Source organism: Vibrio sp. PBL-C16 (assembly GCF_034321865.1).
GTDB classification, from domain to species: Bacteria; Pseudomonadota; Gammaproteobacteria; order Enterobacterales; family Vibrionaceae; genus Vibrio; species Vibrio alginolyticus.
This window is the reverse complement of record NZ_JAXLNY010000002.1, coordinates 807,184-922,526: the sequence shown is the minus strand read 5'-3', so window position 1 is coordinate 922,526 and position 115,343 is coordinate 807,184. Positions and strand designations below refer to the sequence as shown.

104 protein-coding genes, 2 tRNA genes and 1 riboswitch (2 of these 107 only partly in view) are annotated in these 115,343 nt (G+C 44.6%); of the genes, 51 read left to right on the top strand and 55 right to left on the bottom strand.

The features are described 5' to 3' along the window. Together pta and UQW94_RS12565 are read left to right on the top strand one after the other, a co-directional pair. Positions 1-464, top strand: the final stretch of a protein-coding gene (gene pta / locus UQW94_RS12570) for a phosphate acetyltransferase (RefSeq protein ID WP_136976692.1). It extends 1,681 nt beyond the left edge of the window; only the last 464 of its 2,145 coding nucleotides appear in the window; the start codon falls outside the window, past its left edge; its stop codon occupies positions 462-464. A gap of 343 nt (positions 465-807) precedes the next feature. Beyond that, on the top strand, positions 808-1,230 hold the full coding sequence (locus UQW94_RS12565) for a hypothetical protein (protein ID WP_005387269.1): 423 nt from the start codon (positions 808-810) through the stop codon (positions 1,228-1,230). A 114-nt stretch (positions 1,231-1,344) separates the two neighbouring features. Here the strand turns inward: UQW94_RS12565 and UQW94_RS12560 are convergent, their stop codons facing one another. From UQW94_RS12560 to moaA, 11 genes are all read right to left on the bottom strand, one after another. Continuing rightward, entirely contained in the window at positions 1,345-2,292 is a 948-nt protein-coding gene (locus tag UQW94_RS12560; RefSeq protein WP_005387267.1) for a glutathione S-transferase family protein, read from the bottom strand. A gap of 167 nt (positions 2,293-2,459) precedes the next feature. Continuing rightward, the gene (oppF, locus tag UQW94_RS12555) at positions 2,460-3,473 is read right to left on the bottom strand and encodes a murein tripeptide/oligopeptide ABC transporter ATP binding protein OppF (RefSeq protein WP_005387265.1); all 1,014 of its coding nucleotides are present in this window, start codon (positions 3,471-3,473) and stop codon (positions 2,460-2,462) included. Continuing rightward, on the bottom strand, positions 3,452-4,423 hold the full coding sequence (locus UQW94_RS12550; RefSeq protein ID WP_005380792.1) for an ABC transporter ATP-binding protein: 972 nt from the start codon (positions 4,421-4,423) through the stop codon (positions 3,452-3,454). The genes oppF and UQW94_RS12550 overlap by 22 nt, the downstream gene beginning before the upstream one ends. 27 nt (positions 4,424-4,450) lie before the next feature. Further along, positions 4,451-5,353 carry an oligopeptide ABC transporter permease OppC gene (gene oppC / locus UQW94_RS12545; protein WP_017633861.1) on the bottom strand — a complete coding sequence of 301 codons (903 nt, stop codon included), beginning with the start codon at positions 5,351-5,353 and terminating at the stop codon, positions 4,451-4,453. A gap of 15 nt (positions 5,354-5,368) precedes the next feature. Continuing rightward, the gene (gene oppB, locus UQW94_RS12540; protein ID WP_322142257.1) at positions 5,369-6,289 is read right to left on the bottom strand and encodes an oligopeptide ABC transporter permease OppB; all 921 of its coding nucleotides are present in this window, start codon (positions 6,287-6,289) and stop codon (positions 5,369-5,371) included. Between the two features lie 128 nt (positions 6,290-6,417). After that, positions 6,418-8,094, bottom strand: a complete 1,677-nt coding sequence (locus tag UQW94_RS12535; protein WP_213895503.1) for an ABC transporter substrate-binding protein — start codon at positions 8,092-8,094, stop codon at positions 6,418-6,420. A gap of 531 nt (positions 8,095-8,625) precedes the next feature. Beyond that, entirely contained in the window at positions 8,626-9,081 is a 456-nt protein-coding gene (moaE, locus tag UQW94_RS12530) for a molybdopterin synthase catalytic subunit MoaE (protein WP_005380781.1), read from the bottom strand. Position 9,082: 1 nt separating this feature from the next. Then, positions 9,083-9,340: a molybdopterin synthase sulfur carrier subunit gene (gene moaD / locus UQW94_RS12525; RefSeq protein WP_005388938.1), complete on the bottom strand. Its 258-nt coding sequence runs from the start codon at positions 9,338-9,340 to the stop codon at positions 9,083-9,085. Beyond that, positions 9,337-9,816 carry a cyclic pyranopterin monophosphate synthase MoaC gene (gene moaC / locus UQW94_RS12520; protein WP_005380779.1) on the bottom strand — a complete coding sequence of 160 codons (480 nt, stop codon included), beginning with the start codon at positions 9,814-9,816 and terminating at the stop codon, positions 9,337-9,339. The genes moaD and moaC overlap by 4 nt, the downstream gene beginning before the upstream one ends. Positions 9,817-9,842: 26 nt before the next feature. Further along, the gene (gene moaB / locus UQW94_RS12515) at positions 9,843-10,355 is read right to left on the bottom strand and encodes a molybdenum cofactor biosynthesis protein B (RefSeq protein WP_005388935.1); all 513 of its coding nucleotides are present in this window, start codon (positions 10,353-10,355) and stop codon (positions 9,843-9,845) included. Positions 10,356-10,456: 101 nt separating this feature from the next. After that, the gene (moaA, locus tag UQW94_RS12510; protein ID WP_171344338.1) at positions 10,457-11,446 is read right to left on the bottom strand and encodes a GTP 3',8-cyclase MoaA; all 990 of its coding nucleotides are present in this window, start codon (positions 11,444-11,446) and stop codon (positions 10,457-10,459) included. Continuing rightward, a riboswitch (molybdenum cofactor riboswitch) is annotated at positions 11,435-11,569 on the bottom strand. It overlaps the preceding gene by 12 nt. A gap of 175 nt (positions 11,570-11,744) precedes the next feature. On the opposite strand from moaA, the gene UQW94_RS12505 reads away from it, so the two are divergent. Beyond that, the gene (locus UQW94_RS12505; protein ID WP_213876340.1) at positions 11,745-12,641 is read left to right on the top strand and encodes a YvcK family protein; all 897 of its coding nucleotides are present in this window, start codon (positions 11,745-11,747) and stop codon (positions 12,639-12,641) included. Between the two features lie 137 nt (positions 12,642-12,778). Here the strand turns inward: UQW94_RS12505 and luxU are convergent, their stop codons facing one another. The 3 genes from luxU to uvrB form a co-directional block, all read right to left on the bottom strand. Then, entirely contained in the window at positions 12,779-13,123 is a 345-nt protein-coding gene (gene luxU / locus UQW94_RS12500) for a quorum-sensing phosphorelay protein LuxU (protein WP_017636054.1), read from the bottom strand. Next, positions 13,120-14,526: a quorum-sensing sigma-54 dependent transcriptional regulator LuxO gene (luxO, locus tag UQW94_RS12495; protein ID WP_262657319.1), complete on the bottom strand. Its 1,407-nt coding sequence runs from the start codon at positions 14,524-14,526 to the stop codon at positions 13,120-13,122. The genes luxU and luxO overlap by 4 nt, the downstream gene beginning before the upstream one ends. 291 nt (positions 14,527-14,817) lie before the next feature. Continuing rightward, positions 14,818-16,848, bottom strand: a complete 2,031-nt coding sequence (gene uvrB, locus UQW94_RS12490) for an excinuclease ABC subunit UvrB (RefSeq protein WP_322142256.1) — start codon at positions 16,846-16,848, stop codon at positions 14,818-14,820. Positions 16,849-17,407: 559 nt separating this feature from the next. On the opposite strand from uvrB, the gene UQW94_RS12485 reads away from it, so the two are divergent. The 11 genes from UQW94_RS12485 (at position 17,408) to UQW94_RS12435 (ending at position 28,492) form a co-directional block, all read left to right on the top strand. Further along, positions 17,408-17,483, top strand: a tRNA-Asn gene (locus UQW94_RS12485). A gap of 350 nt (positions 17,484-17,833) precedes the next feature. Then, positions 17,834-20,131, top strand: coding sequence for a formate C-acetyltransferase (pflB, locus tag UQW94_RS12480; protein WP_322142255.1), 2,298 nt, complete (start codon positions 17,834-17,836; stop codon positions 20,129-20,131). 305 nt (positions 20,132-20,436) lie between these two features. Continuing rightward, a complete protein-coding gene (rsxA, locus tag UQW94_RS12475; RefSeq protein ID WP_005380762.1) occupies positions 20,437-21,015 on the top strand; it encodes an electron transport complex subunit RsxA in 579 nt (192 codons plus the stop codon). Positions 21,016-21,018: 3 nt separating this feature from the next. Continuing rightward, entirely contained in the window at positions 21,019-21,615 is a 597-nt protein-coding gene (rsxB, locus tag UQW94_RS12470; RefSeq protein WP_005380760.1) for an electron transport complex subunit RsxB, read from the top strand. A gap of 8 nt (positions 21,616-21,623) precedes the next feature. Continuing rightward, positions 21,624-24,374, top strand: coding sequence for an electron transport complex subunit RsxC (gene rsxC / locus UQW94_RS12465; protein ID WP_239945414.1), 2,751 nt, complete (start codon positions 21,624-21,626; stop codon positions 24,372-24,374). Next, positions 24,374-25,420, top strand: a complete 1,047-nt coding sequence (rsxD, locus tag UQW94_RS12460) for an electron transport complex subunit RsxD (RefSeq protein WP_005390256.1) — start codon at positions 24,374-24,376, stop codon at positions 25,418-25,420. The genes rsxC and rsxD overlap by 1 nt, the downstream gene beginning before the upstream one ends. Positions 25,421-25,427: 7 nt before the next feature. Then, a complete protein-coding gene (rsxG, locus tag UQW94_RS12455; RefSeq protein ID WP_005380747.1) occupies positions 25,428-26,060 on the top strand; it encodes an electron transport complex subunit RsxG in 633 nt (210 codons plus the stop codon). Further along, positions 26,060-26,752 (top strand): electron transport complex subunit E, encoded by a 693-nt coding sequence (locus tag UQW94_RS12450; RefSeq protein WP_005380745.1) that lies wholly within the window; start codon positions 26,060-26,062, stop codon positions 26,750-26,752. Before rsxG ends, UQW94_RS12450 begins: the two co-directional genes overlap by 1 nt. Before the next feature lie 64 nt (positions 26,753-26,816). Continuing rightward, the gene (gene nth / locus UQW94_RS12445) at positions 26,817-27,458 is read left to right on the top strand and encodes an endonuclease III (RefSeq protein WP_005380743.1); all 642 of its coding nucleotides are present in this window, start codon (positions 26,817-26,819) and stop codon (positions 27,456-27,458) included. Positions 27,459-27,490: 32 nt separating this feature from the next. After that, positions 27,491-27,907, top strand: coding sequence for a lactoylglutathione lyase (gene gloA / locus UQW94_RS12440; protein WP_005380739.1), 417 nt, complete (start codon positions 27,491-27,493; stop codon positions 27,905-27,907). A gap of 150 nt (positions 27,908-28,057) precedes the next feature. After that, positions 28,058-28,492, top strand: a complete 435-nt coding sequence (locus UQW94_RS12435) for a DUF2753 domain-containing protein (protein ID WP_005384886.1) — start codon at positions 28,058-28,060, stop codon at positions 28,490-28,492. A 120-nt stretch (positions 28,493-28,612) separates the two neighbouring features. On the opposite strand, the gene motY is transcribed toward UQW94_RS12435, so the two are convergent. Further along, the gene (motY, locus tag UQW94_RS12430) at positions 28,613-29,494 is read right to left on the bottom strand and encodes a flagellar protein MotY (protein ID WP_005384887.1); all 882 of its coding nucleotides are present in this window, start codon (positions 29,492-29,494) and stop codon (positions 28,613-28,615) included. 341 nt (positions 29,495-29,835) lie between these two features. Here motY and rnt point away from each other — a divergent pair, with 341 nt between their 5' ends. Further along, positions 29,836-30,480 (top strand): ribonuclease T, encoded by a 645-nt coding sequence (rnt, locus tag UQW94_RS12425; RefSeq protein WP_005384888.1) that lies wholly within the window; start codon positions 29,836-29,838, stop codon positions 30,478-30,480. 28 nt (positions 30,481-30,508) lie between these two features. Further along, positions 30,509-31,834: a Na+/H+ antiporter family protein gene (locus UQW94_RS12420; RefSeq protein ID WP_025767202.1), complete on the top strand. Its 1,326-nt coding sequence runs from the start codon at positions 30,509-30,511 to the stop codon at positions 31,832-31,834. A gap of 77 nt (positions 31,835-31,911) precedes the next feature. Here the strand turns inward: UQW94_RS12420 and UQW94_RS12415 are convergent, their stop codons facing one another. Next, a complete protein-coding gene (locus UQW94_RS12415) occupies positions 31,912-32,541 on the bottom strand; it encodes a DsbA family protein (protein ID WP_132936849.1) in 630 nt (209 codons plus the stop codon). Positions 32,542-32,615: 74 nt separating this feature from the next. Further along, positions 32,616-32,951 carry a Grx4 family monothiol glutaredoxin gene (locus UQW94_RS12410; RefSeq protein ID WP_017635833.1) on the bottom strand — a complete coding sequence of 112 codons (336 nt, stop codon included), beginning with the start codon at positions 32,949-32,951 and terminating at the stop codon, positions 32,616-32,618. Positions 32,952-33,235: 284 nt separating this feature from the next. Here UQW94_RS12410 and sodB point away from each other — a divergent pair, with 284 nt between their 5' ends. From sodB to UQW94_RS12395, 3 genes are all read left to right on the top strand, one after another. Beyond that, on the top strand, positions 33,236-33,820 hold the full coding sequence (sodB, locus tag UQW94_RS12405) for a superoxide dismutase [Fe] (RefSeq protein ID WP_005396533.1): 585 nt from the start codon (positions 33,236-33,238) through the stop codon (positions 33,818-33,820). Between the two features lie 154 nt (positions 33,821-33,974). After that, positions 33,975-34,478 (top strand): VC2046/SO_2500 family protein, encoded by a 504-nt coding sequence (locus UQW94_RS12400; protein WP_322142254.1) that lies wholly within the window; start codon positions 33,975-33,977, stop codon positions 34,476-34,478. Between the two features lie 134 nt (positions 34,479-34,612). Next, the gene (locus UQW94_RS12395) at positions 34,613-35,356 is read left to right on the top strand and encodes an SDR family oxidoreductase (protein WP_005380732.1); all 744 of its coding nucleotides are present in this window, start codon (positions 34,613-34,615) and stop codon (positions 35,354-35,356) included. Between the two features lie 143 nt (positions 35,357-35,499). On the opposite strand, the gene adhE is transcribed toward UQW94_RS12395, so the two are convergent. Further along, a complete protein-coding gene (adhE, locus tag UQW94_RS12390) occupies positions 35,500-38,202 on the bottom strand; it encodes a bifunctional acetaldehyde-CoA/alcohol dehydrogenase (protein ID WP_005380731.1) in 2,703 nt (900 codons plus the stop codon). Between the two features lie 650 nt (positions 38,203-38,852). Here adhE and UQW94_RS12385 point away from each other — a divergent pair. Together UQW94_RS12385 and UQW94_RS12380 are read left to right on the top strand one after the other, a co-directional pair. Next, positions 38,853-39,491, top strand: coding sequence for a YchE family NAAT transporter (locus tag UQW94_RS12385; protein ID WP_005380729.1), 639 nt, complete (start codon positions 38,853-38,855; stop codon positions 39,489-39,491). Between the two features lie 35 nt (positions 39,492-39,526). Continuing rightward, on the top strand, positions 39,527-40,390 hold the full coding sequence (locus tag UQW94_RS12380; protein WP_005380728.1) for an ion transporter: 864 nt from the start codon (positions 39,527-39,529) through the stop codon (positions 40,388-40,390). A gap of 57 nt (positions 40,391-40,447) precedes the next feature. On the opposite strand, the gene asd is transcribed toward UQW94_RS12380, so the two are convergent. After that, the gene (asd, locus tag UQW94_RS12375) at positions 40,448-41,563 is read right to left on the bottom strand and encodes an aspartate-semialdehyde dehydrogenase (protein WP_005380727.1); all 1,116 of its coding nucleotides are present in this window, start codon (positions 41,561-41,563) and stop codon (positions 40,448-40,450) included. Between the two features lie 431 nt (positions 41,564-41,994). On the opposite strand from asd, the gene nhaC reads away from it, so the two are divergent. Then, positions 41,995-43,428: a Na+/H+ antiporter NhaC gene (nhaC, locus tag UQW94_RS12370; protein ID WP_136975962.1), complete on the top strand. Its 1,434-nt coding sequence runs from the start codon at positions 41,995-41,997 to the stop codon at positions 43,426-43,428. Between the two features lie 90 nt (positions 43,429-43,518). Here nhaC and UQW94_RS12365 read toward each other — a convergent pair whose 3' ends face one another. The 3 genes from UQW94_RS12365 to yejK all read right to left on the bottom strand — a co-directional run bounded on the left by UQW94_RS12365 (position 43,519) and on the right by yejK (position 47,196). Further along, positions 43,519-44,682, bottom strand: coding sequence for a hypothetical protein (locus UQW94_RS12365; RefSeq protein ID WP_054701577.1), 1,164 nt, complete (start codon positions 44,680-44,682; stop codon positions 43,519-43,521). 104 nt (positions 44,683-44,786) lie between these two features. After that, entirely contained in the window at positions 44,787-46,115 is a 1,329-nt protein-coding gene (locus UQW94_RS12360; RefSeq protein WP_213872644.1) for an Hpt domain-containing protein, read from the bottom strand. A gap of 82 nt (positions 46,116-46,197) precedes the next feature. Then, positions 46,198-47,196 (bottom strand): nucleoid-associated protein YejK, encoded by a 999-nt coding sequence (gene yejK, locus UQW94_RS12355; RefSeq protein ID WP_151515024.1) that lies wholly within the window; start codon positions 47,194-47,196, stop codon positions 46,198-46,200. 85 nt (positions 47,197-47,281) lie between these two features. Here yejK and UQW94_RS12350 point away from each other — a divergent pair, with 85 nt between their 5' ends. The 3 genes from UQW94_RS12350 (at position 47,282) to UQW94_RS12340 (ending at position 49,585) form a co-directional block, all read left to right on the top strand. Next, complete coding sequence (locus UQW94_RS12350; protein WP_005380722.1) at positions 47,282-47,509, top strand: YejL family protein; 228 nt, start codon at positions 47,282-47,284, stop codon at positions 47,507-47,509. A gap of 22 nt (positions 47,510-47,531) precedes the next feature. Beyond that, positions 47,532-49,340: a DUF3413 domain-containing protein gene (locus tag UQW94_RS12345; RefSeq protein ID WP_005380721.1), complete on the top strand. Its 1,809-nt coding sequence runs from the start codon at positions 47,532-47,534 to the stop codon at positions 49,338-49,340. Positions 49,341-49,494: 154 nt separating this feature from the next. Continuing rightward, positions 49,495-49,585: transfer RNA gene (locus UQW94_RS12340), tRNA-Ser, on the top strand. Positions 49,586-49,779: 194 nt separating this feature from the next. Here UQW94_RS12340 and UQW94_RS12335 read toward each other — a convergent pair. After that, the gene (locus tag UQW94_RS12335) at positions 49,780-50,703 is read right to left on the bottom strand and encodes a histone deacetylase (protein ID WP_213968776.1); all 924 of its coding nucleotides are present in this window, start codon (positions 50,701-50,703) and stop codon (positions 49,780-49,782) included. Positions 50,704-50,974: 271 nt separating this feature from the next. Here UQW94_RS12335 and UQW94_RS12330 point away from each other — a divergent pair, with 271 nt between their 5' ends. Together UQW94_RS12330 and UQW94_RS12325 are read left to right on the top strand one after the other, a co-directional pair. Next, positions 50,975-51,664: an SDR family oxidoreductase gene (locus UQW94_RS12330; protein ID WP_005384911.1), complete on the top strand. Its 690-nt coding sequence runs from the start codon at positions 50,975-50,977 to the stop codon at positions 51,662-51,664. 183 nt (positions 51,665-51,847) lie between these two features. Next, entirely contained in the window at positions 51,848-52,054 is a 207-nt protein-coding gene (locus tag UQW94_RS12325; protein ID WP_005380717.1) for a hypothetical protein, read from the top strand. 44 nt (positions 52,055-52,098) lie between these two features. Here the strand turns inward: UQW94_RS12325 and UQW94_RS12320 are convergent, their stop codons facing one another. Continuing rightward, positions 52,099-54,066, bottom strand: a complete 1,968-nt coding sequence (locus UQW94_RS12320; protein ID WP_322142253.1) for a DNA topoisomerase III — start codon at positions 54,064-54,066, stop codon at positions 52,099-52,101. A gap of 103 nt (positions 54,067-54,169) precedes the next feature. After that, positions 54,170-54,718, bottom strand: coding sequence for an NAD(P)H nitroreductase (locus UQW94_RS12315; protein WP_005380711.1), 549 nt, complete (start codon positions 54,716-54,718; stop codon positions 54,170-54,172). Positions 54,719-54,891: 173 nt separating this feature from the next. On the opposite strand from UQW94_RS12315, the gene UQW94_RS12310 reads away from it, so the two are divergent. Next, a complete protein-coding gene (locus UQW94_RS12310; RefSeq protein WP_213968778.1) occupies positions 54,892-56,208 on the top strand; it encodes an MFS transporter in 1,317 nt (438 codons plus the stop codon). Positions 56,209-56,267: 59 nt separating this feature from the next. Here UQW94_RS12310 and UQW94_RS12305 read toward each other — a convergent pair whose 3' ends face one another. After that, positions 56,268-58,280, bottom strand: coding sequence for an NADPH-dependent 2,4-dienoyl-CoA reductase (locus UQW94_RS12305; RefSeq protein ID WP_005380708.1), 2,013 nt, complete (start codon positions 58,278-58,280; stop codon positions 56,268-56,270). 224 nt (positions 58,281-58,504) lie between these two features. Between UQW94_RS12305 and sppA the strand changes: the two genes are divergently transcribed. Both sppA and ansA read left to right on the top strand, forming a co-directional pair. Then, positions 58,505-60,355 carry a signal peptide peptidase SppA gene (gene sppA / locus UQW94_RS12300; protein WP_213968779.1) on the top strand — a complete coding sequence of 617 codons (1,851 nt, stop codon included), beginning with the start codon at positions 58,505-58,507 and terminating at the stop codon, positions 60,353-60,355. Positions 60,356-60,519: 164 nt separating this feature from the next. Beyond that, positions 60,520-61,533, top strand: a complete 1,014-nt coding sequence (gene ansA / locus UQW94_RS12295) for an asparaginase (RefSeq protein WP_017635822.1) — start codon at positions 60,520-60,522, stop codon at positions 61,531-61,533. Positions 61,534-61,628: 95 nt separating this feature from the next. Here ansA and UQW94_RS12290 read toward each other — a convergent pair whose 3' ends face one another. After that, positions 61,629-61,913 (bottom strand): YeaC family protein, encoded by a 285-nt coding sequence (locus tag UQW94_RS12290; protein ID WP_005380700.1) that lies wholly within the window; start codon positions 61,911-61,913, stop codon positions 61,629-61,631. A gap of 101 nt (positions 61,914-62,014) precedes the next feature. Here UQW94_RS12290 and UQW94_RS12285 point away from each other — a divergent pair, with 101 nt between their 5' ends. Then, positions 62,015-62,836 carry a DUF2989 domain-containing protein gene (locus UQW94_RS12285; RefSeq protein WP_053304181.1) on the top strand — a complete coding sequence of 274 codons (822 nt, stop codon included), beginning with the start codon at positions 62,015-62,017 and terminating at the stop codon, positions 62,834-62,836. A 117-nt stretch (positions 62,837-62,953) separates the two neighbouring features. Here UQW94_RS12285 and msrB read toward each other — a convergent pair whose 3' ends face one another. After that, positions 62,954-63,361 carry a peptide-methionine (R)-S-oxide reductase MsrB gene (gene msrB / locus UQW94_RS12280; protein ID WP_005380698.1) on the bottom strand — a complete coding sequence of 136 codons (408 nt, stop codon included), beginning with the start codon at positions 63,359-63,361 and terminating at the stop codon, positions 62,954-62,956. A gap of 337 nt (positions 63,362-63,698) precedes the next feature. Here msrB and gap point away from each other — a divergent pair, with 337 nt between their 5' ends. From gap to UQW94_RS12230, 10 genes are all read left to right on the top strand, one after another. Beyond that, positions 63,699-64,694 (top strand): type I glyceraldehyde-3-phosphate dehydrogenase, encoded by a 996-nt coding sequence (gene gap, locus UQW94_RS12275; protein ID WP_005380697.1) that lies wholly within the window; start codon positions 63,699-63,701, stop codon positions 64,692-64,694. Positions 64,695-64,850: 156 nt separating this feature from the next. Further along, positions 64,851-65,735 (top strand): D-hexose-6-phosphate mutarotase, encoded by an 885-nt coding sequence (locus UQW94_RS12270; RefSeq protein ID WP_322142252.1) that lies wholly within the window; start codon positions 64,851-64,853, stop codon positions 65,733-65,735. Between the two features lie 198 nt (positions 65,736-65,933). Further along, the gene (locus UQW94_RS12265; RefSeq protein WP_025767192.1) at positions 65,934-67,970 is read left to right on the top strand and encodes a methyl-accepting chemotaxis protein; all 2,037 of its coding nucleotides are present in this window, start codon (positions 65,934-65,936) and stop codon (positions 67,968-67,970) included. Between the two features lie 96 nt (positions 67,971-68,066). Next, positions 68,067-68,894: a 23S rRNA (guanine(745)-N(1))-methyltransferase gene (gene rlmA / locus UQW94_RS12260; protein ID WP_213871947.1), complete on the top strand. Its 828-nt coding sequence runs from the start codon at positions 68,067-68,069 to the stop codon at positions 68,892-68,894. A gap of 98 nt (positions 68,895-68,992) precedes the next feature. Then, positions 68,993-69,940, top strand: a complete 948-nt coding sequence (locus UQW94_RS12255) for a ChaN family lipoprotein (protein WP_322142251.1) — start codon at positions 68,993-68,995, stop codon at positions 69,938-69,940. 251 nt (positions 69,941-70,191) lie between these two features. Further along, entirely contained in the window at positions 70,192-70,551 is a 360-nt protein-coding gene (locus UQW94_RS12250) for a hypothetical protein (protein WP_005380688.1), read from the top strand. Between the two features lie 398 nt (positions 70,552-70,949). Then, on the top strand, positions 70,950-72,527 hold the full coding sequence (locus tag UQW94_RS12245) for an alkaline phosphatase (protein WP_025767190.1): 1,578 nt from the start codon (positions 70,950-70,952) through the stop codon (positions 72,525-72,527). Positions 72,528-72,663: 136 nt separating this feature from the next. Beyond that, positions 72,664-72,963, top strand: coding sequence for a ribbon-helix-helix domain-containing protein (locus UQW94_RS12240; protein ID WP_005384938.1), 300 nt, complete (start codon positions 72,664-72,666; stop codon positions 72,961-72,963). Positions 72,964-73,103: 140 nt separating this feature from the next. After that, positions 73,104-73,499 carry a VOC family protein gene (locus UQW94_RS12235; protein ID WP_322142250.1) on the top strand — a complete coding sequence of 132 codons (396 nt, stop codon included), beginning with the start codon at positions 73,104-73,106 and terminating at the stop codon, positions 73,497-73,499. Between the two features lie 17 nt (positions 73,500-73,516). Next, positions 73,517-73,801: a putative quinol monooxygenase gene (locus tag UQW94_RS12230; protein ID WP_025767189.1), complete on the top strand. Its 285-nt coding sequence runs from the start codon at positions 73,517-73,519 to the stop codon at positions 73,799-73,801. 69 nt (positions 73,802-73,870) lie between these two features. Here UQW94_RS12230 and UQW94_RS12225 read toward each other — a convergent pair whose 3' ends face one another. Further along, complete coding sequence (locus tag UQW94_RS12225) at positions 73,871-75,550, bottom strand: mechanosensitive ion channel family protein (RefSeq protein ID WP_005380681.1); 1,680 nt, start codon at positions 75,548-75,550, stop codon at positions 73,871-73,873. Between the two features lie 191 nt (positions 75,551-75,741). After that, the gene (locus UQW94_RS12220; protein WP_005384948.1) at positions 75,742-76,182 is read right to left on the bottom strand and encodes a YcgN family cysteine cluster protein; all 441 of its coding nucleotides are present in this window, start codon (positions 76,180-76,182) and stop codon (positions 75,742-75,744) included. A 188-nt stretch (positions 76,183-76,370) separates the two neighbouring features. Here UQW94_RS12220 and UQW94_RS12215 point away from each other — a divergent pair, with 188 nt between their 5' ends. The 3 genes from UQW94_RS12215 (at position 76,371) to aqpZ (ending at position 77,935) form a co-directional block, all read left to right on the top strand. Next, positions 76,371-76,619 carry a GlsB/YeaQ/YmgE family stress response membrane protein gene (locus UQW94_RS12215; RefSeq protein WP_005380625.1) on the top strand — a complete coding sequence of 83 codons (249 nt, stop codon included), beginning with the start codon at positions 76,371-76,373 and terminating at the stop codon, positions 76,617-76,619. Positions 76,620-76,757: 138 nt separating this feature from the next. Further along, positions 76,758-77,006: a YkgJ family cysteine cluster protein gene (locus UQW94_RS12210; protein ID WP_017820793.1), complete on the top strand. Its 249-nt coding sequence runs from the start codon at positions 76,758-76,760 to the stop codon at positions 77,004-77,006. Between the two features lie 230 nt (positions 77,007-77,236). Continuing rightward, positions 77,237-77,935, top strand: coding sequence for an aquaporin Z (gene aqpZ, locus UQW94_RS12205; protein WP_238855503.1), 699 nt, complete (start codon positions 77,237-77,239; stop codon positions 77,933-77,935). A 51-nt stretch (positions 77,936-77,986) separates the two neighbouring features. Here aqpZ and recR read toward each other — a convergent pair whose 3' ends face one another. The 7 genes from recR to UQW94_RS12170 form a co-directional block, all read right to left on the bottom strand. After that, positions 77,987-78,586 (bottom strand): recombination mediator RecR, encoded by a 600-nt coding sequence (gene recR / locus UQW94_RS12200; protein ID WP_005380619.1) that lies wholly within the window; start codon positions 78,584-78,586, stop codon positions 77,987-77,989. Between the two features lie 30 nt (positions 78,587-78,616). Beyond that, positions 78,617-78,946: a YbaB/EbfC family nucleoid-associated protein gene (locus tag UQW94_RS12195; RefSeq protein ID WP_005380618.1), complete on the bottom strand. Its 330-nt coding sequence runs from the start codon at positions 78,944-78,946 to the stop codon at positions 78,617-78,619. Positions 78,947-79,028: 82 nt separating this feature from the next. Further along, positions 79,029-81,134: a DNA polymerase III subunit gamma/tau gene (gene dnaX / locus UQW94_RS12190; RefSeq protein ID WP_322142249.1), complete on the bottom strand. Its 2,106-nt coding sequence runs from the start codon at positions 81,132-81,134 to the stop codon at positions 79,029-79,031. Positions 81,135-81,142: 8 nt separating this feature from the next. Further along, the gene (apt, locus tag UQW94_RS12185; protein ID WP_005384957.1) at positions 81,143-81,688 is read right to left on the bottom strand and encodes an adenine phosphoribosyltransferase; all 546 of its coding nucleotides are present in this window, start codon (positions 81,686-81,688) and stop codon (positions 81,143-81,145) included. A gap of 162 nt (positions 81,689-81,850) precedes the next feature. Next, entirely contained in the window at positions 81,851-82,237 is a 387-nt protein-coding gene (locus UQW94_RS12180) for a YbaN family protein (RefSeq protein WP_373922388.1), read from the bottom strand. A gap of 33 nt (positions 82,238-82,270) precedes the next feature. Then, on the bottom strand, positions 82,271-82,402 hold the full coding sequence (locus UQW94_RS12175; RefSeq protein ID WP_005380608.1) for a hypothetical protein: 132 nt from the start codon (positions 82,400-82,402) through the stop codon (positions 82,271-82,273). A 223-nt stretch (positions 82,403-82,625) separates the two neighbouring features. Next, a complete protein-coding gene (locus UQW94_RS12170; RefSeq protein ID WP_005380606.1) occupies positions 82,626-83,732 on the bottom strand; it encodes a response regulator in 1,107 nt (368 codons plus the stop codon). 289 nt (positions 83,733-84,021) lie between these two features. Between UQW94_RS12170 and UQW94_RS12165 the strand changes: the two genes are divergently transcribed. Beyond that, on the top strand, positions 84,022-84,897 hold the full coding sequence (locus tag UQW94_RS12165; RefSeq protein WP_005384959.1) for a LysR family transcriptional regulator: 876 nt from the start codon (positions 84,022-84,024) through the stop codon (positions 84,895-84,897). Between the two features lie 66 nt (positions 84,898-84,963). Here the strand turns inward: UQW94_RS12165 and purF are convergent, their stop codons facing one another. From purF to fabB, 10 genes are all read right to left on the bottom strand, one after another. After that, complete coding sequence (gene purF / locus UQW94_RS12160) at positions 84,964-86,478, bottom strand: amidophosphoribosyltransferase (protein ID WP_005380592.1); 1,515 nt, start codon at positions 86,476-86,478, stop codon at positions 84,964-84,966. A 36-nt stretch (positions 86,479-86,514) separates the two neighbouring features. Beyond that, entirely contained in the window at positions 86,515-87,006 is a 492-nt protein-coding gene (locus tag UQW94_RS12155) for a CvpA family protein (protein WP_005380590.1), read from the bottom strand. A 61-nt stretch (positions 87,007-87,067) separates the two neighbouring features. Beyond that, positions 87,068-87,661 (bottom strand): SPOR domain-containing protein, encoded by a 594-nt coding sequence (locus tag UQW94_RS12150; RefSeq protein WP_005380588.1) that lies wholly within the window; start codon positions 87,659-87,661, stop codon positions 87,068-87,070. A gap of 14 nt (positions 87,662-87,675) precedes the next feature. Beyond that, positions 87,676-88,938 (bottom strand): bifunctional tetrahydrofolate synthase/dihydrofolate synthase, encoded by a 1,263-nt coding sequence (gene folC / locus UQW94_RS12145; RefSeq protein ID WP_017820798.1) that lies wholly within the window; start codon positions 88,936-88,938, stop codon positions 87,676-87,678. Between the two features lie 46 nt (positions 88,939-88,984). Continuing rightward, a complete protein-coding gene (gene accD / locus UQW94_RS12140) occupies positions 88,985-89,911 on the bottom strand; it encodes an acetyl-CoA carboxylase, carboxyltransferase subunit beta (RefSeq protein WP_005380583.1) in 927 nt (308 codons plus the stop codon). Positions 89,912-90,108: 197 nt separating this feature from the next. Further along, positions 90,109-90,903: a tRNA pseudouridine(38-40) synthase TruA gene (gene truA / locus UQW94_RS12135; protein ID WP_005380566.1), complete on the bottom strand. Its 795-nt coding sequence runs from the start codon at positions 90,901-90,903 to the stop codon at positions 90,109-90,111. Positions 90,904-91,045: 142 nt separating this feature from the next. Beyond that, the gene (locus tag UQW94_RS12130) at positions 91,046-95,188 is read right to left on the bottom strand and encodes a FimV/HubP family polar landmark protein (protein ID WP_322142248.1); all 4,143 of its coding nucleotides are present in this window, start codon (positions 95,186-95,188) and stop codon (positions 91,046-91,048) included. Positions 95,189-95,385: 197 nt separating this feature from the next. Further along, positions 95,386-96,399: an aspartate-semialdehyde dehydrogenase gene (locus tag UQW94_RS12125; protein ID WP_005380562.1), complete on the bottom strand. Its 1,014-nt coding sequence runs from the start codon at positions 96,397-96,399 to the stop codon at positions 95,386-95,388. Then, positions 96,396-97,529, bottom strand: coding sequence for a 4-phosphoerythronate dehydrogenase (locus tag UQW94_RS12120; protein WP_005380560.1), 1,134 nt, complete (start codon positions 97,527-97,529; stop codon positions 96,396-96,398). The genes UQW94_RS12125 and UQW94_RS12120 overlap by 4 nt, the downstream gene beginning before the upstream one ends. A 340-nt stretch (positions 97,530-97,869) precedes the next feature. Next, entirely contained in the window at positions 97,870-99,081 is a 1,212-nt protein-coding gene (fabB, locus tag UQW94_RS12115) for a beta-ketoacyl-ACP synthase I (protein WP_005380557.1), read from the bottom strand. A gap of 128 nt (positions 99,082-99,209) precedes the next feature. Here fabB and mnmC point away from each other — a divergent pair, with 128 nt between their 5' ends. Next, positions 99,210-101,228, top strand: coding sequence for a bifunctional tRNA (5-methylaminomethyl-2-thiouridine)(34)-methyltransferase MnmD/FAD-dependent 5-carboxymethylaminomethyl-2-thiouridine(34) oxidoreductase MnmC (mnmC, locus tag UQW94_RS12110; protein WP_053306684.1), 2,019 nt, complete (start codon positions 99,210-99,212; stop codon positions 101,226-101,228). 76 nt (positions 101,229-101,304) lie between these two features. On the opposite strand, the gene UQW94_RS12105 is transcribed toward mnmC, so the two are convergent. From UQW94_RS12105 to UQW94_RS12095, 3 genes are all read right to left on the bottom strand, one after another. After that, on the bottom strand, positions 101,305-101,829 hold the full coding sequence (locus UQW94_RS12105; RefSeq protein ID WP_005380552.1) for an NADPH-dependent FMN reductase: 525 nt from the start codon (positions 101,827-101,829) through the stop codon (positions 101,305-101,307). Between the two features lie 146 nt (positions 101,830-101,975). After that, positions 101,976-102,239: a YfcL family protein gene (locus UQW94_RS12100; RefSeq protein WP_033907374.1), complete on the bottom strand. Its 264-nt coding sequence runs from the start codon at positions 102,237-102,239 to the stop codon at positions 101,976-101,978. 25 nt (positions 102,240-102,264) lie between these two features. Beyond that, positions 102,265-102,795 (bottom strand): elongation factor P hydroxylase, encoded by a 531-nt coding sequence (locus UQW94_RS12095; protein WP_005380546.1) that lies wholly within the window; start codon positions 102,793-102,795, stop codon positions 102,265-102,267. A gap of 332 nt (positions 102,796-103,127) precedes the next feature. On the opposite strand from UQW94_RS12095, the gene UQW94_RS12090 reads away from it, so the two are divergent. Further along, positions 103,128-103,751 (top strand): trimeric intracellular cation channel family protein, encoded by a 624-nt coding sequence (locus UQW94_RS12090; protein WP_005380544.1) that lies wholly within the window; start codon positions 103,128-103,130, stop codon positions 103,749-103,751. Between the two features lie 223 nt (positions 103,752-103,974). Here UQW94_RS12090 and aroC read toward each other — a convergent pair whose 3' ends face one another. Beyond that, entirely contained in the window at positions 103,975-105,060 is a 1,086-nt protein-coding gene (aroC, locus tag UQW94_RS12085) for a chorismate synthase (RefSeq protein WP_213901793.1), read from the bottom strand. 180 nt (positions 105,061-105,240) lie between these two features. Continuing rightward, positions 105,241-106,173, bottom strand: a complete 933-nt coding sequence (prmB, locus tag UQW94_RS12080; protein ID WP_322142247.1) for a 50S ribosomal protein L3 N(5)-glutamine methyltransferase — start codon at positions 106,171-106,173, stop codon at positions 105,241-105,243. 62 nt (positions 106,174-106,235) lie between these two features. Here prmB and smrB point away from each other — a divergent pair, with 62 nt between their 5' ends. Continuing rightward, the gene (gene smrB / locus UQW94_RS12075; RefSeq protein WP_005380539.1) at positions 106,236-106,766 is read left to right on the top strand and encodes an endonuclease SmrB; all 531 of its coding nucleotides are present in this window, start codon (positions 106,236-106,238) and stop codon (positions 106,764-106,766) included. A gap of 96 nt (positions 106,767-106,862) precedes the next feature. Here the strand turns inward: smrB and sixA are convergent, their stop codons facing one another. Continuing rightward, entirely contained in the window at positions 106,863-107,327 is a 465-nt protein-coding gene (sixA, locus tag UQW94_RS12070) for a phosphohistidine phosphatase SixA (RefSeq protein ID WP_005380537.1), read from the bottom strand. Between the two features lie 375 nt (positions 107,328-107,702). Here sixA and UQW94_RS12065 point away from each other — a divergent pair, with 375 nt between their 5' ends. Both UQW94_RS12065 and UQW94_RS12060 read left to right on the top strand, forming a co-directional pair. Further along, positions 107,703-110,480, top strand: coding sequence for an insulinase family protein (locus UQW94_RS12065; RefSeq protein WP_054577614.1), 2,778 nt, complete (start codon positions 107,703-107,705; stop codon positions 110,478-110,480). A 167-nt stretch (positions 110,481-110,647) separates the two neighbouring features. Then, a complete protein-coding gene (locus tag UQW94_RS12060) occupies positions 110,648-110,902 on the top strand; it encodes a hypothetical protein (protein WP_005384444.1) in 255 nt (84 codons plus the stop codon). A 62-nt stretch (positions 110,903-110,964) separates the two neighbouring features. Here UQW94_RS12060 and fadJ read toward each other — a convergent pair whose 3' ends face one another. Beyond that, positions 110,965-113,076: a fatty acid oxidation complex subunit alpha FadJ gene (fadJ, locus tag UQW94_RS12055; RefSeq protein WP_322142246.1), complete on the bottom strand. Its 2,112-nt coding sequence runs from the start codon at positions 113,074-113,076 to the stop codon at positions 110,965-110,967. Continuing rightward, positions 113,076-114,383, bottom strand: coding sequence for an acetyl-CoA C-acyltransferase FadI (fadI, locus tag UQW94_RS12050; RefSeq protein ID WP_005384447.1), 1,308 nt, complete (start codon positions 114,381-114,383; stop codon positions 113,076-113,078). Before fadI ends, fadJ begins: the two co-directional genes overlap by 1 nt. A gap of 720 nt (positions 114,384-115,103) precedes the next feature. On the opposite strand from fadI, the gene UQW94_RS12045 reads away from it, so the two are divergent. Further along, positions 115,104-115,343: the start of a sigma-70 family RNA polymerase sigma factor gene (locus tag UQW94_RS12045; protein ID WP_033907378.1), read on the top strand. 336 nt of this gene lie beyond the right edge of the window; only the first 240 of its 576 coding nucleotides appear in the window; it begins with the start codon at positions 115,104-115,106; the stop codon falls past the right edge of the window.

Sequence of the window (115,343 nt, the reverse complement as noted above, 5' to 3'; positions counted from 1 at the left end):
CTGCTGAACAGCTTGCTGAAATCGCTATCCAATCTGCTGACTCTGCAGCAGCATTCGGTATCGAACCACGCGTTGCAATGATCTCTTACTCTACTGGTGAATCTGGTAAGGGTGCAGACGTTGATAAAGTACGTGAAGCTACAAAACTGGCTCAAGAGAAACGTCCTGATCTTATCATTGACGGTCCTCTACAGTACGACGCTGCTATTATGGAAAACGTTGCTGCTTCTAAAGCACCAAACTCTCCAGTTGCAGGTAAAGCGACAGTATTTGTATTCCCAGACCTAAATACGGGTAACACAACTTACAAAGCGGTACAACGTTCAGCTGACCTAGTATCTATCGGTCCAATGCTGCAAGGTATGCGTAAGCCTGTAAACGACTTGTCTCGTGGAGCGCTAGTAGACGACATCGTGTACACCATCGCTCTAACAGCTATCCAAGCAGACCAAGAAGCTAAATAATCGCTTCTGACATCTAGTTAGATATAGATACAAAGCCCTCGATTCGTCGAGGGCTTTTTCTATTGCTGGCCAGAACACTTATTTGTTTTTTATACCAATCACTGCACAACCTATAATTACTGGTGCGCAAAGCTTTTCTCCCTATCGCCCCACCACACCTAATCGACAATGCTCGCGCTTGTTCTTACACCGATTGACCCATTCCCCAAAATACATTGGCTCCAAGGCAGCACGGCCCCTGTTCAATTTATCGGCATTATTTACGTTTTAGCTAAACTTTTTTGCTAGGAAATACGTAAAAGCTACTGCAATGCACAAACTCATTGACTGCTAAGGAATATATATGAAGGATTTCATCAATACATCACTGATTAAGTTTGGTTTAGCTGCGTTTCTGATTAGTTTTTCTTCATTCAGCTTTTCCGCCTCGAGTATTAAAGGCGTCGATCAAGATATGTCCGGAGGAACGGTGACCGCTGAAATGGCTCATGCTGATGACAATGGGTGGATGGTTGTCCACCGAACAGACGAATCAATGAAGCCTGGTCCTGTTATCGGCTACGCTCCGTTAAAAATGGGAAAGAATGAAAACGTAAATGCAATTTTGATGGAACCAGTAGAATCAGGCGATATGCTGATGTTAATGGTCCACGGAGAGAAAGGTGGCATGAAGACTGGTGTGTTTGAGTATACGCTCGGCGCTAAAGAGGACGGTCCTGTAAAAGTGGACGGAAAGCTAGTGATGGACATCGTACGCGCTAAGTAAGGTGGCGATGAATGAAAAAGTAAACTTCCTACTCCCGGTATTTAGATGACACAAAAGTACTTAACGGCATTGCTAACCGTTAAGTACTTTTTCATTTGCAATGGAAGCAGCAAACTAGCCAATCCTTTCTCTTCCATGAGGAGTATTTAGGTCTAAATCAGGCCCTTTTGGTACAACTTGCGTCGGATTAATCCCAGTGTGGCTGAAGTAGTAGTGGCGTTTAATGTGATAGAAATCCGTCGTTTCTTCGACGCCTTCGACTTGATATAACTCTTTTAAGTAGCCTTGTATATTTTCGTAGTCTGCGATGCGCTGCTTGTTACACTTGAAATGCCCCACATACACCGCATCAAAACGAATAAGAGTCGTAAACAAACGCCAATCAGCCTCAGTAATTGTGTTCCCAGCTAAGTAACGATGCGTCGCTAAGTGAGCATCGATTTTATCTAACGCATTAAACAAAGAATCAAACGCTTCTTCATACGCCTCTTGTGTAGTCGCGAAGCCACAACGATACACTCCGTTGTTGACATTTGGATAAACAAAATCGTTCCACTCATCAATAACGTGTTTTAGATGATCTGGATAGTAGTCGTCGTGATTCCCTGTTAACGCATTGAATTCCGAATTGAACATGCGAATGATCTCTGACGACTCGTTTGACACAATAGTATTGGTCTTTTTATCCCAAAGTACAGGCACGGTTACGCGGCCCGTGTAATCGGGTTTGGCCTGCGTGTAAATTTGATACATGCGCGTGTGACCAAACAATGGCTCAGGAAGCCCCATTTGCCAACCTTGGCTGAGCATATCAGGGCAAACGACCGTGACATCAATATGTGGTTCTAAACCTTTCAGCTTGCGGAAAATGAGGGTTCGATGTGCCCACGGACAAGCAAGAGAGACATACAAATGGTATCGACCGGACTCTGGTGTAAACTCCGCATCAGGGTCGTTTTTAACCCAGTTACGGAATCCGGCATCTTCGCGCACAAATTTGCCACCATTTGATTTTGTGTCATACCAGACATCTTGCCAAACACCTTCAACCAACTTACCCATGATTGCTCTCCTCTCGTTCTGTTTGTGTCTATATTAGCGTTTCCTATCAAACAGAGAATCATCGAACTTAGGACATCATGTTCAAGAAATTCGAATGTATAAATCAGACACATAAAAAAAGCGCGACCCGATGAAGGTGTCGCGCTTAAGCCCGTCACAGGCTGAATTTATACACTAACGTGTAAACAAGATACCGCGTGAACGTCATTACCTAAAATGGTTGGCTTTGTCTTCGCACACTCTTCGGTTGCTTGTGGGCACCGAGTGCGGAATACACAACCCGACGGTGGGTTGATAGGTGAAGGAAGATCACCCTCTAGCATTTGGATTTTCTTATTGCGCTCAATATCCGGGTCCGGGATCGGAACCGCAGACATCAGCGCACGCGTATATGGGTGCTTAGGATCAGCAAACAGAGCCTCGGCCTCGCCAAGTTCCACGGCATTACCTAAATACATAACTAAAACGCGATCTGAAATGTGTTTAACGACAGACAAGTCATGCGCAATGAATACCAGAGAAAGCCCTAACTCTTTTTGAATCTCTTTAAGCAGGTTAACAACCTGAGCTTGAATAGATACATCAAGCGCCGATACTGGCTCGTCACAAATGATCATCTTAGGCTTAAGGATAAGCGCACGCGCTATCCCGATACGCTGACACTGACCACCCGAGAACTCGTGTGGGTAACGGTTAATCACGTTAGGTAATAGGCCAACTTTCGCCATCATCTCTTTAACGCGATCTTTCACTTCCTGCTTAGACAGTTCTGGATAGAATGTCTCAAGAGGTTCAGCAATAATATCACCAACAGTCATACGCGGATTCAGCGATGCCAATGGGTCTTGGAAAATCATCTGAATTTCTTTACGCGTCTCACGGCGCTGAACGCTTTTCATTTTAGTAAGGTCTTGACCCAACCAAACTACTTGGCCGTCAGTAGCTTCAACCAGACCAATGATGGCACGAGCAAACGTCGATTTACCACAACCTGATTCACCTACTACACCAAGCGTTTCCCCTTCGTATAGTCGAACGTTCACGCCATCTACCGCTTTCAGGCTCGAAGGCTTTGACCACGGCCATGCCGACTTTGAGGCAATGCTGAAGTGAACTTTCAGCTCAGAAATGTCCAGAATTAGTTTTTTGTCTACTGCGTTCATTTGTTCCAAGCCTCCCATTCAGAAAAACATGCACGCTGACGACCATCACCAAATGGTGTCAGAATTGGCGCCTCGCGCTTACAACGATCCATCACACGGTGACAGCGCTCTTGATAAGGGCAGCCCGGCGGTAGACGAAGCAAGTTTGGTGGATTACCAGGAATGGTCGGCAGAATTTCACCCTCAGTATCGAGGCGAGGAATCGCCTTCAGCAGACCCTCCGCATAAGGATGGCTTGGATTGTAGAAAATTTCGTTTACGTTGCCGTACTCCATGGTACGGCCTGCATACATCACCAGCACCTTGTCACACGAACCTGCAACCACACCAAGGTCGTGCGTGATCATGATGATCGCTGTGTTGAACTCAGATTTCAGCTCATTCAACAAGTCCATGATCTGTGCTTGTACCGTCACATCAAGTGCTGTTGTTGGCTCATCGGCAATAAGCAGTTTAGGACGACATAACAACGCCATCGCGATCATTACACGCTGACGCATACCGCCTGAAAACTCATGCGGGTACATCGTGATACGCTTACGCGCTTCAGGGATTTTTACCGCTTCCAGCATGCGTACTGATTCTTCAAATGCTTCCGCTTTGCCCATGCCTTTGTGCAGCATAAGCACTTCCATCAACTGATCACTCACTTTCATGTAAGGGTTCAGTGATGTCATTGGGTCTTGGAAGATCATTGCGATCTGTTCCGCACGCACTTTGTTCAGTTCTTTTTCTGGTAAGTTTAGGATTTCTTTGCCTTCAAACTTTGCGCTACCAGAAATAATACCGTTCTTAGCCAAAAGGCCCATGATTGCGAATACGGTTTGAGATTTACCTGATCCCGACTCTCCAACGATACCTAAGGTTTCGCCTTGGTTGAGAGAGAAGTTCAAATCGTTTACTGCGGTTACGATACCATCTTGCGTGGTGAATTCGACGCGCAGATCTTTGACATCTAATAAGCTCATCATTGCTTCCTTAATCTTATCTTTTAATTATCTGTCTTTTGGATCCAGCGCATCGCGCAGGCCGTCACCAACGTAGTTGAAGCAGAATAGCGTCACAACCATGAACACTGCTGGGAATGCCAGCTGCCAGATTGCTACTTCCATTGTCTGTGCACCTTCTTGTAGAAGAGCGCCCCAACTTGTCATTGGTTCCTGAACACCAAGACCAAGGAATGATAGGAATGATTCCGTTAGAATCATACTCGGGATAAGCAGCGTAGAGTATACCGCTACAATACCCAGTACGTTCGGTACGATATGACGAGTAATGATTTTCCAGTTGCTTACACCACACACATGTGCCGCTTCGATAAACTCCTTGCTACGTAGACTAAGAGTCTGACCACGTACGATACGCGCCATATCTAGCCATGCGATAGCACCAATCGCAACGAAGATCAGCATGATGTTACGACCGAAGAATGTTACCAGTACAATCACCAGGAACATAAACGGTACCGCGTATAAAATTTCTAGAATACGCATCATTACGCGGTCAACTTTACCGCCGATGAAACCAGATGCTGCGCCGTAGAGCGTACCAATCAGTACCGCTACAAATGCACCCATAACACCTACCATCAACGAAATACGACCTCCAATTAGCGTACGCACGTATAAATCACGGCCTAAGCTGTCAGTACCAAACCAATGGTCAGCATTCGGTGCAACGTGCATCGCGTACCAGTCAGTATCATCAAATGTGTACGGTGCGATCATTGGCAGGATAATAACCGCCAACGTCATTAGAACAAGAAGGAATAAGCTCACCATCGCCGCTTTGTTGCGCATGAAACGGATACGAGCATCTTGCCAAAGACTGCGACCTTCAATCTCCAAGTTTTCGGAGAATTTCTCAATCGCTTCTAGGTTTTCTTTTTTCGTTAACATAACCAAACGTCCCTGTTAGTAGCGAATTTTCGGGTCAATCATTGCAAGTAAAATATCTACAATCGCGTTGAATAGAATGAATAGGAAACCAATCAGAATGGTTACCCCCATTACTAGCGAGTAGTCACGGTTAAATGCAGCGTTAACGAATAGTTTACCAATACCAGGCAGACCAAAAATGGTTTCGATAACAACGGAGCCGGTGATGATACCTACGAAAGCTGGCCCCATGTAAGAAACAACAGGGAGAAGTGCCGGCTTCAGAGCGTGTTTGATAATGATGTAACGGTAACTTAGACCTTTAGCACGTGCCGTACGAATAAAGTTACTGTTTAGGGTTTCGATCATCGAACCACGCGTGATACGAGCAAAGGTAGCAACATACAGTAGCGACATACCAATAACAGGAAGCACTAAATACTGCCAGCTACCATCTTGCCAACCGCCCGCAGGGAAGATATTCCAGTGAAGCGAGAATATGTAGATAAGCGCAGGCGCCAATACAAAGGATGGCATTACGACACCAAGCATCGCAGTCGACATAATGGTGTAATCAATCCAAGTATTTTGCTTGAGCGCAGCAATGGTACCGACGGTAACCCCCATTATCAAAGTAAAGATAAAGGCGATGAAGCCCACTTTAGCCGAAACAGGTAAGGCAACCGCGATCAGCTCGTTTACTGAGTAATCAAGGTATTTAAATGACGGTCCGAAATCACCTTGGATAACATTGGTCAAATACGTGGTGTATTGTTCAAATACAGGTTTATCCAAGCCATATTTAGCTTCGATATTTGCCATTACTTCGGGTGGCAATGGACGCTCTGTCGAGAAAGGGTTTCCCGGTGCAAAGCGCATAAGAAAGAAAGATACGGTGATCAAAGCCAACATTGTTGGGATCGCCTCAAATATCCTTTTTGCGATGAATTTAAGCATAAACTCACTCTTTCAGTCTGTGACAGTTAAATTAAAGAAGTCGTCCAATTCTTTTGGACTAAAGATAGGCGCTACATGCAATTTCTCACATGTAGGGCCTCATTTTTATAGTTCTATCGAGTTACGAATTACTCTGTGATGTAGAGATCTTTAGAGTAAATCTTGTCTTCCGCGTTATTTACTGGGAAGCCACCAACTTTCGGTGATAGTAGACGTGATTTCACGTACTGGTAGATAGGTGCGATTGGCATATCTTTTGCCATCAACTTCTCTGCTTCTAGGTAAAGTGCTTGGCGCTCTTCGTCAGAAGTTGAAGCAAATGCTTTGTTCATGATCGCATCGTACTCTTTGCTGTCGTAGTGAATACCACCAGTAGTGTTATTACTCATCATCAGCGTTAGGAAAGATGAAGCTTCGTTGTAGTCGCCACACCAACCTGCACGAGCAACCTCAAAGTTGCCAGAATCTTTGGTAGATAGGTAAGTTTTCCACTCTTGGTTTTCTAGCGTAACGTCTAGACCAAGTGTCTTCTTCCACATTGAACCCAGTGCAACCGCAAGTTTCTTGTGGTTCTCTGATGTATTGTATAGAAGGTTAAATTCAAGAGGGTTGTCTACGCCGTAACCCGCTTCTTCCAATAGACGCGCAGCTTCTGCGTTACGCTCTTCTTGCGTCATTTTGCCGTATGCAGGAATTTCTGGGTTGAAACCTGCCGTAATTTCAGGTGTTAGGAAGTAAGCTGGCTTTTGACCTTGACCTAAAATCGCATCGGTCACAATGTTACGGTCAATCGCATAAGAAATCGCTTTACGCACACGAACATCATCAAACGGCTTTTTCTTCGTATTGAAGATGTAGTAGTAAGTACATAAGTTACCGGTTACAGACACTTCTTGTGGGTGCTCTTTCTTCAGACGCTTGAAGTGCTCTGTAGGCAGCTCGTTCGTGAAGTCGATTTCACCCGCTAGGAAGCGGTTCATTTCCGCTACTTGGTTCTCGATTGGTAGGAAAGTAACTTGGTCAAGCGTCGTGTTTTCGTTGTCCCAGTACTGTTCGTTACGTTTTAGAACCAAACGCTCGTTTACAACCCAGTTGTCAACAACATAAGCACCGTTACCTACAAAGTTCTCTGGCTTCGTCCATTGATCGCCGAACTTTTCAACAGTTGCTTGATGAACAGGTTTCACTGTCGTGTGGCCCATCATCATTACAAAATATGGTACTGCAGTATCTAACTCAACCACTAACGTGTGATCGTCAACCGCTTTAACACCTAACTCGCTCTTATCTTTTTTACCCGCAACAATGTCTTTTGCGTTCTTCATCTTGGTGTATTCCATGTACCAAGCATATGGAGAGGCGGTTGCTGGATCGACTGCACGTTGGAAGCTGTAAACGAAATCACCTGCAGTGACAGGATCACCGTTTGACCATTTTGCGTCTTCACGTAAGTGGAAAGTGTATGTTTTGTTGTCTTCAGTTTCCCAAGATTCTGCAACACCAGGGATAGTGTTACCGTCCGCATCTTGGTTTACAAGGCCTTCAAGAAGATCGCGAATCACGTGGGATTCTGGAACACCTTGAGATTTATGAGGGTCTATTGTCGCAACTTCTGTACCGTTACCACGCACCAATTCTTGAACAGCAGCAAGTTTTGGCTCTTTAGAATCAGATTTAGCTTCAGGGGCTGGAGCCGGAGCAGGCTCAGCAGCTTGTTTCTCCGCAGGCTTTTCACCACAACCAGCTAGAGCGAGAGAAAGACCAGCACCAATAAATAAAGCGCGCGTGATTTTATTCTTATACATGCGTAAAACTCCAAATTTTTTCGTTAGCATCCATGACTTCTTTGTAAGGGCCTGGAACGGTCAGAGTTTTAGATTTTTTTAGTGCACTTTCTGAGCACAAAAGTCTAAAACCTTACAAAGACTGCGGCACACATTAGCAATCATTGAAGTAATTTGCCATAAAAATGTAGCAAAAAAACCAATAATGCTGACTAAACCACACATATCTAGCAGTAAACTCTAACCCCAAAGCATTCACCAGCCAAATAAAGACCAGAAGCGACATTTAACAGGCGAAACTTTCGATTAATCTGAGTTTAAACCATTTACTAGCATCTTATGCTAGATATTTACACATCATTTAACATTTATGACAAATCAAGTCTAACAAATAATTGTTTATATATTGGGCAAAAAACTTTTATTGTGAAGAATATCACCAGACAAAAGATAGGAAATATTGAAACAAAGTGAGCAATACAATGAAGATAAATACAAAAAAAGCTAAGTACCATTAGCACTTAGCTTTTTTCACTAGAATGCGGGTTAGTTCTATTTTTCCCAACGCTGTGCAGCTTGATGATCGGTGTCGCGCGACTCAATCCAACGATCTTCATTCGTCGTACGCTCTTTTTTCCAAAATGGTGCTTGGGTTTTCAGATAATCCATGATGAACTCGCACGCATCAAATGCCGCGCCGCGGTGCGCACTGGAAACGCCCACAAATACAATTTGATCACCGCTATCCATGTCTCCGACACGATGAATCACGCGTACACCTAATAGTGGCCAGCGAGACTCTGCTTGATCGCAAATGTCGCTCAAGCTCTTCTCTGTCATCCCCGGATAGTGCTCTAGATGTAAACCAATGACATTATCCCCAAGGTTCATATCTCGAACTTTACCAACGAATGTAACGACAGCGCCGGCAGCCGTCCCTTCAGATAGACGTTGATATTCTTGCTCAACCGAAAAGTCTTCAATTTGTACAGATACACGAGAATCCATCTTAACCCCCAGTTACCGGCGGGAAAAACGCAACTTCGTCACCTGCTTTTACTTGTGTATCCAGAGGGACGATGGATTGGTTCACTGCAGCAAGTAGCTTTCCTGGCTCGAGCGCTAAATCCCACTTGCCATCTTTCTTAGTGCCTTCTTCCACTAGATGTGCACGAATGGATTCCACCGTTTCAAACGGCCCGTCTAACTCGACACTGTCGATGCCAATCAGCTCTCGAGTTTGAGCAAAGAAAAGTACTTTAATCATGATTCCACCTTAAAGTGACCAGATTTACCACCCGTTTTCTCTAGTAGACGAACTTGACCAATGACCATGTCTTTTTGTACTGCTTTACACATATCGTAAATCGTTAGAGCAGCAACGGAAGCTGCCGTGAGCGCTTCCATTTCCACACCAGTTTTACCCGCAAGTTTACATACTGATTCGATGCGAACTTTGTTTTCTGCTTCGATAGCTTCCAGTTGAACTTCAACTTTAGAGAGTAGTAGCGGATGACAAAGTGGAATCAAATCCCAGGTTTTCTTCGCAGCTTGAATACCAGCAATACGAGCCGTCGCAAATACATCACCTTTGTGGTGCTGGCCAGAGACAATCAGTTGAAGTGTTTCTGGGGCCATGTGAACAAATGCTTCAGCACGAGCTTCACGAACCGTCTCCGTTTTTGCTGACACGTCAACCATGTTTGCTTCGCCAGAAGCATTGATATGTGTAAATTGGGTCATTGTTTTTCCTTCGCTTTTAGGAAAGGTTATACAGATAGGTGTGGCATGAAGTTACAAGGGCGATGACTTGCATCCAACTGCTGTTTAATAATTTTTGTCCAGCCTGTGCGGCACGCACCAGTTGAACCTGGCATTGCGAAGATCACGGTGTGGTTAGCAAAACCAGCAATCGCACGAGACTGAATCGTAGACGTACCGATCTCTTCGTACGACACCATACGGAACAACTCACCAAAACCTTCAACTTCTTTATCAAATAGAGGCTTAAGTGCTTCTGGCGTGCTATCACGTGAGGTGAAACCTGTACCGCCAGTAATCATGATCGCTTGTACGCTTTCATCAGCAATCCATTGAGAAACAATCGCGCGGATCTTGTACATGTCATCAATAACAATTTGCTTGTCTACTACGTTGTGACCCGCTTCTTGAGCATGCTCAGCTAGGTAACGACCAGAGGTATCGTTTTCTTCAGTACGAGTGTCAGATACCGTTAGAACGGCAATATTTGCAGGTTGGAATTTGCTTTCAGCGTGACCCATTTGTTCACCTATTCTCTTAATTAGCTTTGATACGCTTGGTATCGATTCGGAAAAAGTTAGAGCCAGCTTATCAGTGAACTCGCTCTAAAAATTGAATGAAGTTAGCCGCCGATAGACGCGAGGTGTGGCGTCATACCAGTATTGCCATCATGCAAGAAATGGCTTACCGACTTGGTTTGTAACTGCGCCTGGATACGTTCAATAAGCTCACTCTCTTGCTCATCACGTTCCAAAAGATCACGCAATTCTACACCGTGGTCTCCAAACAGACATAGGTGCAGCTTACCCATCGCAGAAACGCGCAGTCGGTTGCAGCTTTCACAAAAGTCTTTTTCATAAGGCATGATAAGACCTATTTCACCCTTGTAATCAGGATGAACAAATACTTGCGCAGGACCATCATTATGCGAGCGCACTTTCAGCAACCAACCATTTGCAATTAGCTGGTTACGAATTGCCACTCCGGATACATGGTGCTTATTAAATAGCTCATCCATCTCACCCGTTTGCATCAACTCAATGAAACGCAGTTGGATTGGACGATCTTTTATCCAGTTAAGAAACGCTGGCAGCTCGTGATGGTTCAGATCTTTCATCAACACCACATTAACTTTTACTTGCTCATAACCGACCTCGAACGCACGTTCGATACCATTCATGACTTCAGTAAACTTATTTTCACCTGTGATTTGATGAAACATACGCGGGTCAAGGCTATCCACACTGACATTAATGTGGGTTAAACCCGCTTCACGCCATTCTGCGACTTGTTTTGCCATGCGGTAGCCATTGGTTGTCGTTGCAACTTTTTGAATGCCAGGCGTCGCCGCTACTGAATGGATAATGTCGGTAAAATCTTTGCGTAAGCTAGGCTCACCACCAGTGATGCGCACTTTTGACGTGCCACAATCAGCGAATGCTTTTACGACCCGTTTGATTTCAGGGAGAGATAAAAAAGACGAGTTTTTATTGCCCGAAGGCTTATAGCCATCAGGAAGGCAATAGGTACATTTGAAATTACATACGTCGGTCACAGACAGACGCAAGTAATAAAACTTACGATGAAATTTGTCTTCGAATTGTTGCGCCACGGAACACCTTTCCAAACACGGGAGGCATGGCCATTTCCAATCATGCCCTTGTGACAGTATGCCACTGGCTCAAAACGCTTATCCAAGGACTTAGCAATAGTGAGCTCGGAGTTATGGCAACCAGAGATATGAAATCTCTGATAGCTTTGCGGTGTAAAATACTTAATATTTGTAATGGAATCCAGACTTGAGTGATAAAAAACTCTCTAGAGACACAATTTACCGCTAAGTGAGTACCTTTAAGACACTCCTTAAGATAAATTGTAGCCGTTTTTTATTAGATTATTAGAAGAACATAATGAATATCTACACAGATAAAAAAGTGGTCGCTGTTGGCGGTGGTCATGGCTTAGGTCGAATGCTGGCCGCATTACGAGATTTTGGCAGCAATGCAACTGGGATTGTTGCCACGACTGACAATGGTGGTTCAACAGGAAGAATTCGTCACTGCCAAGGAGGAATCGCTTGGGGAGACACACGTAACTGTATTAATCAGCTCATTACAGAGCCTTCGATCAGTTCTATGATGTTTGAATATCGCTTCAAAGGCACTGGCGAACTTGATGGTCATAATCTTGGTAATTTGATGCTTACTGCACTCGATAACTTATCGGTCAGACCTTTAGATGCCATTAATCTGATTCGCAATATGTTAAAAGTCGACGTTAACATCCTTCCTATGTCCGAACACCCTTCGGATCTTTCCGCGTTATCCGTAGATGGGAAGTGGGTTACGGGAGAAACAAATGTCGACGAAATGAAAGCAGACTTGCGACGTTTGGATCTTTCACCAGAAGTGCCTGCTACCAAAGAAGCCATCACAGCTTTGGCGGAAGCGGACGCGATTATTCTTGGCCCTGGCAGTTTTTTAACTAGTATCATGCCTCCTTTATTGCTGCCTGAACTCGGCAAAGCGATTGCAGCAAACACAAAAGCAAAAGTCATTTTTGTTGCTAACCTGAGTCCAGAATACGGCCCAGCGGGACGAATGACGATGGCTCAAAAATTAGAATGGTGTGAACGTGCCTGTCAAGGAAGAAAAATAGACGTGGTTCTAGCAGAGAAAACCGAGCAAGACGTCTTAAGTCAATGGAATGTAGTGACGGAGTCACTCGCCTCCTCTAACCGAGACTGGCGTCACGATAGAAGCAAGCTCAAACTAGCGATTGAAAATCAGCTACAACTTTCTATTTAAGAGCACGTTACCTGGCTAGCGCCCTCTTTTAAGGTGTTTATTGATAATGAAAACCCTTCTGTCATCGAAGGGTTTTAGTTCAGGCATCCAGTAAGAACAGATGTTTACTAAGAAAAAATTGTTAATAGAAAAAATAGCTACTGTCGCCAAGAGCGATAAGCATCTCGAGTTTCGTGCAAAAGATCGAACATAGCCTCTAACTCCTCAGACTCCGCAGTCAACTCACCGGCTTTCGCTTTTTTGTCTATGGACATAGCCAGTTCACAAAGGCGATCTGCCCCAAAGCTCGCAGCACTACTTTTCAACGCGTGGCTGATTTCTTTTGAGTAAGCTAATCGCTCTGCCCCCTGCAGTTGGGATAAGTTCTCGATATAGGTATCCATTTCTCCTAGGAAGATATCGAACAGTACAGGTACGTTGTCACTGCCAATTTCCATCGACAGTTCATCTATTTTTTGCTGATTTAATACATTTACACTCATACTTTTTGCCGCTCTTCCTTGCCGTTCCATGCCTGTAACTTGCGGTAAATCGTCGACGGACTGACATCAAGATATCCCGCCGCTCGAGGAATATTGCCATCACATGCTTCAATCGCTTGCTCGATTGCCATTTTTTCCGTCATCCATAATGGCATAATCTCAGATGCGGTCATCGCTTTCGGCTCAATTAATTTAGCCACAGACGACGGACGGTCAAGCGGTTGATTCAACGGTGGCGGTAACATGTCCAACGTAATCTCTTTACCGTTGTTTAGAACAACGATGTTGCGTAGCACGTTTTGTAACTGACGAACGTTACCCGGCCACTCATAGCTGTTGAATCGCTCGATGACATCAGGCGCAAAACGTATGAAGCTTTTTCCTTCTTCGTGTGACATGTAACCTAGCAGTGAGTATGCAATTTCAATAACATCTTCGCCTCGTTCGCGTAAAGGCGGTAAATGCAAAGGAATGACATACAAACGATAGTACAAATCTTCACGGAATCGACCTTCTTGTACCTCTTTCCAGGGATCACGGTTAGTGGCACACACAAAGCGCACATCCACGCTCTTCATTTTTGAGGAACCCACTTTTTGGAATGTGCCCGTTTGAATAAATCGTAGCAACTTGGTTTGTAAATCCAAGTCCATCTCACAAAGCTCATCTAGAAAAAGTGTGCCGCCATCCGCTAACTCAGCTGCCCCTTGACGATCATTCGCAGCGCCAGTAAAGGCCCCTTTTACGTGACCAAACAGTTCACTCTCAATCAAATCTTTTGGAATTGCAGCACAGTTAATTGCAATAAAAGGTTTGTCACCACGTTTACTTGCTGCGTGAATAGCCTCGGCACATACCTCTTTACCAGTACCACTTTCACCTGTGATAAAAATACTCGCTTTACTGCTCGCCGCTGAATCTATCGTACGGTAAACCTGCTGCATGGTTTGGCTACTGCCGATAAACCCCTGATAGCTCTGATTACCTGGATTATCGGCTTCATTTTTTAGCTTGGTCGCTTTACGAATTGCATTGTTAACCGTGACACGTAAACGGTCTGCTTCACACGGTTTAATTAGAAAGTCTTGTGAGCCATGACGCATGGCCTCGACAGCGGTATCGATAGAACCATGCGCTGTCATAAAGATTATAGGTACGTCGGGATGACTCTTTTTAACGGCATGTAAAACGTCCATCCCCGTCATATCTGGCAGACGGAGATCAAGTAAAATAAGATCTGGAATTCGATGATTTAGGCTCTCAATGGCATCCCTACCTGTGCCGACAATATTGATATCTATGCCAAGCGGTGTCAGGTATGAGCGGTACAGAGCCGCAACAGATGCGGTGTCCTCGACCATTAAAAGGTAACGAGACTTTGGGCCTTCGGATTTTTGTTGCATAACCTAGCTATTATTTTGTTGTGTTTTAAACAATAATCGCATTACGCTTTGCATTTTGCAAATAACATTAGCTAAATTATGGGCAAAGGAAAAAATTCAAAAATAATATCAATTATTTAAAAAGTGGCACAAACCATGCTGTAACCATAGTGACCCCTCGGGTCACCTAGCCAACTGACGTTGTTAGTGAACGATATGTTCACAAAACAAGCCAATAGACCCGACTGCCTATTGGCTTCTTTTTTTTACAAGCGACCTAAAATACTTAGATAGTTAAATCGGTAAGTTTGTTCAACTATTTGCGATGAACTGCGCTCGTAGTTTTTCAATCTCGTCACGCTTTTGTGCCGCTAACTCAAATTCTAAATCTTGCGCATGCTGATACATCGCTGCCTCCAGTCGACTGATTTCTTTTTCTAGCTGCTGAGGGGACAGTGCCTCGTAAGTTTGCGAAGGCTCCGCCACTTTCGATAATGGTACCTGTTTAGTGTTACGCTGGCGTTTAGACTTAGTGATATCGCCAAGTTCCATGATGTCTTTGATATTTCGTTTGAGCGCTTGTGGCGAAATACCCATTTCTTCGTTGTACGCTTCCTGCTTCTCGCGACGACGGTTAGTTTCATCCATCGCCTTTTTCATTGAGTTGGTGATTCGGTCAGCGTATAAAATCGCCTTACCTTCGATGTTTCGTGCAGCACGACCAATGGTCTGAATGAGTGAGCGTTCAGACCGCAAGAAGCCCTCTTTATCCGCATCCAAAATTGCAACTAACGAGACCTCTGGCATATCCAGGCCCTCTCTCAATAAGTTTATTCCCACCAGCACGTCAAATTCCCCAAGACGAAGGTCACGGATAATTTCCACACGCTCAACAGTATCAATGTCTGAGTGTAAATAACGTACCTTAACATCATGTTCGTGAAGGTATTCGGTGAGATCTTCAGCCATTCGTTTGGTCAGTGTTGTAACCAGAACTCGTTCATCTTTAGCAGCGCGAATACGGATCTCAGACAATAGGTCGTCGACTTGGGTCGCTACTGGGCGAACCTCCAACTCAGGGTCAAGCAAGCCTGTTGGACGAACGACTTGATCCGCCACATCACCCGCCGATTTTTCTAGTTCGTAATTTCCGGGCGTAGCAGAGACGAAAATCGTTTGTGGCGCTAGTGCTTCAAACTCCTCAAACTTCAGTGGACGATTATCCAAAGCTGAAGGTAACCGGAAACCAAACTCCACCAGCGTTTCTTTACGCGAACGGTCACCTTTATACATGGCACCTATCTGCGGTACTGTCACGTGAGATTCATCGATGATCAACAAGCCATCATGAGGTAAGTAGTCAAACAGGGTTGGTGGCGGCTCACCTTCCGAGCGTCCACTGAGATAACGAGAATAGTTTTCGATACCGGAGCAAAAGCCCAACTCATTCATCATTTCGATATCGAATTGAGTGCGCTGGCTAATTCGCTGCTCTTCCAGTAGCTTGTTGTTATCTAGAAGCTGCTTTTTGCGCACTTCTAGTTCGACTTTAATATTTTCAATCGCTTCAAGAATGCGATCTCTTGGCGTGACATAGTGCGTCTTGGGATAGATGGTATAGCGCGGCAAGTCTCGTTGTTTGACCACGCCTGTCAATGGGTCGAACACACTGATGCAATCCACCTCATCGTCAAACATCTCAACGCGCACAGCGTCTTGGTCTGATTCGGCTGGGAAGATGTCAATCACTTCACCTCGAACACGGAATTGGCCACGCTCTAAAGCAACGTCATTGCGTGAGTATTGGAGCTCCGCTAGGCGACGAAGCATATCACGCTGATCAATCACATCTCCACGTCGCAAATGAAGCATCATTTGTAAGTAGGATTCCGGATCACCCAAACCATAGATAGCTGAAACCGAAGCAACGATAATAGCGTCTTTCCGTTCCAATAAAGCTTTAGTGGCAGACAGTCGCATTTGCTCAATGTGGGCGTTAACCGAAGCGTCCTTTTCAATGAAAGTATCTGTTGTGGGAACATATGCTTCAGGTTGGTAGTAATCATAGTAAGAAACAAAATACTCAACCGCATTATTAGGAAAGAATGACTTCATCTCACCATATAACTGAGCAGCAAGCGTTTTGTTTGGCGCAAGTAATATTGCAGGTCGTTGGGCTTGAGCAATCACATTCGCTAGTGTGAAGGTTTTACCTGAGCCTGTGACCCCCAACAATGTTTGATGTGCTAGCCCAGCATCGAGCCCCTCAAGCAACTGATTGATCGCTCCTGGTTGATCGCCCGACGGCTGATAATCGGAGACCAATTCATAGACTTTACTCATACCCTTCCTCAATTTTACTGCGCTTTGGCTGTATATATATACACCTTAGTTAATGAAATCTACGTCTATCGAGAATTTAACCATCATTGTTAATAAATTTTCTTGTTTGTCTAGAATGCTATAGCCATATAAAAGTGACTCTGATATAGTACTTCGCCCTAGTTGAAGAGCTACACACATTCTTCACATTATAGTTTCCACAACTTTTCCCCAAAAATTAGCTTAAAACTTTCTTATCCCCAAAAGATTGATTTTTATCCACTTTGAATACCTTTTGATTAAGATCGATAAATCTCTGTTTTATTTGCTTATTTTACGCATAACTCCGACTAAAAATTCACCAAATAAAAACTTAGTTGCATATAAATTTTCTTTACCCAGATCTCATCAACACACTTATCCACAAATTTAGTGGATAACTAACCTCGAGCCTTTACTGGCAAGCCATACAGAAAAGTAAAGCCCTTAACTCAATATTTTTTGCTAAAAATGTATTTTTTTACTGTTGACAGTAGTTTGAGTGCTCGGTAAGATCCGTCCCGCTTTCAAGCAAAGCAATTCCTCCTTAGCTCAGTTGGTAGAGCGACGGACTGTTAATCCGCAGGTCGCTGGTTCGAGCCCAGCAGGAGGAGCCAGATTATAGAAAAGCCGTGTCGCAAGACACGGCTTTTTTGTATCTTAATCGCCATGAAATCTAAGCCAATCTAGGCGCCATAAAATCACACCGAAATAAGTTCAAATTACAGAACTCATAACATTGTCGTAGATAGTGTTCTCACAGCACCACATATTTAATTCTGTCTCTTTCCTAGCAAAAAACAATCATAACTATTTGAATCTATTATTAATGCAATTTAATCATTGAAAAAATGAAAAGCATTCATTTTACTCATAATAAATAAATCCATACGATTAAAAGGGTTAAGAATGGTTCCGTCCTACTCGTCGCCTCCATTCTAATTATCAATAACTTAGGGATTTACTTATGACTATTCCGACAACTGACATGCTAGATGCATGGGCTGGATTTACTGCTGGTGAATGGCAAAACTCTGTCAACACTCGTGACTTCATCCAAAAAAACTATACACCCTATGAGGGAGACGAGACTTTCTTAGCTGAAGTTAGCGAATCCACTTCAGCATTATGGAACCAAGTGCTTGAAGGCATAAAACAAGAAAGCCGCACACACGCCCCTATTGATTTTGACACAGACTTGCCCTCAACAATCACTTCCCACGATGCAGGCTACATCAACAAAGATCTGGAAAAGATCGTTGGCTTACAAACTGATCAACCGCTAAAACGTGCAATCATCGCCAATGGCGGGATTCGCATGGTAAAAAACTCGTGCGAAGTTTATGGCCGCGAGCTAGATCCAACGGTTGAAAAAATCTTCACTGAATACCGTAAAACTCACAACAAAGCGTGTTTCGACCTTTACACCCAAGAAATTCTGGCGTGTCGTAAATCAGGCATCATCACGGGCCTTCCTGATGCCTATGGCCGTGGTCGTATCATTGGTGACTATCGTCGTCTCGCCCTATACGGTATCGACTTCTTAAAAGCAGACAAAAAAGAGCAATACAACTCAACACAAACGTTCTTAGAACAAGGCAACGATCTTGAGAAAACACTTCGTCTGCGCGAAGAAATAGCCGATCAAGTTCAAGCGCTTGAAGACATTCGTCAAATGGGTCTGAAATACGGCATTGATATGTCGCTACCTGCAAAAACTGCACAAGAAGCGATCCAATTTACCTACTTTGGCTACCTAGCGGCGGTTAAATCGCAAAACGGCGCAGCAATGTCACTGGGCCGTACTTCGACTTTCCTAGACGTCTATCTAGAACGCGATATAGCAAACGGTTTGATTGATGAATCACAAGCGCAAGAAATGATTGACCACTTCATCATGAAGCTACGCATGGTTCGCTTCCTACGCACACCAGAATACGATTCATTGTTCTCTGGCGACCCAATCTGGGCAACCGAAGCCATGGCTGGTATGGGCGTTGATGGCCGTACGCTAGTATCTAAAACGACATTCCGGTACTTAAATACACTACATACTATGGGCCCTGCTCCTGAGCCAAACATGACGATTCTTTGGTCAGAGCAATTACCTGAAGCGTTCAAACAATATGCTGCAAAAGTGTCGATTGATACCTCTTCGGTTCAATACGAAAACGACGATCTAATGCGTCCTGATTTCGACAATGACGACTACGCGATTGCCTGTTGTGTGAGCCCGCAGGTTGTTGGTCAGCACATGCAATTCTTTGGTGCACGTGCCAACCTTGCAAAAGCGCTGCTTTACACCATCAATGGTGGTATCGATGAAAAATCGAAAGCGCAAGTGGGTCCGGTAGTGGACAAAGTTCAAGATGAAATTCTCGACTTTGACGCTTTGATGCCTCGTTTCGACAATATGTTGGAGTGGCTAGCAACGCAATACGTCACAGCGTTGAACATCATCCATTATTCGCATGACCGTTACAGCTACGAAGCATCACTGATGGCATTGATGGATCGCGACGTGCACCGCACGATGGCGTGTGGTATTGCAGGTCTGTCTGTTGTTGCAGACTCTTTAGCAGCAATTAAATACGCAACCGTGAAACCCGTTCGTGATGAAGATGGCATCGCCGTTGATTTTAAAATCGAAGGTGATTATCCAAAATTTGGTAACAACGATGCCCGTGTTGATGACATCGCTTGTGATCTAGTTGAGCGCTTCATGAAGAAAATTCAGAAGATGCACACCTACCGCGAAGCAGTGCCAACTCAATCGATTTTAACAATCACATCTAACGTGGTTTACGGTAAAAAAACGGGTAATACACCAGATGGCCGTCGCGCAGGTATGCCTTTTGGACCGGGTGCAAACCCAATGCACGGTCGTGATGAAAAAGGGGCGGTTGCGTCTCTGGCATCGGTTTCTAAATTACCGTTCGCTTACGCTAAAGATGGTATTTCTTACACTTTCTCAATTGTGCCTAACGCATTGGGTAAAGATGACTTGAGTCAGAAGAAGAACCTAGCTGCGCTAATGGATGGTTACTTCCATCACGAAGCAAGCAACGAGGGCATTGCGATTGAAGGTGGTCAACACCTTAACGTCAACGTTCTAGACCGAGAGATGTTATTGGATGCGGTTGAACATCCAGAGAAATACCCTCAGTTGACGATTCGAGTGTCTGGTTATGCGGTACGTTTTAACTCTCTAACGACAGAGCAACAGCAAGACGTCATCACTCGTACCTTCACGAGTAAGATATAAACACAGTCCATCAAGCACTCAGAAAGTTTAAATAATTAGCTTGTAAATATACATTGCCCGCCTCTCTTTTCTACCTGGGAGAGGCGGGCTTTTTTTAAAATCACACATTAGATGAAAATTAATAGGTAGTATCCTCTCGCTAACAATACATTCAGCAAACGATTCAATTTCTTATTGATTCATCAAAATAGATCAAATAGACGACTATTTTTCCATCGTGTATGTAAAACCACATCGTTCACTGGTTGTTATTGGTGTCACAAAACACGATAATATCAAGATCGGATTTTAAGAACGTAATAACTATGACCGAATATGTTTTGTTGTTGGTCGGCACTGTGCTGGTGAACAACTTTGTACTGGTGAAGTTTTTGGGCCTATGTCCTTTCATGGGCGTGTCCAAAAAACTGGAAACAGCAATAGGTATGGGCTTAGCGACAACTTTTGTGCTAACGCTCGCGTCAGTGTGTGCGTATTTAGTGGAAAGCTACATCCTTCGTCCACTGGGTATTGAGTACCTTCGAACCATGAGTTTTATTTTGGTGATAGCCGTTGTGGTGCAGTTCACCGAAATGGTTGTGCACAAAACCAGCCCGACGCTTTATCGCTTGCTTGGCATTTTCTTACCGCTGATCACAACAAACTGCGCAGTATTGGGCGTGGCACTTCTTAACATTAATGAAAACCATAACTTTATTGAATCGATCATCTACGGCTTCGGCGCCGCTGTTGGTTTCTCATTGGTGTTGATACTTTTTGCATCCATGCGAGAGCGCATAGCCGCCGCCGACGTTCCTGTGCCTTTTAAAGGGGCATCAATAGCAATGATTACAGCAGGTTTAATGTCACTCGCCTTTATGGGCTTTACAGGTTTGGTGAAGTAAGCGATGAGTACGATTTTAATTGCGATTATCGCGTTAGCGGTTCTGGCTGCGATTTTCGGCGCGATACTTGGTTTTGCTTCTATTCGCTTTAAAGTTGAAGCGGACCCTATTGTGGATCAAATCGACGCCATTTTACCGCAAACTCAATGCGGTCAATGTGGCTACCCTGGTTGCCGCCCTTATGCTGAAGCAATTGCAAATGGCGACCACATCAACAAATGTCCCCCTGGTGGTCAGGCAACAATCGAAAAGCTCGCCGACTTAATGGGTGTTGAGCCAGAAGAATCTGCGCACGATCTCGACAGCAAAATTCCAACCGTTGCGTTTATTCATGAAGACATGTGTATTGGCTGCACTAAGTGTATTCAGGCGTGTCCGGTGGATGCAATTGTAGGCGGAACAAAGGCGGTCCATACCGTAATCAAAGATGAATGTACGGGCTGTGACTTGTGTGTTGCCCCATGTCCGACTGATTGTATTGAAATGATTCCTGTGGCAACGACCACAGAAAGCTGGAAGTGGCAACTTCACTCCATTCCGGTACTTAACATTACGGATGCTGCCGACAATGCAGCGAACGTGAAAGATTCAATTAAGTAAGGTTTCACATGTTGTCTTTGATTGAACAAATTCGTACAGGCGCGCTTTGGGATTTCCCAGGTGGTGTGCATCCGGCAGAAAATAAAAAGCAGTCCAACAAAACTGAACTCGCTCATGCGGCTATCCCGTCAGAAATTGTATTGCCGCTAAAACAGCACATTGGTAAAGCGGGTAACCTACTGGTTGCCGAAGGTGACTACTTATTAAAAGGTCAGCCATTAACGCAATCGGAGACCGGCTTTACGGTTCCAGTGCATGCTCCAACATCAGGTACGCTCACCGCGATTGAGCCACGAACTGTCGCGCACCCTTCTGGGTTAAGTGAGTTGTGCGCAGTCATCACGCCTGATGGGAAAGATGCATGGTGTGAAAGAAACCCCGTCGCAGATTACCAACAAGAAACCCCTGACGCACTGATTGATATTATTCGTCTCGCTGGTATTTCTGGTATGGGTGGCGCAGGCTTCCCTACTGCAAAAAAAATCCAATCAGGTTTTGCTCGTACCGAGATTCTTATCGTTAATGCAGCAGAGTGCGAGCCATACATCACGTCTGATGACAAGCTCATGCAAGAACATGCCGAAGAGCTTATTCAAGGTATCGAAATTGTCGAACATATCCTGACACCAAAGCTCACGATTATTGGCATTGAAGACAACAAACCAGAAGCAATCAAAGCGCTAGAAGCTGCGGCTATAAACAAAGATATCGTTATTCGCGTTATCCCAACTAAATACCCTTCTGGCGGTGAAAAACAGCTGATCAAAATTTTAACCAATAAAGAAGTACCAAGTGGCGCGATTCCAGCCGATATTGGTATTTTGGTTCAGAATGTTGGTTCTCTTTACGCTATAAAACGCGCAGTCATCGACGGTGAGCCGATGATAAAGCGCATCGTGACTCTCACTGGTAAAACCTTCAAACAACCACGCAACGTTTGGGCATTGTTAGGGACACCAGTACAAGCACTGTTGGATGAGTTTGGCTATAAAGCAGATAAGAAGTTACAGCGTTTAATTATGGGTGGGCCAATGATGGGCTTTACCCTTCCTCACTCCCAAGTGCCGATTACCAAGACAGCAAACTGTATCCTTGCTCCGACTCGTCGTGAGATCTCTCCGCACCAGTATGAGATGGAATGTATTCGCTGTAGCCAATGTGCCGAAGCGTGCCCTGCTTCGCTGCTGCCTCAACAACTGCAATGGCATGCGAAAGCTGAAGAATATGACAAACTCGATGAATTAAACTTAAAGGATTGTATCGAGTGCGGCGCTTGTGCGTTTGTATGTCCAAGTGAAATTCCGCTCGTACAGTACTACCGCCAAGCGAAAGCAGAAATTCGAACTAGAACACAAGAAGCGGAAGCTGCAGAGCGAGCAAAACTGCGTTTTGAAGAGAAAAAAGCGCGTATGGAACGCGAAAAAGCAGAACGTGAAAATCGCTTCAAGAAAGCTGCCGATCAACGCCGAAAAGAGATGAAGTCTTCTGGTAGCGATGATGCGATAGCAGCAGCGATCGCACGAGTGAAAGCTCAAAAGACAGAAACCACAGAAAAAGCAGAGCCAGCAGTAAAACCCGCCGTAGCGGCAGCCATTGCCAAAGCGAAGGCGAAACAAGCTGCAGCAGCTAAAGCAGGCTCTAGTGAACCTGATAACTCAGAAATGGCAAAACTGCGCGAAGAACGCAAACGTCTTGCTCGCGAACGTAAAGCGCAAAAAGAACAAGGCGAAACGCCAGACAATAACGCTGATGATAAAAAATCGGCAGTTGCGGCCGCCATCGCCCGAGCTAAAGCGAAAAAAGCACAACAAGAAGATTCAACTGAATCTGTAGAATCGGAAACGTCTGCACAGCAAGACAGCGATCCGAAGAAAGCCGCGGTTGCTGCTGCCATTGCACGTGCCAAAGCACGTAAAGCGAAGCAAGCAGACTCAACTGAAGCGGAAGAAGCTGAAGCACCTACTGAGCAAACAGACGATCCGAAAAAAGCCGCCGTGGCTGCTGCGATTGCACGTGCCAAAGCACGAAAAGCGAAGCAAGCAGACTCAACTGAAGCGGAAGAAGCTGACGCACCTGCCGAGCAAACCGACGATCCGAAAAAAGCCGCAGTTGCCGCTGCAATTGCTCGAGCCAAAGCGCGCAAAGCGAAGCAAGCAGACTCAACCGAAGCGGAAGAAGCTGACGCACCTGCCGAGCAAACCGACGATCCGAAAAAAGCCGCAGTTGCCGCTGCAATTGCTCGAGCCAAAGCGCGAAAAGCGAAGCAAGCAGACTCAGCTGAAGCGGAAGAAGCTGAAGCACCTGCCGAGCAAACCGAAGATCCGAAAAAAGCCGCCGTGGCAGCTGCCATTGCACGTGCCAAAGCGCGTAAAGCGAAGCAAGAAACGCAAACAGAGCCTGTTGAAGAAGCAACTTCCGAAGAACCAGAAGTGGATCCGAAGAAAGCCGCGGTTGCCGCAGCAATTGCGCGCGCGAAGGCTCGTAAAGCGAAACAAGCAGACTCAACTGAAGCGGAAGAAGCTGAAGCACCTGCCGAGCAAACCGACGATCCGAAAAAAGCCGCCGTGGCTGCTGCCATCGCTCGAGCCAAAGCGCGCAAAGCGAAGCAAGAAACGCAAACAGAGCCTGTTGAAGAAGCAACCTCCGAAGAACCAGAAGTGGATCCGAAGAAAGCCGCGGTTGCCGCAGCAATTGCGCGCGCGAAGGCACGCAAAGCGCAACAAGAAGCTAATAAAAATAATACTGAGGAGAACGAGTAGTGTCGTTTTTTATTGCCAGTTCACCGCATACCCACAGTCGTCGTAGTACGCCAGACTTAATGAAATGGGTGGCACTTTGCGCACTTCCAGGTTTAGTAGCTCAAACCTACTTCTTTGGCTGGGGTACGCTTATTCAGCTGATTTTTGCCATTGCAGTCGCTGTATCCCTTGAAGCCTTAGTCATGATCTGTCGTAAACGCTCACCAATGAGAGCGCTACGTGATAACAGTGCAATAGTTACCGCTTGGTTATTAGCCGTTGCTATACCACCATGGTCTCCGTGGTGGATTATGGTGATCGGGCTTATTTTTGCGATAGTAATTGCTAAACACCTCTATGGTGGCCTTGGACAAAACTTATTCAACCCTGCAATGGTCGCTTATGTGGTCTTGTTGATCTCTTTCCCAGTACAAATGACGAGTTGGAGTGCACCGACATCACTCATACCTGATCATGTAAATTTTGCAGATACACTCTCTTTAATTTTTACGGGCTATGATTACGACGGCTTATCACTTCAGCAAGTTCGCTCAGGTGTTGACGGCGTGACAATGGCGACACCACTTGATGCATTTAAGACTGGCATTCTTACAGGTGCCACTCCAAGCGAAGTAATGTCGCAGCCAATATTTGATGGCTTAGGTGGTATTGGTTGGCAATGGGTAAACCTTGCTTACCTTCTTGGCGGCATAGTCATGATCAAAAAGCGTATCATCCAATGGTATATTCCAGCAGGTTTCCTTGCGAGTCTGACTCTGTTTAGCCTAGTGTTCACGTTGCTGACGCCAGGGGAAACTGCGTCGCCAGTTTTACACTTGTTATCTGGTGCAACCATGCTTGGCGCATTCTTTATTGCAACCGATCCCGTTTCGGCGTCTACCACCGTCAAAGGACGTTTAATCTTCGGTGCGCTTATTGGTGCTTTGGTTTTTATCATTCGCAGTTGGGGCGGTTTCCCAGATGGTGTTGCATTTGCAGTGTTGCTTGCAAATATGTGTGTGCCACTGATCGATTACTACACCAAACCTAGAACTTACGGTCACTGAGGTAAACATGTTAACCGCTATTAGAAAAAATGGTCTGACACTCGCGATATTTGCATGTGCAACAACCGGATTAGTCGCCCTTACTCAGTACCTAACAAAAGACCAAATCAAGGTACAAGAGCAAAAACAATTACTTTCTGTTTTGAATCAAGTCATTCCAGAAAATATGCATGACAACGCACTCACGCAAGCTTGTACAATGGTCACGTCTCCAGATCTGGGGACATTACGTGCGATGCCAGCCTACCTCGCCACGAAGAATGGTGAACCAACAGCAATCGCAATAGAATCTATCGCGCCAGATGGCTACAATGGTGAGATAAAAGTAATTACTGGGATTGATAATCAGGGCAATATTTTGGGGACACGCGTCCTAAACCACCAAGAAACCCCTGGTCTGGGCGATAAAATCGATCTTCGTGTCACAGACTGGATCCTGAGCTTTACAGGAAAACAAGTCACGGAAAACAATTGGAATTCGTGGAAAGTTCGTAAAGATGGCGGCGATTTCGATCAATTTACTGGTGCAACGATCACGCCAAGAGCCGTCGTAAAAGTGGTGCGAAATACCGTTAACTACGTAAACCAATCTCGTGAAGACATTCTTAGCCAGCCGTTAGGCTGTGAAGGAGAGCAGTAATGAATGAGAATAAATTACTGATGAAAAACGGTATGTGGAGTAATAACCCCGCTCTCGTACAACTGCTGGGCTTATGTCCACTGCTAGCGGTTTCTTCCACGATAACCAATGCATTAGGTCTTGGTATTGCAACCTTACTCGTGCTAGTTGGATCCAACGTAACAGTTTCTCTTATCCGTAACTATGTGCCAAAAGAGATCCGTATACCTGTATTCGTTATGATCATTGCCTCACTCGTTACCTGCGTTCAGTTGTTAATGAATGCCTATGCGTACGGTTTGTACCTGTCTCTAGGTATCTTTATTCCTCTGATTGTAACGAACTGCATTATTATTGGCCGAGCAGAAGCTTACGCGTCAAAAAATGATGTTGCACCCGCTGCGCTAGATGGTTTGTGGATGGGCCTTGGTATGACGAGCGTCTTGGTTGTTTTAGGTGCCATGCGCGAATTAATTGGTAATGGCACACTATTCGACGGAGCAGACCTTCTCCTAGGAGACTGGGCTTCAGCTCTACGGATTCAAGTTTTCCAATTTGACAATAGCTTCCTGTTAGCGCTTCTCCCACCTGGTGCATTTATCGGTGTTGGGCTGTTGATAGCGCTCAAAAATGTCATAGATAATTCAATTCAGGCACGTCAACCAAAAGAAGAAAAACCAACCATAGAACGTGCTCGCGTCACTAACGCATAACAAGATAAGGCTCTGTCATAGGAGCCTTTTTCATAAACCGCAGAGACGGTATTGGAAGTCAGCAATGAACAAAATAAAAAGAATCGAAATTCTTGAGCGATTACGAGAAAACAATCCGAATCCTCAAACTGAGCTTAACTGGAGCTCCCCTTTTGAGCTGCTAATCGCTGTATTACTATCAGCTCAAGCAACCGATGTAAGCGTCAATAAAGCCACCGACAAGCTTTTCCCTGTAGCGAATACACCTCAAAGCATTCTTGATTTGGGAGTCGATGGCTTAAAAGAATACATAAAGACAATCGGTTTGTTTAACTCAAAGGCAGAAAACACAATCAAGACTTGTAAGATCTTGTTGGAAAAACACAATGGTGAAGTTCCTGAAGATCGTGCAGCGTTAGAAGCGCTGCCAGGCGTAGGTCGCAAGACCGCAAACGTCGTGCTCAACACCGCTTTTGGTTGGCCAACTATTGCCGTCGATACGCACATTTATCGCGTGTCGAATCGCACTAAATTTGCGATGGGAAAAACGGTTGATGATGTCGAGCAGAAGCTATTAAAAGTTGTGCCAAAAGAGTTCAAACTCGATGTGCACCACTGGCTCATTCTTCATGGTCGTTATACGTGCGTAGCAAGAAAGCCTCGCTGCGGTAGCTGCATTATCGAAGATTTGTGCGAATATAAAGAGAAAGTATACCCAGATAGCTAACGCTATTTGTAAATCAAAGCTAGGAGCAAAAAATGTCAAACGGTCGAATTCTCCACACTATGCTTCGCGTAGGTGATCTAGACAAATCCATCAAGTTTTACACTGAAGTTATGGGCATGCAGCTGCTTCGTACTAACGAAAATAAAGAGTACGAATACACGCTAGCGTTTCTTGGTTATGGTGACGAATCCCAAGGTGCAGTGATCGAACTGACTTACAACTGGGGTAAAACTGAGTATGACCTAGGTACTGCTTTTGGTCATATCGCCATTGGTGTTGATGATATCTACACAACTTGCGACGCTATCAAAGCGGCGGGCGGTAATGTGACGCGTGAGCCAGGTCCAGTAAAAGGCGGAAGCACGCACATTGCATTCGTAAAAGACCCAGATGGTTATATGATTGAGCTTATTCAAAACAAGCAAGCTTCAGCAGGTCTTGAAGGCTAAGCGGCACTTCTAATAATCACTTGTACTGCAAGTTGAACTCCGATTACAGGCAGGTCTGCGATCTGCCTGTCCTTTTATAAACAAAACTCTTTACTTGATAATAGTTATCGTTTAGATTTGTACGCAACTTCGATATGCGGGATTACGATAATGATCAGTGAATGGGAAAAACACACACTTCTAGCCGATACGGCACTTCAACTAGATGACCCTGTTCGCAGCATTCTTCATTACCAGCAAGCCCTAAGCCTGAGTGAAGATATCAGCGAATGTGTGGAAATTGAGGCGGACGAGCGATTATTAATTTCTGTGATTTCTTGTCATAACTTAGCTCAGTTCTGGCGTTGGGCTGGAGATACTGACTATGAACTCAAATACCTTCAACTGGCCTCTGAGAAAGTCTTAACACTTATCCCACAATGCCCAAATAAAGAGTGTGCAAGCTTTATCGACTCGATAGGATGCTGTACTAAGGCGTTGATAGACTTTATGAAGCGTCACCCTAATCCGGCTATTGCCAAACAGGTTGAAAAAATAGATACCGCAACCAATTGCGAAGTCATTGCCAAATTCCGCTTAAACTAACATTCAAATTATACAGTAGGAATCACCGAAAGGTGCTTGGCAAAATACCACTAAAATATTATTAACAACGTCAGTAAATCAAAAACGCCGAAGCTTTCAGCTTCGGCGTTTTTATAAGCATCACACTTGGGTTCGCCCTAGAGATATCACGACTCGGCGGTTTTTGTCTTTTCCTATTGGCGAACCGTTATCTGCAATAGGACGACGCTTGCCGTACCCTTGCACTTGAATTCGATCTTCCGGTAGCCCTAGAGACTGAAAATAATCACGAAGTGACTCTGCACGTCGCTCTGATAAACTTTGACTCGCACTTTTACCATCGGTTGAATCTGTGTACGTCGCCACCAGCACGAGATCGATATCTTGATTATGTCGGATATAATCTGCAATTTGTGATAAACGCTTTTTAGAAGCCTTGGTTAACTGATCACCTTGTCTTTCGTAGTGCAAAATCGTAAAAGCAATGTCCTCGAAACTGTATTTCAATAAGTTGGAAATACAGTCGCTAAACGCGTTGTACTTGTTTTGAAACAGTACTGATGACAATGCGACTTCAATTCTCTGATCTCGGCTCTGCCAATCTTGGTAACTAAAAGTCGGATAACGGCCTTTTTCCAGCTCAGACAAAATGCCCCATGCTGTTTGCCCTCCGACATAACCATCAAACTGTTTAAAAAACTTTAGGTTTGTAATTCGATCGGCGTGTTCACCTGGTCGCCAAGGTGGCGGCATAGAAATGAGACTGACGTTACGTGTTTCTCCCATCGGGCGACGCATTTTTAACTCAAAGTCTAAATTGATTTTTTTATTCGCACGAGATGAAAATACCGCATCTCCAAAGCTTGGAATGGGGTGTACAAGCTGACATTCTAATGGTGTATTGACCACCATTTCCCATTGAGATTGCTGTGGAGTTGCAGCATAACGTTTGCCCATCAAAGCGAAGCTGCTTGTGCTAAACAACGAAAATACAACACCACTGGTAATCAGCCATTTCTTCATCTAATACTGTCTCTTAAACGGCAGTCTGTTGCCGTCAATTTGCATCAATAAAACCACTTCAACCAGCATGCAAAAATCTCGCCAATATAGGGTTATCTGTCACACTGCCATTAATGTGAGCCACCGTGTTCCAATCACCTTAACCGCCACTTAGCGTTTTACTTCCTCATGTTTTATCGGTTTACATGATGCAAAGTATGGCGAATAAACGTCTACATAATATGCAATACAAACTTATTGATTGGATGCAAAATAGAATTCCGGTTTTCTCTTAAATTGCGGTTTTTCTCATCGGTATAATCTGCAATAATGCAGCGTTCGTCACACAAAAATAAGCCAACATGACACTAGAAAATGAAGCTCTAACCTTGAAAAAACGCTTTCGTGGTTATTTCCCTGTGGTAGTAGACGTTGAGACCGCTGGTTTCAATGCTCAAACTGATGCACTTTTAGAAATCTGTGCCGTTACGTTGAAAATGGACGAACATGGCGTGTTGCATCCGGCCTCCACCATTCATTTTCATGTGGAACCATTTGAAGGCGCTAACTTAGAAAAAGAAGCGCTTGAATTCAATGGTATTCGTGACCCTTTCAGCCCTCTTCGAGGTGCTGTTTCTGAGCAAGAGGCGCTAAAGGAAATTTATAAGCTTATTCGCAAAGAACAAAAAGCCGCAGATTGCTCACGTGCAATTATGGTTGCTCATAACGCAGCATTCGACTTGGGTTTTGTAAACGCAGCAAATGAACGCTGTAAACTAAAAAGAGTCCCTTTTCATCCCTTTGCTACTTTTGATACGGCTACATTAAGTGGCCTTGCTTATGGCCAAACAGTTCTCGCTAAAGCATGCAAAACAGCCGGGATGGAATTTGATAACCGTGAAGCACACTCTGCGCTTTACGATACACAAAAAACAGCAGAATTATTCTGCGGTATTGTCAACAAATGGAAGGCCCTCGGCGGTTGGCCGCTTGTCGACGAAGAATAATAAGTAAACACAACATATTAGGAAAAGTATGAATCCTGTCGTTATATCAGTGTGCGTCATGCTCGTGTTAGCATTGATGCGCGTAAACGTGGTGGTTGCCCTCACGTTTAGTGCCATCGTAGGCGGCCTAGTCGCAGGCATGAGCCTTGGGGATACGGTTGCCGCATTTGAAAGTGGTCTAGGTGGCGGTGCAACTATCGCGCTAAGCTACGCCATGTTAGGTACTTTCGCTGTTGCCATCTCGAAATCAGGCATCACGGATCTACTGGCCAAAAGTGTTATCAAGCGCTTAAATGGTAAAGAAAACTCGGCGTCAACTACCGGGTTAAAGTACGCGGTGTTAGTCGCGCTCGTTCTTGTCACTATGTCATCTCAAAACGTAATTCCGGTCCATATCGCCTTTATTCCAATTTTGATTCCACCTCTTTTGGGCGTATTTGCGAAACTTAAGCTCGATCGACGTTTGGTCGCGTGTGTTCTTACCTTCGGTTTGATCACACCTTACATGATCTTACCTGTTGGTTTCGGCGGTATTTTCTTAAACAACATTCTATTAAAGAACCTACATGACAACGGTTTGGAAAACGTGGTTGCAGGCCAAGTCCCAACCGCCATGTTACTGCCAGGTGCAGGCATGCTGTTTGGTCTATTACTGGCTATCTTTGTTAGCTATCGTAAACCGCGTGTCTACAAAGAAACTGAGTTGACTGTCGTTGACGAAACCGATCATGTCATCAATAAAAAGCACATCTTAGTTGCGGCACTTGGTATTGTCGCTGCATTGGGTGTTCAGCTTTACACGGGTTCAATGATTATCGGTGCTCTAGCTGGCTTTATGGTGTTCACTTTCGGCGGCGTTATCGCATGGAAAGAGACGCACGACGTGTTCACTAAAGGTGTACACATGATGGCAATGATTGGCTTCATCATGATCGCAGCGGCAGGTTTTGCAGCAGTAATGAAGCAAACTGGCGGTGTTGAAACACTAGTACAATCGCTATCAACCAGCATCGGTGACAATAAGCCTCTAGCTGCACTACTGATGCTGATCGTTGGTCTATTAGTAACAATGGGCATTGGTTCATCGTTCTCTACGATTCCAATCCTTGCAACTATCTATGTTCCTCTTGCGCTAGCATTCGGTTTCTCGCCGATGGCAACGATTGCACTGGTAGGTACTGCAGCGGCGTTAGGTGATGCAGGCTCTCCAGCTTCTGACTCTACATTAGGCCCTACATCTGGTCTAAATGCCGACGGTCAACATGAGCACATTTGGGAAACAGTCGTTCCAACCTTTATCCATTATAATATCCCTCTAATCATCTTTGGTTGGATTGCAGCAATGGTGCTTTAATACTATTGTTTGGATGGATATACATTAGTTACGAAAAAGCCGCTCAATGAGCGGCTTTTTGTTATTCATAACTGTGGTTATTGCGCTGGCATATTGTCAATAATACGCTCACGAATCAGCTTCAAGGTTGGTTCTGTCGACAGGTAATCGATGGCAATCGGAAAATAAGCGTCGTTAATTTTAAGAACCAAGCTAGGGTAAGAGCTCACACCTAGGCTCTTTGCAAGGCTCAATTGATCTTCGAACACACCTTCTAAGAAAGAGCCATCCATGTCATTCTTGAATTGCTGAACATTCAAGCCAATTTCTCTCGCTAGTTGCAAGTGAGTGGCTTCTTCATGAGGAGGCATCGCACGTAAGTAATACGCATGCTGAATCGCTTCTAGCATCTGCTCATAAGAGTCTTGAAAGCCCGCTGCAATAACCGCACGACAAGATTGGTAAGTGCTTCTAACTGGCGTACAAAGCTTCCAGAAATCGTAGTTAAACTTAGTGCCTAACTGGCGCTCAATCTGCTTCCAAATACCTTCGAGTTTTTGTTGCATCTCGGGCGGCATCGGTAAATTAGTATCTGGCGCAAGACCACCAACCACATACTCAAACTGAATCACACCTGGCAGTTGCTGTTTTAGTTTATCCAGCGTTGGTTTGTAACCCCAACACCAACTGCACATTGGGTCATGCACGTAGTAAAGCTTTATGTTCATTCCACTAACCTAAAAAGAAAAAGGAGCCAGTACGGCTCCTTCGTATTCTATCGCTAAATGTGAGTATTTACGAATTACTCAGCTTGATCTTCAGCGCGCGCTGCTGCTTCTTTGATTAGAGGCTGCAGTTCACCTTTTTGGAACATTTCTAGAATAATGTCACAACCGCCGATAAGCTCACCTTCAACCCATAGTTGAGGGAAAGTTGGCCATTGCGCGTACTTTGGTAACTCAGCACGGATATCTGGGTTTTGCAGAATGTCTACGTAAGCGAACTTCTCACCACATGCCATTAGTGCCTGTGACGCTTGAGAAGAGAAACCACAGCTAGGTAGTTTCGGTGATCCTTTCATGTACAGCAGGATTGAGTTTTCAGAGATCTGCTGTTTGATTTTGTCGATAGTTTCCATCGCTTCCTCATTCATGGGTTTGAACTTTATTTATTTGCCACATTCTACTCAATAACGACAGAATAAAAACCATATAATTAATAAGGCTTAATTTTAGGTTGCTCATTGGCGAGCAATGCAGCACTTCACCACTGCTAACCTCTTAAAATATTTTCATATCGGGGTTTTAATAAAGTAAAAACTTGCTAAAATACTTAGCAAGTCAGCCTTAAAGGCGACATAGCTATAAAAAACACTGGAAGCAATCGAAAGGTCATCCTTTCAAATCAATGGAGAATCGAGTAATGGCATTTGAACTACCAGCTCTTCCTTACGCGAAAGACGCACTAGAACCACACATCTCAGCAGAGACTCTAGACTACCACCACGGTAAGCACCACAACACTTACGTTGTTAAGCTTAACGGTCTTATCCCTGGTACTGAGTTCGAAGGCAAAACTCTAGAAGAGATCATCAAGACTTCTACTGGTGGCGTATTCAACAACGCAGCGCAAATCTGGAACCACACGTTCTACTGGCACTGTCTTGCTCCAAATGCGGGCGGCGAGCCAACTGGCGCAGTTGCAGACGCTATCAACGCAGCATTCGGTTCTTTTGAAGAATTCAAAGCGAAGTTTACTGATTCAGCAATCAACAACTTCGGTTCTTCATGGACTTGGCTGGTTAAGAAAGCTGACGGCTCTCTAGAGATCGTTAACACTTCTAACGCTGCTACTCCTCTAACAGAAGAAGGTACAACACCACTTCTAACTGTTGACCTATGGGAACACGCGTACTACATCGATTACCGCAACGTACGTCCTGATTACATGAACGGCTTCTGGGCTCTAGTAAACTGGGACTTCGTAGCTGAGAACCTAGCGAAGTAATATACTTCCCCCTAAGTTCAATTTAGTCTTATTCAAAAGCTCGCTATTTAGCGGGCTTTTTTGTTTCGCCTTCCCTAGCACCTTTAAATAATTCCCTCTTTTACTAAAGTTTTTCTTATCCACGCCGTTAAAAGAGCATCGAGCGAGGAACATCATGCAAATTCATACGTTAGACAAAGCTGCAATTATCAACGAACTTCAGTTCGGTAATGGTATTAACCATGCCGTACACGAAGGTCGTCGTGCGGATTTCTCGCTGATTCTGTCTATGTTCTCTAATGATGTTCGCGATGTGGTCCCAGTTGAAGAGGTCCAGGAAGTCATCACCAGTGACAGTATTCTTCGCCAACAATTGGGTTTATCGCAACCTCAAGCTCTTCGTTCTGATAGCAGCAGCTATGAACTCGCAGCTGAACAAGCGAAACAGTTTCACGATGCAGGATTGCCTTCCGCAAAGCTGAGCCATTACCTAAAACCAGATGCGCTGACTTACCTGCCTGAAGACACATTCAACCTACCAGAGGAGGTTTATAACAACCTATCTGGTCATGAGCGACGCAGATTGGGCGAACGCAACAAACAACTGATCCCAGATGCTGGGCTATATAATCAGCTAGTGACGGCTCAACGTCAGCATCAAATTCAAGCTAAAGCATAGAGATCCGCTTTTTATCCAATAGCTTGCAATACCTACACGTCAGAAATGTGACGTCTTACAAATTACCGCACAATAGTCCTCACTCGAAAGCGTTAGTTTGAAGCCTTTCACACTGAACTCAACGAATTTCAACCATGCTATTAGCACAAACCACTGGTGTATTGTTTTTCACATATGGATACAGTGAAGGTGCTATGGATATCAAAGAATCAATTATTCTCGTCACGTCTGCAGGTTCGGTTATAGGAAGAACCTGTGCAAATCACTTTGCTCACCTTGGAGCAACGTTGATTCTTTGTGACCAAAATTCTAGCGCTTTGAGAGCGAGCTATGAGCAAATCAGCGCTTTCACTGACAAAGTGTATGCGATGAATGTGTGTAGTGATAACACAACGTCCATTAACTTATTGTTTGACCAGATAGAATCACAGCTACGTGCGACACCAGATGTGATTGTTAATTGCTGGACCAGCTCTCCTATGCCTGGCTTAATGGCGCCAGAACCAATGAGTACTTACATTGATCACTTGTCGTCTGCGGCACGCTTCCTTTATACCTACGGCCAAGTAGGAGCAGAGCGCTTTCGAGCCAGAAACAAGAAAGGCGTCATTGTTAACGTCATTTCTCATGACAACCATGAAGACTTTACGGGAGTTGAAAGCATGGCGGCGTTGGTGTCAGGTTTTACTCACAGCTGGGCAAAAGAACTCACACCATTCAACATTCGAGTGGGCGGCGTTATTCCCTCGGTAAATCATACAAAAGAAGAGCTCAACGAGAGGCACTGGGCTGAGATCCAAGACGAACTAGTCCGCAACACAGCATACATCGTCGCGAATGAATACTTCAGTGGCCGAGTAGTTGCGACCGAAGTGTAAGCATACACAGCAACTCTGTTTTCCCAAGCCAGATGTAACTCCTGCACCAAAATAAAAAAAGCCCCAGTCATTTGACTGGGGCTTTAACCTTTTCCCGATTAAGGTTTCGTGCTAGCGAAAACCTTGCTCACTCGATTTTTTAATTACGCGTCAGCTTTTTCTTTCTTTGCTTTAGGTGCTGCTTTTGCTGCTTCTTGGTCTGCTTTCTTCTTGATAACAGTTGTACCTTCGAAAGTTTCGCCTTCAACAAATGCTTTACCGTAGTAAGAAGCCATCAACACATCTTTAAGTTCGCTGATTAGAGGGTAACGTGGGTTCGCACCAGTACATTGGTCATCGAACGCTTCTACCGCTAGCTCATCCAGTTTCGCTACGAAATCTGATTCAGCAACACCTGCCGCTTGGATAGACATTGGGATGTCTAGGTTAACTTTTAGTTCATCCAACCATGCTAGTAGACGTTCAATCTTCTGAGCAGTACGGTCACCTTCTTGGCTTAGGCCTAGGTGGTCAGCAACTTCAGCGTAACGACGACGTGCTTGTGGACGGTCGTATTGAGAGAACGCAGTTTGTTTAGTTGGATTGTCGTTCGCGTTGTAACGTACCACGTTAGAGATAAGTAGTGCGTTAGCTAGGCCGTGTGGCAAGTGGAACTCAGCACCCAGTTTGTGAGCCATTGAGTGACAAACACCTAGGAATGCGTTCGCAAATGCAACACCAGCGATAGTAGCTGCGTTGTGTACTTTCTCACGAGCGATTGGGTCATTTGCACCGTTCGCATAGCTTGATGGTAGGTACTCTTTTAGCATCTTAAGTGCTTGAAGAGCTTGGCCATCTGAGTATTCGTTAGCAAGAACTGATACGTAAGCTTCTAGAGCGTGAGTTACTGCATCGTAACCACCAAATGCTGTTAGAGACTTTGGCATGTTCATTACTAGGTTCGCATCAACGATTGCCATGTTTGGCGTGATTTCGTAGTCAGCTAGTGGGTATTTCGCACCAGTCTTGTCGTCAGTAACAACCGCGAATGGAGTAACTTCTGAACCAGTACCTGAAGTTGTAGTGATACATACAAGCTCAGCTTTTTTACCCATTTTAGGGAACTTGTAGATACGTTTACGGATGTCCATAAAGCGCATTGCTAGTTCTTCAAAGTGAGTTTCTGGGTGCTCGTACATTACCCACATGATTTTCGCTGCATCCATTGGTGAACCACCGCCTAGCGCTAGGATAACGTCAGGTTGGTAGCTAGCCATTTGAGCCGCACCTTTTTCTACTACAGACAGTGTTGGGTCAGCTTCAACATCGAAGAATGTTTGAACTTCCATGCCTTGAGCTTTTAGTAGGCTTACTACGTCATCTGCGTAACCGTTGTTGAATAGGAAACGGTCAGTTACTAGGAATGCACGTTTCTTACCTTCTAGATCGCCCAGTGCGATTGGAAGGCTACCACGACGGAAGTAGATTGACTTAGGTAGTTTATGCCACAACATGTTTTCAGCTCGCTTCGCTACAGTTTTCTTGTTGATTAGGTGTTTAGGACCTACGTTCTCAGAGATAGAGTTACCACCCCAAGAACCACAACCTAGCGTTAGAGATGGCGCAACGTTGAAGTTGTACAAGTCACCGATACCGCCGTGAGTAGTCGGGATGTTGATTAGGATACGAGCTGTCTTCATCTTGTCACCGAAGTAACGGATACGATCAGCGTTAGTATCTTGGTTAGTGTAAAGACCAGATGTGTGGCCGATACCACCAATCTCAACCATAGTTACCGCTTGAGCAACCGCGTCTTCGAAGTTGTCAGCACGGAATAGACCTAGAGTTGGAGATAGTTTCTCGTGAGCGAATGCGTCATCGTGAGATACTTTGCCCAGACCTTCACCAACAAGAACTTTAGTGTCTGCTGGAACTTTAACGCCTGCCATTTCAGCGATTGCTGCTGCTGGCTGACCTACGATTTTCGCGTTTAGCGCGCCATCGATAAGAAGCACTTTACGAACTTTATCAGCTTCTGCTTTGCTTAGGACATAAGCTTTGTGAGAAGCAAAACGCTCTTTCACTTCGTCGTATACTTCATCAACTACGATTGCAGCTTGCTCAGAAGCACATACTACACCGTTGTCGAAAGTCTTAGACATAAGGATAGAAGCAACAGCACGTTTGATGTCTGCTGTTTCATCGATAACAACCGGAACGTTACCTGCACCTACACCGATTGCTGGCTTACCAGAAGAGTAAGCGGCTTTAACCATGCCAGGACCACCAGTTGCAAGGATAAGCGCGATGTCATCGTGTTTCATTAGAGCGTTTGAAAGCTCAACAGAAGGCTGGTCGATCCAACCGATGATGTCTTTTGGTGCGCCTGCTGCTACTGCTGCATCTAGAACGAGTTTAGCTGCATCGTTAGTTGAGTTTTTCGCACGTGGGTGTGGTGAGAAGATGATACCGTTACGAGTCTTCAAAGAGATTAGAGATTTGAAGATCGCTGTAGAAGTTGGGTTAGTCGTTGGTACGATACCGCAGATGATGCCTACAGGCTCAGCGATAGTCATAGTACCTAGGTTGTCATCCTCTTCTAAGATGCCACACGTTTGTTCGTCTTTGTATTTGTTGTAGATAAACTCAGAAGCGAAGTGGTTCTTGATTACTTTATCTTCAACAATACCCATACCAGATTCTTCTACCGCTTGTTGAGCTAGCGGGATACGGGCCTGGTTAGCTGCAAGCGATGCTGCACGAAAGATTTTATCTACTTGCTCTTGAGAGTAAGTAGCGAACTCTTCTTGCGCTTTCTTAACGCGAGCAACCATTGCATCTAGTTCAGCCATATTAGTTACAGGCATAGGGAATCTCCTAAAATTAACAAATATTAAAAACTTTTTACTAAGGCTATTACTTATCGTTTTTACTGTTTATCAGTCACTTAGAAAACAAACGTCTTAGTAAATTGCTTTCAGGACTGAGTATAATATTTCAGAGTGTGAAAAAAATTGACTTGGATCAGTTCTCACCACCTAAATACTACCAAAGTGGTGCCCCATCACACCAAAATGACATAAATCACTGATAAACAAATAAATTAACTTTCATTTTTTATTGAGTAAAAAAGAAGCAAATGGACAAATAAATAAAATAAACTACAACAACCTGTAAAAAAGTTTCATTTTTGACCAACAAAATTACATGTAGGCCCAATTCTTTGTGCTACTGAGAGTATATCGAACCGAATACATCTCTCTACAAACCACCTTGGTTTTTATCAAAAATGTGCGAATGTTAACGTTTATGTAAAACAGTGCAATTTATCAGCAACTTTATAGGTAACATTTCCTTTCCAGATTAGATACAGTTTATTAAAGAATTAGTTTTTCTCACTTAAATGGCAGGGAATGCGTTAGTTTTTTTCATTTCTTGCAACCTAACTTTTGCCTTACATTACGCCCAAATTACCCCTTCTCCTTTTTACTAATGTGAACTTTGATGAGTACGCAACATGCAAACTTTTGAACTTGCTATCTTCTTGCAGTTTTTTCTCGGTTTGGTCGCCGCAGTAAACCCTGTTGGTATCATGCCTGTGTTTGTGTCACTAACCGGGCATATGACACCCGACGAAAAGCGCAATACGGCAACAACAGCAAATGTGGCTGTTGCGATCATCCTGATCATTTCGCTTTTTGCTGGTCAGTTACTGTTAGACATGTTCAGTATTTCTCTGGATTCGTTTCGTGTCGCTGGCGGGTTGCTATTACTTAGCATCGCATTCTCGATGATGAGCGGTAAACTGGGGGAAGATAAGCAGAACAAACAAGAGAAAACGGAATACGTCAGTCGTGAACAGATTGGTGTGGTCCCTCTTGCAATGCCTTTAATGGCAGGTCCTGGTGCAATCAGTTCGACTATTGTTTATGGTGCACGCTACCCAAGCATGTTCGATACCGTGGGCATTAGTATTACGATTGGTTTGTTCTGCCTTTGTTCATGGCTATTATTCCGTTCTGCCCCATTGATCGTACGATTTCTAGGTCAAACTGGAATCAACGTCATTACTCGTATCATGGGTTTGATATTGGGCGCGCTTGGCATAGAGTTCATTGCGAATGGCTTACGCAACTTATTTCCAGGATTAGCCTGAGTTTCTATAAAATTGTATGATAGAGCGATTCAACAATGGATCGCTTTGTCATGACGACTGACTCTCTTAAACATACTCTATATGTCACCATTTTTGGTACTCATACCAAAGCTGGTAAAACGTTCGATATTGCTCTCATTATCGCGATCATCAGTTCGTTAATCGTACTGGTGTTAGATTCGATACCCTCCGTTCGGGCCGAGTGGGAAAAAGAGCTGAAGTTTATTGAATACACATTTACTGGCCTATTCACGATTGAATACCTTCTAAGGCTTTATTGCTCCCCCAAACCTGCCGCCTACGCAAAGAGTTTTTATGGTGTCGTCGATTTACTTGCGATTTTGCCCACTTATTTAGCACTCTTCTTCCCATCGGCTTCGTTTATGGGTGTGATCAGGGCGCTGCGAGTGATGCGAATATTCCGCATACTCAAGTTAGTCCGATACCTCCAAGAGTCCAATATCCTCTTACGTTCACTGCTTATGGCGCGCAGAAAGATTTTTATCTTCTTTAGTTCCGTCGCCATTATGGTAACGATTTTCGGCTCATTGATTTTTATCATTGAAGGACCTGAAAACGGATTTACTAGCATTCCTAAAAGTATTTATTGGGCGATCGTGACCATCACAACGGTTGGTTATGGTGACTTGGTCCCTCAAACAGACCTAGGTAAAGGGCTTGCATCACTCACCATGTTACTGGGTTATTCCATTTTGGCGGTACCTACAGGTATTTTCACTGCCGAATTACACCAAGAGATGCAATCGCACAAAGTATTGGTGAAATGCCCAAACTGCTCCCACGCAGGGCACGACTCTGACGCAATTTACTGTAAACATTGTGGTAGTGAACTGGCCGATCCAGACAAAAGAGTCGTTCGAACGGAAGACGACGCATGAAAAAAGAGCTCCCTAAGGAGCTCTTTTATTTTGTCATCAAATAAAGGATTGATGTGATTATGCTTTCTCAGACAGAATAATTCGCAGAGTACGACGCAATGGCTCCGCAGCCCCCCAAAGCAGTTGGTCACCAACAGTGAAAGCATTTAGGAAATCATCACCCATTGCCATCTTACGTAGACGACCCACTGGTACAGACATTGTGCCCGTAACTTTTGCCGGCGTTAGCTCTTGAGCAGTGATGTCACGGTCGTTAGGAATCACTTTCACCCAATCGTTATGAGTGGCGATGATTTCTTCGATTTCGTCCATTGGTACATTTTGTTTAAGCTTGATAGTAAGTGCTTGAGAGTGACAACGCATCGCGCCAATACGCACACAAGTACCGTCAATTGGGACAGGTGAACTTTGAGAACCCAAAATTTTATTCGCCTCGGCGCCCGCTTTCCACTCTTCTTTACTCTGACCATTATCGCGCTTCACATCGATCCATGGGATCAACGAACCAGCTAGTGGCACACCGAATTTATCGGTAGGGAAAGAGCCGCTGCGCATTGTATCCGCAACTTTCTTATCAATATCTAGGATAGAGCTTGATGGGTTTGCAAGTTCAGAGCTCACAGAGTCATTGATAACGCCCATTTGCGAGATCAACTCACGCATATTTTGCGCACCAGCACCAGATGCGGCTTGATAAGTCATTGCGCTTGTCCACTCAACAAGGCCTTTCTCAAATAGACCACCTAGCCCCATTAGCATTAAACTAACCGTACAGTTACCACCGACAAATGTGTTCGTGCCACCGTGGATGCCTTGTTGGATTTGCTTTAAGTTCACTGGATCAAGTGTGATGATCGAATCTTCAGCCATACGTAGCGTAGAGGCCGCATCAATCCAGTAGCCTTTCCAACCAGCCTGACGAAGTGCAGGGAAAACTTTTTCTGTGTAGCTACCACCTTGACAGGTGATTACCGCATCAAGCTGTTTTAAGCTTTCAATATCATACGCGTCTTGCAGTAAGCCTGCGTCTTTTCCTAAGTTAGGAGCAGGAATACCAACTTGAGAAGTACTGTAGAATACTGGTTCGATTAGGTCGAAGTCTTTCTCTTCAACCATACGCTGCATAAGGACTGAACCAACCATACCGCGCCAACCAACTAAACCAACTCTCATCGTATTAACTCTCCATGTATTAAAAAACCTATCCCATAGTTAATTTTTCACAGCAAAATCTCAACCCCTATTTTGTAAATAAGCGCGTTTTTTAACCTTTTCCTCTGAAAAACCGGGTTACACGAGATTTTTTAGTGTTTGGTTTGCGGTTTTAACCATTTTTCAAGTAGGGAAAGCACTTTAGTCCCCTAATTGGTCTTACCACTCAATGAGAAAATAACACATGAAGCACAATAATTTCACATTACACAACATTTAAAACCAAAAAAGTTAAAACAAACTAACAGTTAATTTCACAATCAAACGTTTTTACCGACGAACATCAAGATAAAACACCAAATGTTCGAAATATAATTTTTGTTAATGTATGTTATGCGCGATTACAACAAGGAGCGCCTTCCTCTATTGCTCCAAGATTGACAGAGGCACATATGAAGCAAGTTACACCACGCCTACCAAGCTTGATACAGGTATTTATCTCGCTCGGTTTATTTCTCCTGCTGGCATTTTCGTTCACAGCCAAGCTAGACCTACCGATTCAGCTAGCGCTATACATCGGTTGGTTCATTGTCATGATATTGGGCATAAAGCTTGGCCATCAGTATAAAGATCTGGAAAAAGCAGCACTAAATGGCATTTCCAATGGACTTGGAGCCGTTTTAATCCTTTTGGCCGTTGGCGCGCTTGTAGGTACTTGGATCTCTGGTGGTATTGTTCCAACCATTATTTACTACGGCCTTAAAGCAATCCACCCTTCCATCTTTTTGCTCGCGACCATGATCATCTGTTCATTGACTGCGCTAGCGACTGGCACATCTTGGGGTGCGGCTGGCACGGCAGGTATTGCAATGATGGGTATCGGTCAAGGTCTTGGTGTTCCTGCGCCAATCACTGCAGGTGCCGTACTTTCAGGCTGTTACTTTGGTGACAAAATGTCGCCTCTATCGGATTCAGTAATCCTTGCTTCATCTATGTCTAACGTTGAAGTGATGGAACATATTAAAGGCATGTTGCCGATAGCACTCATTAGCTACATTATTACAGGCATTATGTTTACTGCATTTGGCTTCCACTACGCAGGTCAAGTTGACATGAGCCAGGTAGACTCTGTCATTAAAGCGATGGAACAGCAGTTCTACATCACCCCTTACTCATTTGTTCCTGTGATCATCGTATTGTCACTTCTAGCGATGCGTATGCCTTCATTCCCAGTGATCAGTTTTGGTTCTCTGCTAGGTATTATTTGGGCAGTGATGATCCAAGATGTCGATTTCCTAACCGCGTTCAACACGGCTTGGGCTCCGTTTGCAATCTCATCTGGCGTAGATTTCATTGACTCAATCCTTAACCGTGGCGGCATGTCTTCAATGCTTGGGTCGGTAGCGGTTATCGTATTCGGCCTTGGTTTTGGCGGTCTACTAGATAAAGTAGGCGTGCTAGAGACTATCGCGAAGCTGTTTGAAAAACGCGTTCAAAGTGCAGGTTCATTGGCAACAAGCACAATTGGTACGGCCTTTATGGGCAACGTATTTGGTTCAGCGATGTACGTTTCACTTATTCTGACCCCAAAAATCTGTGCGAAGAACTATGACCGTCTAGGCTACAAACGTAAGAATTTGTCTCGTAACGCAGAATTTGGCGGCACGCTAACCTCAGGTATGGTCCCTTGGAGTGACAACGGTATCTACATGGCCAGTATTTTGGGTGTTGCTACACTGTCTTATGCCCCGTTCATGTGGCTGAGTTTTGTATGTATCATCGTAACGATCTTCACTTCTTACATGGGTTGGTTTGTTGATAAGTGCGAACCAACAGCAAAAGCAGTTGAAGAAGCTGAAGGCGAATTAAAGCAGCAAACCGCTTAACTTCGCAGAGATAGGAAGAACCTCCCTTCCGAATTCAATACTAAAAAAGAGCGCTTTAAAGCGCTCTTTTTTTATTTCCAAAACAAATCGTTAGCTTTGTTTGACTGGCGTTTTCACGGCTGCACGCTTCCCAAACCAATAGCCCAATCCAAGCGGTGCAAAGAATATAACGGCAATGAACAGAATAAAGTAGATGATGGTACTTTTGACAAGTTCAATCAGCTTAGTCATGGCGAGATTCACAACCTCTTGCGACACTCGATCCATATCTTGAGCAAACTTCTCGCGCTCATGGGTAATGATCTGTGCGATTTCTTGGCGCTCTCTGGCAACCATCAGCTCTATAGCTTGGCGTTCTTCACCCAACTGAGATAAACGCGCCTCCGTCCTTTGATCGATATCGTCAACCAAAGGTTGTAACTCCAGCGCCATTTGTTCTGCCAAATAACGCATGTACTCTGGGTTGTTATCGATAAAATCCCTCATCGAATCAGCGGTAACTTGCAAACTATTGAGCGCCGCATTGACTTTTTCGATACTGGCAGAGCTATTCAAGGCCAACAACTGCGCTTTCCACGTCATAATTTTTGGTGTCTGTTCTGATACCAGACTTAGACGTTCAGAGACATCCCCAAGTGCTTCTGGCATCGTGCCTAGCGTTGTAACGGCTTCCTCTTCGCTAATTTGGTTTGCATCTAACCACCTACGGTAAGCCGGAGTCCTAATCATGCTTAAATCAGCGAATGGATGCTGCTTGGCGAACTCTGCAACAAACGTTTGTGTCTTGATGTATGCTTCTTTCTTCAATAAAGATTGAGCCAGTTTATCTACCTCTTTCGCTAAATAAACGGAAACTAACTTGGCCTCATCAGACGCAAAGAGCTCATTACCAGAAGCGGTAGTAAAAAACTGTTCCATTTGTAGCGTGAAAGTCCATGTATCAATCAGTGCAGCCATTGGGGACACTTGGTATGCAGAAGCTTGGATGCCTTCTTCAGCATTTATCTTCCAAAGTAAAATATAAGATTGATGAACTTTATCATGAGGCTCATATTGTTCGTGTAGTGCGTCTGCTGCTTGCTCAACCTGAGCAAAAAACTGCTGCGCATACTCACGAGTCAAAAGACGCATATTGAGCTCTTGTTTGGTAAGAGGGACGGTTTGACTCTCGATCTTGACTTCGAGCAGGGAGCACCCTGAAAGCATCATAACCAGCCCTATCAACATCATTGAAGACATTCGGCGAACGGACATGAAAACACCTTTAACAAATTGTATAGAACAGGAATAAAGCGAACTAAGTCATATAGTTCGAGCCTTTATTACCTCAACTCTTATGACATTAAGTCAGAGCAATATCAATCTGTTAGCGCTTCTGTTATCTTTTTACTATTGAGAACATTATTAGCAAAAAGTATGGTTTGTTTTAGGACATCATCTAAACATGCCAACTTCTCTTCCGGCACTTTTTGCCCTTGTTTAATCAACAGTTCAATATCACCCGAAATACAGTGCAATGGCATTGCACCTAAACTCCCTGAGACCCCTTTAAGACTGTGTGCGGCTCTTTGCGCTTGCTCTTTATCCTCTTCTAACAGCTGATACATTTTAGTGCCATCGCCAGAGTGGTCCTGAATAAAGACCTCCAGTAACATCCGCACAGCGCCCTCGTCACCAGACAGAGAATCTAACATTTTATTGATATCTATGTACGGCTCACGTTCCACTACTTCCACTTGTGATGAATTCACCTCATTACAACTTTTTTCGTTCATTTGGACGTTTTGAAAATTTTCTGACTGAGCTGAGGGAACAGTGTTAGCTCCATTTTCATCATCGCCAACTTGCTCTGACTTTTTATCATCGGTTCTGGGTAGTGGTATCGGTTGAATCGTTTTTGGGGAGAAGGCTCCCCATGAAATGAGGAAAAGGAGCAAACCACTGATTACAGACAGCCAAACAATAAAAGTCATTAGCTTCTGTTCCAACTGCTCATTTATCGAAGTTAACTGGTTCGGGAAATCTGGATTAAGCAGTTGATTAGATAAATAACTGCCCTGTGCCTGAGCAGATAGTGCGCTTGAGGTTTGAGCAAGCTGGCGCTGAAGAGCACTTCGCTCTTCGGGAGAGAGCGTCTCTGATTCAATAAAAAGTCGGTCTAAGTCACGGTAAGTATCGCTATTCGTTGCAGAGTCACTAAAGACAGACTCAAAAACAAGCGCACCTAAGCGATAGTACATTGCCTGAATTTGCTCAGAGTTTTCTGTTCGAGCACGGCTGCTTCGTAACTGTTCAGCTAACGAAACCAATTCACTGTCACTTCTTACAAAAGCTCGAGCACTTTCTAAAAATCGGTCGGTCGTATAAAGCAATTGAGTGATGTCTGGTGTGATTTTCCCTTCAGAAAACTCACTTTCAAGCTGTAAGCGAACTGCATAAGCCAACTGAAGTTTCAGTGAAATTTGGTCGACGTGTTTAACACGGTAAGGCAGATCGAAGTTAAAAAAGTGCCTGACTTCTTCAACTTTACTTCCTAACTCATTTACAGTCGAAATCGTTTGAATCGTTTGTTTGGCTTGCAGCCAAATGCCAAGTGCTAAAACACACCACAAAACGAACCAGAACCAAACAAACCGCCGTATTCCTTCTTTTAGCTTCAGCAACACTTGCCCCTCGCATATCTCCATTAATTACAAGCATATACTATGGATGTTTCTTATTCACATAAAAAAAGAGAGCCGTTTGCTCTCTTTATTTAACGATATGATTTTAATTGCGACTTAACTGATCTTTTAGATTTGGAGGCGTCCCTTTAATCGTTAAGGTATCCGTCTCTGGATCATAAAAAATACGCTCGCCAAGTAAGAGACTATCGAAGCTAATATTCAAACCACCACCAGCTCCAACAAATTTAGTCAGTTTGCGAACCGTCGCACGATCACCTGGGAAAGACTCTTCAAGCTCGTACCCTTGCTCTTTGGTAAAATCCATAAAGCTTGTGCCATCTTGGCTTGGAGGAAGTTCTCCAGAAAGCTCTGAGATTTGAACTTCATCACCGGATTTAATTTGCTCATTGCAGTAGTCGTAAACTTGTTTCTTGTACTCGTTCACTTCTTGCTTTTCTAGCTTCGAGTCAGCACAAAAATCATCCACCGCCTGCATCAACACTAAGTTTTGTTGTTTAGTATCTAAGCCAATATCCGCTTGCAGAAAATCTAGGAAGAAGTCCGCCACTTTACGGCCAACGCGTCCTTTAATGTATTGCAGATAACGATTGGATTCCTTGTCGGTCTCGTAGCTCGACAGGTCGATGCGTGCGGCAATATCCATTTTGGTGATATCTAAGTAATCTGTCGCACTGATGTCCAAACCTTCGGTCACTTTTAAACTCTGATTCATTGGTAAGATACCGATGAACAAGTAGTCCGTTGCTAAACTCTGATACTCAGCGAAAACCAAGATACCTTCATCCGCAAATGGGTACTTAATCAACTCTTCTTTCAAGCGATTTGCACTAATTTGTGAGAAGTCGTAAAAATCTCGCTCTCCTTTGCGCATTTCTTGAAGCCAAAATTGAAATTCGCTGTCTGACTGGAAAGCGCCAAAACCTTTACCAGCTTTAGAATGGAATACTCGGTGAAGCTCAGCGACTAAGTTTTCTGTAGATGCATCGTTCTCTAATGATGCTGGACGAAAGTTTACAACCAGCTCGTCCTGATCGTTTTTGCACAGTTGATGCAGAATAACGTTTGAAAGATGAAGACTCATAGTGATTTTATCTTGCTACAAGGTTTTAGTTGATGGGCATTGTAGGTTATCATAAGCCGCTTTTACTATCATTATTAGAGTCTTTATGCCGATTACATCTAAATATACTGACGAGCAAGTAGAAAAAATTCTTGCTGAAGTAGCAACAGTTCTTGAAAAACATGCTGCTTCTCCTGAGTTGACGCTAATGATTGCCGGAAATATCGCAACCAATGTCTTAAATCAACGTGTTGCTGCTTCACAACGCAAAGCGATTGCTGAAAAATTTGCTCAGGCGCTAATGTCTTCTTTAGAAACACCAAAAACACACTAATCACGGACAATAGAACACATACATGGTAGACAGCGGAAACTCATACGGCGAACGTGTATCTCGACTAGTTGGTTGGGGTCACTGGTTTGCATTCTTCAATATCGTTGCATCGATGTTGATAGGCACACGCTACATTGTTCAGTCTCCTTGGCCCGAGACGTTACTTGGTCAGTTTTATCTGGCGGTTTCTTGGGTTGGTCACTTTGGCTTTCTAGTTTTCGCACTTTACTTGCTTGTTCTATTCCCGTTGACGTTTATCCTGCCATCGCGGAAATTGTTCCGTTTGGTGGCAGTGATTTTCGCGACCGTTGGGCAAACCATATTATTGATTGATACCCAAGCGTATCAGTCGATCAATTTGCACTTAACTCCTGTCGTTTGGGAGTTACTATTCAGCGAAGATAAAAGTGCACTCAGCACTGATCTACAACATCTCTTTGTTGTAATGCCGCTGATCTTCCTTATTCAACTCGCACTATCCGAATGGGTATGGCGAAAACAGCGCAAACTATCTCATAAGCACGTAGGACGCCCTCTCGCGGCCGTCTTTTTCCTCAGCTTTATGACCAGTCATTTGGTTTACATTTGGGCAGATGCGTATTTTTACAACCCAATTACTAGCCAGCGTTCAAACTTCCCTTTGTCTTACCCGATGACGGCGAAGAGTTTTATGGAAAAACATGGTCTACTTGACCGTGAGGAATACCTAAAACGTTTAGCAGAAAACGAAGGCAACGTAGAGTTAGTCAACTACCCTCTTGAAAAGCTTGAGTTTAACCGCCGAGTTAATAAGCTCAATGTGTTGATGATCAGCATAAACAATTTACGAGCGGATGCGCTTAACCAAGAAGAGATGCCTAACCTCTATGAATTTGCTGAAAACAATCAGAACTTCCGTAATCATTACAGCTCAAGTAATGATACATACGGGGCCTTTGGTTTGTTCTATGGCTTACCGACCAGTTATGCATCAAGCATCAAGGCGCAAGGTGCGTCCCCAGTATTGCTCGATGTGCTGAAAGATCAGGGCTACAACTTTGGTTTATTCAGTGGCAGTGGGTTTGAAGATGATCTCTACTCAGAAATTATTTTCCGCGACTTGAACTTAGCGGAAGACCTAGATGGCACGCAAGCTCATACCGATAAACAATCTATCGCAAACTGGAATACATGGTTAGCAGAGAAAGCAAGTCAGCCATGGTTTAGTTACATCGAAGTCACCACCGTTGATAATTTTGAATCGATTCCTTCAAATAATGACGAAGAAATGCCCGCAAGTGAGCGATTCAAAAAAGCTTATGAATATGCAGTGAAGTCGGCGGATAGAACTATCGCCGGTATTATTGATGAACTAGAAACGACGGGACAACTGACAAACACCATCGTAATCATCACTTCTAATCACGGTAGTGAATTTAACGAAACCAATACGAACAGCTGGGGAGCAAACAGCAACTACAGCCGTTATCAATTACAAGTTCCGATGGTGATCCATTGGCCTGGAATGCTAGCTGGCGAATTTAATCACAGCACAAGTCACTTGGACCTCTCAGTTACACTGTTGCAAGATATGCTCGGCGTATCTTCCAACCCATATGATTACAGTAGTGGTCGCAACCTATTCGATGAAAGTCGTCGTCGCTGGATCTTGGCGGGCGATACTCGCGAGCTTGCCTTAATTACTAGCTCACAAACCACAGTGATCGATAAGTTTGGCAACTACAAGCTGTATGACAAAAACTACAAACGACTTCGAGATGATGCACCGAAGTTGCCAGTTTTGATGCAAGGTTTAACTGAGTTACAGCGTTTTTATTCTAAAAACGATTAATACCTAGCAATCCATATACTATTCAAACTCCCCTTTTTGGGGAGTTTTTGTTTATTTAAACAACACAAACCACAAATTTGCGCAGTAAACATCCAATCAGTTCAACTAGGGGTTTACAACATTTTCAAAGCCTTATATTATGCGCCTCAACAACGGAGAGATGGCTGAGTGGTTGAAAGCACCGGTCTTGAAAACCGGCATACGTTAATAGCGTATCTAGGGTTCAAATCCCTATCTCTCCGCCACTTTTAGAAAAAGCCCGCTAAGAAATTAGCGGGCTTTTTCGCATCTCCAGACTTAAAAAGATTTGTACAAATCACTTATCACTTCTTGAACGCAACTAAGCACTCCGCCACACTCAGAAAGAACCCACAAAAAATTAATGCCCTTTTCGTTCGTTCCAGTGTTGAATCAATTTGATATTTACGTCTAGTTGTATCTACTCATCAATAAAGACTTCTTTAGCGGCATTGATAAGCTGCAAGTGGATTGGGACGAGGTCAGCATGATTCGTTCGATATCCACCTCCAACGACAGCTGCGACAGGGATACCTCGAGATTTCACTGTTTGCATTAAAAATCTATCACGTTCTAAAATCCCTTGAGTCGACACATCAAAATATCCAAGCTCATCGTCTTGATGTATATCGACACCAGCATCGTAGATAACTAAATCAGGGCGATGAAGATTAAGTGCCATATCGACCACTTCTTTAAACGCCATTAAAAAATCCTCATCACCTGTCCCTCGCACCAAAGGCACATCGAGGTCAGACTGAGGCTTCCTCGCTGGGAAGTTTTTATCACAGTGGAAAGAAAGCGTGATGATATCTGGCTCATCGTCACATAAAGTTGCTGTTCCATCCCCATGGTGAACATCACTGTCAATGATCAATACTTTATCGACATGCTCGACTTCGAGCGCTTGCCTGGCCGCGATCACTAAGTCATTAAATAAACAAAAACCACTGCCAAACTCTTTGTGTGCGTGGTGATACCCACCACTCAAATGAATGGCCACACCGTACTCAAGTGCCTTTTTTGCGGTCAGAGCCGTGCCCGCTGCTGAAGTTAGCGTTCTGGTAATGAGAGACTCACTCCAAGGAAAACCTATTCGGCGCATCTTCGCAGCTGGCATGTTTCCACTAAGAAGTAACTCGACGTATTCCTCGTCATGAACACGTTTTACTTCCCCAACAGTTAATGCTTCGGGCTGGAAAAACTGCGCGTGCTCTTTCCAGTTATCTTTCTCCATATGCACCAATACCGATTCATAGAGGTACTGGTATTTCATAATTGGGTAACGATGCCCCTCTGGCAACTCAAGTTGAGAATAAATCGGGTGGTAGATAAATGGCAGCATGAGAAATTCTTAATAACAATGGTAACGAAATAGTATCAACTTCAAGGGTTGAATAAAACGCAATTTAATTGATAATGATTTTCAATATCAATTAAATTTAATATACATATGAATTCTACTTTCTTTGCTATTCTCGGCGCACTGTTTGGCTCTCTTTGTGCTCTGTCCCTATTTTCATCTCTTGTTGTTGGTGCGTGGTGGTTGGTTGATTTTATTGTGCTTAGCTAACACAATGACTTTCAACTGAAATCAAAAAAACATAGGTGTTTGTATGAGTCAAACCGTCTTTATTACCGGAGCAAATCGCGGCATTGGCCTTAGCTTAACTGAGCTGTACCTGAAGCAAGGCCACCAAGTACATGCTACTAGCCGTTCCTTAGAGAACAGTTCAGAACTACAAACTCTAGCCTCACAATTCAGCAATCTAGTTTTGCACGAACTGGATGTCACGCACTACGAACAAGTCGCTAAGCTTGCCGATAAACTCCCTGCCATCGACTTACTCATCAATAATGCAGGATATTACGGGCCCAAGGGATATGGCTTTGGAAATACTGACGTAGAAGCATGGCGTAAAGTCTTCGAAGTAAACACCATTGCTCCGTTAAAACTGGTTGAGTACTGTTACCCTCGCTTACAACAAGGCAAGATGAAAAAGATTGCTTGTATCTCATCAAAAGTCGGCAGTATGACCGAAAATACGTCCGGCGGCGGCTATATTTATCGCTCATCGAAAGCGGCGCTTAACTCGGTTGTGAAAAGCTTAAGTAATGATTTAACACCTGAAGGATTTACCGTTTTAGCGCTTCACCCTGGTTGGGTAAAAACGGCGATGGGCGGGCCAAATGCATTGATAGATACGCAAACCTCCGCACAGGGCCTCGCGAACGTGATAGAACTGAGCACACCGCAGCTTTCAGGTCGATTTATTAACTACGATGGTACTGAGTTACCTTGGTAGCAGCATTAAGACACAACCATCACTAAACCAAATACCATCAAAGCCAGGCTTCATAATCGTGACTTGGTTGGCAAACATAATGTTCATCAGTGATCCACCAGCATAATTCGCGCAATCTAACTTGAATTTATCTACATCCAATCCAGACTTAGGAAAAAGTAGAACAAATAAGGAGAAAGCACGATGGCAGCAGATAGGGATTTGGTTAATTTTAGCGAAGAGCACGAACTAAATTACTGCTTGAGAAGTGCTGGTAAACGCCAAACTCAAGCGAATCGAGATACATTAGTTGACTTGGGCAACCAGGTGAAAGAGGTACTGGACAAACGCGTGTTAACTCAAGGTGAAGTAAGAGGCGCGATCCAAAACCACGGTGATCTGTTCGAGTAATCTATTTTCAAGCATGCGCGGAGTTTAATTACGCCGCGCTTGTCCTATGCCTGCTTACCTTTGGTTGCACGAGATTTAGTCGCGCCACCATTCTTTGAATAACTGCGCTTTTTACGTTTAAACGCAGGACGTTCCACCTTGGGTAGATGACGTAATGAATCAGGGATAGGGCCTGCTTTTACTTGTGCCATCAAGCTATCAATGCGTTGTTCCAGTGCTTGCATGAACGGCTGATATGCTTGATTTCTCTCTGCCATACCTTGTAACTGGTGCTCCCAATGAGCCGTCATATCAGGGTATGTTGAATCTTCTGGCAAGGCATGAATGAGACCTCTTCCCGCAGGAGAACTGAGAATTGACTTACCTTGACGCGTAAGCAGTTGGCGTTTGAACAGCGTGTCCAAAATACCAGCGCGAGTCGCTTCCGTGCCTAGCCCATCAGTGTCACGAAGGATTTTTTTCAGTTCTTTATCCGCAACATAACGGGCGATCCCGGTCATCGCTTGCAACAGCGATGCCTCGGTAAAATGCTTTGGTGGCTCGGTTTTTCGGTCTTTTATTTCCCCTTCACGACAAGTTAACACGGTGCCTTCGGGTAGCGGTGGCACGGCATCAATACCTTCATCTTCCTTGTCAGTTTTGCCCATTAGCGCTTTCCAACCCGGCGAAACTAACTGACGACCTTTCGCGACAAACGTACCACCAGCGATATCGAAAACCAATTTCGCTTCTGCGTAAACCGCCGCCGGATAGAACTGCATGAGGTACTGGCGCGCAATCAATTGATACACTTTCATCTCATTGCCGGAAAGCGCATTCACATTAGCTTGCTTCGGTGTAGGGATAATCGCATGGTGCGCATCCACTTTTTTATCGTTCCAGGCTTTGGACTTTAATGTTAAGTCTGCTCCCTGAACGGCAACTTGCAACTCTTTTGCGTTATTCGCAATAGCAGCTGTCACCGTCCCTGCTTGTGAGTAGTGTTCCATCGGTAAATAGCGACAATCTGAACGCGGGTAAGTGATCAGCTTGTGCTTTTCATACAATGCCTGACAAGTATCTAGTACTTGTTGCGCACTCATACCATAGCGCTTCGCGGCATCGATCTGTAAGGCAGATAACGAATAAGGTAATGGTGCTGATTGCTTGGTTTGCTTTTGTTCCGACTCCGTCACTTTTGCAGGTTGATTTGCGATGCGGTTTGCAACATTTTCCACCAACTTACGGTTTAACACTCGACCTTCTTCGTCCTGCCAAGGCTTGCATGCCTCACTTGGCTTCCAACGAGCACGAATATCAAAAGTACCATTGGCATCTTGATATGGGATCAGAGCATGTAGGGTAAAATAGTCCTTCGGGACAAAGTTTTCGATTTCTTCATCACGACGCACCACTAAGCCAAGAACTGGCGTTTGCACTCGCCCTACCGAGAGAACACCTTGATACCCTGCTTTTTGACCAAGCAAGGTATAAGCACGAGACATGTTCATACCATACAGCCAATCAGCCCGAGAGCGGGCCAATGCAGAAACTGAAAGTGGGATAAACTCGCGATTACTGCGCATAGAACTGAGTGCGCGTTTAACCGCAGGTAAGTTCAAGTCGGAAATCAGCAAACGCTGTGTAGATTCCTTCTTGGTTTTAGATAACTTGCAATAGTCCAGAACTTCATCAACTAACAGCTGACCCTCTCGGTCTGGGTCTCCTGCATGAATGACTTCGTTAGCTTCTTTGAGCAATTTACGAATCACTGTTAATTGCTTACTTGCGCTTTTCCTCGGTCTGAGCTGCCATTGCTGCGGAACAATTGGTAAATCTGCCATATTCCACTTTTTGTAACGCTCATCGTAAGCGTCGGGTTCGACCTGTTCGAGTAAGTGGCCGATACACCAAGTAACGATATCCCCGTTCCCACAGCGGATGAATCCTTGATCTCTCTTTTGAGGGTTTGGCAGTGCAGCGGCAATCGCACGGCCTAAACTTGGTTTTTCAGCAATAAACAGACGAGACATAACGTTTTGGAAATAAATATAATTAGGGCCACATTATCGAATGTAGCCCTAATAAATCAAGAAAAACTGTATAAATAAACAGTCAGTATATTTGAGTTTTCAGTTATAGAAACTCAACAAACTGAGAAAGATCACGCTCAGGAACTTTCATCGGTGTACAACCAGGCGTGCCTAAGTACAAGAAACCAACAATCTCATCGTCACCTTCTAAACCAAATGCTTGATGAACTTCTGGATGGAACATCCACTTACCTGAGCGCCAAAACCCTTGAAAGCCTTGCGCTACGGCTGCCATTTGCATCGCTTGTACAGCACATCCCGCAGATAAGTGTTGCTCTAGTGCTGGTACTTTCTCATGTTCTGTTACTTTAGCAATAACAGTGATCACCATTGGTGCGCGAAATGGGGCATTCTTTACCTTTTCGACCACCGCTTCATCACTATTTTCAGCTTCTGCCGCTTTTACCAAGATATCTGACAGTTTTTTCAAACCATCGCCCTGTGCGATAACGAAACGCCAAGGGGTTAATCCCGCATGGTCAGGCGCACGAAGGCCTGCACGAATGATGTTCTCAAGTGCTTTACCTTCTGGTGCAGGCGCGGATAACTTCGCGATAGATCGGCGATTGAGCAAAAGATCGAGAGCGTCCATGAAAGAATCCTTATTGAATATCGTTGTTATTTTGTTTACGCCACTTTAGCACAATCTGCTCCTGCGAATAACAACCGGTTTTCTGGGGGCTTGATAACGTGCTTCACTTAACATCAAACTGGGTTTAATGTTAATTTATTCGCGAAATGAATAAGTTGAACATAGGCAGGTTGATGAACAAGGACAAACAAAACAGCATTTACGAAAAGATCGTTAATGACGAAGATGCCCGTGCCTGTAAGGCGATTCCTGAATCAGCTTGTCATCAAGTTCCCGGCAACTTTCTTAAAATCATTCTCGCTCAGTTTTTAACGAAGGTCGGCGATGCGTTAATCAACCCTAAAGTCACGTTGCCGTGGATACTACAAAGTCTCGGGGCTCCGGTTTACTTAATTGGTTGGCTGGTTCCTATTCGTGAGTCAGGATCCCTTATCCCACAACTTAGCATCGCGCACTACATCCGACGCATTCCAGTAAGAAAATGGGTCTGGGTAATTGGCAGCATCTTGCAGGCTCTTTCCATATTTGCAATCGGATTGGTCGCATTAACTCTAACAGGAGCAGCTGCGGGTTATGGTGTGATTGCATGCCTTGTGATCTTCAGCCTCTCACGCGGTTTAAATTCCGTCGCATCAAAAGATGTATTGGGCAAAACCATCCCTAAAAACCAACGAGGTCAAGTCAACGGCTGGTCTTCAAGCGCTGCTGGCCTAGTTACGCTGCTTTTCGCTAGCCTTCTGGCACTAGCCTGGTTATGGGACGTAGAGCCGACAGAGCGCTTTTACGGTCTGAGTTTAGGCTTAGCGGGCGTCATATGGCTCATCGCTGCATTCGTCTATGCGCGAATTAATGAGTATGCCGGTGAGGTAGATGGTGGTAGAAATGGCGTCCTCGAAGCATTTAAACAACTCGCGTTACTTAAGACAGACGTGACCTTTCGTCGATTCGTTATCACGCGGACACTATTTTTATGTTCTGCGCTGAGTGCACCGTACTACGTTGTGCTGGCACAGCAATCTCTGGGTGGACAGCTCTGGGTGCTTGCTCTCTTTATGTTTGCGAGTGGCTTAGCCTCCTTTGTGTCAGGCCCTTTCTGGGGAAGAATGTCCGATCGCTCTAGCCGCAGTGTGATGGTCATAGGCGCAATGATGAGCGCGCTACTTGGTATTGTGTTATTTGTTTACGATACATGGGTCACCGCTAGCCAAAGCTTCCTATTCGTGATTCCTCTGCTTTACTTTTGTGTTTGTATTGCCCACGACGGAATACGAGTCGGACGAAAAACCTATTTAGTTGATATCGCAGAAGGTGACAAACGGACGAGCTATGTAGCCGTGAGTAACACAGTGGTTGGGATAATGCTGCTTCTAATGAGCTCTCTTGGTGTTATGTCGAACTTCTTGAGCCTTTCAGCTGTGGTGTTAGTGTTCTCTTTTATTACTTTTGCTGGCGTGGTAATGGCCAAACAACTGCCAGATATCAGTGACTAGTTCTATACAAAGAAGCTGCGCTCAAAGCGCAGCTTTTATGGTAAATACACATTAAAAGGCTAGAGTTTTACCGCCAATTTAACACCTTGACGAATCGCACGCACAGCATCAAGTTCACCCGCATGGTCAGCTCCGCCAATGATATGAATCTTCTCTCCAAGTTCAGACCATTTATCTTCAAACGGACGTACAGACTCTTGTCCAGCACAAATGATCACTTTGTCTGCATTAAGTACCTGCGCGCTTCCGTCTACATGAATGTGCAAACCTTGATCATCAATTTTATCGTAAGACACGCCACCGACTAAATGTACGCCCCGTTTTTCAAGGGTACGTTTATGGATCCAACCTGTCGTTTTACCCGGACCTTTACCTACACGACCTTTACGACGCTGAAGTACCCAGACTTCTTTATCGCTGACCGCATCAGGGTAAGGATATAAACCACCCGGCTGAGACATCTCCTTGTCGATTCCCCATTCATGCAACCAGTCATCCAACGTTTGTCCAACTGGCTCTGTGAGCATGGTCGCGACATCTACGCCAATGCCACCAGCACCAACGATAGCCACTTTCTCACCGACTGGCGTTTTGTCTCGAATGAGAGTTTGATAGTCGACGACTTTCTCTGGGTTATCAATTCCATCAATATTGACTTTACGTGGCTCAACACCCGATGCCATCACTATCTCATCGTATTCTGTGAGTAAGTCATAGTTCGCTTCCGTCGATAAGTGCAGATTCACGCCTGTTTCATCAATACGGTTAGCGAAATATCGTATCGTCTCTCGAAACTCTTCCTTACCAGGGATCTGCATCGCAAGACGGAACTGACCACCGATGCGGTCGTTCTTTTCGAACAAATCAACCTTATGACCACGTTCAGCCAGTGTGGTCGCACAAGCCAAGCCCGCAGGGCCTGCACCAACAACTGCAATGTTTTTCTTCTTAAAGGCTGGTTCAACAACAATTTCGGTTTCATAGCACGCTAAAGGGTTCACTAAGCAACTGGCGCGCTTACCTTTAAACACGTTATCTAGACACGCCTGATTACAACCGATACACGTATTAATAAGCTGCGCTTTTTCCTGTTCGGCTTTAGCAACAAAGTAAGGATCGGCCAAGAATGGGCGCGCCATCGAAACCATGTCGGCATGACCTGAAGATAAAATGCGTTCTGCTTCATCTGGCGTATTTATACGGTTGCAAGTGATAATAGGAACCGAAACGTGAGGTTTAACTTTTTCCGTAACCCATGTAAACGCACCACGTGGTACTTGAGTCGCAATGGTCGGAATTCGAGCCTCATGCCAACCGATACCCGTATTAATAATCGTGACGCCAGCCTCTTCAAGTGCTTTCGCCAATTCGATAACGTCTTCAAAAGTACTGCCCTGCTCGACAAGATCCAGCATAGAAAGACGGAAGATGATGATGAACTTGTCACCTACCGCCTTGCGTACCGCTTTAACAATTTCTAACGGAAAACGCATACGTTTTTTATAGCTGCCACCCCATTCGTCGTAACGCATATTAGTACGTTTACATAAGAATTGGTTTATCAAGTAACCTTCCGAGCCCATTAACTCGACGCCATCATAACCAGCAAGCTGTGCTAACTCCGCACTATTAGCAAACGCGTCGATGGTTTTCTTTATCTGGCGGTCGCTCATTTCACTCGGAGCAAACTTTGCAATCGGCGCTTTAATGCCAGATGCACTTTGCGAGAATGGATGCATTGCATAACGCCCAGCATGGAGAATTTGCAACGCAATTTTACCACCGTGCTTGTGCACCGCTTCTGTCACAACTTTATGGGCTTTAGCATGTTTTGGCTTGCTGAATTCAGCACTCAACGGGTGTAAACGACCGCGTAAGTTAGGAGAAAAACCTCCGGTTACAATCAGTCCGACACCGCCTTTCGCGCGTTCTTCATAAAAAGCAGCGAGCTTCTGTAATCCTTCTTTGTGCTCTTCTAAGCCCGTGTGCATTGATCCCATCAGAACTCGGTTTCGTAATTGTGTGAAACCGAGATCCAGTGGCTTTAATAGGTTTGGGTACATGGCAGACATCACTTAACATCCATTGTTATTATCATGGTCTGACCAGATTAAGCCTGCTCAACCAAAAAATCAAACAAGCGTTTACATTTTTGTAACACCGATCAATCTCGTGTGAAAATATGCCAATTGTTGAGTGGTCGTGATAAGCTAAAAAAATGTTATCTTTTGAGATCTTAGAGATAAGAACCCATACTTTGTTAGACTCGGCGTAACTATCTCGTTATGGAGACAAGATGAAAAAACTCTTCAAATTTATTGGTTTGATATTTAAAGGGATATGGAAAAGTATCACTTTCATCAGACTCGCACTGGCAAACCTAATTTTCTTGCTGATGATTGCCGTTTTCTACTTTGCCTTTACTTATACCGGAGACGGTCAACCTGTCGTCGAAAAAGAATCGGCATTGGTGATGAACCTTTCAGGCCCAATTGTCGAACAAAGACGTTATGTAAACCCAATGGACTCTTTTGCTGGCTCCCTTTTGGGTAATGAGTTACCGAAAGAAAACGTCCTTTTCGATATCGTTGATACCATTCGCTACGCGAAAGACGATCCTAAAGTGTCTGGATTAGTGCTAGCACTGCGAGACATGCCAGAAACAAATCTCACGAAACTACGTTACATCGCGAAAGCGTTGAACGAATTTAAAGCGTCAGGCAAACCCGTTTACGCCGTAGGTGATTTCTACAACCAAAGCCAATATTACTTGGCAAGTTACGCTGACAAAGTTTATCTGGCACCTGATGGTGGTGTATTGATTAAAGGTTACAGCGCTTACTCAATGTACTACAAAACGTTACTTGAAAAGCTTGACGTTTCTACTCATGTTTTTCGCGTAGGTACTTATAAATCCGCTATCGAACCGTTTATTCGTGATGACATGTCCGATGCGGCGAAAGAGTCAGCAACACGCTGGGTTACTCAATTGTGGAGTGCTTTTGTTGATGACGTAACAACAAACCGAAACATTGATGCGAAAGTGCTTAATCCAACCATGGATGAACTGATTAACGAGATGAAGTCTGTAAATGGCGATATTGCTCAGCTCGCAGTCAAATTGGGGCTAGTAGATGAACTTGCTACACGCCAAGACATTCGCACTCTATTCGCAAAACAGTTTGGTAGCGACGGCAAAGACAGCTACAACGCGATTGGTTACTACGACTACCTTGCAACGATTCGTCCCGATTACACACTACCTCAGCACGACATCGCCGTTGTTCTAGCAAGTGGCGCGATTATGGACGGTCAACAACCTCGCGGAACTGTTGGTGGTGACACAGTCGCAAGCTTGCTGCGTCAAGCACGCAATGATGAAAAAGTGAAAGCGGTCGTATTACGAGTAGATAGTCCAGGAGGCAGTGCCTTTGCTTCTGAAGTGATTCGTAACGAAGTAGAAGCTCTGAAGCAAGCAGGTAAGCCGGTTGTTGTATCCATGTCGAGTTTGGCCGCTTCTGGTGGTTATTGGATTTCAATGAGCGCAGACAAAATCGTTGCTCAGCCAACAACCCTGACGGGCTCCATTGGTATATTTAGTGTCATCACCACGTTTGAAAAAGGCTTTAGCAAGTTAGGTATTAATACTGATGGCGTTGGCACATCGCCGTTCTCAGGTGACGGTATTACCACTGGCCTTTCTGAGGGCGCGTCTCAAGTGTTCCAATTAGGTATCGAACACGGTTACAAGCGCTTTATTTCTCTAGTTGGCGAGAATCGCGATATGTCTCTAGAGGAAGTTGACAAAGTTGCTCAAGGTCGAGTTTGGACTGGCCAAGATGCACTATCCTTTGGTCTTGTCGATCAAATGGGTGACTTTGATGATGCTGTAGAGCTAGCGGCGAAACTAGCGAACGTAACCGATTACGGCATTTACTGGGTAGAAGAGCCTCTTTCACCTACTGAACTATTTCTACAAGAGTTTATGAAACAGGTGAAAGTCTCTCTAGGTATTGATGCAACAAGCTTGCTACCAAAAAGTCTTCAACCCGTAGCTCAACAATTCGAACAAGACGCAAGCGTGCTCCAAAGCTTCAACGATCCTAAAGGTCAATACGCATTTTGTTTGAACTGCCAAGTGCAGTAGTTTTTCCATCAATATTACAAAGGGCACTTCTACTTGAAGTGCCCTTTTTATTAGGCTTTGCATCTCCTCAGATGACTTTCTGATGCTGTGCGTATAGCCTCGCATCTCAAGGTTATTTAGGTATATAATCCCCGCCTCTGTTCCCCTACACGAAAGAAAAAACGATGACTAGAAAACACATCTACATCGCTTACACCGGTGGTACCATCGGAATGCAAAAATCCGACCACGGCTATGTGCCTGTTGCTGGCTTTATGGAAAAGCAATTAGCAAGCATGCCCGAATTCCATCGTCCTGAAATGCCGGATTACACCATCCACGAATACGACCCTCTGATTGACTCATCAGATATGACACCTGCTGACTGGCAGCAGATTGCGAATGATATTCGTGACAACTATGACAAATACGATGGTTTCGTTATCCTACATGGTACTGACACCATGGCGTACACAGCGTCCGCATTGTCTTTCATGCTTGAAAACCTTGGTAAGCCAGTGATTGTAACGGGTTCACAAATCCCTCTCGCAGAGCTGCGTTCTGACGGCCAAGCAAACCTATTAAACGCGCTACATATTGCAGCAAACTACCCGATCAACGAAGTAACTTTGTTCTTCAATAATCAATTGATGCGTGGTAACCGCAGCACAAAATCTCATGCAGACGGTTTTAATGCCTTTACTTCACCAAACCTTCCTCCACTATTGGAAGCTGGGATCAATATTCAAGTTAGCAACAGCGTAACCGTTGGTGCACAACCAGAAGGTGAGTTTAAGGTTCACAACATCACGCCACAACCAATCGGTGTGATCACCATGTACCCTGGTATTTCACACGAAGTTATCCGCAACACGCTTCGTCAGCCCGTGAATGCGATGATTCTTCTGACTTTTGGTGTCGGTAATGCTCCTCAGAACCCTGAGCTGCTTGGTCACCTGAAAGAAGCCTCTGAGCGCGGCGTTATTGTCGTAAACCTAACTCAGTGTTTGGCAGGTAAAGTGAATATGGGCGGATATGCCACAGGTTGTGCTCTCGCAGACTCTGGTGTTATCAGTGGCTTTGACATGACGCCCGAAGCGGCGCTGGCAAAACTACACTACCTTCTAAGCCAAAACCTTTCTTACGAAGAAGTAAAAGAGAGAATGCAACAAGTACTGCGTGGTGAAATGAGCCTGTAAGTTCAAGCTTTCTGCGATCTAAAAAGCCCAATACAATTTGGGCTTTTTTCTTTCAAAATCAAAATAATAAAATTTTGAGAAATAAGGCGTAAGGATTAATCAATGTTCGGATTGACACGAACAATATCGCTCTCTTCTCCGCTGAATTGTTTTTTAAGCTCTTGTTTTGATTTAAAACTGATTTCACCACCGGCTGCAACCGTCATATGCTGCGCATCAGTATTATGTTTTGATTGATACAACATCACAGCTTGCATACACGAATCTCGCTGCTCTTTAGAAAGTGTTGTACCCTCAGGCCATCTTCCCGTTTCTACTGCATAGACTAAGCGATCATAAACTTCTGGAGTCATCGCTTGTAATAGTTGTTCTGCGTCCATAGTGTACCTTCTTATTACATTCTATTTACAGAACATAACGGGTTAAGAAACTGAGTCAAGAATACGAAAATGAATTGGTGTAACGGATCACAAGCAAAGCCATGAAAAGAACAAACTGGTTACTTCTCAGCCTCGCATGTTTTGTGCTATCGGGCTGTTTTGAAGGTAACGTGACAACCGAAGAGTTGTGCCAAAAAACACCAGAACTGCGTTGCGAGCAGCTCAATATGGATGACGGCCAATGTCGAATTCCAAGAACAAATTTGGTTTGGCATCGGTTTGAGCAATTGAAAAACCCATCGGAAGCAAACCAAATCATCGAATACGGTCTGGTCGCTGAATATAGGAAATGCTTAGAACTCGCCTCCCAGATCACCCCTATTGATCAAAGTGCTCTCAAAAGACAACGCTTTAATGCATTGGTACACAGTATTGATGAGCTAGAGCGCATTGTAAACGAGTTAAAAGGTTCAGAAGACCCGGCTACTTTGTATTTCTTATGGTCTCAAACGGGAGATACTCAAGCTCGGCGCGCATTTTTACAAATGGAAGGGTCTCCCCAATTAAATAATGCTGAGATGCAATATGCATTAGCCACTTTTTATACCAACCGAGATACCAAGAAAACCCTGGAGCTTCTTAATAACGCGTTGTCTTTATCTGATGAAGACAACATCAATCCGGTCATTCTCAAGTCAATGGCAAGTATTCATCAAGGGCTTGGAGACAAAGAGCAAGCGTATCTATGGGCAATGGTCGCGAAGAGATTCGACGTACCGCTTGCTGATGAAAAGCAGCTCCAACGTATGTTCAATTTCAGTCATCCAGAGCGATATAAGCAGTTGGATGAATTAGCCGAATCGGTGGCGAAAGCCATAGAGAAAGGTATCTATTCCCCAACAATGATACCCACTGAGATATAAACGAAAAACTCCCGCAATGAGCGGGAGTTTTTATTTAAGTCGAGCGACACTCAGATCACTGTTGAGCTTGAATCATCCTGAAAGGATAAAACAATCTCGAGCACAATTTTGTCGTTATTATTCTGATTTGTTGAAAATTAACGACACAGAATTAACACAAAAACGCTCTCCTGTGGTCTGTGGGCCATCTTCAAAAACGTGCCCTAGATGGCTATCACACGTTGCACAACGAATCTCTGTACGTACCATTCCGTGACTTAGATCTTCTAAATAGCGCACCGCTTGATCGTTGATAGGCGCATCAAAACTTGGCCATCCGCAGCCAGAGTCATACTTGTTATCAGAGACAAAGAGAGGGGCATTACAACAAGTACAAGCATAAACACCAGTTTCCTTATTATGCAGTAGCTTACCGCTGAAAGGAGGCTCTGTACCTTGCTCTCGGCAAACACGGAACTCTTCATCAGACAGTTGCTCACGCCACTGTTCATCTGACTTCGTCACTTTTTTCCCGCTTTGTTCCACGACTTTCGGCTCCTTATTTACTGTTCTTGGTATTGACTTTTTTAGCAAAAAACTTGCTTCTCTTAACAGTTGTAGCACATACTTTCTCACCAGGACACCATGCGTAATTAATTTGATAAGAGCACTTATCTCACCAGTTATATTACGCCAACTGGGCTACAGAAGAATCAGTTAAAAGTTTAAAAAACGTACATTTGCAAAGAATTGTTAAAAAAAGCGTCGCTTTTTTTTGACTTTAAACAAGTTAAGTCCGATTATCACTTGCAGATGTTTACTGGATTCTGTAATTTTACTACCAGTTATCTTTAATCAGAAATTAAGTTGTGGAGCAACTATAATGACTATCAAAGTAGGTATTAACGGTTTTGGCCGTATCGGTCGTTTCGTATTCCGTGCAGCGCAAGAGCGCAACGACATCGAAGTAGTAGGTATTAACGACCTTATCGATGTAGATTACATGGCATACATGCTTAAGTATGACTCAACTCACGGCCGTTTCAACGGTACTGTTGAAGTTGAAGGCGGTAACCTAATCGTTAACGGTAAAACTGTACGTGTTACTGCAGAGCGCAACCCTGAAGACCTAAAATGGGACGAAATCGGTGTTGACGTTGTAGCTGAAGCAACTGGTCTTTTCCTAACTGACGAGACTGCACGTAAGCACATCACTGCTGGCGCGAAAAAAGTTGTACTAACTGGTCCTTCTAAAGACGCTACTCCAATGTTCGTTAACGGCGTAAACTTCGACACTTACGCTGGTCAAGACATCGTTTCTAACGCTTCTTGTACTACTAACTGTCTAGCGCCTATCGCTAAAGTTCTTAACGACAAGTTCGGTATCGAATCTGGTCTTATGACTACAGTTCACGCAACTACAGCAACTCAAAAAACTGTAGATGGTCCTTCTGCTAAAGACTGGCGCGGTGGTCGTGGTGCTTCTCAAAACATCATCCCATCTTCAACTGGTGCTGCTAAAGCTGTAGGCGTTGTACTTCCAGAAGTAAACGGCAAACTAACTGGTATGGCTTTCCGCGTACCAACTGCTAACGTTTCTGTAGTTGACCTAACTGTTAACCTAGTTAACGGTGCTTCTTACGAAGACATCTGTAAAGCGATGAAAGAAGCTTCTGAAGGCGAACTAAAAGGCGTTCTAGGCTACACTGAAGATGCAGTTGTATCTCAAGACTTCATCGGCGAAGTTTGCACTTCAGTATTCGATGCTAAAGCTGGTATCGCACTAACTGACAAATTCGTTAAAGTTGTATCTTGGTACGACAACGAAATCGGTTACTCAAACAAAGTTCTAGACCTAATCGCTCACATCTCTAAGTAATTAGAAAGTTAGCAATTAGCGAATAACTTCGTTAAAGAAAAGGCGGCTCTAGAGTCGCCTTTTTTGTATCTGGAATTTGAGAGAATGCAGGCTCGATGTTGCATTTAATGTGCGAAGCGCGTCTAAAAGCTCTCCCCCAGCGATAGGAAACTACACATGGATTTAAAAACTCTCCCAGCCCTAACGGTGCTATCTGATAACGTCACTATCGTTGAAGTTGATCAGATAAAAATCGTCCGCGTGATTCATGACAAAGCAACGGCAGGCATCTCGCTACACGGTGGTCATGTCGTGTCGTTCACGCCTGAAGGTCAAGAAGATCTGCTCTGGATGAGCGAAAAAGCTGTCTTCGATGGTAAAGCTGCTCTTCGCGGTGGTATTCCGGTTTGTTGGCCTTGGTTTGGGCGTATCGCTGCTCCAGCTCACGGCTTTGCCCGCACCGCAGAATGGGAGTTGGTTGAACATCGTGAGAACCATAACGGTGTGATTGTTGAACTTGCTCTGTTCCCGACAGAAGAAATCCACGATATTTGGCCCCATATGTTTGACGCTCGTTTGGTGATTGAAGTGGGCGATGAGCTAAAAGTGACGCTCAAAGTCATGAACATTGATGACGAGGCTTGGACCTTCTCTGGCGCATTACATACTTACCTAAACGTTGGAGACATTAAGCAAGCACAAACGACAGGCATGGGTGCCGAGTACATTGATAGCTTGAAAGCTGATGCGGTATGCCAAGGTGGTAATGTTCTACAACTAACTGACACGATTGATCGCGTTTACACGCAACCAGAAGCGAAAATTTTGGTAAAAGACCCGGTATTGGATCGTACGCTAAGCGTACACAACCAAGGCCACAACTCAGCAGTATTATGGAACCCTTGGGCAGAAGGTGCGCAAAGCATGGGTGACATGGCTGACGATGGTTATCAAACCATGTTGTGTGTGGAGTCTGCTGTTCATGCACCAAGTATTGAGCAAGGTCAAACGCTCCAACCAGGTGAGACACATGAACTTGTCACTGTCATTTCAGCGCAGTAAGAATCACCATATAAAGGCCGGGGATACCCGGCTTTTTTTGTAATAAAAGCTCTGCTTAGATGGTCCTATCTTTACTAACTTATTGGTTACTGGTCACTTTTGACGGTTTCATTAATAAATATCAAAAAAATTGATCATATAAACCGATAGCATACCGATACAAAACTCATAAATAATAAAAATATCAGGAATTAGTCTATGTTAGAGAGATACCGAAATCAAAGTGTCGGATTCCAGTTGAAACTGGTGATCACTTTGTGTCTATTCATTGCTTTCAGCAGTATTGCAGCGCTTGTTTACCGCAACGCTTCCGATGTTCTATTGGAAAGCACACTGAAAGAACACCAATCTAAAGTAGAATCAATGGCAAAAACCATTGCTGGCCAATTCGATGCTTACCTGCACACCGCTAAAGTCCTCGAATCTACTTTTCGCAATGGCTACCTTGCCGGTGTCTATGTCGAAAATTACACGGTTGACTTCATGGGACATGAAGTACCAAACATCACTCAATACAGTGAAAGCTTAATTAATGACACCAAGTTGGTCGACAGTTTCACACGTGATACCGGCGCTATAGCAACGCTATTCGCACCATTGGGTGACGACTTTATTCGGGTGTCCACCTCCCTAAAAGATCCACAAGGTCAGCGAGCGGTCGGAACCACGCTAGGCATCAACCATCCTGGTTATCAGCAACTTAAAGCAGGACAACCGTATTACGCTCAAATTAAATTGTATGGCGAGCGCTACATTACCTACTATGCCCCAATCAAAGATGCGACAGGAAAGGTAGCAGGCCTATCGTTTATTGGCTTACCAGTAGACCAAGCGACACAAACCTTATTCGATGCACTCGAAGAGATAAAATGGGGCGACACTGGTTACACCATTATCGTTGATAACGACGAAAACAATCTTGGTAAATACCTACTTCATCCAGCAAAAAGCGGCTCAGATTCGTCAATACTAGAAGTCGCCGACTACAATGGTCACAAGCCTTTTGGCCAGATTTTCGAACAATCTAGTGGATTAATTCGCTACCCTTTCGAGTACCAAGGTAACGTAGGCGAAAAGTATCTTGTCTACACAGAGGTTCCAGGTTGGAACTGGAAACTGCTAGGTGGTACGTTTATCAAAGAAGTAACAAAAGGTAGCGACACGCTTCTCACACTCATTGCCATCATTTCTTCGGTAGCGGCAATCATTACTTTTGTTGTACTGACACTTTTCTTGAATCGCAGCTTACAACCTCTCACAACTCTCAACTCATACATGACTCGCTTAGCGGGCGGCGAAGTCAGCTTGAACATTCCAGCGTCTCGTAAAGCATCAAAGAATGAAATTACGAACCTGAGCTCGGGTGTCGCCAGTATGGCAAGTCAGCTCAATGAACTCGTTGGTAAGATCCGTTCAACAAGCGACTTAGTGGAGAGCAACTCCACCAGCGTTGCCAACGATGCACATAGCAATTTGACCCAAGCCGACCGACAACAACAAGAAGTCGAGCAAGTTGTGACAGCGATTGAAGAAATGGCCTCTTCCGCTCAATCTGTCGCACAACAAGTCGAAAGCATTGCGGAAAACGTACGCTCAGCAAATACCGATAGCCAGTCTGGTCTCGCGATTGTTGAAGGCGTATGTATCGACGTTGCTCAACTTAACGATCAATTGGATCAATCAGCAACGGCTATCGAGCAAGTAAATCGCGATAGCGAGAGTATTCAAACCGTCACTAAAATGATTGATGAAATTGCTGAGCAAACCAATTTACTTGCCTTGAATGCCGCCATTGAAGCAGCACGAGCAGGTGAGCAAGGCCGTGGCTTCGCTGTTGTAGCAGATGAAGTGCGCACACTTGCGCACCGAACCCAAAGCTCAGTTCAAGATGTCGTGGAAATTATCGAGAAACTAAAAGGGTCGACTCATAATGCAGTTAATATGATGACAGACAGCCAACGCAGTGCAAACCAGGTCTTGGACAAAGCACAAGACGCGGGCACAGCATTAGAAGCCATAGCAGTACAAGTGCAGTCGATAGCCTCTCAAGCCGACGCCATTGCAGCGACTTCAGAAGAACAAGCTCAAGTTTCACAAGAAATTGCAGCAAATGCCCATTCTATCAGTGAACTTAACCGAGAAAGCCGCAACACGAGCGCAAAAACCTCACAAAGTGCCATTGAACTTCAACAACAAGCACGAAACTTGAAAGAGCAAGTCGACTTCTTCCACTAATACTTAATAAGAGCCGACCCAGTCGGCTCTTTTTGTTTCACTTGAGACCATGCTTTTTGATAGAATTTGCCGCCCTACTTTCTGTTCGAGATCGTCATGAACTATCAATGCCCTCTATGCCACCAAGCTCTAGCGTTAAATGAAAAAACGTTTAAGTGCGAAAACAATCATCAGTTTGACTTAGCAAAAGAAGGCTACGTTAACTTGATGCCAGCGCACCACAAACGTTCTAAAGATCCTGGTGACAACAAAGAGATGATGCAAGCTCGTCGTCGATTCCTTGAAGGGGATTACTACAACCCAATGCGCCAAGAAGTGGCGCAGCTGTGTGCAACATACACTGAGGGGAGCACCCATCAATTATTAGATATTGGTTGTGGTGAAGGTTACTACACAGATCAAGTACAAAAGACGATAGAAACACAAGCGAACCATGCCACGATTTATGGCTTAGACATTTCGAAAGTTGCCATTCGTTACGCGGCGAAGCGTTACACGCACTGCAATTTTAGTGTGGCTTCTAGTCACCGACTTCCCTTCGCAAATGAATCCTTAGATGCCATTTTGCGCATTTATGCCCCTTGTAAAGCTGAGGAGCTGCAGCGCGTTGTAAAAAACGAAGGCGTTGTTATCACGGTTACTCCTGCTAGTCGCCACTTATACCAACTGCGTGAGCGCATTTATCAAGAAGTTCGTCTTCACAATGAAGAACCAGAACATATTGAAGGGTTTGAATTAGAGCACCAGCAGCATCTTAACTATGTTATGGACTTGAAAAACGGAGCCGCAGTCGATTTATTGCAAATGACGCCATTCGCATGGAAAGCAACCGATGCTCTTCGTGAAGAGTTGAAATCCGCTACACTTTTCCAATGTGAGGCTGATTTTATGTTGCGTGTATATCGCAAAAAAACACTCAATTAATACGTTAAAAAAAACAACAAACGCAAATAGTTATCATTTATATTGATTCATTGCTCAGCCTCCATTAATATCATCCGGACATTTTTGGAGGCTTTTCAATGCGCTTTTCTACTTTGAGCTTGCTCTTTGCAGGCTTACTTACTGGTTGCTCTTCATATACGCACACCAACTCTCACGCAACCTCAGCGGAAGTCACTAGTTTTTACGACTACCAACTATACACCCCTTCTGGCGAGCACATCGCTCTAAGCAAACTGCCAATTGAGCTGCAACAAGCAGATGTCATTCTTATTGGTGAATGGCACACACACGCCGGCATTCATCGCTTTCAAACCGATATGCTCAAACAACTTACGTCCTACGACCGCTCACTCGCGTTATCTATGGAACAATTTACCCGCGACAAACAACCTGTTGTTGACGCTTACCTACGTGGGGAGATCGGCGAACAGTACTTAATGAAACAAGCCAACGCTTGGCCCAATTATGAAAGCGACTATCGCCCTCTCGTGGAGTCTGCTAAGCAGAAAAATCTCCCGGTCATTGCAGCAAATGCACCAAAGAGCATTGTTCGATGCATTGGTCGACAAGGGCTAGATTACATTAACAAGCTCGATGATGATCAGCGGATGTTCATTGCACAAGCCATCAACACTGGTAGTAGTCCGTACAAAGAAAAGTTCATGGCATCCATGCATCACGGTAAGCCAGAGCAGACGGAAAAACAGTTTGCAGCTCAAGTTACTTGGGATGAAACTATGGCGGAATCTATCGTTAGCTATCTAGACGACAACCCAGGCGCTCAGATTGTCCATGTTGCGGGCAAGTTTCACACCGAGCAAGGGTTGGGTACGGCAGCATCAATCTTAAGCCGCAACCCGAGCTTAAAAGTGGTTGTAATTAGCCCAACAGATAACGTGCTTTCTGATAATACAGACTATCAGTTAGAGGTTCTCGCACCACCAGTACGGTATGTACAAGATGCTCACCGCATGGCGGCATATCAACATCTAACTAAACGCAATAACGATCTTCAATGTAAGTAGCTGGTCTTCAATTTAAGTTACTACCTTGTCGTTGCGTTGCATCATCACACCGCTCCGAGTTCATAGAGTGACAACGGTCTGCTTCCTGCTGGTCTATTTTTTGCTAAAGATCACCAATAGAAACTAGAAGCGGCAAAAGCAGACCTGTTTTTATCCAAATAGCTTCAGAAATAAACTTTGCCGCCGATAAAAATATAACTGCTTTTTACCCGCACTCAGTGACCGAGTGTCGATGTTCCAAGGAGTATTCGATGAATCCAGTAGGAAGCACTTCTGTTAATAGCTATGCCAAACAATCTGTCGCCTCTAAACAAGCAAGTATTGCACAAGAAGAAACTAGTGCTTCGCCGCTGAAAGTCGAACACAATAAGGTGACGCTTTCGACCGAAGGCAAAGCGCTACTTGCCGCTCTGCAACAAATCGAGCACGACAGCAAGAAAATAGAAGCAGAAGATAAATCTGTTGGTGAAAAGGTCGAATCTTTCACGCATGGTGCGCTTGGCATGGATCACCCCGATAAAATCGAGAAAGAAGAGGATGGCTCATATTCTGCGGGTCAATACCTTTCTGCGGCACTTACCGTTGGTGGCATCATACTGGCATTAGTCTGATAACCAGTCTGATAATCGTCACGACAACAAATCCTATTTGAACCAAACACTTACTGCAGCCCATAATTTAATAAGCCAAAGAACGATATGATGCAAACGTAAGTGAATTCGACCGCTCTTGTGGCCCGATAATACATGCTCGTTTATTGCTCCCTAAACTAGGTTTCTTGTGAAGGCACTGAATGGATAACTTTAGTCCATGCTTTCAACTCCTAAGCGTAATCCAAGCCCACGTTTGTGGGCTTTCTTCTTTCCAAACTAACGAACGTTAGAGAGCGACTCATTTTTTCTGCAAAACCAAACAAAAACGACAATTTGGTTAAACTTTTATTACCGACACAAAACCTTCATAAATCATTGCTTTAATGCCTGCGCTTTCAATAAACAAGGAAAATATAATGAAGCGCTTAGTATCTCCAATCGTTACGGCAGTGGCTGCATCTACCCTCTCTTTCAACGCACTCTCAGCTGAAATCAAAAACGTCATTTTGATGATCGGCGACGGCATGGGTCCTCAACAAGTTGGTTTACTCGAGACCTACGCAAAACACGCACCTAACTCGGTTTACAAAGGCGAAAGCACAGCGTTATACAAACTCGCTCAAGAAGGTGTGATTGGATCATCACTGACCAATCCAGAAGACGCAATTGTCGTCGACTCTGCGTGCTCAGCTACGATGCTAGCGACAGGAATCCCTACCGCTTCTGAAGTCATTGGCATTGATAGCCAAGGCAACCATGTCGAAACTATTTTGGAAAAAGCCAAAAGTAAAGGTAAAGCAACTGGGCTCGTCTCTGATACGCGTATGACCCACGCAACGCCAGCAGCATTTGCCGCTCATCAACCACATCGCTCCCTAGAAAACAGTATTGCGGCGGATATGCTCGAAACAGGCGTAGACGTGATGATGTCTGGGGGACTTCGTCATTGGATTCCAAAGTCGACAAACGACAAGGGAGAGACATACGAGCAACTTGAAAAGCTCACTGAAGGTAATGTCTACCTAAAGTCGAAACGTAAAGATGAGCGCAACTTGCTTACTGAGGCGCAAGACCAAGGTTACAACCTGGCTTTCAGCCGCGATATGCTCACACAAGCTAAAGGTGACAAATTACTTGGGCTTTTTGCTTACTCGGGCATGAACGATGGTATTGCCTACAGTCAAAGCAAAAACGATCCAAAACGCACGCAGCCATCGCTGAAAGAAATGACCACCAAAGCAATCGACATTCTTTCAAAAGACAAAGACGGTTTTTTCTTGATGGTTGAAGGCGGCCAAATTGACTGGGCTGGCCACAGTAACGATGCAGGTACGATGCTGCATGAAATGCTTAAATTCGATGAAGCGGTAAACTCAGTTTATGAGTGGGCAAAAGGCCGTGATGACACCCTGATCATTGTTACTGCTGACCACGAAACCGGCTCTTTTGGCTTTAGCTACTCATCAGCAAACTTGCCTAAACCACAAAAACGCGACGGCGAAGCATTCAAAAATCAGGATTACGCGCCAAACTTCAACTTTGGTCAGTTCGAGATCCTCGATGGTTTATACAACCAAAAGAAAAGTTACTACGGCATGATCAGTGAATTCCAAGCGCTTGATAAGAAAGAGCAAACTCCAGAGAAGTTTGCGGAAGTCGTGAACGCAAATAGCGATTTTTCGATTACGCCTGAGCAAGCAGAACGCGTATTAGCAAGTAAACCAAATCCATACCGACTCGCTGGACACAAATACTTAAGCGAAGAGAACGTACCGACAATCAATGACTTTGATGCTTTCTTTCCTTACAACGACCGTGGCAACTTGCTAGCGCGTGAGCATGCAACAAAGCAAAACACAGTATGGGGGACGGGTACTCATACGCATACTCCTGTCAACGTATTTGCTTGGGGACCTGCAGAAACTATCCTGCCGGTATCAAAAATCATGCACCACTCGCAACTAGGCGAGTACTTGAAACAACAAATTAAATAATCAACTTGCACTTACTTCACAACTCGTGATGTTTCAACGCTCTCGCAAGGGAGCGTTTTTTTATGCATGAAAACAGTTGACGTTTTAAATCGTACACCACAATAATTATGGGTCTTTAATTATATGAATAAAGAAAATGTGCGAAATCTTTGCTAAGCAACCCCAAGACAACTATCAGTTCATCACCCGCTCTATCCGTATTGATGGTCACGCGACCAGTGTAAAACTTGAAGCGAGCTTTTGGACAATTCTTGAGGAAATCGCTAGTGCTCAAAACATGACGGTTCCTAAATTCATAAGCACTGTTTATCAAGAAGCACTCGAATACAATGGTGAAGTGAACAACTTTGCCTCCTTACTTCGATGCGCTTGCCTCACTTACGCCCGCCAACCTCAAGAGACCACTCGTCAAGCACTTGCGCAACTTAACAGTTAATAGCAACCAACCGACCAATAACCATCCTAGGCTATGCATCCGTATTATAAACCCTTGAGCATCTTCTAATTTGTCGTACTAGAGTACTACCCAGACTCCTTTTGAAATCGCTAACCTGTGCGGACTATCAAGGAGTACCTATGACAAAAATGATTCACACCATGATCCGAGTAAGTGATCTGGACCGCTCTCTACAATTTTACTGTGACGTACTTGAACTAGAAGTCGCTGATCAATACATCTTTGATGGCTTTTCTCTAAACTATCTAGCCAACCAAGAAACTGGCTTTGAATTGGAACTGACGCACAATCACGACCAAAGTGAGCCCTACACTCACGGCTCAGGTTACGGCCACCTTGCCGTCAGCGTGGAGGACATTGAACAAGCCCACAAACGCATTAAATCTCTCGGCATTGAAACTGGTGACATCAAAGCCTTTGACCATCAACAAAAGCATTTAGCAACGTTCTTTTTTGTAACCGACCCTGATGGTTACAAAATTGAGTTCCTGCAACGCCAAGGGCGTTACCTATAACAAAAAGAGTAAACATTATGATTCACTTGACGGCTACCTTTCATGCACAACCGGGAAAAGAACAAGAGTTGAAAGAGGTACTTACCCGAGCGCTTGAACCTACTCGCAATGAAGAAGGTTGTGTTCGTTATCAATTGTTCCAAGATAAAGACAATGCATGCCACTTCGTTTTTCAGGAGCAATTTAAAGACCAACAAGCATTTGAGCTTCATGGTAAAACAGAACACTTTGCTCTTTTGATTAGCCAGATCGACAACTTGTTAGAATGCGAGCCGAAACTGGTGTTCTTTAACGAACTGTAACTATAGCGCTAACCGAAGATCAAAAAAGGCACTCTATCTAGAGTGCCTTTCACTAGTTGGGATCTGTGATTAAGCGTCTTGCTTCTCCACCATATGCAAATGCACATCTTGTTGTGGGAAAGGAATCGAAATACCTTCTCGGTCGAAGCGTAGTTTCACTTCTTTAGTCACATCCCAGTATACATCCCAGTAATCATCCGTTTTTACCCAAGGGCGCACAATAAAATCTACAGAAGACGTATTTAATGTATGAACTTTGATCATTGGCTCTGGAGTGCGAAGTACCGACGGGTGAGAGGTAATGATATCAGACAATACTGACTCCGCTTTTAAGAGGTCATCCGCATAGCCAATGCCAAACACCATATCCACGCGGCGAATGCGTTCATGCGTGACGTTCTTAATAACATCTCCCCAGATTTTGCTGTTAGGAACAATAATAATTTGGTTATCAAACGTACGGATTGTGGTGTTCACCAAACTCATATGGCTTACCTTGCCATCCACACCGCCAGCATACACAAAATCACCAACATCAAATGGGCGATAAATAAGCAGCATCATACCCGCCGCGAAGTTGGATAACGTGTCTTGCAACGCGAAACCAATAATCACACCAGCAATACCGAAACCGGTTAGGATTGGCGCTAGGTTCAAACCAAGCTGAGATAAGCCCACCATGATACCGATCACCCACACGAATTTGCCGGACATCGAGATAAAGAAGTCCTGCATCAAGTGGGAAAGTTTTAAGTTTTTCGATGCAACTGCTTTACGGACGACTTTGCGAGTTAACTTAGCCAGTCCGCGAGCGATCAATAAAATCAGCGCAAAAACAAACAACTGGAAGATATGCTGCGGTGCATTCTCGGCAAACCAATCCAGTGCCGAGTTGGACCAGTGACTCAGTATTGACCACACAACTTTGGTATTCAGTAAATCATGGGTGATATTACCCGTCACTTCAAAAATTTGGCGTTTGTATTCAGACGTTTCTAAACCGACTTTATCACCAATTGAAATCAGGTTGCGTAAGCTTTCTGTCGCAATATTTAGCCTTTGTTTAGTAATGAGCTGACTAAGTTGCAACGACGCTTTTTCCGACTCTGGGCTAGACGAAAGTTGGGAGCCAATGATCTCACTTTGCTGACTCAAGTACTCAATTGAAGCAGACAGTAAGCGCATACGTTTATCAATTTTATCTTTTAGTTCCGCTTCCGCGCGCTCGTTTTGGGCCCCTAGCTCCTTCAGCCAAGCGAGATTTTGCCAGCTCGAATCGAAGCTAACATCAAGATAACGCTGTAGCTCTCGATAATCATTAACAAGAGCAAGCTTCTCTTCATCCTTAGCCTTATTTAAATCCTCGACGACTTTCTTTATTTTTTCCGATAGATAGTTCGTCGCATCCTCAGAGTATTGTTCTTGTTTTTTAACTAGCAAGATCAGCTTGTCGCGAGAGATAGTTTCACGTTCAATCGCTGACGCTAACTGGCTTCTTAATTCTTCATTCTTTTGGAATAGTTGCAGTTGAAGGGCATCACGCTCGTCGCCACTCGCTTGCGAGAGGCTTTGGGATAAATCCACAATCTCTCGGTTCAAGTTGTCAATCGAGATTTCGGCAGCAGAAGGCTCTTGGATATCGTCAGTAGCAGTCGCATGAACAGCCATTGGGGAGAACATAATGACGGCAAGTGCGAATAATGTCACCCAAGATGTCAGGCGCAGTTTCTGGGGGAAATGAAACGTCATGTTTACCTCATAGGGAACAATCCTGATCAAAACGATCAGGAATAGAAGTGTAAAGCGTTGAAATCATACTCCTAAGTTTACAACACTAAATAATAAACTGAGCAGCATTTCGTTAGCGAGACGTCAAAGTTGGGAGCCCCAATAGCAAACAAGCCTTTCATTTAATCAATGAAAGGCTTGTTTTTATTCGACTAAGGACGGTTGGGATGATTTAAAATATGGTCTTCCCAATCCACCACATCAATCTCGTAAACAACTTTGTTACGGACACTTTCCCCAGCCGCATGCATTGCGGACTTAGAGCCTGTAATCAACGGATGCCATTCTGGTAAAGGCTGCTTTTCAGCCAACAGACGGTAAGCGCACGTGTGTGGCAGCCAAGTAAAATCGTCGATGTCTTCTCGGGTCAGCTTGGTGCACTCTTCACCCGAAGTGAAACGGTTTGGGTAATCCTTACATGAACACGTTTTACTGTTCAGCCAGCTACAAGCCACATTGGTATAGTAGATTTCATCGGTATCTTCATCCATCAGCTTATGCAAACAACATTTGCCACAACCATCACAGAGAGATTCCCATTCCTCTTCTGTCATCTGCTCTAACGATTTACTTTGCCAAAATGGAGTGCTCATACTTCAGGTCTCACCAAGGGAATTTAGGGGGCGATTTATACTCTTCTCAACGCAAAAGTTCAAGTTTTGAGAAGATCTTGCATCCTTCCCACATAACGGTGGAGATATTCAACTAATTTCGTTTTACTGTTCTATCCTTAAACAAGTTTCCATTACTCAATTGATCAAGAAGGCATTAAGGAGTTTTCATGGGTATTATTTCTTGGATTATTTTGGGCTTAATCGCCGGCGCACTTGCTAAATGGCTCATGCCAGGAAAAGATGGGGGCGGTTGGATTGCAACAATGTTACTTGGTATTGCAGGGGCATTTGTAGGTGGCTTCCTTGGCGGCATTCTCGGTTTCGGCGGAGCAACTGGCGTCAACATTGGTAGTATCATTACCGCAACACTAGGCGCATTTATTCTGTTGTTTGTTTATAACCGTTTCTTAAAATAATCACGATGATTTAAAAGCAAAAAACCAAAAAGGGAGCGTAATGTTAAGCGCGCCCTTTTGTTTTTTTCTTTATTCACTCTTCCAATCCACGTCAAAATGACCATAATTGCCCCCTTAATTTTTTAAGAGGTTTACATTATGGATTGTCGATTAGGATGTGGAGCGTGCTGTATTGCGCCAAGTATCTCTTCACCAATACCTGGAATGCCCAAGGGCAAACCTGCAGGTGTTCGTTGTGTGCAACTCAACGACGACAATTTGTGCAAGCTATTTGGTAAGCCTGAACGCCCTAAAGTCTGTCACGATTTTAAACCGTGTCCGATTGTATGCGGCAACACCAATCAAGAAGCACTCGACAACATCACTGAATTAGAACAATTGACGTAATGCGACTCTAGACCACACGTTTAAAGTTAGTACCTCGGTTGTTTCTCTCCGAGGCAGTAATCAAAGCAAACTCAAGATTTAGCACTCCCCCCCCTCAGCCTTTTATCTCACCCTTGAGAACTCTTGCCACATAGCGTTCCATTTGCGGTTTTTGCGCGATCTCCCTCACAATTTATTGACAATTCTCGACTATGTTCAGCGGGTCATTTAATTAAAGATCAGGAAAGAACATGAATAAGTATTTGGCTGAGGCTTTTGGCACGTTCTGGCTAGTGTTAGGCGGCTGTGGTAGCGCGGTGTTGGCTGCGAGTTTCCCTGAAGTGGGTATTGGTCTGTTGGGCGTTTCTTTGGCATTCGGTTTAACCGTTCTGACGATGGCATTTGCTATCGGTCATATTTCAGGTTGTCACTTGAACCCTGCAGTGACAGTTGGCCTTTGGACTGGCGGTCGTTTTGAGACAAAAGACGTTGCTCCCTACATCATCTCACAGGTGATCGGCGGGCTTATCGCAGGTGGCGTGCTTTACGTTATTGCATCTGGACAAGCAGGATTCGATGTTGTGGGTTCTGGCTTTGCCGCCAATGGTTATGGGGAACACTCTCCAGGCCAATACTCGATGATCGCTGCACTTGTGACTGAAGCTGTCATGACGATGATGTTCCTGATTGTCATTATGGGTGCAACAGACAAACGTGCGCCACAAGGCTTTGCACCTATCGCAATTGGCCTGTGTTTGACTCTCATTCACCTGATCAGCATTCCTGTCACCAATACGTCAGTAAACCCTGCTCGTAGCACGGCAGTCGCAGTATATGTGGGTGACTGGGCGGTTTCTCAGCTATGGCTGTTCTGGGTTGCGCCTATTGTGGGTGGCGTGCTTGGTGCGGTTATCTACAAAAACCTTCTTGGTGAAGAATCGAACGATTAATCGTTCCCAACTCCCAAGATCAAAAAAGCCGCTGAGTTCAGCGGCTTTTTATTAAATTCTGTGTCGACCTAATAGCGAATGTGACAACGTCGTGCCATCAACAAGCTCTAGCTCCCCACCGACAGGCACACCATGCGCGATGCGGCTGGCATCAACTTGGTGCTCTTTACATAGCTCTGCGATGTAATGGGCAGTGGCTTCACCTTCAACTGTTGGGTTTGTCGCCAAAATCACTTCGGTAATATCACCGCGACGTAAGCGGTAATCAAGGACATCTAATCCAATATCACTTGGACCAATACCATCTAATGGCGACAAATGCCCCATAAGAACAAAGTACCGACCAGAATATTGGCCTGTTGCTTCAACGGCTGCGATGTCTGCCGGGCTTTCTACCACACAAATTTGACCATTTTCTTGGCGTTTTGGGTTGGTACAAATGTGACAGACTTCTTCTTCGGTGAAGGTTCGACACTCAGTACAATGACCTATTTCTGTCATTGCCTGACTAAGCGCATCTGCAAGCTGCAAACCGCCTTTTCTATCGCGCTGTAACAAATGAAAGGCCATACGCTGCGCTGACTTGGGGCCAACCCCAGGTAGACAACGTAAGGCCTCCATCAATTGCTCCAGCATATGACTGGTACGCATTAAAAGTCCGCTTAATTAAATATCAGCAGATTAGAATGGCATTTTCATGCCTGGTGGTAGTTGCATACCGCCAGTTACAGAAGCCATTTTCTCTTTTTGAGTTTCTTCAACACGACGGGCTGCATCGTTGAACGCCGCAGCGATCAGATCTTCAAGCATTTCTTTGTCGTCTTCCATCAAACTTTCATCGATGTCAACACGACGTACGCTGTGACTACCAGTGATAGTAACTTTAACTAGGCCAGCACCAGACTCGCCAGTTACTTCCATATTCGCGATTTCTTCTTGAAGCTTTTGCATGCGATCTTGCATTTGCTGGGCTTGCTTCATTAGGTTGCCCATACCGCCTTTACCAAACATGTTTATCTCTCTGGTTTAATGAGGTGTTGCATCAATTAATGGGGTTATACCTTTGGGTTTTCAACCCCATTCCATTCGATTATTAGATAGGGCGCACACTATCTTTATCAAGCTCTGCAGCAAAACGACGTTCAATAAATTGAACATTTGGATCGTTTTCTAAACTGTTCAGCGCTTGCTGTAATTTCTCTTGGTAGAGCCTATCTCTCAGTTCAAGTGGTGTTTCTCCACTCTCCCCTATTTCGATGCTCATGTGGCACTCTTCACCTAACACGGTATTAAGTGCTTTGAGCAATTCGGCTTGAGCTCTATCAGTATTCAAATGAGCTTGGCTGCTTCTCAATAGTAACGAAACGGTTGTTCCTTCCTTACTATAATGAGAGTTTAGCGCAAGTTGCTCTACCAGCTTAGGGATCTCCATTAAGCTGATGAGCTTCGCCCATTCATTATGTTCTAATGACTCATCGATGAGCTTTTGTGCCATTTCAGGCGTTTTCTCATGCTCAAGTGCCTGCTTGAGCTGCGTAGGTGTCAGTTTTGTATTTACTTTTGTCTCAACAGGCTTGCTTGGACGCCAGCGATACGCTTCCTCAACTTGTGGCTCCGTCGACTTCGGAGCTGAGTTTGGCGACACCTGCGCGGAATTGCCATGCAATTGCGCTACTCGGTCGATAACCGATTCTGGTTGTGCAGATGCCGCTTTAGGCTTTTTTGAGCCACCATTTTGAGGAGTGTTCTGTTGTAGGCCTTGACGCTGAGAACGTAATTGGTGACGTAAACCGCTTAGACCACCGCGCGCTGGTGTTGAAACGCTCTCTTGCATTTGCTGAGGTGGCGTTTCATGCTGCGGCGCTGGGTTTTCACTCATCGGCGGCGCCATATCATACTGTGGTGGAACCGTCTCATATCCACTCGCTTGATACTCAGGTTGCGAACTGGATGAAGGTTGAGGCGCCACTTGTGGTGTGCTTTGTGCTGGACTCGGCTGCTGAGCTCGAGGAGCAGCGGCTGTCTGAGCTGGCGCAGCCTTTGGTTGACTGGTACTTTGAGCCGGAGATGACGCTGGCTCGCAGTTACTAGAAACAACATTTGCCCCACTGTTATTTGATGGGCGGAACGCCATCATACGCAGCACAATCATTTCCAAACCGACTCGCCCATTTGGCGAGAGGGTCAAATCTTCACGACCTTTCAATGCAATTTGATAGTAAAGCTGAACGTCTTGCGGGCTTAGAGCTTTACTCAACAGCTCAATTTTCTCTGCATCTGGTTGTGCTCGGTCTAGCGACGCTGGCAGCGCTTGATACATCGCAATTCGATGAAGCTGTGTTGCGACTTGCTGCAACAAACCATCCCACTCAACACCATTTGCTGCTAATTGCTGGATTTTATCCATGGCTTGTTGAGGTTGCTTGCTGCTGATTGACTCCAGTAAGTGAATCGCTTGGTCGGTATCAATCGTCCCCAACATGTGGTTGACAATATCAGTTTGCACCGCACCGTTACCTAAAGCAATTGCTTGATCAGTCAAGCTAAGAGCATCACGCATACTGCCATCTGCAGCATGTGAGATCATACCCAACGCTTTTGGCTCTGCTGAAACTTGCTCTTGACCTAGGATGTAATCAAGTTGCTGGTGAATATCATCAACGCTGATTGGTTTCAGATGAAACTGAAGACAACGCGACAATATAGTGACAGGCAGCTTTTGTGGATCAGTTGTTGCGAGTAAGAACTTCACATACTCTGGCGGCTCTTCCAGGGTTTTCAACAACGCATTGAAAGAGTGACGCGATAGCATGTGCACCTCATCGATGAGGTACACTTTAAAACGTCCACGAGCAGGTTTGTATTGAACGTTGTCTAACAGTTCACGAGTGTCTTCAACTTTAGTACGTGATGCTGCGTCGATTTCAAGAAGATCGACAAAGCGACCTTCATCAATTTCACGACAAGTATCACACTTACCACAAGGTGTCGCGGTAATGCCGGTTTCGCAGTTCAAGCCTTTGGCAAACAGCCTACCGATACTCGTTTTACCCACACCACGAGTCCCGCTGAACAGATAAGCATGGTGTAAACGGTTTTGCGCCAGTGCGTTTTCCAACGCCGTCAGGACATGTTTTTGTCCGACAACTTGGTCAAACTGATTAGGACGCCATTTTCGCGCTAAAGCTAAATAACTCATTGAATGTATTAATGTCCTTCAAAATCGCAAATGCTGTACACGTTTAGACCTAGTGCTTCTAAACGTTTATCACCACCGATTTCTGGTAGGTTGATAACGAACGCAGCGTGCTCAACTTCACCGCCCAGTTGGCGAATCAGTTTAGTCGTCGCTTCAATAGTACCGCCCGTTGCCAATAAATCGTCGACAACCAGTACTTTGTCACCTTCAACGATGGCATCTGTATGGATTTCTAGTGTATCAACGCCGTATTCAAGCTCATAAGATTGAGCAACAGTAGGGCGTGGTAGCTTGCCTGGTTTACGCACTGGTACAAAACCAACACCTAGCTCAAGCGCTAAAGGCGCACCAAATAAAAAGCCACGAGCTTCCGTACCCACAACCTTGGTAAAGCCCATATCTTTGTAACGTTCAACAAGTAAGTTGATCGTCGCTTGGTATGCGTTCGCGTCTTCAAGAAGGCTCGTCACATCACGAAATAGAATGCCTGGCTTTGGGTAGTCTTGGATGCTTTTGATGCTAGATTTGATCAGTGAAATTGTTTCTGTAGTCATAATACCGATTTACTTAGATTGGCTCATCGCCCTCTCTAATCGCAGTATCACGAGGGCAACGAACAATAGGTTTTCACCACTATGTGCTTATTTTCGTAAAAGTCACAGGCGCTGAAAATACAAACGCCCACTCGAAGAGCGGGCACACTATTCTCTACAATCTTAGTGATTTTCTTCTCGGTCAGCAACCAACTCAATCACAGGCAGACGCATAAACCAGCTGAGTAAAACGATTAGCATCACTAAAAGACCAATTTTTACCCAAACGAGGGGGACAACAACGATTGAAACAATGAAACTAAGCGCAATAAAAATCGCACCACGCTTTTTTACTTTTGAAGTAACAGCCCGATGCTTATGCCAATTGCCGAGAATGGGTCCAAACGTTTTGTGGTTATGTAACCATTGATGAAATGCGGGGCTACCACGCATAAAACATGCGCTAGCAAGCAAAATAAAAGGTGTGGTGGGTAAAAGTGGAAGGGCTATGCCGGCTATGCCGAGCACAATACAGAGTCCACCAACAGTATTGAAAAAGTAACGCTTAATACGAATGGTGAACTCCGGTACAAAATAGCTAGATTAAAAGCCTGCGTAACCATTCATTACACGAAGCCAGGTTAGCGTTGCAGGAAGTGTTGGGATCAAAAGAACTGCAATAAAACCTAAAAAGTAAAAAATATTATAAGGCTCTTTAAAATCTTTGTCTGCCATGATGTGTCTTCTCACTAGTTGACTTTGCTTCTCCCAAGGCACAGCGTTAAATTATCGTTGCACAAATGGGTCATTATTGTTTTAAGCGCTGACTATACATTAAACAGCCAAATCTAAACACCAGTAAAAAGTAAGGTTATTAAACTAAACGTATGTTGTTTTGGTGGTTCTAAAAAGATAATAAGCAGCGTAAGGACGCTGCTTATTGGTTTGCAAGTCATAATTATACTAGTCGGGATTTCCGGGTAATACTTAAACTAAAACTTGAAGAACCTAAACACCCGATAGATAACTGTCCTGCAACACTAAGCGGTAAATCGCGGGTGATGAAGTTTTTCATACTTCCTCCCCCTAAACGGTTACCTGCTGCGATGTGTTGATTCGTATTTCCGTCAGACCAATGGCTATCTAAACCCGCAGGCAATATAGAGACCGAGGATGAAGCGAGGTCGGCGACACCAAACACAGCATTGACTGCACCCGCACACTCCGAACACTCAATTCCTTTTTCAATGATCCCTACCATGTCCTTGAGATCAGCACTGAAACTTTTCAAGTTACGGAGATAGTCGTCAAACAATGCCCTAACGAGCAATGTCGTCGCAACTCCATCATTAGCTTGGGAAGCAGAATCAACTAGATAAAACGCAAATTGACCATTCATTAACCAACGATAATCGAAAACCAAGGGCATCACATCCGTCGATTGCAATAAACGGTACGAGCAGCGCCAATCTCCCTGAGCAGCATCCTTTTCTGGCAATAGAGCTTGCAGTAAATCTCTTGCCGCACTCGGATTCTGTTGTAAATATTCCAGATGCCAATACAGCTCTTGTTCATCTGGGATTTCACCACCATCATCAACCCTGAACCACTGACTTGAAAAGTCACGTTGTTCTGAGAAGTGGCTATCGGTATCTTCTAGCGTATTCTCTATCGCCTGAGATAGGTGCTCATAATTACCTATCGGTTTAGGAAGAAAATCTTTAATACCAAATCGCAACGCTTTCGCGACATCGGACATTTCATCCGTGCCTGATACCACGATAAGCGGCATATATGGGTATTCGAGACTAACTTCTTCGACGAACTCGATACCATCTAAGACCGGCATCGATAAATCACATAAGATAAGATCGGGTTGGCATTCCCTGAGTTGTTGAAGCGCTTCTAGGCCGTTTTCTGCTTCTACTACTTTAAAACCCTGACTTTCTAAATAGGCATTGGTTACTTTACGAAATATTGGATCATCGTCCACCAACATTATTAGTTTTTGATTAATCACTTCCTGTGCCGAGACCATTGCCGTTTGACTGTGAGTCTTAAACATACCTTTATCCCTCACAAAGCTCAGTCAAAAAAACAGATTTATTATTAAGTCATTATTTTTGTTGTGTTTACTTCCAGCAAAACGTGTCACAGCAAGACCTGAGGCCGCTTTGCCTTGTTATAAAACTTAGCTCGGAAACTGCATTAATACAAATATTACGGCGTATAACAGTATTTACTCAAACAGGGTTGCTGTGTTCAAATGATGCAACATGTTGACTTAAAGCAAGCTTTGATCACAAAGTTAATTATAAATTAACCGTAATCGGTAATTTAATGTGTCTGGAAATATGAAATTAGATGACTTAAACCTGTTTCGACTGGTTGTCGAAAATGGGAGCTACACCGCAACTTCGCGAAAAACCATGATCCCGGTTGCGACCATCACCCGACGCATTCAAGCGCTAGAAGACTCTGTCAATCTTCGACTATTGAACCGTCATGCTCGCAAACTCTCGCTCACTGAAGCAGGGGAACGTTTTTACCATGAGTGCTCTCCTTTACTACAAAGGCTAACAACCGCAGCAGAGGAAATCACTGACGACTGCCGAGGAGCATCCGGCAAGATTAAGATATCCGCGCCTTACAACTTAACTAAACGAATGATGATGCCGATGTTCAACAGCTTTATGAAGCAGTACCCGGACATCAACATTGAGCTAACGACAGAGAATAATGCGGACAAGCTTGACCCTACTGAATGGGATGTAATTTTTAGAGTGGGACCGCAACGCGACTCTAGCCTCATCGCGCGTAAGATTGGCGAGGTGAAGGATATTCTCGTTGCAAGCCCTGACTATCTAACCTCAAATCCTGCGCCACACCATGCAGAAGAGCTCTCTAACCATTCATTGCTAAAAGGGTACCCACTTATTAAGTGGACCTTGATTAATAGCAAAGGCGAGTCTGTGGTGAATGTTGATCGTGGTCGTTTTCAAGCAAACGCGCTCAATGTGGTGCGCAGTGCTTGTTCCGAAGGTTTAGGCATCACACTAATGCCAGATGTCATGATCAAAGAGTACATCGAGAGCGGCGATTTGGTACGCGTACTGCCAGATTGGAGTGCAAACCCGCGCGACATTTATATGCTTTACAACCACAAAGACCACCTGCCAGAGAAAGTTCGCCTCTTTATTGACTTTGTGATCGCTTATAACATTCACTAATTAGATAGCGAAAACAAAAAACCAGAGCCAAAGCTCTGGTTTTTTTACGACTTAAGAAAGCGCATCCTATGCGCCTTCGTTATGAAGCTCTAGGTTTGCTAAATCCTGTTGGATTTCAAGTTGTGTTTTCGCATCATCGTTACGAAGACCATCTAAAAAATCTAGGTATTGTTGGTCAATATCACCCGTTACGTATTCGCCGTTAAACACGGATGTATCGAACTGAGTAATATCTTGGTTTCCAAGACCGACCGCCTCTACCAAATCTTCTAGGCGTTGATAAATAAGCGCATCGGCACCAATCTGCTTACAAATTGTATCGTTGTCGCGGCCATGGGCAATAAGCTCTGTAGCACTTGGCATATCAATGCCGTATACGTTCGGGAAACGAACTTCAGGAGCCGCTGAGACCATGTACACTTTCTTGGCACCAGAATCACGAGCCATCTCAATAATCTGCTCTGACGTTGTACCTCGAACAATAGAGTCATCCACCAGCAACACATTCTTACCTTTGAATTCCGAACGAATAGCATTCAACTTGCGACGTACTGATTTCTTACGTTGTTGCTGGCCAGGCATGATAAACGTACGTCCAACATAACGGTTTTTCACGAAACCCTGGCGATAAGGGATATCGATCGCTTGAGCGATTTGCAGTGCAATGTCGCAAGACGTTTCAGGGATAGGAATGACAACATCGATATCAAGGTTTGCATAATCTTCACGAATACGTTCGCCCAGCTTTTTACCCATTTCAACGCGAGCGCTGTATACCGAAATTTTATCGATGAACGAATCCGGACGAGCAAAGTACACGAACTCGAAAATACAAGGGTTCAGCTTAGGATTGTCTGCACACTGCTTCGTGTAAAGCTCACCGTCAAACGTTGCGTAAATCGCTTCACCAGGTGCAACATCACGGACGAAATCAAAACCGACCGCATCCAATGCCACCGATTCAGACGCAACCATGTACTCTGCTCTGCCGTTAACTTCACGCTTACCTAAACACAGCGGGCGAATACCGTGTGGGTCACGAAATGCAATCATACCATGACCAATGATCATGGCGGTCACAGCATAAGCACCGCGAATTGTGCGATGAACATTGGTGACTGCGCGGAATACGTCTTCGGTCGTGACATTTCCTTTTACTGAGTCAATTTCGTGCGCCAGTACATTTAGTAATACTTCGGAGTCTGAAGTGGTATTGATATGACGGCGATCTTTTTCAAACAGCTTCTGACGAACTTCGTTAGCGTTGGTCAAGTTACCGTTGTGGGCAAGTGTAATACCGAAAGGAGAGTTTACGTAGAAAGGTTGAGCTTCTGAAGCACTTGAACTGCCTGCTGTAGGGTAACGAACATGACCAATTCCGACCTCGCCTTGCAGGCGCTGCATGTGTCTTGCTTCAAATACATCCTTGACTAAACCGTTCGCCTTACGTAGACGAAAACGATTGCTTTCTATAGTACAAATACCAGCGGCATCTTGGCCACGATGCTGTAACACCGTTAACGCGTCATAAATAGACTGGTTTACAGGCGTTGTGCCCACGATTCCAACAATACCACACATGTCCTAATCCTCGATTTGCGACAGTAGCTGGCACTACTAGATAGTGCCAGACAGAAAACTTGATGTTGCTTGTAAATGCTCGAAGAATGGGGCGATGATACGGCTGAACTCAGGGATCAACTGTGAATCTTTCCACCAATCCGAGCTTGGGAATGCAGTAAACGCATCCATAAAAAACAGCACCGCAGAAACAATTAAGACTCCGCGTAGACCACCAAATACAATCCCGAGAATTCGGTCCGTACCTGATAGCCCTGTTTTTTGTACCAGTTGACCAATGACGTAATTCACCACTGCACCAACTACCAAGGTTGCGACAAATAACGCCGCAATCGCCGCTCCGTTACGAAACATATCATCTTCGATGTTGGTGAAGTACACCGCCAATTTGGCATAGTAATTACTGGAGATAAAAAACGCTCCGAACCAAATCACCAAAGACAAAGCTTCTTTAGCAAAACCGCGAACTAAACTGATCAGAGCTGAAAATCCGATCACACCTAAAATGATAAAATCTATCCAATTCATCTTTTCTTCATCTTAAGTTGGCGCGCATTTTAACAGAAAAAATGCTGACGCAAACGTTTTCTTATGGATTTAATGGCTTAAATTTAAGCAATTGACCTTTTGAACCTGTAATTTTTTGTAATTCTTGAACTTGTCGTTCAAGTTTACTTTTTGACACATCAGGGCCAACAATCACTCTCGTAAACTCGTTTTCTTTCTTTGTGTGAGCTTGATAACCACGCTTTTGCAAATCCGCGACAAGCGCGACAGCATTTTCGTGATTCTTAAGTGCCATCAACTGAATGATCCAAGCTGAATCTTCATATTGATTTTTCTCTTGAACAGGACGAGTGACGACCTCAACTTGCTCTGGTTGTTTGATGACCTCAGGTTTAGATGTTGGCACTGGCTCGGGCTCAGAAACGGCTACTTGAGCATCCTCACGTTCTTGCACTACAGCTTCAACCGGAGAATCCGGTAACGTAATGTCGTCTTCCACTGGCTCTAATATTTCGAAGTTTTCCACATCACTATCAAGTTCTGGTTTGATAGGAATACTGGCAAATTCTTCTTTGTAGTGCAGTTTCTTACCATCTAGCACATCGGGAAGAACAATGACTCCGACTGCGACTAGAATGATGGTGCCGACTAAACGACTTTGGAATTTACTTGCCATCAAAATACCTTTACTTATTTATTATTTGATTGCCAATGTTCCAATACCTCTCCGACGGTATGGAATGATCCAACCACCAGAATAACGTCTCCTGTCTTTGCGTGGCTTCTCGCACTCTCGAAGGCGTCAACAGGGTTTTCAAAATGAACTTGCCCATCAGGTAAGTATTGGCACAATTCATCAGCGGTCGCCGCTCTCGGTCCAGTAAGCGACGCTGGATACCATTGTGTTGCAACTGGAGTTAGCGCTTCAATGGTTGCTTTAATGTCCTTGTCATGCAGCATTGCAACCACAATATGGATATTCTTACCCAGATATTGTTGCTTCACTCTCTCTACCAAATACTCAGCAGAGTGCGGGTTATGAGCGACATCAAGGACTATTTCAGGTTCGTGATGCAGTACTTGCATACGCCCCGCCAAACGCGCATTATTCAAGCCATTGACAATATTTATGTCAGTGATTTGCAATTCCGAAGCCCCTAGTGCCATCAGTGCAGTGGCTGCATTTTGTAATGGTAGCGATGGGATTGGTAAATCCTCTAACTCAAATGCCCCACTGCTCCATTTCCAACCATTATCAGTTAGTTGGTAATCGTACTGAATACCTACTTGGAAGAACTCAGAACCAATATCGTCAGCATGAGCCGCCACGGTCGCTGGTGGCGTCGGTTGACCACAAATTGCTGGCTTCCCTGAACGGTAAATGCCCGCTTTTTCAAAACCAATAACATTGATGTCATCACCAAGCCAATCCACATGATCGATCGCTAAGCTCGTAATAACAGAAACATCATGGTCAACAACGTTAGTGGCGTCTAGACGGCCGCCAAGTCCTACTTCAAGTAAGACAACGTCAACTTTCTCTACTTGGAAAATACGTAGCGCAGCAAGCGTACCGAATTCAAAGAGGCTAAGGCTAACATCACCACGCTGCTTTTCTACATAATCGAATGCTTCACAGTGCTTGGCATCTACAACGTCAACGCCATTAATGCGTACACGCTCGTTGTAACGAATCAGGTGCGGAGAACTATAAACACCGACTGAATAGCCAGCATCAAGTAAAATGGCTTCCATTAACGCACACGTTGAGCCTTTGCCATTGGTTCCGGCAACGGTGATTACGGTTGGAGCTGGTTTGGTAAGATTGGCTTTGTTTGCTACCGCTTGGACACGGTCTAAGCCTAGATCAATTGCTGAGGAATGAATATTTGCTAAATAATCAAGCCACATCTCTAATGAAGATGTGGCTTGAGGAATTGGGTTTTGGGTCATCTAACTTTAACCATTAAATTCTTTGGTTTTTATGTTAGTTGATACTTTACCCTTTTTCGTCCGCTTCTGGTACAGAATATGGCTCTTCATTTGGAGATTCGTTAACCGAAACCACCAAAGGAGACTTGTGGTTAGTCATCTTAGCGATAAGACCACCCACACGCTGACGCATTTCACGACGGTCAACGATCATATCAATAGCACCGTGATCAAGTAGGAACTCACTACGCTGGAAACCTTCAGGAAGATCTTCACGTACAGTTTGCTCGATTACACGACGACCAGCAAAGCCAATGAGGGCCTTAGGTTCACCGATGTTGATATCACCCAACATAGCCAAACTTGCTGATACACCACCCATTGTAGGGTCAGTTAGAACAGAAATAAACGGCAGACCTTTTTCTGATAAACGCTCAAGCGCAGCACTGGTTTTTGCCATTTGCATAAGAGACATTAAAGCCTCTTGCATACGAGCACCACCACTTGCTGAGAAACAAACAAGCGCACAGTTATTTTCAATGGCTGCATCCACTGCTTTCACAAAGCGAGCACCAACGACTGAACCCATTGAACCACCCATAAAGGAGAATTCAAACGCACACGCCACAAGCGGCAGACCAAGCAATTCACCCTGCATCACAACTAGCGCATCTTTCTCACCGCTATTTTTTTGTGCAGCAGAGATACGCTCTTTGTATCGCTTAGAATCTTTAAATTTCAGTTTATCCTGTGGCTCAAGTTCAGAACCTAATTCAACTCGATTACCTTCATCTAAAAATGTTTCCAAACGACGACGCGCTTTCATACGCATGTGATGGTTACACTTTGGACAAACTTCTAAGTTACGCTCTAGTTCAGCATGGTATAAAACCTGTTCACAAGAGGTACATTTAGTCCACACACCTTCTGGGATAGAAGCTTTGCGTGAACTTACTAGATTGCTTTTCTCTAAAATCTTTTCAAGCCAACTCATGGAAGACCTTTTCTCTCAACTCTTCCGCTTCATTGCGAAAGATATAAATTCGACATAATACCGACGGATTAAACCATATCTTGCAGCTACTGTAGATAAAAAACTGGTTGTACCTATTTTTGATATCGTAAATAGCGTATGTTTTCCGTTCACATTCAATGTAAACACTACCGATATTTTGAAATAAGTTTGTAAAATTAGTTCAAATTATCTGGTAAAAACAGTGGACCGATCGGCACTTCAGGTAACCCAAACTCTTCTGGGTAGTCTACATCTACCAGGTACAGACCTTCCGCTTTCGCTGTCGCACCCGCTAGTTTGCGATCTTTGGCTTCTAATAACCACTTGATCCATTCAGGACTCTCTTCGCCACGTCCAACTTTTATCAAGCTACCCGTGATATTACGAACCATATGATGCACGAACGCATTAGCTTTAATATCAATAACCACATAGTTCCCATGGCGCGTAACGTTCAGATGCATCAAGTTTCGAAATGGGCTGCGAGACTGACAATGCGCCGCGCGAAACGACGTAAAATCATTTTCGCCAAGTAGGAACTGCCCTGCTTCATGCATTTTTTTCTCGTCGAGCTCACCATGATAGTGACTAACCCCCGAGTTTAGGATGCCTGGACGTAAAGCATGATTGAAAATAATGTAACGATAACGGCGAGCTGTCGCTGAGAATCTTGCATGGAAATCATCTGAAACTTCCTTAGCCCAACGAACCGCTATATCGCTTGGCATGTTCGCGTTTGCGCCCATGGTCCAAGCTACCATTTTTCGAGTAACGTTGGTATCAAAGTGCACAACTTGTCCCGTGCCATGCACGCCTGCGTCTGTCCGACCAGCACACTGAACTTCAACTGGGTGATTAGCGACGACGGACAATGCTTTCTCTAGCTCTTCTTGGACACTTTTCACTTCTCTTTGGCGCTGCCAACCAAAGTAGTTTGTACCGTTGTACTCGATACCTAATGCGATTCTCATCTTAACCTTCGAACTCTAAAATGGGGCGGGAAGTATATACTCAAGTCACCTCAAGTTGCCAGTTTCACCAAGGGTGACATAAAGGTAGCATCCTACTAACGGGACACAAAAAGGGTAGCAAACGCTACCCTTTTGTTTCGGTTTATCGGCCATTAATGGCGTCAATCAGGCTTTTTGCTTCGCGGCGAATATCATCCTCACCGTAAACAATCGCCTCTTCTAGTAGTTTAATCGCCCCTTGAGAATCGTTCATCTCGAGATAGATTTTAGCCAAATCCAGTTTCCCAGCCGCTTCAGCATTGTTATCTACGTCAATATCGCCGATCTCGCCGATAACATCTGGAAACTCGTTCAATCCGACATCGAGCTTAAGGTCTTCTTCTTCGAACTCACCACCTTCTCTGTCGACCTGAGCCATCAATTCATCAATCGTCATAAATTGATTTTTCTTCGGGTCGAAGTCATCCAAGTCGCTTTGCTCTGCCCAGTTTTCTTGCGCGATCTCTGGCTGACTTAGTGCATCACTCGAATTCCAAACATCACGCTGGTCCTCAGGCACTTCTTCAGTAGAACTTACGTTATCAGCAGCGGGTTTAAAGCCATCCCAATCATCTCCAACATCAAGCATGGTTTCAAAATCCATACCTGCACTTGCGATGGTGTCACTGTCTAGTTTACCTTCAAATACTTCTGAGTTTGCGTCTTCCGCAAGAAGGTTAGCCATTGATGATTCATCATCCAAATTACTGAGCGGCTCACCCTCTGTCGCTGTTGGCTGCACTTCTGGGTCAGTATCAAAGCCGTTTTGCTGCGCAAATACTTCAAACAAAGCATCATGATCGTTATCGGCTTGAATAGCTGGTCTCGATGTCTCTGCTTCAACCTTAGGGCTCTCTGACGCACCCTCGTTCATTGACGCGAGAACATCTTCCTCATTGAACTCTGGAAGATCTTGGTCGTCAAAACTTAACTCTTCATCCTCACCGGAGATTGGTTCTATATCTGCAGTCTCAGAGCTCGGTAATTCTGGCTCTTCTTCCATAGACGCCAATGCGTCTTCTTCGCTGAACTCTGGCAAATCGAGCTCATCAAAATTGAATTCATCTTCTGATTCAGTTGGCAAGTCGGCTTCAACTTGTTCTGGCTTAACGGACTCGGACGTTTCTAACTCCGGCTCATCCGCCATAGACGCCAGTGCATCTTCTTCACTGAACTCTGGCAAATCGAGCTCATCAAAATTGAATTCATCTTCTGATTCAGCTGGCAAGTCTGCTTCAACCTGTTCTGGCTCAACGGACTCGGACGTTTCTAACTCCGGCTCATCCGTCATAGACGCCAATGCGTCTTCTTCACTAAACTCAGGAAGATCCAGCTCATCAAAATTGAACTCTTCTTCGGACTCGGTTGGTAAGTCAGCTTCGACTTGCTCTGGTTTAACGGACTCGAACGTTTCTAACTCCGGCTCATCCGCCATAGACGCCAATGCGTCTTCTTCACTAAACTCAGGAAGATCCAGCTCATCAAAATTGAATTCATCTTCTGATTCAGTTGGTAAGCCTGCTTCAACTTGTTCTGACTCAACGGACTCGGACGTTTCTGACTCCGGCTCATCTGCCATAGACGCCAATGCGTCTTCTTCGCTGAATTCTGGAAGATCTAGCTCATCAAAATTGAGTTCATCTTCTGAATCGTTGGTCGACTCAGTTTCCGGCTCCAATTCAGGTTCATCCAGTAGCCAATCTTCTTCTTGTGGAACACCGAATTCATTTTCTATTGTATTTGGTGTCGGTGTGAAGGCTGGAATGTCTTCCTCTTGCTCAACGTGAGGCTGTACCTCAGCATCGGACTCCACGTATGGTTCTTGTGTTGAATCAGTATCGGTAGCCTCTTGTTGTAGTGATGAAGCTTCCTCTATCTCCGTTTGTGTTTTTTCAACTTGCTGCGGTAAATCGTCTTCACTATCAAATAGAGCGTCAAGTTCAGCAGAAAAATCCGCTTTTTCTTGTTCTGTTGGCAGAAGTTCTTCACTGTCTGACTCAAATAGGTCGTCTAGCTCGCTCATTAAAGGATCATTCTCTGGTGAGAGGTCCTCTAAATCACCAAGAAATTCATCGCTGCTAAATGGCTCTGAAGCAGCCTCTGGCTCGGTTAATGGTTGATCTTTTGCAGCGTCTGGTTGGCTTTCACTTAATAAAGCGTCGATGTCCAATCCAGACTCAATGTCCTGATCTTCATGAGTTTGTTCTGACTCAACTACGGAAGATGGCTTTTCGTCGGCGTCTGATTCACCAAAACCAAGTGATTTCAGTAACTCTTCCTCTTCCGATTTATTCTGCTCTGGGCTCTCGTCCTCTCGAATCAGATCATCAAACGGATCTAAATCAGCTTCAGTCTCTTCATCAAGTTCAGAGGTAACATCATCAATGAGTTCATCCAGTAAGTCTGTGCTATCTGCGTCTAACTCTTCGATCGAGTCATCACCTTCAAAACCAGAGATTGCTTCTAGCTCGTTTAGTGGATCAAACTCGTCTGTGTCATCTTCATCAAAATCAATGAGTTCATCGAGTAGCTCTGTACTGTTTTCATCTAGAACAGGACCTTCATTGGCGTCAGCTTCTCGAACTTCCGATTCACTAGCCGGTTGTTCATACTGGGCCAATAGTTTATCGATATCGTCGTCAGATGCCTCTCCAACACTAAAGTCATCATCCGAAACGGGCTGTTTTAACTCAGGCTCATCAGTATCTAAATCGAAGTCATCGTTGCCAAGTTCAGCAAACAAGTCATCAAGCATATCCTGGTCGACAGTGTCACTTGGTAACTCTTCTGACGGCTCATCGGCTGCAAGTAACTCGGCAAATGCGTCGTCTGAAAGTGAGTCTGATTTCTCATTCGTATCATCCGAAAGATCGAAGCCAGACTCATCGTCATCGAGCACTTCTAGTTCTGGAGCAACCTCATCTAAGGCTCGCTCCATTTCTTCTAAACCAAGCGCTTTTTCTTCGCCGTTGACTTGGATACCATTGTTCGATGATTCAAACTCATCCAGACCAACATCTAGGTCACCGTCATCGCCAATATCTGCAAATGGGTCATCGTCCCCTTCCAGATTGAAATCAAGTTCTTCATCGTCGAGGTTAGCAAAGACGTCTTCTTCTAAATCTGACTTCTCTTCTTGTAAAGACTGTGTGTTGATATCTTCATCTGCAAACAATTCATCATCAAGCGTGAGCTCTTCATCAAGCTCATCCGCCGCCGCTAAACCGATTGGCGCCGCAAGAGGATCAACGTTTTGCTGTTCCTGTGCAGCCGCATCTTCCTCTTTCGCTTTAGAGCGTCGACCAAGAAGCATAACAACTAGCAACGCAATCAAAGCACCAGGAATTAATGCCGCAAGACCAACAAGCCAACCATTCGACAAAATTTTGTCCATGGTGCTTGGTTGCATGCGTTGTTGTTCAGCAAGGCGCTGGCGTTCTTCAGCAAGCAGCTTCTCGACTTCCGAGCGAATGCGTTCTTCGTCATTCAGCTCGCTTTTCAAAGTTTCGACTTCGCTTTGCACTTCTGACAGCATCAATCGAAGACGATGATTCTTCTCTTCTAATGACTCTAATTCACTTTGTGAGCCTTGAAGTTTGTCCTTTAGCGCACTGACCTGCTTTTCACCCTGCGGAGAGGTGGTTACTGGTGGCGCAGGGATGACGGGTATTGTTTTCGGAGTTGGTTTTGGCTCCGTTGCTGCCACTGTCTCTCGCTTAGCCGCAGGCTTGGGTTCTACTTTAATTTGTGGCTTTGGTTGCTCGGTGACTCGTTGTGCTGGCGTCGCTCTATTTGTCGGCTTCGGCTGTTTTAACTTAGCTTCATGCGCCTTCATAATCGCAACAGCTTGCGCTGTGGTCGCGCTTTGCACTTGCTCTAGAGAAGGTACTCGTAGCCGACTACCTGGGATCAATTCATGAATGTTTTGGTTCTCAAACGCTTGAGGGTTAATTCGGTAAATGGCAAGAAGCGTTTGTTGAACGGTAACACCGCGTGAAGGTCGTAATTCTGAAGCGATCGACCATAGTGTTTGATTTTCACCAGTCGGACCAAAGAAACGTGACGGTTGAGTATTCGCAGGAGGAGCAGGTAATGCTCGCTCAATATCTTCAGCATAGCTCGGAGATGATTGCACTTCACCAGACGGTCCAACAAGACGAATTCCTTCGGCTTGAACCACTGATGATGTCTGAGTCGCGCTCATCAACACAAGGGCTGCTAACAAACGCTTATAATTTTGACGCATAGAAGGCTCAGTTTTGTGCTAAATACAATTTGAAATGGTGATCGGTTAAATATATCGGATATCGCATGCAAAACTATAGCGTTGAGAATAAAAAATGTGTGGCTCTCGCCATATTCGTACTAATCTCACACTATTTTGTTTCGTTCGTACAAAAAAGCCTCGCACTGTGCGAGGCTTTGAAATGAATTGTAAACGACTTAGTAGTAATCGCGGATCAGAACTTCTGCGATTTGCACCGCGTTAGTTGCCGCGCCTTTACGCACGTTGTCAGCAACAACCCACAGGTTTACTCCGCTATGATGGCTGATATCGTTACGGATACGGCCAACCATTACATGATCTTTACCGCCCGCATCGCGAACTTGTGTAGGGAAGTCTTCACCGTGGAACACTTCGATACCGTCAGTTTGTTCAAGCAAGTTAACGACTTCTTGTGCATCGATAGGTGAACGAGTCTCAATGTGGAGTGCTTCTGCGTGACCGTAGAATACAGGAACACGTACACACGTTGGATTGACTGTGATTGATGGATCGTTAAAGATCTTCTGTGTTTCCCACACCATTTTCATTTCTTCTTTGGTGTAGCCGTTTTCCATCATTTGATCGATTTGTGGAATACAGTTAAACGCGATCTGTTGAGAGAATTGCTTCTTGTCTGCAGGCAGACCGTTTAGCAGCTTCGCCGTTTGACCTGCTAGCTCATCAATACCCGCTTTTCCTGCACCAGATACCGATTGGTAAGTTGATACGTTAATACGCTCAATGCCCACCGCATCGTGAATTGGTTTTAGTGCCACCAGCATTTGGATGGTTGAACAGTTCGGGTTCGCGATGATGTTACGGTTACGAAACTCTGCAATCGCTTCTGGGTTTACTTCTGGCACAACAAGAGGAATGTCGTACTCGTAACGGAAGTGTGATGTATTGTCGATAACAATCACGCCTTCATCAGCGGCAATTGGAGCCCACTTGGCTGATAGCTCACCACCAGCAGAAAACAGTGCGATATGCGCTTGAGACCAATCGAACTCTTCTACGTTTTGAACGCGTACCGTTTTACCATTGAAGCGGTAAGTCTTGCCTTCGCTGCGCTCACTCGCGAGTAGGAAGATTTCGCCTACTGGGAATTTGCGCTCTTGAAGCACATCCAAAATTGTTTCACCGACCGCACCGGTCGCACCTAAAATGGCAACATTATATTGCTGGCTCATTGACTTACCTCAATCTGAAAACCTAGTTCTGCTAATGGAGCAAGGTTACATGTTTTGTTACCCACTAGCGTGACAGCACTGTATTCACGGCGATCCCAGTAGTTTTTACGCATCAGGTCAAAAGCGCCTGGCTTACTGATTTCACGGCGGAAAAGAGCGTCATCTCTACGCACATCATAGATTAACTGCGTGATGTTATGCAGTGTTGCTTCGTCCCAAGCTCTGTCCAATACCATAGTAGGAACAGGCGCGGTTGGCAGTAAATCGCTGGCATGCGCACGTAATTCGTTATTTAAGAACTCACAGTAGCTGTTGAAAATCATCGTTGTACCGCGAGCTTTCCCTTCCAAGCCGTAGCCTGCAACGTGAGGGGTTGCGAATGCTAGCAGAGGCAGAAGCTCCATATCAACCTCTGGTTCAAATTCAAATACGTCGAGTGCCGCTGTAAAGCCATCATTTTTCAAAAGACGTTGCTTCAAAGCAGCGTTGTCAACGATGGGACCTCGAGCCGCGTTAATCAAAATTTGATCGCTGCGGAGACCATTTAATACCTTCTCATCAATCAAATGATGCGTTGGGTATGGGCCATCTTTGGTGATTGGCGTATGTAGTGTAATGATGTCTGAGCTTTCAATCAGTTCTGTCAACGGAGTAAAGCTACGAGGATCACCAGCCTCTTGTTTGAATGGGTCATTGATGAGAACTTTAATACCCATGCCTTTCAAACATTTCTCTAGGTAGCTACCTACTTGGCCTGCACCAATAATACCTACCGTCTTGTCAAATACCGAGAAACCTTGTTGCTGAGCGAGCACCATCATCACGCTGAACGCGTATTCCGCTACACCCACTTTGTTACACCCTGGCGCAGCAGTGAAGAAAATGCCTTTCTCTTTTAAGAGTGCTTGGTCAACATGATCCATGCCTGCCGTGGCCGTACCAACAAACTTCAGCTTGTTTGCTTTGCTGATCAGGTCAGCATTCACTTTGGTGACTGAGCGAATCATTAGGGCATCAACATCCACTAAATCATCGGCGGTCAGTGTACGACCTGGTTTTAGAATTACGTTACCGAGTTGGCTGAATAGCTCTTCAGCATACGGCATATTTTCATCAACAATAATTTTCATAGCGCCAGCGTTCTAACATCCATTTGTAAGAGTTCGTTTATTCGCAAGATGCGAAACTAAAGCGATTGTGCCCTTTTCCCGAAAAATCTCAAGATATAACACCAATAAACCTCAAGGAGGTAACTTCTATAGGATCAATTGACGGGAAGCCTAGAGAAAAGCAGAAACAGAGAAAAGAAAAAGCCCGGCTAAATAGCCGGGCAAAGTTCCAGAACAAAAGGATCCTATCCCGCTCTCCATGGGATAGAGTCTGCGTCTGTTCGATCAGTGTGACTGATCAAGCTCTGGAAACTGGATTGTTGGCGTTTACAGTACTCTCGCAAGGCGCCAACAAATTCAGTTAACCTTGGTACTTTTTAATAACCAAAGTTGCGTTTGTGCCGCCAAAGCCAAAGCTGTTTGACATTACGGTCGTTAGCTCTGCATCACGTGCTTCTGTCACGATGTCCAGACCTTGTGCTGCTTCGTCCAAGTTTGAAATATTGATGCTTGGAGCAATGAAGTTTTTGTCTAGCATAAGTGTTGAGTAAATTGCTTCGTGCACGCCCGCTGCGCCGAGTGCGTGGCCAGTCATTGCTTTTGTTGCAGAGATTGCAGGGCTGTTCTCACCAAACAATTGTTGGATAGCACCAAGCTCTTTCACGTCACCAACTGGTGTCGATGTGCCGTGCGTGTTGATGTAATCCACACCATCAACGTCTTGCATCGCCATCTTCATACAACGAATTGCGCCTTCACCTGATGGCGCTACCATGTCGTAGCCATCTGATGTCGCACCGTAACCTACGATTTCACCGTAGATTTTCGCACCACGTGCCAGTGCGTGCTCTAGTTCTTCAATAACCAGCATGCCGCCGCCGCCCGAGATAACAAAACCGTCACGGTCTGCATCGTATGTACGAGATGCTTTGTCTGGCGTGTCATTGTATTTGGTTGACAGTGCGCCCATCGCATCAAACATCATAGTTTGAGACCAATCTAGCTCTTCGCCGCCACCAGCAAAAACAATATCTTGTTTGCCTAGTTGAATAAGCTCCATAGCATGGCCGATACAGTGTGCAGATGTTGCACATGCAGAGCTCATTGAGTAGTTCACGCCACGAATCTTAAATGGCGTAGCAAGACAGGCAGAAACAGTAGAAGACATAGTACGAGGAACCATGTAAGGACCAACTCGCTTTACGCCTTTGGCGCGCATCGTGTCTGTCGCTACCGTTTGATTGTATGCAGAAGCACCGCCAGAACCTGCAACGATACCGGTACGATCGTTTGAAACCTGCTCTTCTGTAAGACCAGCGTCTGCGATTGCCTGCTCCATTGATAGGTATGCATAAGCAGCCGCATCACCCATAAAGCGCATCTGCTTACGGTCGATGTGTTCCGCCGGGTTGATTTTTAGGTCACCCCATACTTGCGAACGAAGACCGTGTTCTTTGAACTGCTCAGATGCAGTGATGCCAGATTTGCCCGCTTTAAGAGACGCTAGAACTTCTTCGACGTTGTTACCGATACTTGAAACAATACCCATACCGGTGATTACGACTCGTTTCATTATGACATTCCTATAATTCAAAAATCCGCTAGATGATAACTAAGATAGTCAACAAAAGTGGTCAGCTTTCCCATAAATTCGTACAATCGCCCCATTCTTACCGCGCCAAATCACAAATTTGCACCATTATGACTTCAATAAAAAACGCAGAACTTGGTTGGAACGAAGCTGGTACTCCGGTTTCAGACCAATTTGATGATGTTTACTTCTCTAACGTAAACGGTCTTGAAGAGACACGCTACGTTTTCTTAAAACAAAATCATCTCCCAGAAAGATGGCAGGAATTTGACCAAAGACGTTTTGTCATTGGTGAAACAGGATTTGGCACGGGATTAAACTTCTTAGCAGTATGCCAGTGGTTTAGTGAGTTTCGTCGTCAGCATCCGGACGCAACATTGAAAGAGCTGCATTTTATTAGCTTTGAAAAATACCCATTAAGCAAAGCCGATTTAAAGAAGGCGCATGAAGCTTGGCCTGAGCTAGCTGAATACGCGGAAAAGTTACAAAAGCACTACCCTGCCGCTGTGCCGGAGTGTCATCGCATTGTTTTAGAAGACGGCGCAATCACACTCGACCTTTGGTTTGGTGACATTAAAGACTGCATGCCGCAAGTCCCATACAACGAACAAGGTTTGATTGATGCTTGGTTCTTAGATGGATTCGCGCCAAGCAAAAACCCAGAAATGTGGAACCAAGGCCTGTTCAACAACATGGCAAAGCTAGCCAAGCAAGATTGTACAGTTGCCACGTTTACCGCAGCAGGCTTTGTACGTCGTGGTTTGAACGAAGCTGGCTTTACAATGAAAAAGGTGAAAGGTTTCGGCACTAAGCGAGAAATGATCGCCGGCTCTATGGAGCAACGTGAAAAGCAGTCGAACCATCTCCCTTGGTTCAATCGCTCAGCATCTAGCAATCTTGATTCGATTGCCATCATTGGTGGTGGTATAGCTAGCGCGGCGTTAGCGAAAACGTTAGTTCGTCGTGGCCAAAACGTCACCCTTTACTGTAAAGACAAACAACCAGCCAAAGGAGCTTCAGGCAATCGACAAGGAGCCGTTTATCCACTGCTTAATGGCCCGCACACGGGTGTTTCACGAGTGTTTGCTCCTGCATTTTTGTTCGCACGTCAGTTTGTTGAACAAGCAGCACAAGAGATCGATTTTGATCATGACTGGTGTGGCGTGACTCAGTTGATGTGGGATGACAAATCCACAGACAAACTGGAGAAAATACTTGCGGGTAACTTCACACCAGAGCTCATTCACAAGCTGTCCGCCGAGGAGACTGCGAACACTATCGGGTTACCTATTGATATGGCATCTGTGCACTACCCAATGGGAGGGTGGCTGTGCCCTGCCGAGTTAACTCGTGGGTTAATTAAACAATTGGAGCAGACGTCGTTACTCTCAACAAAGTTTGAACACCATGTTGAGGCATTAGATTGGGATGAAAAGCGTCTGCTCTGGCTACTAACGGCGAGTGGTCAAACATTTGAGCACTCAACGGTTGTGATTGCGAACGGCCATGAGTTCCAGACATTGAGTCAAACCGCTTCCCTCCCAATGGGGCAGGTGAAAGGACAAGTCAGTCATGCGCCAGCAACCGAAACGCTGAGTCAGCTGAAAACGGTGTTGTGTTACGACGGTTACATGACTCCTGTTAACCCAAGTAATCAACACTTGTGTATCGGTGCAAGCTACGACCGCAGTCACCTTGACTACGAATTTGATGAAAACGCCCAAAAAGATAATGCGGAAAAGCTAGTGAAATGTGTACCGAATCAAACATGGGCAAAAGAGGTAGATATCACTGATAATCAATCTCGCCAAGGTATTCGTTGTGTTAGCCGAGATCACTTACCATTTGTCGGGAATGTGGGTGACTTTGAGACGATCAAAACGCAATACGCCAACTTACAAAATCAAAAAGCAGAAGAGGTAGAAACCATTCATCAGTACCCTAACCTATTCTGCTTCTTAGGTTTAGGATCTCGTGGACTGAGCTCTGCACCATTATTAGCTGAAGTGTTGGCCTCCCAGATCTGTGGGGACCCGCTGCCATTACCGGTTGATGTATTGACCGAACTTCACCCAAGTCGAATGTGGGTTCGTAAACTAAGAAAAGGCAAAGCCATTACCGAGCTGTAAGAGTATTCTCTCGTTTTAATTCCCGACACAGATACGTGTCGGGAATCGCTAACTCAATAAGTTGCTCGTACTGAGATTACTTCAGCAGTGCAACTGCCTGTTTCACTTGCTCTGCCACTTCTGGGTTTACAACCTTACCCGATTCCACGTCAAAATTTTCGTAGAAGCTCGGCACAGATAACGATGCCTTTACATCCGCGCCAAAAAATTGAGCAGAACCTGTCGCCGCCGCAAGAACACTTTGTGCACCACCGGGACCTGGGGAAGTTGCTAAATAAACGACAGGTTTGTTTTGAAATACATTACGCTCAATGCGCGTCGCCCAATCGAACAAGTTTTTATAGGCCGCTGGGTACGAACCGTTATGCTCTGCGAAGGAAACAACGAGAGCGTCAGCCTCCGCCAAGTCACGTAAAAACGCGACAGCCCCTTCAGCTTGACCTATTTCTTTCTCTTTGTCCTCGCTAAACATTGGCGCTTGATAATCGTTTAAGTCTAGAACATTCACTTGAGCGCCTTCGACTTGATTTGCTGCGTATGTAGCAAGTAGTTTGTTGATTGAGGTAGAGCTGGTAGATGCACCAAATGCGACAATTTTCATGGTTGTAATCCTTTGTTCACGTTTTATGCTGATCAGAATAAAAGTTGAACAGTTTCGCTACAACCACAAAAATTTTATTGAGAGGTTCGAATTTTTCGAAGTAGTAAATGACTAGGATTAAATAAAGGGAGAACGCTGCTTAGGGATTAAGCCTGAGCCTGGAGCTCTTGCCACAAATCACTGACAATCACGCGATCGGCCGGGCTTAACTCGGTACGCGAATCTTCTAAGCTGCTCTCAATGCGTGACTTCAGCTCAGCAATATCGCTAATCCCTTCTTCTTCACAAGACGCCGCGGATAAAGAGATGTGACCACGTAAATAACCACCAGCAAACAATTCATCGTCAGATGCTGTTTCAATTCGAGCATCAATCAGTTCCAGTAGTTTTTCTTCAAATTCAATAATCATGGTGTATCTCTGAGGTTATTAGTGGTTATTTAACGCAAAAGTCCGACGCTTCCAGTGGCTTAGTTTGATAAAATGCGCGCAGGGCATCAGAAAGCATTTTCACTCGCAAAGGCAAGCCAACGTCCAAAATACCTAGCACTTCTTTATGCACTTTTTTCATAAAGCCGAGCCTATCTGGTTCAAAATCGCCGTGTAGATTGTCACAACTCACCGTAAAAGGGAAGCCAGCGCTTTGTGCCAGAATCCATTCATAAGCTTGAGGTCGCACTTCAACTTTCTCAAACTCCGCTTGAACTTCTGCTGTTCGCCCATCAGGTTCATACCAATAACCAAAATCTTCCAGCAAACGACGCTCTGGACCAGCCACACACCAATGCGAGATCTCGTGTAAAGCAGAGGCGTAAAAACCCCGAGCAAAAATAATCCGATGATGAGGGTGTTCATCATCAGCAGGAAGATAAATAGGCTCATCACCACCTAACTCTAATTTCGTATTAAATTGTTCTAAAAAGGTGTCATTAAAAATGGTGATTAAGTCTTGGTATTCGTGGGTCATCGTCGAGTTTGTACTTCAGTTTGACATGCGCTGCATATTGTCGCTGTTTTTAGTTATGAGGTAAAGGCACCCCCACATTTTTGGTTATTAGTTGAATTTATCTGAAGGTCGCTTTCTCCATACAATTTCTCATTCGTCAGCGTACTTATTTACCACTACACTCTCGCCTTATTTTGATGCCGTTCAAACCGCTATTTTTAAGCCGTTTGATTACAAGCATGTTGCTGGTTTTAATCACTTTTTAAGAGAGATAGAACCGTTTGTAAGTGTTGTTACTTCGCCTACGCTGATTCTCGTAGAACGTAGTGACTTTTTACGTTGAGTGTTTCCCTATGTTGCTAAGTGTGTTGTATATCATTGGTATCACGGCTGAAGCCATGACAGGTGCGTTAAGTGCTGGTAGAAGAAAGATGGACTGGTTTGGTGTTATGTTGGTGGCCAGCGCAACGGCCATTGGTGGTGGCACCGTACGTGACATTCTATTAGGCCACTACCCTCTTGGTTGGGTAAAAAACCCAGAGTTCCTTGCAATTACGTGTGTTGCAGGTGTGCTAACAACAGGTTTAGCGAAATGGGTGATTAAGCTGAAAGGTCTGTTCATTCGCCTCGATGCACTAGGTTTAATCGTGTTTAGTATCATCGGAACAAAAATTGCGATGGGCATGGGCTTGCACCCTGGTATTTGTATGGTTTCAGCGTTAGTAACTGGTGTATTCGGTGGGCTACTTCGTGACTTAATCTGTCGCCAAACACCATTGGTACTGCATGAAGAGCTTTACGCTTCTGTCGCTCTTATCGCATCAGGAATGTACTTAGCGCTATTAGAATTTAATGTTCCCGATGTCACTGCCACGATCATTACACTGGTTACTGGTTACATGCTGCGTATGGCTGCAGTGCGCTTTAAGTGGCGTCTGCCTTCTTTCCATTTGGAAACCGAAGGCTCGATTCATTAAGCAAAAACTACTTAAACAAAAAAGGTTGCCTGATAAAATTGTGCCACCCGCGATTCAGTGAGTGGCATAATTTTATATTCAGTCATCCTGAACAGCGACGAAGGAGCATGATTCAGGATCTATTATCCGAGCACTCTGTTGTCAGAGATGTTTCTTTCTCTTTTCATCGTGCTGAAATTAGATTCCTAGTCTCGCTATAGCTCGCTGGAATGACACAAAGCTCTTAAATCTTTGGAGTCTCGGTTTGTACGCCATGGTTTTGACCACGGTGGCGTAGTAAATGATCCATCACCACAATTGCCAGCATCGCTTCTGCGATAGGCACAGCACGAATACCCACACATGGGTCATGACGACCTTTGGTGATCAACTGAGTTGGTTCACCTTCTTTTGTGATGGTCTCACCCGGCACAGTGATACTTGATGTTGGCTTAAGCGCAATGTTAGCGACAATGTCTTGACCAGTCGAGATACCGCCAAGAATGCCACCCGCATGATTACTACCAAAACCTTCAGGAGCAAGCGTATCACGGTGCTGACTGCCTTTTTGGTTTACCACGTCGAAACCGTCTCCGATTTCCACGCCTTTCACCGCGTTTATGCTCATTAGTGCGTGCGCGATGTCTGCATCCAAACGGTCAAATACGGGTTCCCCAAGACCAACAGGCACGTTAGTTGCCACAACCTGGATTTTTGCGCCAATAGAGTCGCCTTCTTTTTTCAGGTCACGGATAAGTTGGTCAAATGCTTCTACTTTGTCAGCATCAGGGCAGAAGAATGCATTGTTCTCGATTTCGTTCCAATCTACCTTGTCGATAGATACATCACCCATTTGTGACAAGTAAGCACGAATCTCAACACCAAACTCATCTTTTAAGTATTTCTTCGCGATTGCACCAGCAGCCACACGCATTGCGGTTTCACGAGCTGAAGAACGGCCGCCACCGCGATAGTCGCGGATGCCATATTTTTGGTGGTAAGTGTAATCAGCATGACCCGGTCTGAACTTATCTTTGATGTCAGAGTAGTCTTTTGAGCGCTGATCGGTGTTTTCAATTAGCAAACCGATCGATGTGCCCGTGGTTTTGCCTTCAAAAACGCCAGAAAGAATTTTAACTTCATCCGGTTCACGACGTTGTGTGGTGTAACGTGATGTGCCTGGACGACGGCGGTCGAGATCGATTTGTAGATCTGCTTCTGTAATTTCCAACCCCGGAGGACATCCGTCTACGATACATCCCAGTGCGATACCGTGACTTTCCCCGAATGTCGTCACTCGGAAATGTTGTCCGATACTGTTTCCTGCCATTACTTCCTCAAGTTTTTATCGCCACACTCTCTCAAAACAGAGCATAGCTGCTTTCCAATTCTTCGTGGATTCATAGTGGCTTTATTACGTTTTGATGTAAAGAGTTAATATCGGCGAGGTATGCATAAAAAAAACACCGAGCATAAAGCTCGGTGTTTTGATGTTTAGTGCAAGACTCTATTAGTCTTTGTACAGTTTAAACTCTTCTGCACACTCAACCAGCTGGTCACGCGTTAGCATAAATACGCCATGACCGCCGTTCTCGAACTCAATCCAAGTAAATGGAATCTCTGGGTACTGTTCCATCATATGAATCATTGAGTTTCCGACTTCACAAATAACAATGCCGTTATCTGTTAGATAATCTGGCGCGTTAGCAAGAATACGACGCACTAGTTTTAGACCATCCGTACCCGCAGCTAGCCCAAGCTCAGGCTCATGCGTGAACTCATCTGGCAGGCTGTTCATGTCTTCTTCATCCACATATGGTGGGTTGGACACGATTAGATTGTATTTCTCTTTTGGAAGATCACGGAACAAATCAGAGCGAATTGGGAATACTTGCTGCTCCATGCCGTGATCTTGTACGTTTTGCTCAGCCACTTGTAGAGCATCTGTAGAGATGTCGATAGCATCCACTTCTGCTTCAGGGAAAGCGTGCGCACAAGCAATCGCGATACAACCAGAACCCGTACATAGGTCCATGATGCGCGTAGGCTCTTCCACCAACCAAGGTTGGAATTCCGCTTGAATCAATTCGCCGATAGGAGAACGTGGCACAAGTACACGCTCATCAACGAAGAACTCAAGGCCGCAGAACCATGCTTTGTTTGTTAGGTATGCTGTTGGCGTACGCTCGTTGATGCGTTTTACTACGCGCTCAACAATACGCAGACGCTCGCTAGTCGTTAGGCGAGAGTTCAATACGTGCGGAGGCACATCAATCGGCAAGTATAAGGTTGGCAGGATAAGCTGAACAGCTTCATCCCACGCATTATCAGTACCATGACCGTAAAACAGGTTCGCTGCATTAAAGCGGCTTACCGTCCAACGAATCATATCTTGAAGGGTATGCAGTTCCGATACCGCTTCTTCTACAAAAATCTTATCCAAAATTGCCTCCGAAAAGCGCTACAATACTGCCAATAAAGTTTATTAATGAAATTGTTTACCTAATGAGCAAAAAAGACACCGAGAACGATGACGATTTCGCCTTGTTTCAGGAAGCAGTACAGGGCGTAAAAAAGTTGCGACAGGATACCATAATCCAGCAACCAAAAAAAAATACTAAGCAAAAAGAAATCAAGCGCTCCAACCGTGAAGCGAGTGACTCTGAATTTTACTTTTCAGACGAGTTTGTCCCTCTATTAAACGATGAAGGTCCAACTCGTTATGCACGTGACGACGTCTCCACTTATGAAGTCAAACGTCTACGTCGTGGCGTGTATGTACCGGACGTGTTCCTCGATATGCACGGCATGACACAGCAAGAAGCAAAACGCGAGCTTGGTGCGATGATAGCCTATTGCATCAAAAACGAGATTCATTGTGCGTGTGTGCAACATGGTATTGGGAAACACATCCTGAAACAGAAAGCCCCACTTTGGTTAGCACAGCATCCTGACGTTATGGCTTTTCACCAAGCGCCACTAGAATTTGGTGGTGATGGTGCGTTGTTAGTGTTGCTTTCTATTCCTGAAAAGTAACAGGCTTGCTGTAGACACGACGAAACGAAAAGGCAGGGATCTCCTGCCTTTCTTATTCTGTCTCTAATTTGCAAACGCTTATTTTGGTTTAGACACTTATGGCGTAATATGCCAAAGCACTTCACCATTTTGTGTTTGTAAATCATATTCAATGCACACTAGCCCTGATGTAGGAAACATCGGTGGTGTCATGTCTTTTACAAACTCTGAAGTCAGATAACCGACCAAAGGCAAATGCGATACGAACAAAAGCGAGTCCAATTGTTCGACTTCGATTAATGCACTTGCGAAATCGAAGACATGCTCGGACTGGCCATAAGGTGTAATATCTTCACAAGTTTCAATGCTTTTTGCAGAGAAATACGCACTGATCTCTTGCCAAGTTTGTTGAGCTCTAATGTACGGACTCACCAACACTTTATCGAATTGCGCAAAACCCTGTTCTTTACAGGCTCTCGCAACCGCTTCTGATTCGACTCTGCCTCTTGGGGTCAATTGTCGTGCTGCGTCTGAATCTGCAAAATGCTCGGCTTCACCGTGACGCATGATGAATATTTTCATGTTATTTCCTAGGGATAGCTAACGCTACCAAAAGGTTGACTGCTATCTTTATTAGATAGACGGGGCTAACTTTAACAATGACGAAACAAAAATACTGATATAATTATCTGTTCATTATACCAATTCGCTTGTTAAAGATAGCGACTTTCTTAACAATCTATTAAAAGAATGTACTCAGTTCATCACACTATTTAACTGTGCAATGAGTTCAGAGCATTCACTCAAACAGTTCTTCCCCATACGCAAACGCGATGGGCCTGTGCAGAAGTCTACGAATAACAAAAATACGGCAAGCAGTATTTGTCGAAACGCAAACTTTGCGCCCCCCCGCGAGGGGAGCCTAAATTACTGTAATGCGAAATCTGGAGACGCATCGTGCATCTAAGTCCTAACGATTCAAATCAATACCGCTACATTACCTTGAGCAATGATCTGCGTGTACTGCTGATTCATTCCGATACAGCTCAACAGTCGGCAGCTGCTCTGGCAGTGAACGTTGGACACTTCGACGACCCAAACGATCGCCAAGGTCTGGCACACTATTTAGAACACATGCTTTTTTTGGGTACGGAAAAATACCCTAAAGTGGGCGAGTTTCAAAGCTATATTAGCCAACACGGTGGAACAAACAACGCTTGGACTGGTACAGAGCACACTTGTTTCTTTTTCAATATTGCTCCAAATGCCTTTGAAAGTGCCTTAGATCGATTTAGCCAATTTTTTACCGCACCTTTGTTTAACGAAGAAGCATTAGACAAAGAACGCCAGGCTGTCGACTCCGAATACAAGCTCAAACTCAATGATGATTCTCGTCGCCTGTATCAAGTTAACAAAGAAGTCATCAATCCAGAGCACCCGTTTTCAAAATTCTCTGTCGGAAACTTAGATACTCTTGGCGACCGAGATGGTAAATCCATCCGCGACGAAATTGTGGAGTTTCACCACTCTCAGTATTCCGCCGATTTGATGACACTGACTCTATTTGGGCCACAGTCGCTCGATGAACAGCAAGCTTGGGTAGAAACCATGTTTGCTGACATCCCAAATCACCACCTTCGTGGAAAATCGATTGATGTACCGATAGGCACTGAGGAAAGCACGGGCATTTTGGTTCAAGTCGAGCCGCTCAAAGAGTTCCGTAAACTGATTCTCACATTCCCCATGCCGGGAATGGATGCGCATTATAGCGTGAAGCCACTCTCCTACTTTGCTCACCTGTTGGGTTATGAAGGAGAAGGCAGTTTGATGCTTCAACTCAAAGAAAAAGGCTGGATTACCTCTCTCTCAGCGGGCGGCGGCGCGAGTGGCAGTAACTACCGAGACTTTACCGTAAGCTGCACCCTGACGCCAAACGGCTTAGATCATGTTGATGATATCGTTCAAGCGGTTTTTCAATACCTCTCGATGATCAAACAAGACGGGTTAGATGAATGGCGCTATCTCGAAAAACAAGCGGTATTAGAATCGGCTTTCCGCTTCCAAGAGCCATCGCGCCCAATGGATCTCGTCAGCCATCTGGTGATCAACATGCAGCACTATCAACCGGAAGACACGGTTTATGGTGACTACAAAATGGCGGGCTACGATGAGGAGTTACAGCGTTCATTGCTGCGATACTTAACCATCGATAATGTACGCGTCACTTTGATTGCTAAAGGCCTGGAATACAACCGTACTGCCGAATGGTACTTTACCCCGTACTCCGTCACACCTTTTAGTGAAGACCAACGTCGTTTCTATCAACAAATCGACCCAAGCTGGCAATTCGTCTTACCGGAAAAGAACCCTTATATTTGCTACGATCTCGACCCCATGCCACTCGAAAATGGTGATTCACTGCCAGAGTTGATTGAGGATCTCGAAGGGTTTCGGCTGTGGCATTTGCAAGATGACGAATTTCGCGTGCCTAAAGGTGTCGTTTATGTCGCTATCGACAGCTCTCATGCCGTTGCATCACCAAAGAACATCGTCAAAACGCGCTTATGTGTAGAGATGTTCCTCGATTCGCTAGCAAAAGAAACCTATCAAGCAGAAATCGCAGGGATGGGTTACAACATGTACGCTCACCAAGGTGGCGTGACCTTAACCCTCTCAGGGTTCAGTCAAAAGCTGCCTCAGTTGCTAGAAATGATTCTGCACCGTTTTGCTTCTCGAGATTTCAGCCCTGCTCGCTTTGAAACCATCAAACAACAACTGTTACGAAACTGGAGAAATGCTTCACAAGATCGCCCTATTTCGCAGCTGTTTAACGCACTTACTGGGTTACTTCAACCCAATAACCCGCCTTTCGCAACCTTAGTCGAAGCGCTAGAAGAAATCGAAGTCGATGAACTCTCGGTATTCGTAGAATCCATTCTTGCAGAACTGCACGTTGAAATGTTTGTTTACGGAGACTGGCAACGCCAGCAAGCCCATGACATGGCAACGACTTTAAAAGATGCTCTAAGAGTTAACGAGCAACGTTATGAAGAAGCACTTCGTCCGCTCATTATGCTAGGTAAAAATGGCAGTTTTCAACGTGAGGTGCATTGTAATCAGCAAGATTCCGCGGTCGTTATTTACCACCAGTGCGAGGATATTGAGCCTCGCAGTATCGCGCTATACTCATTGGCCAATCACCTTATGTCGGCAACGTTTTTCCACGAAATCCGTACCAAGCAGCAATTAGGTTACATGGTAGGCACTGGCAATATGCCGCTAAATCGTCACCCTGGTATTGTACTGTATGTGCAGTCACCTAATGCAGCACCTGCCGAGCTGGTTACCTCAATCGATGAGTTTTTAAATGCCTTTTATATGGTGCTGTTAGAGTTAAACGATTACCAATGGCACAGCAGTAAGCGCGGCTTGTGGAACCAAATAGCAACGCCGGACACCACACTTCGAGGTCGGGCTCAACGTCTTTGGGTTGCGATAGGAAACAAAGACACTGAGTTTAACCAACGTGACAAGGTACTGGCGGAGTTGAAGAAGCTGACGCGCGCAGACATGATTCGCTTCGTTGTGAACGAATTGAAACCTCGTACTGCAAATCGTTTGATCATGCACTCTCAAGGTCAAGCGCATTCGGAGGCTCCGCGCATCCATCTAGGACAAGAAATAGGATCGATTGAAGAGTTCCAACTTCGGCCAAAAGATTGCGGCTTGGGGTGATCTAGTTGCGCAGAAATAAAATTGTCGATTACTAGAATGAACCTACAAACCCATGAGGTTGTCGGTCTCATAGATTGAATCGGCACCATAATTGGCAGAAAATTGAAATTACGCCATTGCGGCTTATGCTCTAATTACCGCACTAAAAATAACTTAATGAGGTAATCATGAAAAAAGCACTTTTACTTGTGGCTCTTATACTGCCATTGGCATCTGCTCACGCTGAAATCTCAGTCAAAGGCGATGGTTTCGAACTAAGTGACGACTGTGTGCGCCTTAGCGGAGACAATGTATCCATCAAATCAGATGATTGCTCTTCAAAACAGTGGAATGATAAAGACAAAAAAGGTAATAGCAGCGTTCATGGGGACGACAACCCTGGTAAAGGCCACAATAAAGATAAGAAAGACAAGAAGAAGTAACCATTTCTTCTTTATGAAAAAGGCTTGCCACTGGCAAGCCTTTTTCTCTACCGAAGCAACGTTTAATAGAACGTTGTCCCTTCACCAGCTCGAGTAAGCAAACCATCACATGGCGCGTAACGATCGCCATACTTCGATGCAAACTCATTCATTTTCTCTACGAGCTCTTTAATGCCAAATTGGTCCATGTAACGGAACGGACCACCCAAGAACGGTGGGAAACCAATACCAAATATCGCGCCAATATCACCGTCACGTGGCGAGCGAATGATGCCATCATCCAAACAACGTACCGCTTCATTCAACATTGGCAGCACACAGCGCAACGCAATATCGTTATCGCTTAGCTTAGATTCAGGGTCGAGCTTAAGCAGTTTGTAAACTGATTTGTCGACATCTTTCTTCTTGCCCTTATAAGTGTAAAAACCCTTACCACTCTTGCGTCCTTTACGTCCATCATTTAACAAGATATCAAACACATCCGGGCCTTTGAATCGGTCACCTAACTCATTAACCAGAATCGGCATAATTTTCGCGCCAATGTCGACACCGACTTCATCCAACAAGGTAATCGGGCCGACAGGGAAACCAAAGTCAAGCAACGCCGTATCAATCTTTTCGATCGGTTCGTTAGCCAACAAAATATGCGCCGCTTCGTTCATGTATGGCGCAAGAATGCGGTTCACGTAAAAGCCCGCTTTGTCTTTCACTACGATCGGAGTTTTACCTTGCTTCTTAGCAAGTGCAACAACTGTTGAAACGGTTTCATCTGACGTCGTTTCATGCGGAATCACTTCCACCAAAGGCATTTTTTCTACTGGGCTGAAGTAATGCAAACCAACTACGTTTTCTGGACGCTCTGCTTTTTCTGCAATTTTGTGGATAGGCAACGAAGAAGTATTGGTCGCAAAGATAGTTTCTGTCTTAGCGTTCGCTTCAATGTCCGCCACCATTTTTTGCTTAAGATCTAGGTCTTCAAAAACGGCTTCAATTACGACATCAATATGATTAAAACTGGTAAAGTCGACACCACCAGACAGTTGCAGCATTTTCGCTTGCAGGTCGGCCTTGGATAGAATGCGACGTTTGCGCTGTTTCTCAAATAACTTGTAGTTGTAGTTGAGCGCGTTTAAAACGCCATCGTTGCTAACGTCTTTGATGCGAACAGGTACTTTTGCTTTTGCAACAGACACATGGCTGATTCCGGCGCCCATCAGACCACCACCAAGCACACCAACTTTATGAACTGGTGCTGGTTTCGCATCCGTGCCATTTTCTTTCTTCATTTCTGTTGTGGCAAAGAAGATCGAACGGAGCGCTTTTGACTCTGAGCTCATTACAAGCTCACCGAAGCGCTTCGCTTCAAGTTCTTGGCCTTTAGCGAAGCCTTTCTCTAAGCCATGTTGAATAACTTCTAGAATTGCTACCGTTGCTGGATAGTTACCACGGGTTTTTTGATTCGTTTTCTTCGCAGCTTGCTCAAATAGAAACTTGCGCCCTAGCCCGCTACCAGACATCACCTTTTCTTTCGTCGATAGCTTTTTCGTACCCTTGTTTTTACCTTTGTCGATAAACTGTTTTGCTACGTCGAGCAAAATGGTGTCAGGCACACAGGCGTCCACAACGCCCAGTTTTTTAGCTTTCTTCGCACGAAGTTGTTTACCCGTCAGGATCAAGTCCAACGATGGTAACAGGCCAATCAAACGTGGCAGACGCTGAGTACCACCAGAACCTGGCAATAAACCAAGTTGTACTTCTGGCAGACCTAAACGCGTTTTGTCAGAATCCGTACAAACACGATAATCACATGCAAGAGCCAGTTCTAAACCACCGCCCAAACATGGGCCATGAATAGCCGCAACGACAGGATACGGTAAGTCCGATAGCTGCTGGAACAACTCCTGACCCTGCCTTGCTAAGGCTTCCGCTTCACTTGCTGTGGTGCATGCTTCTAGCATTCTAACATCTGCGCCCGCAACAAAATTGTCCGGTTTTAGGGAGTGGATGATCATCCCTTTAATACCACTGGAGTCTTTTAGCTGAGCAAGAATTTCTTTCATTTCGTCAGCAAAAGCCGCCTGCAGCGTATTCATTTTTTCATTAGGAACATCGATGGCTAACCAAGCAATATTTTGCTCATCAACCTTTAGACTAAATGCTTTTTGCTCGCTCATTACTCAACCTCCAGAATCATTGCCGCACCAAGACCACCAGCAGCACATGCGGTATTCAATGCAATACCACCGCCACGGCGTTTTAGCTCTCGTAGGGTTTGCGTCATCATACGCGCACCAGTCGCAGCAAATGGGTGACCATAAGCAATTGATCCGCCAAGCACGTTGAACTTATCCATGTCAATTTCACCAATCGCTTTTGAGCGACCAAGGTTTTCTTGAGCAAACTTATCGGAAGCAAACATCTTCACATTCGCCAATGCTTGAGCAGCAAAGGCTTCGTGCATGTCGATCAACGTCAGGTCTGACAGTTCCAAGCCTGTATTTTCAAGCACTTTCGCTGTGGCATAAGTCGGCCCCATCAGCATGTCCTTTTCCACACCGATAGCAGAGAATGCATAACCTCGGATGTAACCAAGGATCTCCATTCCGAGCTCTTTCGCTTTACCTTCTCGCATCAACATCACTGCCGCACCACCATCAGTCAATGGCGTACTGTTCGCAGCCGTAACACTGCCATACTGACGATCAAACGCAGGTCGCAATTTCGCGTATCCCTCAACCGTTGAGTCATGACGGATATTGTTGTCTTCCGAAATCCACTTTTTGTATGGTTCAGGGAAAGCCGTCATCACTTCATCTTGGATTTTTCCTTCTTTCCAAGCTTGAGAAGCCAGCGTATGAGAACGATGTGCAAGCGCATCCTGTTCTGCGCGAGAAATACCATGTGTTTTAGCCATTTGCTCTGCAGTTTGTCCCATGGATAAACCCGTAGAGTACTCTGCTACTGCTGGTGGCACTGGCATCAGGTCTTTAAAGCTCAAGTTTTTGAGGATACTAAGCTTCTGACCCATTGTTTTTGTCTTACTAAGAGCAAGCAGATTAGCGGCCAATTTCTTTGATACGCCAATAGGCAGGACGGAAGAAGAGTCTGCACCGCCAGCAATACCAATATCGATGGTTCCCGCCATGATGCTTTCTGCGACATTAACCGCCGCTTGAAAACTCGTTGCACACGCTCGAGTCACACTGTAAGCATCAGTATGGATGTTCATACCGGTGCCTAACACGATTTCTCGTGCGATGTTTGGCGCTTCAGGCATTTGTACTACTTGTCCAAATACCACTTGTTCGATTAGCTTCGGATCAATATCTGTTCGAGCAAGCATTTCGCTTACTACCATTTTCCCTAAATCGACCGCTGGCACTTGGCTAAATTCCGTGCTTTGACGAGCAAAGGGAGTTCGAAGCCCCGCGACAATAGCGACACGCTCACCATTGCGTGTTTTTACTTCCTGCTTGCCCATTGTTTCTCCTTAAATACAAGAGGTCTGACCTGATGCATTGTAATGAATTTGTTAAATTTATCAAACGTGCGTTTAAATAAACGTGAAGCAAGTAGTTCAATTACTCTACTTCTTTGATTCTTATGCGATTACTAATGGTTAACTATAGAGAGTTAAAACGGTAAGAGGTATACGGAAAGTAAAATCGAAGCAAAAAAAAACCACACATAACTGTGTGGTCGGAATATCTATAAAACAATTAACTTACGCCAATTGAAAAGTAATCAGTTTCCTGATTAGGAGAAAGTAAAGTCAGCCTTCAAAAGGAAGTGTCATCTTGCTCAACATGTTAGTCGCAATGACTAACGAGATGACAAGGTGTACTATAACCCCTTCACTGCTTGATATTTTGAAATAGATCAATTTTATAGTGATTTTACGAGTTTTAAGCTCACCTAGAGCGATTATTGATTCAAAACAATTCAAGAATCCACCATCAGAAGTCCCTTTTAATGCTCCATCGAGTGAACTTATCCAAGCCATTGATTACTAATGATGATATTGTTAACAATATATATCAATTCGTGTTCGATGATATCTGACATTTGCGTATACACTTTTAGGTAACCACATGGCTTATTGTGTCAAAGGGGTTGCATGACAAATCCTGCAACCAAAACCGCTAGGCGATGAAGCAAGTAAAGTCATGCTCAGAACAAATAAGAAACTCACAGAGCGAGGATGGAGGCTCCTGTGGCCATATTAAAAATGTTTGGAAAGAAAAATTCCAACAGTCCGGTCAACTCTGATATGGACAAGCAAAGAAAATACGAAGCGCTCGTCCGAGGGTATCATCGTGACTTGTACCGCTACGCATATTGGTTGTGCAAAGATAAAGCGGTCGCGGAAGATCTAGTTCAGGAAACCTGTCTTAGAGCTTGGAAGTCACTCGATAGCCTCCAGGACGAAAAAGCTGCCAAG

What these genes read in the sequence shown, in the direction of transcription:
- UQW94_RS12565 (WP_005387269.1), top strand. Translation starts at nt 808, where the DNA reads ATGAAGGATTTCATCAATACATCACTGATTAAGTTTGGTTTAGCTGCG.
- UQW94_RS12560 (WP_005387267.1), bottom strand. Translation starts at nt 2,292, where the DNA reads ATGGGTAAGTTGGTTGAAGGTGTTTGGCAAGATGTCTGGTATGACACA.
- oppF (WP_005387265.1), bottom strand. Translation starts at nt 3,473, where the DNA reads ATGGGAGGCTTGGAACAAATGAACGCAGTAGACAAAAAACTAATTCTG.
- UQW94_RS12550 (WP_005380792.1), bottom strand. Translation starts at nt 4,423, where the DNA reads ATGAGCTTATTAGATGTCAAAGATCTGCGCGTCGAATTCACCACGCAA.
- oppC (WP_017633861.1), bottom strand. Translation starts at nt 5,353, where the DNA reads ATGTTAACGAAAAAAGAAAACCTAGAAGCGATTGAGAAATTCTCCGAA.
- oppB (WP_322142257.1), bottom strand. Translation starts at nt 6,289, where the DNA reads ATGCTTAAATTCATCGCAAAAAGGATATTTGAGGCGATCCCAACAATG.
- UQW94_RS12535 (WP_213895503.1), bottom strand. Translation starts at nt 8,094, where the DNA reads ATGTATAAGAATAAAATCACGCGCGCTTTATTTATTGGTGCTGGTCTT.
- moaE (WP_005380781.1), bottom strand. Translation starts at nt 9,081, where the DNA reads ATGGATTCTCGTGTATCTGTACAAATTGAAGACTTTTCGGTTGAGCAA.
- moaD (WP_005388938.1), bottom strand. Translation starts at nt 9,340, where the DNA reads ATGATTAAAGTACTTTTCTTTGCTCAAACTCGAGAGCTGATTGGCATC.
- moaC (WP_005380779.1), bottom strand. Translation starts at nt 9,816, where the DNA reads ATGACCCAATTTACACATATCAATGCTTCTGGCGAAGCAAACATGGTT.
- moaB (WP_005388935.1), bottom strand. Translation starts at nt 10,355, where the DNA reads ATGGGTCACGCTGAAAGCAAATTCCAACCTGCAAATATTGCCGTTCTA.
- UQW94_RS12505 (WP_213876340.1), top strand. Translation starts at nt 11,745, where the DNA reads ATGAATATCTACACAGATAAAAAAGTGGTCGCTGTTGGCGGTGGTCAT.
- luxU (WP_017636054.1), bottom strand. Translation starts at nt 13,123, where the DNA reads ATGAGTGTAAATGTATTAAATCAGCAAAAAATAGATGAACTGTCGATG.
- luxO (WP_262657319.1), bottom strand. Translation starts at nt 14,526, where the DNA reads ATGCAACAAAAATCCGAAGGCCCAAAGTCTCGTTACCTTTTAATGGTC.
- uvrB (WP_322142256.1), bottom strand. Translation starts at nt 16,848, where the DNA reads ATGAGTAAAGTCTATGAATTGGTCTCCGATTATCAGCCGTCGGGCGAT.
- pflB (WP_322142255.1), top strand. Translation starts at nt 17,834, where the DNA reads ATGACTATTCCGACAACTGACATGCTAGATGCATGGGCTGGATTTACT.
- rsxA (WP_005380762.1), top strand. Translation starts at nt 20,437, where the DNA reads ATGACCGAATATGTTTTGTTGTTGGTCGGCACTGTGCTGGTGAACAAC.
- rsxB (WP_005380760.1), top strand. Translation starts at nt 21,019, where the DNA reads ATGAGTACGATTTTAATTGCGATTATCGCGTTAGCGGTTCTGGCTGCG.
- rsxC (WP_239945414.1), top strand. Translation starts at nt 21,624, where the DNA reads ATGTTGTCTTTGATTGAACAAATTCGTACAGGCGCGCTTTGGGATTTC.
- rsxG (WP_005380747.1), top strand. Translation starts at nt 25,428, where the DNA reads ATGTTAACCGCTATTAGAAAAAATGGTCTGACACTCGCGATATTTGCA.
- UQW94_RS12450 (WP_005380745.1), top strand. Translation starts at nt 26,060, where the DNA reads ATGAATGAGAATAAATTACTGATGAAAAACGGTATGTGGAGTAATAAC.
- nth (WP_005380743.1), top strand. Translation starts at nt 26,817, where the DNA reads ATGAACAAAATAAAAAGAATCGAAATTCTTGAGCGATTACGAGAAAAC.
- gloA (WP_005380739.1), top strand. Translation starts at nt 27,491, where the DNA reads ATGTCAAACGGTCGAATTCTCCACACTATGCTTCGCGTAGGTGATCTA.
- UQW94_RS12435 (WP_005384886.1), top strand. Translation starts at nt 28,058, where the DNA reads ATGATCAGTGAATGGGAAAAACACACACTTCTAGCCGATACGGCACTT.
- motY (WP_005384887.1), bottom strand. Translation starts at nt 29,494, where the DNA reads ATGAAGAAATGGCTGATTACCAGTGGTGTTGTATTTTCGTTGTTTAGC.
- rnt (WP_005384888.1), top strand. Translation starts at nt 29,836, where the DNA reads ATGACACTAGAAAATGAAGCTCTAACCTTGAAAAAACGCTTTCGTGGT.
- UQW94_RS12420 (WP_025767202.1), top strand. Translation starts at nt 30,509, where the DNA reads ATGAATCCTGTCGTTATATCAGTGTGCGTCATGCTCGTGTTAGCATTG.
- UQW94_RS12415 (WP_132936849.1), bottom strand. Translation starts at nt 32,541, where the DNA reads ATGAACATAAAGCTTTACTACGTGCATGACCCAATGTGCAGTTGGTGT.
- UQW94_RS12410 (WP_017635833.1), bottom strand. Translation starts at nt 32,951, where the DNA reads ATGGAAACTATCGACAAAATCAAACAGCAGATCTCTGAAAACTCAATC.
- sodB (WP_005396533.1), top strand. Translation starts at nt 33,236, where the DNA reads ATGGCATTTGAACTACCAGCTCTTCCTTACGCGAAAGACGCACTAGAA.
- UQW94_RS12400 (WP_322142254.1), top strand. Translation starts at nt 33,975, where the DNA reads ATGCAAATTCATACGTTAGACAAAGCTGCAATTATCAACGAACTTCAG.
- UQW94_RS12395 (WP_005380732.1), top strand. Translation starts at nt 34,613, where the DNA reads ATGCTATTAGCACAAACCACTGGTGTATTGTTTTTCACATATGGATAC.
- adhE (WP_005380731.1), bottom strand. Translation starts at nt 38,202, where the DNA reads ATGCCTGTAACTAATATGGCTGAACTAGATGCAATGGTTGCTCGCGTT.
- UQW94_RS12385 (WP_005380729.1), top strand. Translation starts at nt 38,853, where the DNA reads ATGCAAACTTTTGAACTTGCTATCTTCTTGCAGTTTTTTCTCGGTTTG.
- UQW94_RS12380 (WP_005380728.1), top strand. Translation starts at nt 39,527, where the DNA reads ATGGATCGCTTTGTCATGACGACTGACTCTCTTAAACATACTCTATAT.
- asd (WP_005380727.1), bottom strand. Translation starts at nt 41,563, where the DNA reads ATGAGAGTTGGTTTAGTTGGTTGGCGCGGTATGGTTGGTTCAGTCCTT.
- nhaC (WP_136975962.1), top strand. Translation starts at nt 41,995, where the DNA reads ATGAAGCAAGTTACACCACGCCTACCAAGCTTGATACAGGTATTTATC.
- UQW94_RS12365 (WP_054701577.1), bottom strand. Translation starts at nt 44,682, where the DNA reads ATGTCCGTTCGCCGAATGTCTTCAATGATGTTGATAGGGCTGGTTATG.
- UQW94_RS12360 (WP_213872644.1), bottom strand. Translation starts at nt 46,115, where the DNA reads ATGGAGATATGCGAGGGGCAAGTGTTGCTGAAGCTAAAAGAAGGAATA.
- yejK (WP_151515024.1), bottom strand. Translation starts at nt 47,196, where the DNA reads ATGAGTCTTCATCTTTCAAACGTTATTCTGCATCAACTGTGCAAAAAC.
- UQW94_RS12350 (WP_005380722.1), top strand. Translation starts at nt 47,282, where the DNA reads ATGCCGATTACATCTAAATATACTGACGAGCAAGTAGAAAAAATTCTT.
- UQW94_RS12345 (WP_005380721.1), top strand. Translation starts at nt 47,532, where the DNA reads ATGGTAGACAGCGGAAACTCATACGGCGAACGTGTATCTCGACTAGTT.
- UQW94_RS12335 (WP_213968776.1), bottom strand. Translation starts at nt 50,703, where the DNA reads ATGCTGCCATTTATCTACCACCCGATTTATTCTCAACTTGAGTTGCCA.
- UQW94_RS12330 (WP_005384911.1), top strand. Translation starts at nt 50,975, where the DNA reads ATGAGTCAAACCGTCTTTATTACCGGAGCAAATCGCGGCATTGGCCTT.
- UQW94_RS12325 (WP_005380717.1), top strand. Translation starts at nt 51,848, where the DNA reads ATGGCAGCAGATAGGGATTTGGTTAATTTTAGCGAAGAGCACGAACTA.
- UQW94_RS12320 (WP_322142253.1), bottom strand. Translation starts at nt 54,066, where the DNA reads ATGTCTCGTCTGTTTATTGCTGAAAAACCAAGTTTAGGCCGTGCGATT.
- UQW94_RS12315 (WP_005380711.1), bottom strand. Translation starts at nt 54,718, where the DNA reads ATGGACGCTCTCGATCTTTTGCTCAATCGCCGATCTATCGCGAAGTTA.
- UQW94_RS12310 (WP_213968778.1), top strand. Translation starts at nt 54,892, where the DNA reads ATGAACAAGGACAAACAAAACAGCATTTACGAAAAGATCGTTAATGAC.
- UQW94_RS12305 (WP_005380708.1), bottom strand. Translation starts at nt 58,280, where the DNA reads ATGTCTGCCATGTACCCAAACCTATTAAAGCCACTGGATCTCGGTTTC.
- sppA (WP_213968779.1), top strand. Translation starts at nt 58,505, where the DNA reads ATGAAAAAACTCTTCAAATTTATTGGTTTGATATTTAAAGGGATATGG.
- ansA (WP_017635822.1), top strand. Translation starts at nt 60,520, where the DNA reads ATGACTAGAAAACACATCTACATCGCTTACACCGGTGGTACCATCGGA.
- UQW94_RS12290 (WP_005380700.1), bottom strand. Translation starts at nt 61,913, where the DNA reads ATGGACGCAGAACAACTATTACAAGCGATGACTCCAGAAGTTTATGAT.
- UQW94_RS12285 (WP_053304181.1), top strand. Translation starts at nt 62,015, where the DNA reads ATGAAAAGAACAAACTGGTTACTTCTCAGCCTCGCATGTTTTGTGCTA.
- gap (WP_005380697.1), top strand. Translation starts at nt 63,699, where the DNA reads ATGACTATCAAAGTAGGTATTAACGGTTTTGGCCGTATCGGTCGTTTC.
- UQW94_RS12270 (WP_322142252.1), top strand. Translation starts at nt 64,851, where the DNA reads ATGGATTTAAAAACTCTCCCAGCCCTAACGGTGCTATCTGATAACGTC.
- UQW94_RS12265 (WP_025767192.1), top strand. Translation starts at nt 65,934, where the DNA reads ATGTTAGAGAGATACCGAAATCAAAGTGTCGGATTCCAGTTGAAACTG.
- rlmA (WP_213871947.1), top strand. Translation starts at nt 68,067, where the DNA reads ATGAACTATCAATGCCCTCTATGCCACCAAGCTCTAGCGTTAAATGAA.
- UQW94_RS12255 (WP_322142251.1), top strand. Translation starts at nt 68,993, where the DNA reads ATGCGCTTTTCTACTTTGAGCTTGCTCTTTGCAGGCTTACTTACTGGT.
- UQW94_RS12250 (WP_005380688.1), top strand. Translation starts at nt 70,192, where the DNA reads ATGAATCCAGTAGGAAGCACTTCTGTTAATAGCTATGCCAAACAATCT.
- UQW94_RS12245 (WP_025767190.1), top strand. Translation starts at nt 70,950, where the DNA reads ATGAAGCGCTTAGTATCTCCAATCGTTACGGCAGTGGCTGCATCTACC.
- UQW94_RS12240 (WP_005384938.1), top strand. Translation starts at nt 72,664, where the DNA reads ATGTGCGAAATCTTTGCTAAGCAACCCCAAGACAACTATCAGTTCATC.
- UQW94_RS12235 (WP_322142250.1), top strand. Translation starts at nt 73,104, where the DNA reads ATGACAAAAATGATTCACACCATGATCCGAGTAAGTGATCTGGACCGC.
- UQW94_RS12230 (WP_025767189.1), top strand. Translation starts at nt 73,517, where the DNA reads ATGATTCACTTGACGGCTACCTTTCATGCACAACCGGGAAAAGAACAA.
- UQW94_RS12225 (WP_005380681.1), bottom strand. Translation starts at nt 75,550, where the DNA reads ATGACGTTTCATTTCCCCCAGAAACTGCGCCTGACATCTTGGGTGACA.
- UQW94_RS12220 (WP_005384948.1), bottom strand. Translation starts at nt 76,182, where the DNA reads ATGAGCACTCCATTTTGGCAAAGTAAATCGTTAGAGCAGATGACAGAA.
- UQW94_RS12215 (WP_005380625.1), top strand. Translation starts at nt 76,371, where the DNA reads ATGGGTATTATTTCTTGGATTATTTTGGGCTTAATCGCCGGCGCACTT.
- UQW94_RS12210 (WP_017820793.1), top strand. Translation starts at nt 76,758, where the DNA reads ATGGATTGTCGATTAGGATGTGGAGCGTGCTGTATTGCGCCAAGTATC.
- aqpZ (WP_238855503.1), top strand. Translation starts at nt 77,237, where the DNA reads ATGAATAAGTATTTGGCTGAGGCTTTTGGCACGTTCTGGCTAGTGTTA.
- recR (WP_005380619.1), bottom strand. Translation starts at nt 78,586, where the DNA reads ATGCGTACCAGTCATATGCTGGAGCAATTGATGGAGGCCTTACGTTGT.
- UQW94_RS12195 (WP_005380618.1), bottom strand. Translation starts at nt 78,946, where the DNA reads ATGTTTGGTAAAGGCGGTATGGGCAACCTAATGAAGCAAGCCCAGCAA.
- dnaX (WP_322142249.1), bottom strand. Translation starts at nt 81,134, where the DNA reads ATGAGTTATTTAGCTTTAGCGCGAAAATGGCGTCCTAATCAGTTTGAC.
- apt (WP_005384957.1), bottom strand. Translation starts at nt 81,688, where the DNA reads ATGACTACAGAAACAATTTCACTGATCAAATCTAGCATCAAAAGCATC.
- UQW94_RS12175 (WP_005380608.1), bottom strand. Translation starts at nt 82,402, where the DNA reads ATGGCAGACAAAGATTTTAAAGAGCCTTATAATATTTTTTACTTTTTA.
- UQW94_RS12170 (WP_005380606.1), bottom strand. Translation starts at nt 83,732, where the DNA reads ATGTTTAAGACTCACAGTCAAACGGCAATGGTCTCGGCACAGGAAGTG.
- UQW94_RS12165 (WP_005384959.1), top strand. Translation starts at nt 84,022, where the DNA reads ATGAAATTAGATGACTTAAACCTGTTTCGACTGGTTGTCGAAAATGGG.
- purF (WP_005380592.1), bottom strand. Translation starts at nt 86,478, where the DNA reads ATGTGTGGTATTGTTGGAATCGTGGGCACAACGCCTGTAAACCAGTCT.
- UQW94_RS12155 (WP_005380590.1), bottom strand. Translation starts at nt 87,006, where the DNA reads ATGAATTGGATAGATTTTATCATTTTAGGTGTGATCGGATTTTCAGCT.
- UQW94_RS12150 (WP_005380588.1), bottom strand. Translation starts at nt 87,661, where the DNA reads ATGGCAAGTAAATTCCAAAGTCGTTTAGTCGGCACCATCATTCTAGTC.
- folC (WP_017820798.1), bottom strand. Translation starts at nt 88,938, where the DNA reads ATGACCCAAAACCCAATTCCTCAAGCCACATCTTCATTAGAGATGTGG.
- accD (WP_005380583.1), bottom strand. Translation starts at nt 89,911, where the DNA reads ATGAGTTGGCTTGAAAAGATTTTAGAGAAAAGCAATCTAGTAAGTTCA.
- truA (WP_005380566.1), bottom strand. Translation starts at nt 90,903, where the DNA reads ATGAGAATCGCATTAGGTATCGAGTACAACGGTACAAACTACTTTGGT.
- UQW94_RS12130 (WP_322142248.1), bottom strand. Translation starts at nt 95,188, where the DNA reads ATGCGTCAAAATTATAAGCGTTTGTTAGCAGCCCTTGTGTTGATGAGC.
- UQW94_RS12125 (WP_005380562.1), bottom strand. Translation starts at nt 96,399, where the DNA reads ATGAGCCAGCAATATAATGTTGCCATTTTAGGTGCGACCGGTGCGGTC.
- UQW94_RS12120 (WP_005380560.1), bottom strand. Translation starts at nt 97,529, where the DNA reads ATGAAAATTATTGTTGATGAAAATATGCCGTATGCTGAAGAGCTATTC.
- fabB (WP_005380557.1), bottom strand. Translation starts at nt 99,081, where the DNA reads ATGAAACGAGTCGTAATCACCGGTATGGGTATTGTTTCAAGTATCGGT.
- mnmC (WP_053306684.1), top strand. Translation starts at nt 99,210, where the DNA reads ATGACTTCAATAAAAAACGCAGAACTTGGTTGGAACGAAGCTGGTACT.
- UQW94_RS12105 (WP_005380552.1), bottom strand. Translation starts at nt 101,829, where the DNA reads ATGAAAATTGTCGCATTTGGTGCATCTACCAGCTCTACCTCAATCAAC.
- UQW94_RS12100 (WP_033907374.1), bottom strand. Translation starts at nt 102,239, where the DNA reads ATGATTATTGAATTTGAAGAAAAACTACTGGAACTGATTGATGCTCGA.
- UQW94_RS12095 (WP_005380546.1), bottom strand. Translation starts at nt 102,795, where the DNA reads ATGACCCACGAATACCAAGACTTAATCACCATTTTTAATGACACCTTT.
- UQW94_RS12090 (WP_005380544.1), top strand. Translation starts at nt 103,128, where the DNA reads ATGTTGCTAAGTGTGTTGTATATCATTGGTATCACGGCTGAAGCCATG.
- aroC (WP_213901793.1), bottom strand. Translation starts at nt 105,060, where the DNA reads ATGGCAGGAAACAGTATCGGACAACATTTCCGAGTGACGACATTCGGG.
- smrB (WP_005380539.1), top strand. Translation starts at nt 106,236, where the DNA reads ATGAGCAAAAAAGACACCGAGAACGATGACGATTTCGCCTTGTTTCAG.
- sixA (WP_005380537.1), bottom strand. Translation starts at nt 107,327, where the DNA reads ATGAAAATATTCATCATGCGTCACGGTGAAGCCGAGCATTTTGCAGAT.
- UQW94_RS12060 (WP_005384444.1), top strand. Translation starts at nt 110,648, where the DNA reads ATGAAAAAAGCACTTTTACTTGTGGCTCTTATACTGCCATTGGCATCT.
- fadJ (WP_322142246.1), bottom strand. Translation starts at nt 113,076, where the DNA reads ATGAGCGAGCAAAAAGCATTTAGTCTAAAGGTTGATGAGCAAAATATT.
- fadI (WP_005384447.1), bottom strand. Translation starts at nt 114,383, where the DNA reads ATGGGCAAGCAGGAAGTAAAAACACGCAATGGTGAGCGTGTCGCTATT.